Genomic DNA, 112,504 nt, shown 5'->3' with positions numbered 1-112,504 from the left:
CCACCTCCACCTCCCCCTTGAGCCGCGGCCTGATCCTGCTGATGGCGACTGCCACCGGCCTCGCCGTAGCCAGCAACTACTACGCCCAGCCGCTATTGCACAGCATTGCCGAGCATTTCGGCCTGACCACTGCCAGTGCCGGGGCCATCGTCATTGCCGCCCAGTTGAGTTATGGCGCCGGCTTGTTGCTGCTGGCGCCTTTGGGCGACCTGTTCGAGCAACGCCGACTGATTGTCAGCATGATTGGCATCAGCACGCTGGGGCTGTTGATAAGTGCCTTCTCGCCAAGCCTTTTCTGGCTGTTGCTGGGCACGACGCTGACCGGTCTGTTCTCGGTGGTGGCCCAGGTGCTGGTGCCCATGGCTGCCGGCCTGAGTGACCCGAGCCAACGGGGCCGAGTGGTTGGAACCTTGATGAGCGGGCTGTTGCTGGGCATTCTCCTGGCGCGCACCGCCGCCGGCTTCATGGCCGAGCTCGGCGGCTGGCGCAGCATTTACCTGCTCGCCGCCGCATTGATGGCAGTGTGTGCCATTGCGTTGTATCGCGCGCTGCCTGAGCGGCACCAGCATGCCGGGCTCAACTACCCGGCACTGATCGGTTCTGTGTTTCGCCTGTTCGTCGATGAGCCAGTGCTACGCCTGCGCTCGCTGCTCGGCTTGCTGGCCTTCAGCCTGTTCGCCCTGTTCTGGACTCCCCTGGCCTTTCTCCTGGCGGCCGAGCCCTATCACTATTCCGACGCGGTCATCGGCCTGTTCGGCCTGGCGGGTGCTGCCGGTGCGCTCTCGGCCAACTGGGCCGGCCGGCTGGCCGACCGCGGCAAGGGGCCGTTGGGGACGACGGTCGGGCTGCTGGCGTTGCTGCTGTCCTGGATCCCCCTGGGTTTTGCCCAGACATCACTGGTGGCCCTGTTGATCGGCGTGCTGTTGCTGGACCTGGCCGTGCAACTGGTGCATGTGAGCAACCAGAATGCGGTGATCGCCCTGCGTCCGGAAGCGCGCAACCGCCTCAACGCCGGCGACATCACCTGCTACTTCATAGGCGGAGCGCTGGGGTCGTTGCTCGGCACCCAACTGTTCCAGGCCCATGGCTGGAATGCCATTGTGATTGCCGGCCTTGTCATCGGCAGCTTGGCCTTGCTGGTCTGGAGCCTGGCCGAACGCCAGCGCAATCTGGGCGCGCGCACGGCGTGAGCGGCACCGCTCAGGCGACCCTCCGTCGCCTGAGCATTGACTTGTAGCCGCCCCGAGCGCTGAGTAGGGATTGGTCAACAGCCCCTTCAAATCGGATGACACAATGACAAGACTCACGGTCCAGTCCGGCGATTTCTTGCAAGGTGAGGGCGAATTTCGCAATGGATCGCTCACACTCAAGACCTGCCGCAGCCCCAACCCCGGGGAAAAAATCGCCCTTACCCGTATCCGCGACCTTATCGTTGCCAATCAGGAGTCCAGTCGCCGCCTGGGCAGCGCCTTGGGTTGGGGCGTGGCGGGGGCGCTGGTGGCAGGCCCCGTCGGCCTGATTGCCGGCCTCTGGCTGGGCGGCAAGGAAGAGGAGGTGACCTTCCTCGCTACCTTCAAGGATGGTCGCAAGCTGATGGCCATCACCGACGGCAAGACCTGGTCGAAAATCAACGGCCAGTGGCGCCGGCAAGTGTTGCCCGCCACCAACCGCTGAATCGCCCTGCGCCTGGTTCGTCATTGATACCAAGCACTGCGCAAACAGGGGCACCGCGACCCGGTCACCCCTGCTAAGATGCCCGCCCGCCTGCCTGGCGCAATGCCGGCAAGCCTGACTCCCCATCCGTTCTTCGAATTCACCCCGGACCGCATCGAGGCATAACGGTGCGCCTGCTGCATGCCATCAAGGAGCCTTCTGCATGTCCCTGCCCCGCCCTCACCTGTCCTTGAGCCTGCTCGGTTTGAGCCTGGCCCTGCCCGCCTCGCACAGTTTGGCGCAGGACAGCATCACACTGGCCCCCGTGAAGGTGTCCGAGGTGTACAGCGACGGCTATCAGGTTGATGACGCGTCGGTGGCAGGTTTTGCGCCAGCCCCCTTGCTGGAGACGCCCGCGTCGGTTGCCGTGTTCAGCCAACAGTTGATCGTCGATCGCCAGGTGCGAACACTCAGCGAACTCCTGCAAAGCGACGCCTCGGTGGGCGAAAGCTACGCGCCGATCGGCTACTACGAGAACTTCAACGTGCGCGGCTTCGAGCTCAATGCCGCCATCAGCTACAAGATCAACGGGCAGACCATCGCGGGCGAGCAGAGCGTTGCGCTGGAAAACAAGCAGCAGGTGGAATTGCTCAAGGGCTTGTCCGGCTTGCAAAGTGGCGTCGCCGAACCAGGCGGCCTGATCAACTACGTCACCAAGCGCCCTGAAGACGTACGCTCGGTGACGGTGTCGAGCAACGAGCAAGGTGAGCGCTACATCGCCACCGACCTGGGTGGCTGGTTCGGCAGCGAGCGTCAGTTCGGCCTGCGCGCCAACCTTGCCCATGAAGACATTCGCTCCTATGTCGATCATGCCGACGGCAAGCGCGACTTTGCTGCCCTGGCCTTCGACTGGCAGATCAACCCCGACGCGCTGCTGCAACTGGATGCCGAGTACCAGCACCGTGAGCAGCGGTCGGTGCCGGGTTATCAATTACTCGGCGGCAACAGCCTGCCCCATGACATCGATCCTCACGACCGTCTGGCCTACCAGCAATGGGCCAACCCTGTGAGCATCGACTCGCGGAACCTGGGCGGGCGCTTCGAGTACCGCTTCAACGACAGCTGGACCGGCACCCTGAGTGCCTCGCACAGCAAGGTGGTGATCGACGACTACAGCGCTTTTGCCTGGGGTTCCAGCGAAGGTGCGTACTTCAGCAGCGCGGGTGACTATGACATCTACGACTACCGCAGCCCCGACGATACCCGCCGCACCGATGAAGCACAGGCAGCACTCAATGGCCGATTTGACGCACTGGGCCTGGGCCACGAACTGACCGTAGGGGCCAGCGCCCAGCGTCGTACCCTGGATCAGCGCCCGTATTTCAACGAATGGATCGGCAGCGGCAATATCTACCAGCAGACACCGATACTCGAACCGTCCGACAAAACAGTGGGCCATAGCACCCGCCGCCTGGACAGCCGCCAGTACGGGGGGTTTGCCAGCGACCGGATCAGTTTCAACGAACAGTGGCAAACAGTCCTGGGCGCACGCCTGGTGCGACTGGATGAAAAGACCTTTGCTGAAGACGGCACCCCCGGCCGGCACACCCGCGACTATCAACTACTGCCCAACGCCGCATTGATCTACAAGCCGCGTGCGGATATCTCCCTGTACACCAGCTACAGCAAGGGGATCTCCACGGGCGGTACCGCACCGTGGTTTTCCACCAACGCTGCCGAGATACTCGCCCCGACCCTGTCCCACCAACTGGAGGTCGGCATCAAGCGCGACTGGCAGCGCATGAGCCTGAGTGCGGCACTGTTCCAGCTGCGCCAGGCTTATCAATATTCACAGCCGGACGGCGCAGGCAACTTCACCTACGTGCAACAGGGGCAACAGAAAAACATCGGCCTGGAGCTGGGCGCCAGCGGCTGGTTGACCGAGCGCCTGCAGATCAACGCCAGCGCTGCGGCCATCCGCGCGCGGGTGAAAAACACTGGCACCGCCGACTTCGAAGATCACCAGGCGATCAACGTGCCCAACTTCCGCGCCACCTTGCAGGCCGACTACAACCTGCCGATCCCGGGCCTGGCTGTGCTGGGCGGGGCCCGCTACAGCGCCAGCAAATACGCCAATCAGGCCGGAACGGTAGAAGTGGGCAGCTATGCGGTATTTGATTTGGGCAGTCGCTACAGCACGCGGATCGGTGGCTACGACACCGTGGTACGCCTGATGGTGGATAACCTGTTCGACAAGCGCTACTGGCGGGACGCCGGGGAATACCTGGGCGATGGCTACCTGTTCCAGGGCGCGCCGAGGACGGCACGGCTGTCGGCGTCCGTAAACTTCTAACAACGCCGAGACAACGGCTACCGGTTGCAATCCAGCGCCTGTAGCCGCTGGCGCTAGCCTGCGATCGGCCGTGATTCCGTGCAAGACACAAGACAATGGCTTCTAGATGGAGCCTGAATGCAAAAAGCCCCTGGTCTTTTCAGACCAGGGGCTTTTCTAAAAGTGGCGGTGAAGAAGGGATTCGAACCCTTGATACAGTTTCCTGTATACACACTTTCCAGGCGTGCTCCTTCAACCGCTCGGACACTTCACCGGGTATCGTCAGGCCGTTCAGCCCGTCGAGGTGCGCTAATGTAGTCGAAAGCGATCCGCTTGGCAAAGGTTTTTTTCAGAATATTCATGCGCTTAAGCCAGATAACGAAAACAACCGAGGCAGATGGCATAGCTGCCAATCTCTGGCGTGCTTCGGCAGGCCCCACCTTGACCCTCCCGCTGGCCAAGGCAAAGTGGCAGCAACGCTGACCGGCCAGTCAGTCACAGCGCTTTACCTCGCTGCCCGGCCTGAGTAACGTCTGCTCCACTCCCCTTTTAGGAACCCTGTCATGAGTGAGCTGATTTCCTACCACCTCGAAGACGGCATTGCGACCCTGACCCTCAGCAACGGCAAGGTCAACGCCATCTCGCCTGACGTCATTGCCGCCTTCAACGGCGCCCTGGACCAGGCTGTGCAAGATCGCGCGGTGGTGATTATCACCGGTCAGCCCGGAATTCTCTCCGGCGGCTATGACCTCAAGGTAATGACCGCCGGCCCCAAGGAAGCCGTCAGCCTGGTGACTGCAGGCTCGACCCTGGCCCGGCGCATGCTCTCGCACCCCTTCCCGATCATCGTCGCCTGCCCAGGCCATGCCGTGGCCAAAGGGGCGTTCCTGCTGCTGTCGGCCGACTATCGCATCGGCGTCGAAGGCCCGTTCAGCATCGGCTTGAACGAAGTGCAGATCGGCATGACCATGCACCATGCCGGTATCGAGCTTGCCCGTGACCGCCTGCGTCGCTCCGCGTTCCACCGCTCGGTCATCAACGCCGAAATGTTCGACCCGAACAGCGCCGTGGATGCCGGCTTCCTCGACAAGGTGGTGCCTGCCGAGCAACTGCAGGAAGCAGCCCTGAGCGCTGCGCGCCAGTTGAAGAAGATCAACATGAACGCGCACAAGCACACCAAACTCAAGGTGCGCAAAGCCCTGCTCGACAGTCTCGACGACGCGATCATCCGTGACCAGGAACACATGGGGTAATCCCCCCTACCAAGGCCTGATTGCATAAAGTTACGTAATCAGGCCGTTACGACCTCATTGAGCGTTTGCCCGCGCAAGTGCACACCCGTACACTGCGCCGCGTTTGCCTGGTGTGAGTCGTAAAATGCTTTTTCTTGTACGCATGCTCCTGTTGGGGCTGCACTTTGTTGTCATCGGAATTGTCGGTGTGCTGATCGGCCTGTGCCGGCCATTCAACCCGGACAACAGCCGTATCTATGCGCGCCTGTACGGGCTGCCCGCCACCTGGCTGATGCACCTCGATGTCAAGGCCGAGGTCGGCCCGCTGTTCGACCAACCGCCTGGCTGTGTGATCGTTGCCAACCACCAATCCAACCATGACCTGTTCGTGCTCGGCCACGTGGTGCCGCCGCGCACCGTGTGCATCGGGAAGAAAAGCCTGAAATGGATTCCACTGTTCGGCCAGTTGTTCTGGCTGGGCGGCAACGTGCTGATTGACCGCGGCAACGCCTACCAGGCTCGCCGCGCCATGCAGACCACCACGCGCACCTTGTGTGATAAACACACCTCTATCTGGGTATTCCCCGAAGGCACCCGCAACGCCGGCGATCAGTTGATCCCGTTCAAGAAGGGCGCCTTCCACATGGCCGTTGAGGCCGGTGTACCAATCGTGCCTGTATGCGTCAGCCGCTACGCCCGGCGCCTGAGCCTCAACAGCTGGCGCCGCAGCAAAGTCATTATCCGCTCCCTGCCCCCCATTGCCACCAGCGGCCTGACCCAAGAGGACGTGCCTGCCCTGGCCGAGCAATGCCGGATTCAGATGCAGCGCTGCATCGACCTGATGGAGACTGAATTGCAACAAGCCTGAGTGGTTGCTCAATCCTGTGTGTCAGACCAAGCTACTGGCACGAAAATCAGAAGAAGCGAACCACCATGGGACGAGTCGTTGCGGCGGCGGTGTACAGCGCCGGCAGAAAGGTCACCAACATCAGCCTTGATGAAGGCAGCCAGTGGGCCAGTAAACCTGGGCACTTCGTCTGGATCGGGCTGGAAGAGCCCGATGCCCAGGAACTGGCAAACCTGCAATGCCAGTTCAACCTGCATGAACTGGCAATCGAGGACGCGCTGGAGAAACACAGCCGGCCCAAGCTCGAGACCTTCGGCGACGCGCTGTTCATTGTCACCTACTCGCCCGTGCGCCACGAAGGCAAGCTGGAGTTCATCGAAACCCACATCTTCGCTGGCAACGGCTACATCATCACCTGCCGCAATGGCCACTCCAAGTCCTACGCCCTGGTGCGCCAACGCTGCGAAGCGCGTCCGCTGCTGCTCGAACATGGCGAGGATTTCGTGCTCTACGCCCTGCTCGACTTCGTCACCGAGAACTATCAACCGATCGGCGAAGCCATCCACGGCGAAATCGAAGAGCTGGAACAAAGCGTACTGAGCAACTCGCTCCAGGAAGAAGACATCCGCCGCCTGCACAGCCTGCGCCGCGACATCCTGCGCCTGCGCCGGTATGTAGCGCCTATGGTAGAGGTCAGCGAAGAACTGCAGCGCCTGACCTTCCCCTTCATCGACAAGAACATGCGCCCGTACTTTCGAGATGTGCAGATTCACGTCACCCGGCAGATGGAAGACCTGGCCGGGATCCGTGATATCGCCAGCCAGACCATCGAGATCGGCATGCTGCTGGAATCGTCACGCCAGAGTATCGTGCAACGCAAGTTCGCCGCCTGGGCGGCGATCCTGGCATTTCCCACCGCAGTGGCGGGCATCTACGGGATGAACTTTCAGAACATGCCGGAACTGAGCTGGCACTACGGCTATTTCGCCGTGCTGGGCGGGATCGCCGTGGGCTGCACGGCGTTGTTCGCAAGCTTCAAACGGTCCGGCTGGTTGTAGCGAACAGCCTCAGGCCGAAGTGCCGTGGGGCTTGTGGGCAACGAATCGCATCATCCATTCGGCGACCGTGCTGCCCTGGTGCTCGTGCGCCAGGCTGTCGATACCTTTGCGATAAATCTCCTGGCCGAGGTTGTCCTGACGCAGCTCAAGCAAAGCACGCGAATAGTCGTGGATAAACTCCGGGTGGCCCTGGAAGCACAGCACTTGATCGCCGATGTGATAAGCAGCATTCGGGCAGAAATCGCTGGATGCAATCACCGTGGCGTTTTCCGGCAGGCGGGTCACTTGGTCCTGGTGGCTGATCAACAGGGTCAATTCTTCGACTTGCGGGCTCATCCAGGGTGCCTTGGCGTTCATCACATAGCGATGGGTACCCACCCCCCAGCCCTGGGTGGCACGTTCGCTCTTGCCGCCCAGCAGCAGCGCCAGCAACTGATGACCGAAACAAACGCCCAGCAACTTGTCGCCGTGCTGGTAGCGAGCGAGCAGGAACGTTTTGAGCTTTTCGATCCAGGGATCATCACCGAACGAGTCGGCCTTGCTGCCCGTCACCAGGTAGGCATCAAATACCTGGTCGTCTTCCGGGTATTCGCCGTTCAACACGTTATAGACGCGAAACTCTGCGGCGATCGGCTGGCGGGTGAACAGTTGCTCGAACATCCGTCCGTAGCCCTGATACTGATCGACCAGCTCGGGTCGCAGGACGTCGGTTTCCAGGATGCAGATGCGTAACGACATAGATTTAGTCCTGAACGACAAAAGGCGGGATTGCCCCCTAGAGCCTGCCCCGAATAAGGCCTGCAAGCAAGTAGGATGCACTGACGAACGGTCACCTGTAGTGGGTCCAGGCGCTGAATGCTCGCAAGCGTCTAGCAAGGGGAAATGTTGCTGGATGGCACTTGGCCTCATAGCCAAAAAACACTGTAATGAATAGAAACATACGAAAGCGTTCTAAAACATAACTGACGTTGACCCTAAGGTTAGTTGTATACCCATTAGCAAAGGTTCGCGTCTGGACGTCAAACCGCGTTACCCGTTTGCCGGATCGACGACAAGGAAGCCACTGGGCACTCAGGAATAACAACAAGAAGGCGGTCAGCCATGTTCAAACAACCCAAAGTACGTCAAGCCGGGCTCATTCTCTTCGCCACGACATTGCTGTTGATTGTGCCGAACCTGTCACGCCTGTTCGGCTGACCTCTCTATGGCCATATGCGATGGCGCGCAGGTACTCTGCCAGCCCTGATGGTTGGAGTCTGCCCATGCGCCGCTGCCTCACCCTGCTGCTGACCCTGCTCTGCCTGCCGCTACAGGCGGCGCAGTTGACCTTGGACCTGGGCACTGCCAGCCGTCAGTGGCAAAGTGCCGAGCTGCTCGCGCACCCCCAGGCGCGGGATATCGAGATTCCCGACGATGTGTCCTACAAGAAAACCATGCGCTACCGCGCCATACCCCTTGCGGTACTGCTTGAAGGCATAGCTCCCGACGATCACCTGCAAGCGGTGGCCGAGGACGGCTTTGCCGCCGAGATGCCCGCCGCACCTTTGCTCGAAAAAGGGCCCGCACGCGCCTGGCTGGCCATTGAGGACCCAGCACACCCTTGGCCCCCATTGGGTCGGAACAAACCCAGTGCCGGCCCGTTCTACCTGGTCTGGACTCAACCACAGGCTGGGCGTATCAGTCCGGAACAGTGGCCCTTCCAGGTTGCCAGCATTCGCCGCCTGGCAGCGGCGGCCGAACGCTTCCCCGCATTGCGGCCCGCTGCGGATCTGGCCAGCGGCGATCCAATCATTCTGGGGTTCGCCCTGTTCCAGAAGAACTGCCTGGCCTGCCATCGCCTCAATGGCGCCGGCGATGCGCAGTTCGGTCCCGACCTCAACGTGCCGCACAACCCTACCGAGTACTTCCAACCGACCTTCCTTCGCCGCTACATCCGCGACCCGCAGAGCCTGCGCCAGTGGCCGCAAGCCAGAATGCCCGGCTTCAGCAATGCGGTGCTCAGCGACCAGGAACTGGATGCACTGCTGGTCTATCTTGCACACATGGCCACCCGCAAGACCCCCTGACGCCTATTGCTGCTGAGCGGTAAAGGCAGGGGTTACCAACACCTTGGCATGCATCTGCTCGAAGCCTCCGCCGCGCCGCATGCCGCGCACCGGGCAGGCATCCAGATAATCCAGGCCCACCGCAAGTTTCAGGTGACGCTCGGGGCGGTCCAGCTGGTTCGTCACATCGAAGCTGTACCAGGCGTCGTCGAGCCAGGCCTCGGCCCAGGCATGACTGGCCATCTGCTGGCTGTCACTGTCGAACAGGTAGCCCGAAACGTAGCGCGCCGGTACACCCAGGCTGCGCACGCAGGCGAGGAAAGCATGAGTATGGTCCTGGCACACACCGGAACCGGCGGCGAACGCCTGGGCTGCACTGGTATCTACCGCCGTGCTGCCTGGGCGATACGCCATGCGCTGGTTCAACGCATTCATCAATTCGATCAGCGCCGAGCGGTCCCTGCGCTTGCGGCATTGCTGGCTGGCAAAGGCGCGCAAGGCTTCATCTGCTTCGGTCAAACGGGTAAAGCGCAGGAACGGCAACGGTGATTGTGCTTCATGCTCGGCTTCGCGGCTCTGGTCGATTTCCACCAGGCCGCGGGCACCGATGATCAGGTCCGAGTGCGGTTCGTCCAGGCTCAAGACGTGGAGGATATTGCCGAACGGGTCCAGCTGTGCCCGCACCGGGCGCGGCAGGTCCAACTGCCAGACGAGTACCTGCTGGCGCTCGCTGTCGTGGGGCGTCAGGCGCAGGTACTGGATACTGGCCCGAACCTGGTCCTCGTAGTGATAGGCAGTTTCATGGCTAATGGTCAGTCTCATACGGCCTCCAGGTACGCGCTGTGAATGGCATTGCCCAACTGGCGCACCAGCGGGATGTAATGGGTCAGCCAGGGGTGCAGGCCTTCGGCAAGGATCTCGTCGATGCCGGTGTAGCGCAGCCGCGCATCGACTTCGGCTGCCAGGCGCTGCGCCGCACGACCATTGCTGCCCGGCAGGCTGGCCAGGATCAGGTCGATCTCTTCAGTGCAGGCACGCAGCGAGCGCGGTACGTCGGCGCGCAGCAACAACAGTTCGGCCACATGCCGTGCCGCGGGGGCGTCGCGATAGATCTCGGTGTAAGCCTCGAATGAGGACAGCGCTCGCAACAAGGCACTCCACTGGTAATAACCCCGGGCGGAGCTGTCGCTGACCGCCTCGGCCTCCTCGCCAAGCATCTCGTAGCGGGCGTCCAGCAGGCGCAGGGTGTTGTCGGCACGCTCGATAAACGTGCCCAGGCGGATGAAACGGAATGCATCATTGCGCATGATCGTGCCGTAGGTGGCACCGCGAAACAGGTGGGAACGCTCCTTGATCCATTCGCAGAAGCGGCTCATGCCATAACGACCCAGGCCTTGCTCGGCAATGCCGCGAATCTCGAGCCAGGTGGCGTTTATGTTTTCCCACATGTCGGCGGTGATTCGCCCACGCACCGCATGGGCACAGGCGCGGGCCGCCCCCAGGCAGCTGTAGATGCTGGCCGGGTTGTCCGGGTCCAGGGCGAAGAAATCCAGCAGGCGTTCGGCGTGCAGCTGGCCATGGCGCTCCAGGTAGTCGTCCAGGGTACCGGTGATCAACAGCGGCATGGCCACTTCGTCCAGCCCATCGCCCCGGCCGTCCTGGGGCATCAGCGACAGCGAATAACTGACATCGAGCATCCGCGCGAGGTTTTCCGCCCGCTCCAGGTAACGCGACATCCAGTACAAATCAGAGGCAGTTCTACTCAACATGACTTAATCCTCGACCACCCAGGTGTCCTTGGTTCCGCCGCCCTGGGAGGAGTTGACCACCAGCGAACCTTCACGCAACGCCACCCGGGTCAGGCCGCCGGGCACCACACGGGTTTCCCGCCCACTGAGCACGAAGGGACGCAGGTCGATGTGACGCGGCGCAATACCGTTTTCCACGAAGGTCGGGCAGGTCGACAACGACAGCGTCGGCTGGGCGATATAGGCCGCGGGCCGGGCCTTGATTCGTGCGGCAAAGGCTTCAATTTCAGCACGGGTCGATGCAGGCCCCACCAGCATGCCGTAGCCGCCCGAGCCCTGGGTTTCCTTGACCACCAGCTCCGGCAGGTGCGCCAGCACGTGCGACAGTTCTTCGGGCTTGCGACACTGCCAGGTCGGCACGTTCTTGAGAATGGGCTCTTCGTCCAGATAGAAGCGGATCATGTCGGTGACGTAGGGGTAGATCGACTTGTCGTCGGCTACCCCGGTACCGATGGCATTGGCCAGCACCACATTGCCGCAACGATAGGCCGAGAGCAGCCCTGGCACCCCAAGCATCGACTCGGGATTGAAGGCCAGCGGATCAAGGAAGGCATCGTCCAGGCGCCGGTAGATCACATCCACCGCCTTGGGACCGTCGGTGGTGCGCATGAATACCCGCTCGTCACGCACGAACAGATCCGCCCCCTCGACCAGTTCGACGCCCATCTCCCGGGCCAGGAAGGCATGTTCAAAAAATGCACTGTTGAAACGCCCGGGGGTGAGTACCACCACGCTTGGGTTATCCAGAGGGCTGGCGCTTTTGAGGGTGTCGAGCAGCAGGTTGGGATAGTGGTCGATCGGCGCAATGCGCTGGGCCGCGAACAATTCGGGGAACAGCCGCATCATCATCTTGCGGTCTTCCAGCATGTAGCTCACGCCACTGGGAGTACGCAGGTTGTCTTCGAGCACGTAGTAGCTGCCGTCGCCATCGCGCACCAGGTCGACCCCGGAGATATGCGCATAGATATCGCGGTGCAGGTCCAGCCCCTGCATTGCCAACTGGTATTGCTCGTTGGCCAGCACTTGTTCGGCGGGAATGATTCCGGCGCGGATGATCCGCTGGCCGTGGTAGAGGTCGGCCAGGAACAGGTTGAGCGCCTTGACCCGCTGTATACAGCCACGCTCCACCACCCGCCACTCACTGGCCGGGATGCTACGGGGAATAGTGTCGAAGGGGATCAGGCGCTCGGTGCCCTGCTCGTCGCCGTAGAGGGTGAACGTGATGCCGGCGCGGTGAAACAGCAGGTCGGCTTCGCGCCGACGTTGCGCCAGCAGTTCAGGCGGGGTATCGGCCAACCAGCGGGCGAATTCCCGGTAGTGCGGACGGACGTGGCCGTCTGCGCTGTACATCTCGTCATAAAAGGTGCGGATCATGCCGAACTCCTTGTCACCCGTGCACCTGAGCTATCGCAAGCCCCGTGCCAGCGGCATAATTCCTTGGATTTCAATAGGTTGTATTTGAAACGCAAAGCGGTTGCACCAAGTCTGTGCAACCGCTTCGCTTTCGTTGCATCCAACGCTTCATTGCGAAGCGTTGTTCAGGCCAGCGGGCGTTCCTGTTTCACGCCCCAGCCTTCGATCTCCCCACCCAACGGCGCAATCACCGCTTCGAAGTCCTGCTCGAATTCGTCAATACCGCCATAGGTGGCATACATCACTTTGCTCAACTCCAGGTGCCAGGCACCGTCATCGCGTTCGCGCACCTGTGCGCTGAGCGACTCCCCGCGAAACTGTCCTGCTGCCCGTCGTGCCCGTGCCTCATCGGGAAATACCGCATAAAACTCGATGGGATGAATCTGGGCGAAGTTGAAGCCGCCCTCTTTCATCTGTCGCAATACGGTGCTGCTGATGTCCTCGTATTGGCTGCTCATGAATCGTCCTCCTCACTACCGATGGATAGACTTTCAGTGCAAAACGCACCTGCCCGCCACACAAGCCGTGCGGGGGCAATTCGAGCTGATGCATGACGTGGATCGGCAAGCCCAGGCTGTTGCAAATAACGGCCCGACCTTGATTGCAGCGTAGCGTCAAGTTGACATATGTGCCAGAAAACAGCCGGTTCAGGGCTTTTCCGTGATCGCGGTGATCTCCACACCGCTCTGCTCTTTGAGCCATTTGGCGGTGGGTGCAGTAGCACGGTCCTGGAAATCATTGAGATCCAGTTCGTCCATGACTGGAAAGAGGTGGGAACGAATCAGCCGCGCGGCCTCTTCGACACTGGGCTGTTGCTCACAGGTGACGGGCAGCGAGGTACGCTCGCCTTTTTGATCAACAAACGTAATTTCCCACGCTTTCATTGGATTCTCCTCAGTACGGACACTCAGGGTGAATCGGCTTACCTTCCGTTGACCCGCAGCACGGGTGAATGTTCAGCCGCTGCGCGTCATCGGCAAAAAAAAGAGGCCCGGGGGCCTCTTTTTTCAGTACAGCACTCGCACTTACTCAGGCGTGCCGTGAACGACACCTGCGGTGTTGTCCAGCAGGCTCTTGGTGGCGGTCTGGATGAACGACTCAAGCTTGTGGGTCAGGTCCTTCTGGTCCGGGCTTTCGATCAGCTCGGCCTTGAAGTTGGCGCCCAGCTCGTAGCGGTACATGCGCGGCGACATGTCCTTGGACTCGATCAGAATACGATCGCCCTTGACCAGGCCGACAACCTGCTCGCTGCCCGAAGGCTTGATCATGCCGAAGCCCTCATCGCCAGCCGGCAGGTTGAGCAGGTCACGGCCCCAGCACTGGTGACGGGTTTCGCCGCCCAGGCGGCCCATGATGGTCGGCACGATGTCGATCTGGGTGCCCACGGCGTGGTTCACCGCACCGAACTTCTCCTGAATGCCGGGGGCAATCAGCAGCAGCGGTACGTTGAAACGCCCCAGGTCCAGCTCGGTCACTTGCTGGTGGTTGCCAAAGCCATGGTCACCAACGATAACGAACAGGGTTTCGTTGAAGTACGGCTCTTTGCGCGCCTTCTCGAAGAACTGGCCCAGGGCCCAGTCGGAGTAGCGCATGGCGGTCAGGTGCTGATCAAGGCGGCCCTGGCCGGTCACAGGTTCTACCGGCAGATCCTTGGGCAGCGCGTATGGCGTGTGGTTGGACAGGGTTTGCAACAGCGCATAGAACGGCTTCTTGCCATAGTTCTTGGCCAGCTCTTCGGCGCCTCGGTCAAACATGTCCTGGTCGGACACACCCCAGGTCGGGTCGGAGAACACCGGGTTGACGAAGTCATTGCGGCCGATGAAGGTGGTCATGCCCTGGTTGCCGAAGAAGCCCGACTGGTTATCCCAGGCAAAGTCGCCGTTGTAGACATAGACATCGTCGTAATCACGGGCGCTGAGCAAGGCCGGCAGGCCGGACAACTTGTGGCCGCCTTCGGGGGTCTGCATCAGGTACTCGAAACCTGGCAGGTTCGGGTAGCAGGCCATGGTGGCGAACATGCCCTGGTGGGTATGGGTACCGTTGGAGAAGAAGCGGTCGAAAAGCAGGCCTTCCTTCGCCAGTTTGTCAAAGTACGGGGTGATGTTGTTCGGGCTGCCCAATGCGCCCACCGAGTGGCCGGCGAAGCTCTCCATCAGGATCACCACGACGTTCTTGATCGGCAGGGTATTGTTGGCCGGCGGAGTGAAGTCACGGCGCACGGCGGCGCTGTCGGCATCGACCAGCTTGTCGTTGTCGGTCAGCAGCATGTCGCGCACGGTCTGGGTGGCCAGGCCTTGCTCGATGGTCGACTTCCAGATGTTGGCACGGTCTTCACCGAACCGGCTCTTGGCCGCATCGATCAAGGTCAAAGTGCCGTTGAGACCCAGCTGGTTGACGAAGTTCGAATCGGTGGTGAAGGCATCGCCCCAACGCATGGGCGGGCCTTGGCGCAGGGTGCCGCGGGCAGCGATGACCGCGACCAGCAGGATCATGAAGAACACCACGCCGCGCACATACCAGGGCGCCACGCTGCGGCTACCGGCCACTTTGCTTTCATAGGCGCCGTGCGGACGGGTCAGGCGGTCGATGCCCTTGAACACAAGGCTCAGCAGCCAGGTACCGATAATCCATGCCAACAGGTAGCGCACCACCGGGAAGCCGTACCAGAGCATGCTCAGGACGGTCTTGGGATCTTCCTTCACGTACTGGAATACCAGGCCGTTGAGACGCTGGTGAAACTCGCGGTAGAAGTCCAGCTCCATCAGGCCCAGGAACATCACGATGCTCGAGGCGATGGTCAACCATGCGCGGAACAGGCCACGGGCGGCCATGGCGCGGGCACTGAGGATGGCCAGCAGCAGCGGGATGCTCAGGTACACCACGACCCGCAGGTCGAAACGCAAACCATTGAGGAAGCCCTCGGCGACGGTGGACATCGGCGTGTCGCCAATCATGTCGCTGTTGTAGATCAGCAGTGCCAGGCGTACCAGGCTGAGCATCAGCATGATCGCCAGGCCGCACAGCAGCGTGTAGGCCAGGTGCGATTTTAGCGTTGGTTGCAGCGGGCGCGACGCAGCCCGCTGGTCACTCAAGGCGTCCGTGTTAGCCATCGATTGGAAGATCCCTAGGATTGATTCAAGAAGGCGAAAAAACGAATCGGCAAATGTGCACTAAACCCGAGGGCAATGCACGGCCATTCGGCGAATGGATAATTGCGCGCGCGGATTTTCCATAATCGAATGTGAAAATTTCGTTGTCCTGCCTGCCGCTGGCGTTACCGATGATGACAAGTCCGCGGTGTGCGGTATCTTTACCTATTACTCCGGCAACCGGCTTCCTGTCATGTATTACCGCTACCTGCCCAGCCCGCTCGGCCCGCTGTTACTGGCGGCAGATGAACATGGACTGCACCTGGTCCACATGGACGCCGCGCAGCCTTGGGAACTGCCAACCCAATGGCAGCTTGCGGGCAATCAACTGGATGAGGTGGCGCGTCAGCTGGATGAATACTTTGCCGGCACACGGGAGCAGTTCCAGGTCGATCTGGCACCCCAGGGCACAGCGTTTCAGCGCGAGGTCTGGGCTGCCCTGCAACGCATTCCCTACGGTACGACCTGCAGCTACGGCGACCTGGCGCAGCAGATCAAGCGCCCGCGGGCCGTTCGTGCAGTCGGTACCGCCAACGGTGCCAACCCGATCTCGATCATCGTGCCGTGTCACCGGGTGATCGGCAGCAACGGGACGTTGACGGGGTATGCCGGGGGTGTCGAGCGCAAGCAACTATTGCTGGAGCTCGAAGGGGCATGGTTGATTTGAAGAACAGGAGTCGCGAGACAAGCCCGCTCGTACACGCGCGGGCTTGCCTCGCGATACGATTACAACCGCACATTCCCTCGCGGTCCGGCAATTGCCCAGATAATCAGGCCGAGCACCGGCAGCAGCAGGATCAACAGAATCCAGAGGATCTTGGCCCCCGTGCCGGCACCGCTTTTGACCACATTGATGATCGCCCAGATATCCAGCGCGAGGATAATCAGGCCTACCAGGCCATTGAAGGTGGAACCCATGGTCTCGCTCCCTTGATCGCGTCTGCCCAGAAGAATAGCTGGCTATAAGCCTCATAGAGGCGTTTCGTTGGCTGCGCCGTGACAACGCTGGTTACACTCGATCCATCGAACTGTTTCAGTGAGGTCTTTATGCCCCCCGTCCAAAGCTCCAGCGGCCCAGCTCCGATTTCCCTCTGGAGCGCATGGTTGCAACAGGCGCAAACCACACCCTGGCTGAGCGCCGGATTGGGCCTGAGCCTGGTGGTGGTACTCGGCCTGTTGCTGGCCAGCGCCTGGAACGCCGTACACGGCGACCACCAGGAAAACCTGCATATGGCCATGCTCGGCGGCCTTGCGGGGTTTGCCGCTACGGCACTGGGCGCGATCATGGCTGTGGTACTGCGTGAAGTCAGCGCTCGTAGCCAGGACGTGATGCTTGGCTTTGCCGCCGGCATGATGCTCGCCGCCAGTTCTTTCTCGCTGATACTGCCGGGCCTGGACGCCGCCCGCGAGATCACCGGCAACGGTCCCTACGCAGCGCTGACGGTGGTGGTCGGCATGGGCCTTGGGGTCTTGTTGATGCTGGGCCTTGACCGCTTCACCCCGCACGAACACGAAAGCACCGGCCCTTGCGGGCCGCAAGCCGAACGGATCAATCGGGTGTGGCTGTTCGTGCTGGCGATCACCTTGCATAACCTGCCCGAAGGCATGGCTATCGGTGTGAGCTTTGCCAATGGGGATCTTAATGTCGGACTGCCGCTGACCAGCGCCATCGCCATCCAGGACATTCCCGAAGGCCTGGCGGTAGCCCTGGCCCTGCGCGCCACCGGGCTTTCAACCCTGAAAGCGGCGCTGGTGGCCATTGGTTCCGGGCTGATGGAACCCATTGGCGCGGTCATCGGTCTGGGCATTTCCACCGGTTTTGCCATTGCCTACCCCGTGAGCATGGGCCTGGCGGCCGGCGCGATGATCTTCGTGGTGTCCCACGAGGTGATCCCGGAAACACACCGCAACGGCCACCAGACCTCAGCCACCCTCGGCTTGATGGGCGGCTTTGCCGTAATGATGTTCCTCGATACCGCGTTGGGTTAAACGTGTACCGCCACCCGCAGCGCCTCCAATGCAGGCGCTGCGGCAATTCCCGCTTCGGCGCACAGCTCCAGCACCCGCGACAGGTCATCGTTGCCGACCAGCACCATCTGTAGCTCATCATCAAGCAACTGGCTGAAGTTCATTAGCACATAGCCCCCCGCCTCCTTGTTCATCGCCCCCATCTGCACCTGAATGCGATTGAGTGCAGTCAACGGCTCGACCTTGGCCAATTGCTTGGGCTTGAGATTGAACGGGACGCTCTTGTCGAAAGAGTCGACGATCTGGGCGAACAGGTCCTGGTAGGTATCGGCCTGGAACAGCACAGTGTCCGGCAAGCTGCCGACGATGATCCATTCACCCAGGGGGAATGGAAAACTGTCGTCGTAGTTGATGTCCGGGTTGGCGGCGAGGAAGGCTTGGGGGTCGGCGTAGGCCTGGGCGGCTTCGTCGGCGATACGCTCGATATCGTCTTCGCGCATGCAGCCAGCGCTGATTTTGCCGATGAGTTCGACCAGTTGGGATTTCATGAAGGGGCCCTGCGACGATAAAAAAAGTCGCCAAGGATAGCCGCAAAAGGCCCCTGGGGGTTAACCGAGCAGCGCCTGCAGCTGCGCAGCAGTGTCAGTGGCACCCATGGTCTGGGCCGCTGCGAGTGCCGTGGTGCCCTGGGCATCCCGGTGCGCAGGATCGGCACCTTTGCCCAGCAGGTACTCGACGATGCTCGTGCGGTTGAACATGGCGGCCAGCATCAGTGCGGTGCGTCCATCAGCCGAGGTAGCGTCGACTTGCGCGCCCTGCTCCAGCAACAACTGAATCATCTCCAGGTTGCCCTTGAATGCCGCGCCGGCGATCGGCAACTGGCCCTTATCGTTGGCGATCTGCGGGTCGGCGCCATGGTTCAGCAGCACCCGCACTGCTTCCTGGTGGCCGTGATAGCTGGCGAGCATCAACAAGGTATCGCCATTGCCATTGCGCAGGTCAACCGGCAGGCCTTTTTCCAGCAGGCGGTCGAGCATGCTGGCATCGCCCTGTCGGGCACGATCGAATACCTGTTCGGCAAACTCCGCCGCTTCGTCATCATTCATCTGCACGGGCGTATGTGGATCAGACATGGGGAACCTCCTGGTGGCCGGTAAAGCCCAAGTCTTTGTCACCCACAGCTCCAGGTCAATGTCAGATAAGTCATTGCCACGACAGCGTAAATCTATTGGCCAAGTCATCATGCAAAATGCACTGTGCAAACTGCACGACCCTGCAGAATGCACGGCAAAAATTTTGAATAGTTATTTCAAGTCACTGTTTTTAATGGATTTTTTACAAAACACAGAACTGGCACGGTCACTGCACTCATCCCTCCATGTCTGCCATCTACAGTCAGGAGCTGATATGGACCTCATCCAGGAAAAATTCGCCTCGGTATTCTCCGCCTATGACGTGACCACCCAGCCGCGCCCCGACGGCGGCATTCTGCTGACGTTGCGTGCGGCCGATGGCAAACAGATCAAGCGCTCGCTGTCGTACGGCCAGTTGCACTGTGCCGAACAGCTGTCCTGGGCCATCAGTGCCATTCGCCGCGACTTGGCCGAACAGGCCAGTGAGTTGCCAGTGATTTCGATGCTGCAGAGCCAGCAGCGGTTTGCGTTGCCGACGTATCGGTGAGTGAATGCAGCGCGGGGCAATGTCTCGACTTGCCCCGCTATTTTCAATCGTCTAGCCGGGGAAACCGTTCAGCGAACTTCTCGCCGGTAAACGTCACCCCCCCGCCCTCTTGGCTGCTGCCCAGGGCGATCGCCACAAATCGTGGCTCCTCGCCCATATCGACCCAATGGCGAGTGCCTGCCGGCACACAAATCAGGTCATTCTTCTCGCACAGCACCGCATAGATGTAGTCGTCGATATGCAGGGTGAACAAGCCACGGCCGGCAGCGAAAAAGCGCACCAGGTCCTCGTCCCGGGTGTGCTCGTCGAGCAAGCTGGCCTCTACTTCGCGGACAACATCGACGCCAGCGTAGCCGCGCTCGGTCATCAAGGCATCGATATCTTGCCGATAGGCAGCAATCACCTCTTCATGGCTGGCACCCGACTGTAGCGGTGCCTGCGCCTGCCAACGCTCGAAGCGCACGCCCCGCTCAGCCAGGGTGGCAGCGATATCTTCAAGATGGGTCAGGACTTTGTTCGGGATATCCGGGGTGGACTGGTGATACACGGTCAGGCTGCTCATCGGGGCAACTCCTTATTCCGGCCAATGGTCACGGCCAAGGCTCAAGCCCTGTCCTCTTTCATTCGAGTTGCAATGATAACGGCTGCCGCCAGGGCGGCGACGCTGGCAATACTAAAGGTGGTAGCCGCACCCAGCAGGTTCCAGCTGTAGCCCGAATACAACGCACCCAGCGCACCACCAGTCCCGGCCAGGGCAGCGTACAAGGCCTGTCCTTGCCCCTGCTGGCGCGCACCAAAACTGCGCTGCACAAAGGCGATAGCGGCGGCATGGAAACTGCCGAACGTGGCCGCGTGAAGCAGTTGGGCAAACAGCAGCACGCCCAAATGCTCGGCAAAATTGCCCAGCAGCAGCCAGCGCAGGGCAGCCAGGGCAAAACTGGCCATCAGCACCCGGCGCAACGACACGCGGGCCAGGATCCAGCTCATGGCCAGGAACATCAGCACCTCGGCAACAACCCCCAGGGCCCAGAGCATGCCGATGATGCCGCGGCTGTAGCCCAGGTGCTCCAGGTGCAATGTCAGGAAGGTGTAGTACGGGCCGTGACTGAGTTGCATCAGCGCCACACAAGTGTAAAACGCCGCTACACCCGGACGGGTCAGTTGCTTGAGGAAGCCTCCCCCGCTGCTGCGTTCGTTCTGCCCAGGCGGCTGGGCGTTCGGCACCCACAGGCTCGCCAGCACAATGCCGGCCATGATGATCACCAGCGCCAGCGGATAGACATCCAGGCTCAGGCCATCGAACAAACGCCCCAGGCCAACCACAGTCAGAATGAAACCGATCGATCCCCATAACCGAATCTGGCTGTAGCGAGAGGTCTGGCCCTGTAGATGGGCCAGAGTAATGACTTCGAACTGCGGCAACACTGCATGCCAGAAGAAGGCATGCAGCGCCATCACCAGCGCCAGCCAGGCATAGCTCTTGCCGAAGAAGATCAAGGAAAAGGTCGCCAGCGTGGCCAGCGCCCCCAGGCGCACGATCAGCAGGCGCTGACCGCTGCGATCACCCAGCCAGCCCCAGAGGTTGGGGGCAATACAACGCATGAGCATGGGGATGGCGACCAACTCGCCGATACGCGCACTGGAAAAGCCCAGGTGATCGAAATACAGCGCCAGAAAAGGCGCTGTGGAACCGAGCAAGGCAAAGTAGAACAGGTAGAAACTGGACAACCGCCAGTAGGGAATCGGCGCCACGACTCAGCAAGCCGCGGCGCGATTGGCAAGTGCCGGCATTACAGTTGGCCCAGCACCGGCGTGGCGACTTTCACATCGGCATTCTGCCCGCGATGACGCAGCAGGTGATCCATCAACACGATGGCCATCATTGCTTCGGCGATAGGTGTTGCACGGATGCCGACGCACGGGTCGTGACGGCCCTTGGTGATCACTTCCACCGGATTGCCGTGGATGTCGATGGAGCGACCCGGCGTAGTGATGCTCGACGTCGGCTTCAAGGCCAGGTGGGCAACGATTGGCTGGCCGGAGGAAATCCCGCCGAGAATACCGCCGGCGTTATTGCTGAGAAAACCTTCGGGGGTCATCTCGTCGCGATGCTCGGTACCGCGCTGGGCGACGCTGGCGAAACCGGCGCCGATCTCGACGCCCTTGACCGCATTGATGCTCATGAGGGCATGGGCGAGCTCTGCGTCCAGGCGGTCGAAGATCGGCTCGCCCAGGCCTGGCATGACGCCTTCGGCGACCACGGTGATCTTGGCACCTACCGAGTCCTGGTCCCGGCGAAGCTGGTCCATATAGGCCTCCAGCTCCGGGACCTTGTCGGGATCAGGACTGAAGAAGGCATTCTGCTCGACCGAATCCCAGGTCTTGAACGGGATTTCGATCGGGCCGAGCTGGCTCATGTAGCCGCGGATCTGGATGCCCTGGGTCGCCAGGTACTTCTTGGCAATGGCACCGGCCGCCACGCGCATGGCGGTTTCGCGTGCCGAGCTGCGGCCGCCGCCACGGTAGTCGCGCTCACCGTACTTGTGGTGGTAGGTGTAGTCGGCGTGGGCCGGGCGGAACAGGTCCTTGATCGCCGAGTAGTCCTTGGACTTCTGGTCGGTGTTGCGGATCAGCAGGCCAATCGAGCAGCCCGTGGTACGCCCCTCGAACACGCCCGACAGAATTTCGACTTCATCGGCTTCCTGGCGTTGGGTGGTGTGCCGGCTGGTGCCGGGCTTGCGCCGGTCAAGGTCGTGCTGCAGGTCGGCCAGCGAGATCTCCAGGCCCGGCGGACAGCCGTCGACAATGGCGACCAACGCCGGACCATGGCTCTCGCCAGCGGTGGTGACAGTGAACAGCTTGCCGTAGGTATTGCCGGACATGCAGGACGCTCCGCGAATCAGCCTGATTTGAACAAGGCCGCCAGTATACGCAGGCTAACCATTCAGTTCATCCCTGACGGCGAACCTTCTGCCACACCCCCGGTCCAAACTCCACCTTCCCGATAGTGGCCTCATGATGTTGCGCGTACTTGCGATAGTCGCCCTGCTGTTCAGCGGCCTGGCCCAGGCCTCCGCCCCCACGGTGCTGCAGCGCCCGATCAGCCTCGATACGGGTAGCGGCACGCTGTACGGCAGCTTGCTGTTGCCGCGTACCGAGGAGCCGCCGCCGGTGGTGCTGATCATTCCAGGCTCCGGGCCGACCGATCGCAATGGCAACAATCCCGACGGCGCCAACACCGACAACCTCAGGCAACTGGCCCTGGTGCTGGCGAAAAATCGCATCGCCAGCGTGCGCTATGACAAACGCGGTGTGGCCGCGAGCCAGGCGGCCACGCCAGATGAACGCGACCTGAGCGTTGAAGGCTATGTCGCCGATGCGGTGGCCTGGAGTCGCAAGCTCAAGGCCGACCCTCGCTTCGGCTCCTTGATCCTGCTCGGTCACAGTGAAGGCGCGCTGATCGCCAGCCTTGCCGCAGGCCCCGGCGGTGCCAGCGCGCTGATCAGCGTGGCGGGCAGCGGCCGGCCGGTCGACGAGGTCATGCGGGCGCAACTGGTCGACCGCCTGGCGCCACGCTACAAGCCGGCTGCTGCCAAGGCCCTCGATGCGCTCAAGGCTGGTCACACGACGCTCGATGTCCCACCACCCCTGCGGGACCTATTGCGTGCCTCGGTGCAGCCTTACCTGATCTCGCTGTTTCGCCAGCATCCGGCCATAGCGTTTGGCAAGGTGAAGGTGCCGGCGTTGATTGTCCAGGGCACCCATGATGTCCAGGTCGATGTCAGCAATGCCGAACGCCTCAAGGCCGCCAAGCCGGACGCCGAGCTGGCACTGATCCAGGGTATGAACCACATGCTGCGCATTGCCCCTGCCGATGCCAGCCAGCAACGTGACAGTTACCTGAATCCGAAATTGCCACAAGCCAGCGAACTCGGAGAGCGGATCGTCGACTTTATCCACAGGCTGCCTGAACGGCATTCACCGAAATTGTGTCTCCAGTCCCGGGCGATCCTGCCGATAAAGCCGGTGCTGGCATCGTGATTGTGTCCAGCCTGCTGCGCACAAGAGGATCGCCATGATGACTGAAGCCGCCCCCCAGGACGCCCCCGACACCCAAGAGGAAGCGCCGGAACCCGCCCCACTGCCTTGGGCAGATGTGACCCCGGAGCATTTCCAGATGCTGCGCCTGGCGCCGCTACCGACCGACCGCAACTGCGGCGCACGGCCCCTGCGCTTTGTACAGTACGGGTATGCCGAGCGGCACAACAAGGACACCAGCTTGTTGCGCATGGCGATCCAGTTGCCCGGACAAAAAGTGCGCAAGGAACAGAACCATCTGGACATCTGGGTCGACCACCTGGAAAAGCGCGTACACATCGGCCCCGACAGTGGCCTGCAGATCGAGCCGCTCAACCGTGGCCTTGGGCGCTTCATGCTCGCCCACGCGGTGAGCTGGGCGCAGCGCAAATGGTCGCACTACCGCGTTGAAGGCGGCGCGCTGGCGAACAAGGATGCGTTGAACGATGACACCCGCCTGCGCCGCGATCATGTTTTGAACAGTCACGGCCTGGCAGTGGAGTACGCGGACGCCCAGCACCTGAAGGGGCGCTACGTCGAGCTGCAGGTCGGTGAGCTCAAGGGCGGCTGGAGCACCGAGAAAGTTCAGCGCGTGGAGATACTTGAGGCTGCGCAAATGCTTCAGCAGGCTGAACAGACCCTGCAGGAAAAAGAAGCACAACTGCGCGAACGCGATGAGCGGGTAAGCAAGTACCGTCGTGAAGACAGCGGCCTGCGATTCACCATCACCTGCCTGGTGGCGTTCGCTGTGTTCCAGGCCGGACTGTTGATCTGGATCGCCACCCACCGCTGAACGCAGCGCGGGGCAAACCCGCTCCTGCAGGAGCGGGCTTGCCCCGCGATCAAACCTTACACTTTCGAAGCAAACAATCCCTGATGCTTCCGGCACTGATCCGCCGTGAGCATGAACACCCCGTGTCCACCGCGTTCGAACTCCAGCCAGGCAAAATCCACTTCTGGATAAAGTGCCTGGACGTGAACCTGGCTGTTGCCCACTTCAACGATCAGCAAGCCTTTTTCAGTCAGGTGGTCGGCGGCCTCGGCCAGCATGCGCCGTACCAGGTCCAGGCCATCGTTGCCACAGGCCAGGCCCAACTCGGGCTCGTGGTGATACTCCTCAGGCATGTCGGCGAAATCCTCGGCATCGACATACGGCGGATTGGACAGGATCAGGTCGAAACGCTGCCCCGGCAATCCTTCGAAGCCGTCGCCCTGAACGGTGTAGACACGTTCCTCCAGACCATGGCGTTCGATGTTCTGATTGGCCACCTCCAGCGCTTCGAACGACAAGTCGGCCAGTACCACTTCGGCGTCCGGGAACACCTCGGCACTGACGATGCCGATGCAGCCGGAACCAGTGCACAAGTCAAGAATGCGCGCAGGCTCGCTGGCCAGCCACGGCTCGAAGCGCTTTTCGATCAGTTCGCCAATGGGCGAGCGCGGAATCAGCACGCGCTCGTCGACGATGAAGGACATGCCACAGAACCACGCCTCCCCCAACAGGTAGGCGGTGGGCACACGGTCTTCGATGCGTCGCTTGAGCAAGCGCTGCAGGTGCACCAACTCGTCATCCTCCAGTTGGCAGTCCAGGTAGCTGTCGGCAACTTCCCAAGGCAGATGGACCGAACCCAGCACCAGCAGACGCGCCTCGTCCCAGGCGTTGTCGGCGCCATGCCCGAAAAACAGGCCACGCTCATGGAAGCGGCTGACAGCCCAACGGATATGATCGCGCAGGGTGCGCAGGCGAGAAGTGATCACGACAGACTCCTTGAAAGACGACCTGCAATTCTAACAGCCCGGTCACAGAAAAGGTCGCCGAAAACGACACGTAGGAGAATTGCCGGGGTGGCTGCAGGCCACTAACCACGCCGCTTGTACGCGAAGCGATTCACATAAGTGCTCAGGCAGGGGACAATAGGTGAAAAGCCCTATCCAAAGGAGCCCTTGATGTCTGTTCCAACGACGATGTTCCACCTCAGCGGCCGCGGCTATCCGCCGGCCAAACTGAGCAATGCCAGCCTGGTCATTATCGACGCGCAAAAAGAGTACCTCAGCGGTCCACTGGCGCTGTCTGGCATGGACGAGGCTGTGAAGAACATCGCTAAAATGCTCGAGGCTGCCCGCAAGGCCGGTCGGCCGATCATTCACGTGCGCCACCTGGGCACAGTCGGCGGCCTGTTCGACCCCCAAGGTTCGCGCGGCGAGTTCATCCCGGGCCTCGAGCCCCAGGGTGACGAAGTGATCATCGAGAAGCGCATGCCCAACGCCTTCAAGAACACCAAGCTGCATGAAACCCTGCAGAGCTACGGTCACCTGGACCTGATCGTCTGTGGATTCATGAGCCACTCCAGCGTCAGCACCACCGTGCGCCGGGCGAAGGACTATGGTTACCGTTGCACCCTGATCGAGGATGCGTGCGCCACCCGCGATCTGCCGTTCAAGGATGGCGTCATTGCCGCTGCGCAGATCCAGCAGAGCGAGATGGCGATCATGGCTGACAACTTCGCCTGCGTGGCGCCGACCAGCAGCCTGATTTGACAGGTCGTCCGACGGGCTGGCGGAACCAGCTGGCGGCGTTTGAGTCCAACTGCGGATATCCATAGAGGAATCGGCATGAAGTTGAACGACGGTTTCGATGCCAAGCGCTTGCGCCAGCGTCAACCACGCAATTGGGGCGCTCGCCTGGCGGCGGCTTTTTCGGCGTTGCTGGCCACTGCGGGCGTGTTGCTGGCCATGGCTGGCGCCGCCAGCCTGCTGGGCAATCCGGAAGCGCTGGCCGAGCTCAATGCCAATCGGGCCGGTGCCGCGGTAATTCTCGCGGCTGGCCTGGTGCTGCTTTACCTGGGTATCTGGTTCTGGCGTCGCAGCCGTCTTCGCCTGCGGCGCAGCCGCGAACTGAACCTGTCGCCCCACCTGATGAAGAAACACGATTGACTGCAACCTGCGGGGGAGTCGCGTAAACTACGCCGCCCAGGCGGAGGCTTACATGCAAGACGACGATTTTTCTCTGTTCAAAAGCGAGATGCGCGGCGTCAAGCCGATCAAGCATGATCGCGCCGAGGTCGGCAAACCCAAGGCCGACCGCAAGCAATTAGCTGGCCTGCGCCAAGCCGCCACGGTACGCAGCGACCAGACGGTGATCGACGGCCTCTCGGACCAGTTTGTCATTGATGTCGGCCCCGAAGATGACCTGCATTGGAGCCGTGACGGCGTCCAGGAAAGCCAGATGCGCAAGCTCAAAGCCGGCCAGATCGGTTTTGAAGGCAGCCTTGACCTGCATGGCATGAATGTGGAAAAAGCCCGCGAAACACTGTGGGCGTTCCTCGCCGAGGCGACCCGCTTTGAAGTGCGCTGCGTACGCGTCACCCACGGCAAGGCAGTACGCCTGGATGGCAAGAAGCCGATGATCAAAAGCCACGTCAACACCTGGCTGCGTCAGCACCCTCAGGTTCTGGGTTTTACCTCGTGCCAAGCCCGCCACGGCGGCACCGGCGCGGTGTATGTGATGCTCAAACGAACCATGCTCGAAGGCCGTGACGAGTAACGCCGTACTTGCAGCGCCGCCACAGCCGCCGTACCCTTCGCGTTTGCGATAATTCCCACAGGTAGATCCATGTCCCTGGAACAGAACTACACCGCTATCCTCGGCCAGCTCGGCGAGGACGTCTCCCGCGAGGGCCTGCTCGACACGCCCAAGCGGGCTGCGAAGGCCATGCAGTACCTTTGCCGCGGTTATGAACAAACGCTCGAAGAAGTGACCAACGGCGCCCTGTTCAGCTCCGACAACAGCGAAATGGTCCTGGTCAAGGACATCGAGCTGTATTCGCTGTGCGAGCACCATATGCTGCCGTTCATCGGCAAGGCCCATGTGGCCTATATTCCCGATGGCAAGGTCCTGGGCCTCTCCAAGGTAGCCCGTATCGTCGACATGTACGCACGTCGCCTGCAGATCCAGGAAAACCTCAGCCGCCAGGTGGCCGAGGCGATCCAGAAGGTCACCGGCGCCCTGGGCGTGGCAGTAGTCATCGAAGCCAAGCACATGTGCATGATGATGCGCGGTGTGGAAAAGCAGAACTCGACCATGATCACTTCGGTGATGCTCGGCGAATTCCGCGAAAACGCCGCGACCCGCAGCGAGTTTCTCAGCCTGATCAAGTAATCGGGCACGCTTGCAAGCCGACCCTCGAAGGTCGGCTTTTTTCATTCCGAGGAGTTGCCATGATCGTCAAAGCACTGCGTGTGGGCCTTGGCCAGTTGATCGTTTTCGCCGACTGGGCAAGCCGCCCGGCCAAACTCAAGCGCGACCCGGCCGCCCAGGCCCTGGTCGAGCAACAGGCCAAGAGCCTGAGCCTGTATCAGTTCCACGCCTGCCCGTTCTGCGTGAAAACCCGCCGCACCCTGCACCGCCTGAACGTGCCGGTAACCCTGCGAGACGCCAAGAACAATGAGCAGGACCGCCAGACCCTGCTCACCGAAGGCGGCAAGGTCAAAGTGCCGTGCCTGCGTATCGAAGAAGACGGCAAGACCACCTGGATGTACGAGTCCAAGGTGATCATCGACTACCTCAACAAACGTTTCGCCGCCTGACAGGCAACCCGCGCCGGCTAGCCGATCATGCTCACATGACGGGGATGGCTGGCCACTCGATCCAGCCATGCCTGGATGCCCGGATACGCATCCAGGTCGAAACCGCCCTGCTGGGCGACATGGGTGTAGGCATAGAGCGCAACGTCGGCGATCGAGTAGCGATCCCCGACCAGATACGGCGTTAACTGCAGCTGTTTCTCCATGACCCGCAGTGCCTTGTAGCCGCCCTTGTGCAAGGTCTTGTATTCCTCCAGGCGCTCTTGTGGCAGCCCCAGGTAAAACTGGATGAAGCGCGCCACGGCAATGTACGGCTCATGGCTGTACTGCTCGAAGAACTGCCACTGCAACACCTGGGTACGCAAACGCGGTTCGGTAGGCAGGTACTCGCTGCCATCGGCGAGGAAGTTGAGAATCGCGTTGGACTCCCACAGGTAAGTACCGTCCTCGAGCTCGAGCACCGGTACCTTGCCATTGGGGTTCATGGCCAGGAACGCCGGGGTTTCCGTCTCGCCCTTGAGAATATCCACCGAGTGCCACTCATAGGGCAGGTCGAGCAAATGCAACATCAGCTTGACCTTGTAGCAGTTGCCCGACTGGTAATCACCGTAAACCTTGTACATCACTTCCCCCATTCAATGGCTGAAACGTGCCCGCCCACATAGTTGGCGACTGTACGGCTAATTGCAATGGTTGCTGTATGGCAAAGATCAAGGACCTGCACGGTAGTCTGAAAAATCTGCTTACACCCAGAACAAGGATTGCCCCATGCCCGACGCCAGTTCTGCGCAATTGCGCCCGTTGGCCGACTCCTCCCCTTCGGCCGTAGTCGCCGGTTTTATCGCCATGATGACCGGCTACACCAGTTCCCTGGTGCTGATGTTCCAGGCCGGACAAGCCGCCGGCCTGACCAGCGCGCAGATTTCCTCGTGGATCTGGGCCCTGTCGATCGGCATGGCCGTCTGCAGCATTGGCCTGTCGTTGCGATACCGCACGCCCATTACCGTCGCCTGGTCGACACCGGGTGCCGCCCTGCTGATCACCAGCCTGGGTGGGGTGAGCTACGGCGAAGCCATCGGTGCCTACATCACCTGCGCCGTGCTGGTGGTAATCTGCGGCCTGACCGGTAGCTTTGAACGCCTGGTCAAGCGCATCCCCGCCTCGCTGGCGGCGGCCTTGCTGGCGGGCATCCTGTTCAAGATCGGCAGCGAAATTTTCATTGCCGCGCAGCATCGGACCACACTGGTGCTGGGAATGTTCTTCAGCTACCTGATTATCAAGCGCCTGTCGCCACGCTATGCGGTGCTCGCCGCGCTGGTGGTCGGTACCGCGCTGTCGGGGACAATGGGCCTGCTGGACTTCAATGGCTTCAGCCTGGAGGTGGCCACGCCGGTATGGACCACTCCAAGCTTTTCCCTGGCGGCTACCATCAGCATCGGTATCCCCTTGTTCGTGGTGGCCATGACCTCGCAGAACATGCCCGGCGTTGCCGTGCTGCGCGCCGACGGTTACTCGGTACCCGCCTCACCGCTGATCTCGGTGACAGGCCTTGCCTCGTTGGTGCTGGCGCCCTTCGGCTCCCACGGGATCAACCTGGCCGCCATCAGCGCGGCCATCTGCACCGGGCCCCACGCCCATGAAGACCCGAACAAGCGCTACACCGCCGCCGTGTGGTGCGGGATTTTCTACGGCATTGCCGGCGTCTTCGGCGCCACCCTCGCCGCCCTGTTCGCCGCGCTGCCCAAGGAATTGGTGCTCTCGATTGCCGCCCTGGCCCTGTTCGGCTCGATCATGAACGGCCTGACCGTGGCCATGAACGAGGCCAAGGAACGGGAAGCTGCACTGATCACCTTCATGGTGACCGCGTCGGGCTTCACCTTGTTCTCGATTGGCTCGGCGTTCTGGGGGATCGTCGCGGGCGTGCTGACGCTACTGATTCTCAACTGGCGCAAAACTGTGTAGGAGCGGGCTTGCCCGCGATGCGATGCGACGGTTGGATCGCGATCGCGCAGGGTGCCCTACATGGAGCACCCTGCGCGCTGCATGAACGCTTGCGCCCGCTCATCCTGGGCGTAGGCGACGTTTATCCGCAACCAGTCACTGGCAGCCCCCAGTGGATCGAAAGCACTGCCCGACGCCAGCAATACCGAACAGGCCTGCGCTTCACGCGTGAGCGAGGCAAAGTCACGGCCTGGACTGCGTGCCCAGACAAACATGCCGCCATAAGGTTCGGTGAACACCTCCCAACCAGAAGCCTCCAACTGCACCAACGCCTTGGCCATGTGCTGGGCCAGACGCACGCGCAGGCGCGCCACGCTTTTGCGGTACGTCCCGGTGGCCAGCATCTGCGCCACCACCTGCTCGGCAAAGCGTGAGGTCCCCAAGCCCGTGACCATCTTCAATTCGGCCAGGCGCGCGATCAGCGCAGGGGGTGCCACCAGGTAACCCACCCGCAGCGAACTGCTCAAAGTCTTGGAGAAACTGGCCAGGTAGATTACCCGTTGTTCGGCGTCCAACGTGGCCAGGCGTGTCACCGCGCCGTCCTGGAAGTCGGCATAGATATCGTCTTCGATGATCTGTACATCGTATTCACGGGCCAGTTCCAGCAGGCGATAGGCAACCTTGGGTGCCAGGCTGCTGCCGGTGGGGTTGTGATACAAGCTGTTGATGTACAAGCAGCGTGGGCGATGGCGCTCGAGCATGGCTTCCAGCACCTGAAGGTCCGGACCACTGGCGGTTCGCGGCACTTCCAGCATTTCGATCTGGTGCTGGCGTAGCAAGCGGTACAGATTGTAGTAGCCCGGGCGCTCCACCAGCACTTTGTCTCCCGGCTTGAGCAGCGCCCGCACGAGCAGATCGAGCGCATGGCTGGCACCTTGGGTGGTGAGGATCTGTTCCGGGCCAACCTGGATACCTATCTGCCCCAACCCTTTGTGCAACTGTGCACGCAGGCTGGCCAATCCCAGCGGCGGGCAATAGTCGATCAGGTCCTCCACCGCGCCACGGCTGACCTGGCGCACCGCCAGGGCAATGGCGTCGGTGGCGCGCCAGCTGGAAGGCACCCAGCCGCAGCAGAGGTTGAGCAACTCGGCATGGCCGTCACTGAATTGCTGCCATCGCCCCTCAACCGCCTCATCGCGTAATGGCTGGTCGAACAACGGCTCGATCAGCCTGTGTTCAGCGACAAAAAAACCGGCGCCATGGCGTGCCTCCAGGCAACCTGCCGCCACCAGCCGGTCATAGGCCTCGATCACGCACGACTGGCTGAGCCCCTGCTCCCGTGCCAACTGACGGATCGAAGGCAAGCGACTCCCAGGACGCAAGCGCTTTTGCGCTATCCAGGCCTGCAATTGGGTCGCCAGCTGTTGCACCAGTGGCGTCGTTGATTGGCGGTCGATCATCAAGTTCATGGCGAAGTGTTCGTCTTTTTTGTCCGAACAGTTAATCACAAATCCTGAAAGGGTGTGCCTTGTGCGGCCCGGATGAACGCCGGATAGTCGAGCCATCATCAAGGAGCCCCTCATGCCCACCCAGCGTAACCCTGCCCTGCTGGCTTTTGCCCTGTGCCTGATCACCTTCGCGGTCAACCTGCAGGCACCGTTGTATACGGCATACGCCGAACTGTCCGGATACGGTGCCGGCGCCACTGCGATTGCCTTCTCGGGTTATGTGCTGGGTGTGTTGCCGGTACTGCTGTTGCTCGGTGGACTCGCCGATCGGATCGGCCGTCGAGCGTTGATCCTCGTCGCCCTGAGTCTTTCCATCCTCGCCACGCTGACGATGCTGCTCGCTCCCGGCCTGAAAACCCTGGGGCTGGCGAGATTGTTACTCGGCATCGGTACCGCGCTGGCGTCCGCCACAGGCACCGCATACATGAGTGAGCTGATGCATCGCGGCGATAATCATCGCGCCGCGTCCTGGGTCACAGCCAGTACCTCGCTGGGCTTTGGCCTGGGTGCTGCGCTGACCAGCGTATTTCTGCTCAACGGAGCGAGCCTCAGACCCGGCAGCTTCTATCTGCACCTGCTGCTTGCTTGCCTGGCCATGCTGGCTGTCTGGCGATTACCCGACCAGCCCCCAGCAGCGCGAGCGCCACTCCTGCGCTTGCCCTACTACCCTGCTGGCAGCCTGGCCTACGGCCTGGCAATCCTGCTGGCATGGGCCTGCGTAGGTCTGGTCATTGCCTTGTTGCCATCAATCCTCAAGCAACACGGACTGGCCAACTGGGCCGGGTTTTCGACATTCTGCGTAATCAGCTGCGGCTTGCTGTTCCAACCCTGGGCACGTCGATTGTCACCGCTGCGCGCCACGGCGATCGGGCTGATGGTGCTGCCCTGCAGCTATGCGCTGCTGGCCTGGGGCGCGGATCGCGGTGAACTGATCGCCGTACTGCTTGGCACCGTTGCCGCCAGCAGCGCCTGCTATGGCTTTATCTATCTGGGCGGCCTGTCGGCAGTGAACCACCTGGCCGGCAAAGAAAAAACCCGCGCGAGCGCAGGCTTTTTCCTGTTGGCTTACTTGGGCTTCAGCCTGCCGGTAATCCTGACCGGCATGCTGGTTGACCGCCTTGGCGCCAGTTTCGCCCTGCTGGTGTTTGGCCTGGCACTGCTGGTCGGTTGCCTGATGGTCGGAATGCTCCTGCTGCGCAGTCAAAAAAGCCTGCCGTCACCCGCTATTGCGCCGGTTAAATAGCGGTGGCGCCCCCATCGACGGCCAGCGCCTGACCTGTGGTGAACGCTGCGCCGTCACTGCACAAGTACAGCACCGCGCTGGCAATCTCCTCGACCTTGCCGATACGCCCCACCGGGTGCATGGCTGCTGCAAACTCGGCCTTGCGCGGATCTGCCTCGTAGGCGCGACGGAACATGTCGGTGTCAATCACCGCCGGGCACACGGCATTGACGCGGATTTTCTTCTTGGCGTACTCGACGGCTGCCGATTTGGTCAGGCCGATCACTGCGTGCTTGGAAGCGCTGTAGATACTCATCTTCGGAGCCGCCCCAAGACCGGCCACCGAAGCGGTGTTGACGATCGCACCGCCGCCTTGAGCCAGCATCAACGGCAGCTGATGTTTCATGCACAGCCAGACACCTTTGACGTTGACGCCCATGATCGCGTCGAACTCGGCTTCGCTCCCCTCTGCCAATCGCCCCTGCTCGATCTCGATACCGGCATTGTTGAAGGCATAGTCCAGCCTCCCGTACACCCCGACCGTACGCGCCAACAACTGCTGGACATCAGCCTCCCGCGTTACATTGCAGGCCACGAATATCCCCTCGCCCCCTGACGCGAGAATCAACTCGACCGTACCCTCGCCACCCGCGCTATCCAGGTCAGCCACCACCACCTTCAAGCCTTCTGCAGCGAACGCCAGAGCAGTCGCCCGGCCGATACCCGCAGCGCCACCGGTAACCAGGGCAACCTGGCCGAAAAAAGTCATGCTCATCGCTAGCTCCTGCAACATCGTGAGGTCTGTGGCCAGGAGTCTAGCCAGCGACGGCCCCTGCTTGGCAGCATCATCAGGGCGCCGGTTGGAGGGTCATCGGCTCGGTTTATTATCGAGCCAGGTTTGAATCACCCCGATGGATCACCCTCCATTCGCCAAGTGGGTATGCCTTGCCGGAATGCCTTTCAAGGTCTATCAACAAGCTTTGCCCTTAACGCGAGAGCCCAGCCATGACCTCCCACACCAATCGCCGTTTCCTCCTCGCCAAGCGCCCTGTCGGAGCGGTCAGCCGTGACGATTTCACTTTCGAGCACGTCCCCGTCGGTGAGCCCGGCGAAGGCCAGGTGCTGGTCAAAAACCTCTACCTGTCCCTGGACCCGGCCATGCGCGGCTGGATGAACGAGGGTAAGTCCTATATTCCACCGGTTGGACTCGGACAGGTCATGCGCGCGCTGGGCGTGGGTGAAGTGATCGCCTCCAAACATCCGGGCTATGCCATTGGCGATCACGTCAATGGCCCGCTGGGTGTGCAGGATTACTTCCTGGGAGAGCCCCAGGGCTTCTACAAGATCGACCCGAAATTGGCGCCACTGCCGCGCTACCTCTCGGCCCTGGGAATGACCGGCATGACCGCGTACTTCGCCCTGCTTGACGTCGGCGCACCGAAATCTGGCGAGACCGTGGTGATCTCCGGGGCCGCGGGTGCCGTAGGGAGCATTGCCGGGCAGATCGCCAAGATCAAAGGCTGTCGCGTGGTCGGCATCGCTGGAGGAGAACAGAAATGCCAGTACCTCAAGGACGAGCTGGGCTTTGACGGTGTAATCGACTACAAGGCCGAGGACGTGCTGGAGGGCCTCAAGCGCGAATGCCCCAAAGGCGTAGACGTTTACTTCGACAACGTGGGCGGCGACATCCTCGATGCCGTACTCAGCCGTCTGAATTTCAAGGCGCGGGTGGTGATCTGCGGCGCGATCAGCCAGTACAACAACAAGCAGGCCGTCAAAGGACCGGCCAACTACCTGTCACTGCTGGTGAACCGTGCGCGAATGGAAGGCTTTGTGGTGATGGACCATGCCGCCAACTACGCCAAGGCGGCACAGGAGATTGCCGGTTGGCTTGCAACCGGCAAACTGAAAAGCAAGGAGGACGTCGTCGAGGGCCTGGAAACCTTCCCCGAAACACTGCTCAAGCTGTTCAGCGGGGAAAACTTCGGCAAGCTGGTACTCAAGCCCTGATCTGGGCAACCACGTCAGCCAGAGCCTGAGCGGGGTTCGCAGCCTGGCTGATCGGGCGACCGATCACCAGGTAGTCGGAGCCGGCATCCAGGGCCTGGCGCGGAGTCAGGATACGGCGCTGGTCATCCTGGGCACTGCCCGCTGGACGGATACCCGGAGTCACCAGTTGCAGGGACGGGTGCGCGGCCTTGAGCGCGGGCGCTTCCAGAGCCGAACACACCAGCCCGTCCATGCCGGCTTTTTCGGCCAGGGCAGCCAAGCGCAATACCTGCTCTTGGGGCTCGATATCCAGACCGATACCGGCCAGGTCCTCACGCTCCATGCTGGTCAGCACGGTCACACCGATCAGCAACGGCTGCGGCCCGCTTCGCTTGGCCAACTCTTCACGGCAAGCGGCCATCATGCGCATGCCACCGGAGCAGTGCACATTGACCATCCATACACCCATTTCCGCTGCCGCTTTAACGGCCATGGCGGTGGTGTTGGGAATGTCATGGAATTTAAGGTCGAGGAACACCTCGAAGCCCTTGCCGACCAGCGCTTCGACAATGCCAGATGCGCTGCTGGTGAACAGCTCCTTGCCGACCTTTACCCGACACAGGGCAGGATCAAGTTGATCGGCCAGCTTCAGGGCGGCTTCACGAGTAGGGAAATCCAGGGCGACAATGATGGGCGTCTGGCAGGCGGACATGGGCTGGTCTCTTGGCAAGTCTTGAACGGCGCGCATTGTAAACGAAGCGGCGCGCCATGGGGGGCCGATGATCGCGAATTGGCCCGGTTCTGGACATCTCCCTATAATTGAACCAATGAATGATGCATTTGCTCATACATGAAGGAGCGGTGTCATTTTCCGCTCAGAGGAGAACTACATGCCCTGGTATGCCTGGTTGATTCTGGTACTGGCAATCGGCTCCATTGTTGGCGGCTTGATGCTGCTGCGCGACACTGCAAAAAAACTGCCCCTGACCGAGGAGCAGCTTAAACGCGTACATGAGCGCAACGCGGAGATGGATGCCAAGGATGCCGAGGATCGCTGAAGTTTATGCACGGCAAGAAGGCCGGCGGGAACCGGCCAAAGGATCAAGCTAGTTGACCGTCAACTTGTCGCGATTGCGATCGAGCAAGACCTTGCCAATGCCTTTGATCTCAAGCAGTTCATCCACGGATTCAAAGGCACCATGTTCGTCTCGATAGGCCACAATGGCTTGAGCCTTGGTTTTTCCAATACCGATCAGCGTGGCTTGCAGGGCATCGGCATCGGCGCTGTTCAGATCGAGTAGCGCGGAACCCTGCTGGGTTGCGACAATGGGAGCCGGCGTGCTCGCTGGAGATGCGCTTGGCGCAGCGCCAGCCGATAAGGAAATGCTCGCGAACAAGGGAAGTAGCAGGTAGGACAGAACGGTATTACGCATACTGTGACACTCCTTGGGGTTTCAGGGGCAGCGTTTCCTTGGCTGCCTCTGAAATCTAGACCCAAGGGCCGAAGAGTCAAACCAGTAGGGACAGAGAGTCGTTTCCAAATCAATCTGATATCAAGACGATCGCGGTCCCTGAGCCCTGACTCACAACAAGCTGGGCAAATCACCGGCCCATGAACAGGCCGGCGATGGCGCCAATCAGTAGACTTTGTCCTGCAACAAACGCTTCAAATATTGTCCGTAGCCATTTTTCGAGAGCGGTGCTGCAAGCCTCTCGAGTTGCTCAGCGCTTATCCAGCCCTGGCGGAACGAAACTTCTTCCGGGCAAGCAACCTTCAAGCCTTGACGGCGCTCGATGGTAGCGATGTATTGGCTCGCTTCCAGCAACGAGTCATGAGTTCCGGTGTCCAGCCATGCGTAACCGCGCCCCATGATTTCAACCGAAAGGCTGTTGTTTTCAAGGTAGGCCCGGTTTACATCGGTGATCTCAAGTTCACCCCGTGCCGATGGCTTGATGCCCTTGGCGATCTCGACCACGTCCTGGTCATAGAAATACAGCCCCGTCACGGCATAGCTGGACTTCGGCTGTTCTGGCTTTTCTTCGAGGCTGATAGCTGTACCCTGCGCGTCGAACTCGACCACGCCATAGCGCTCAGGATCGTGCACATGGTAGGCAAATACGCTTGCGCCCGCGGCCCGACTGTTCGCATTGCTCAGCAACAACTGGAAGTCGTGGCCGTAGTAGATGTTATCGCCCAGCACCAGCGCCGAAGAATCGTTGCCAATGAACTGTTCACCAATGATGAAGGCCTGTGCCAACCCGTCAGGAGACGGCTGGACGGCATAGGAAATGTTCAGACCCCACTGGTGGCCATCGCCCAGCAACTGCTCGAAACGCGGCGTGTCTTGCGGGGTGGAAATGATCAGGATGTCCTGGATGCCCGCCAGCATGAGCGTGGTCAAGGGGTAGTAGATCATCGGCTTGTCGTAAACCGGCAAGAGCTGCTTGGAGATCGCCAACGTTGCAGGGTGCAGCCGGGTACCCGAGCCGCCTGCCAGAATGATGCCTTTACGTTTCATTGCCGTTATTTCCCTTGTATTTCCGTCAGCATCCTTGCGACGCCCAAGCGCCAGTCCGGAAGCTGTAGTCCAAAAACCTGTTCAAGTTTATGGGTATCGAGTCGTGAGTTGGCCGGGCGGTTTGCTGGCGTTGGATAGTCGTCGGTAGTCAATGCCTTGACTGCATCAGCCTTCACCTTCAACGAGACGCCGGCCTTCTCGGCCAGCCCGAGGACGAAACGCGCATATCCACACCAGGTGGTTTCGCCCCCTGCCGCAAGATGGTAAAGCCCGCTCAACGCCGGCTTGGCACGCCATGCAACAATGGCATGGGCGGTGACATCAGCAATCAGCTCTGCGCCTGTCGGAGCACCAAACTGATCATCGATCACCCCGAGCGTGTCACGCTCGGTGGCCAGGCGCAGCATGGTCTTGGCGAAGTTATTGCCTCGCGCCGCAAAGACCCAGGAAGTGCGGAAGATCAGGTGCGGGCATCCGGATGACTGGATGGCACGCTCACCTGCCAGCTTTGTCTGACCGTAGACATTCAACGGTCCAACTGCGTCCCCTTCCCGCCATGGCGTGCAACCATTGCCAGGGAAGACGTAGTCAGTGGAGTAATGAACCAATAGCGCGCCAGAGCGCGCCGCTGCGTGTGCCAGTACGTCAACGGCTTGCGCATTGACTCTGTCGGCATGAGCCTGCTCGGATTCAGCCTTGTCGACAGCGGTATACGCGGCGGCATTGACAATGACATCGGGTGCCCAAGACCGGACCGTCTCTGCCAACCCCTGTAGATCCGCCAGATCACCACAATGGTCTTCACATTTGGAGCTCAGTGCCAAGAGCTCGCCCAGCGGCGCTAGGCTGCGCTGCAGCTCCCAGCCTACCTGGCCATTCTTACCGAGCAGGAGGATCTTCATTCGGCGCGCTCACCGTAGTTTTTCTCGACCCAGTCGCGGTAACTGCCGGATTGGACGTTTTCCACCCACTGCCAGTTACCCAGGTACCACTCGACCGTCTTGCGAATCCCCGTCTCGAAGGTTTCTGCAGGCTTCCAACCCAGCTCCCGTTCCAATTTACGAGCGTCGATGGCGTAGCGTCGGTCATGGCCAGGGCGGTCTGTTACGAACGTGATCTGTTCGCTGTAGGATTTCCCGTCAGCGCGCGGGCGCAGTTCGTCCAGCAGTGCGCAAATGCGATTGACAATTTCCAGGTTTGGCTTTTCGTTCCAACCGCCAACGTTATAGACTTCGCCGACCCTGCCAGCCTCCAGCACGCGGCGGATAGCGCTGCAGTGGTCCTTGACGTAAAGCCAGTCGCGGATCTGCTGACCATCACCGTAGACCGGTAGCCCTTTATTCCCCAAGGCGTTGACGATCATCAACGGGATGAGTTTTTCCGGGAAGTGATACGGTCCATAGTTGTTCGAGCAATTGGTGGTGAGTACCGGCAAACCGTAGGTGTGGTGGTACGAGCGAACGAGATGGTCGCTTGCCGCCTTGCTTGCCGAGTAGGGGCTGTTGGGCTCGTAACGGTGCGTCTCGGTGAACGCGGGCTCATTGGGAGCGAGGGAGCCGTAGACTTCGTCAGTGGAAACATGCAGGAAGCGAAAAGCCTGCTGTGCCTCATCAGGAAGTGCTTTCCAAAAGCCACGTACCGCTTCCAGCAGACGGAAAGTGCCGACAATGTTGGTCTCGATGAAATCTTCCGGGCCATGGATCGAACGGTCAACATGCGATTCGGCGGCGAAATTGATCACTGCACGAGGTTGATGCTCGGCCAACAACCGCTCCACAAGCATCGTGTCGCCAATATCGCCGTGAACGAAGAGCTGCCTGGGGTTGCCATCGATGGAAGCCAGACTCTGCAGATTGCCCGCATAAGTCAGCTTGTCCAGGTTGATGACGAGCTCATCTGATTGAGCTACCCAGTCCAGAACAAAGTTGGCGCCGATGAAGCCGGTTCCGCCGGTTACTAAGATAGTCATTTTTCTGATCTTTTCAGTAGTTTCGTAAGAGTGATGGCGGAATATCCTGGCCAGGCACGGCCTGCTGCGCTCAACGCCCTTGAAAGGAATAGGAGTAGGCCCACCACACTTCACTTGGAAAACCAGGGGTCCAGCACTTACCAGGCGCTAGGCTTCGCGAGTGGCATTGTACTGCTAAAACGGGTCGTTTGCTGGAGAGGTGATGTCAGGAACATTCAGTCGAAACACTCAGCCTCTGCCAGCAGTTTGCCCAGTTTATCTTTATCAGATAACTGTGGTTGCTCGTTCAATGGCCAATCAATAGCGACCTGCGGGTCGTTCCATGTAAGGCAACGTTCGTGGGCTGGCGCATAAAAATCCGTCGTTTTGTAGAGAAACTCAGCCCGCTCACTGAGCACCACGAAACCATGGGCAAATCCGTCTGGAACCCAGAGCTGATGCATATTTTGCGCCGAAAGACGGGCGCCCACCCACTTGCCGAAGGTGGCTGACGAACGCCGTAGATCGACTGCGACGTCGAACACTTCGCCCTCAACCACCCGCACCAGTTTGCCTTGGGGTTGCTGAATCTGGTAGTGCAATCCACGCAGTACTCCTTTGGCAGATGCGGAATGGTTGTCCTGTACAAACTCTACGCGCCGTCCGACAGCGTCCTCGAAAACCCGCTGATTGAAGCTTTCGAAGAAAAACCCCCGCTCATCACCAAACACTCGAGGTTCAAAGAGAATAACGTCAGAAATAGCAAGTGAGGTGGCTTTCACAAAAAATCACCAAATTTTATTGTGCAGTTGATTAAAATAGGCAAACCACAACTGACCAGTTTACACCGCGTACTGCCAGCTCTGTAAAAACCCATAATGCGCGCCTCGTCTTTGTTGTTTCAGAAGGCATTCTTGTTTATAAATCCTTTGAAAATCGTCATCAGGATAATCTTAAAATCCAATCCCAACGACCAGTTATCGATGTACCAAAGATCGTACTCGACACGCTTTTGCATTTTATCTAACGTTTCTGTTTCACCCCGATAACCACTGACTTGAGCCCAGCCAGTAATACCAGGTTTAACCTTGTGCCGTTGCATATAGGACTCTACCAACTCTTTGTAATATTCATTATGCTCCAGTGCATGCGGGCGCGGCCCTACGATCGACATACGTCCTTGCAATACGTTAAAGAACTGGGGCAATTCGTCAAGACTGGTGCGCCGCAAAAAAGCGCCGACCTTCGTCACTCGTGCATCATTACGGGAAGCCTGGGTTACCCTCCCTTCGCAATGAACCACCATCGAGCGGAACTTGTAGACCTTGAAGCGCCTGCCATTAATCCCCGTACGATACTGTTTGAACAGGATCGGCCCCGGCGAGCTGACCCTGACGGCCAGAGCTATAACCAAGCAGACAGGAAGAATTAACAGGCTAATAAGGCCGCCAACTAACAGATCTTCTGCCCGCTTCACAACTCGAATCGGGCCATCAATTGGACTGCAACTCAGGTCAAGTGAGTACAGCCCGGCGATATAACTTACCTTATGGTTGAATAAACGAATATCACCCCAGTCAGGAATGAATCTGACGGCGACAGTATGATGGCGCAAAGCAAAGAGAATAGAACGGATGGCTCCGCCATCGCTTAGCGGTAGGCAAAGCCAGACTTCATGAACACCAGACTTGTCGACTTTTTCAGCCAGTAAATCCAACCAGCCGATGTCTTGGCTAAACGCAAGATTTTCGGCGATATGGAAACCATCTTCTGCGAGCGTTTGCCCGCTGCTCAACTGATTGGCAGACTGCCCAACAACATCAACCAACAGTACATGCTTCAAGTTCCGCCCGGAGCCTCGCACACGCCGCAACAGCAAGAATACTGCGAGGCGCAGCAGCAGGGACAAGGAACCGCCCGTCAACAGCATTACGCTGAACCATATACGTGAGTAGTTACTGGAGACTTTCAGCAAGAATGTCAACGACATCAAAATGCCTGCGGCAGAGAGCCAGCAAACTATCAGGATACTCAACTGACGCCAGATTGGCTGGCCCCGTTGCGAACCGTAGCCCCCCCCCAGAGCCAGACAAACCACAACCACAACAGCCGTAACCGTGACCGCCGTATTGTAGCGGCCAGACATGTCAAACTGGCTAAAGCGGTAATGATAGGCAAACAACCCCGCGACAAAGACAATGATCATGTCCATCAAGGCGATGAAAAAAGGAACCGGATAGCGCTCTGCGAAAGTAGGTTGGTACCTGTGAGTGGTTTGCATGTTATGGAGTATTCCCCGCTGTGTGTGACGCTTAGCCTGCAATACTCTGTCCCCAGCCCCCTGCCTTGGCATACGTTTCATCAGCTGAAATGCCGAAACTGCTGGAGTTGGCGACTCACCCGCGAAGCCGACCGTAGCCACACGGCGTGAAACTTTCCCATAAACCACCCACCCAGCTAGCTCAGGTGTTTTAGGCCTGGGGGAGCATTAGAAATACATCTAAACTAGCTCAACATATCTAACGGGAGCTCGCATGGCGATCGCCCGGCCGTACTGGGCGCGCCAAAAGAACAGCCAGTGGCAGCCAGAACACTGTCCAATAGGTCCCCGGACGGCTATAGATCCGCTCGACATCCGTGAGCATAGCAATGAGCGCGAAAACAAGCACCGGCACCGCCAGGCGCACAAAAGGATCATCGCGCAGCTTCCAGGCCTTCAAGCCTACCACCAGCAACCCTGCGGCCATCAACGCCACCGACACCAGCCCACTGTCGTAGATCTGCTGCAAGTAGAGACTATGAGCATGCGGCGAAACAGCGTCCTGTGTCGGCCATTTGTACTCGAACGGTGTACCCAATCCATAACCGAATAGCCAGTGGCCAGGCATCAGTTGGAAGAAGTACTCCCAGATAGGTCCGCGCCCAGAGAGCTGTCGCACCTGCACTTCTATCAACAAACGATCCCAAAAATGGAAAATCGCCAACGTCAACAGCAATGCTCCGCCCCCCGTCAGCCACCAGCCCCGTTTGGAACGCTGCAACAGGACAACCATCCCTGCTGCGCCTAACAGTGCAAACCAAGCGCCTCGTGTGTAAGTAAGTAGCACATAGATCGTCAGTACCCCGAAAACTGCCAGCCAGAAAAGTGCACGCAGCAAGGAAGTGCGCCGCTCCAAAGCGACGCCCAGCGCCCAGACAGCCACAGACCCATGAAAAATACCTGCAACAACCGGCCAGCCGTAGTCGGCAATGTCCCCAATACCCAAGCGGTAGAGCCTATAAGCTCGATATTCCAAAGGCTGACCCAACCAGAGAAACTGATAAACAATCGTGATCAAGGCACCTGCTGCAACCACAACCACTGCGCATAAAATCGCGTTTCGTAAAAGTTGCGCATCGCGGTCATGCAACATCTTTACTGCCAACAGAAAACACGCCATGTATAGACCACGCTTGGCCAACGATAGTGGGGCTTCGGCGCCAGTCGCCCATTGCGTGCTCAGTGCCATCCAGGCCAACATCAACAGCCAAGGGTAGTACTCGAAGGGAATTCGGATTGAACTGCGCACCAGAGCAACGCACACCCCGTAAACTAGTGCGGGCAAGAGCAGCCAGATATACACCTGAGCGTTACGTGCACTTCCAGATTCAAACCAGACATACCCGCTGACCAAAATGAACACCCCTAGCGCGAGAGCCCAACACAGTGCACGCTCCCACTTCCCCCCACCGATAAGGCAACTCAATCGATCTGACACACAACTCTCCGCCATCGGCTAGGACGCGCTCCTAACCTGTTAATCAATAGGCTGCTTTTCCAGTAAACCCTTTGAACACAGTCCAAAAAATAATCTTGATATCTAAGGCCAAGGTCCAGTTGTCAATGTACCATAGATCGCACTCCACTCGCTTTTGCATCTTGTCCAGCGTATCGGTTTCCCCCCGGTATCCGTTAACCTGCGCCCAACCGGTGATCCCCGGCTTTACCTTATGGCGCTGCATGTACGATTCGACAAGGTCCTTGTAGTAGTCGTTATGCGCCAGGGCATGTGGGCGCGGCCCAACGATCGACATGCGCCCTTGCAATACGTTGAAGAACTGGGGTAGCTCATCGAGGCTTGTACGACGCAAGAATGCACCAATGCGTGTCACCCTCGGATCATTGCGCGTCGCTTGAGTCACATCCCCCCCGCCCTCCTGATGTACGACCATGGAGCGGAATTTGTACACCTTGAATTTTCGCCCATTGATGCCCGTCCGGTATTGCTTGAACACCACTGGCCCTGGGGAGGAGAGTTTGATTGCCAGTGCAATGCACAGGCACACCGGCAAGATCAGCAAGGATATTACACCACCGATGACAATATCTTCGATGCGCTTGAGAATTGCCGCCGGCCCGTCCATCGGGCTGCAACTGAGGTCGAGCGAGTAGACCCCTGCAATATTACTGACCTTGTGGTTCAGTAACGGTAGGTCGCCCAGTTCCGGCATGAAGCGCACTGCTACCGTATGGTGACGTAACGCATACATAACGGAACGCAGGGTTGTATCTGCCGACAGCGGCAAGCACAACCAAACTTCATGCACCGCCTTCTCGTCCACTAGGCTGACCAGAAGATCCAACCAGTCCGGATCGATGGAAAAAGGCAATCTGCACGCAACCCGAAAACCGTCTTCATCCAGCGCCGTACCACTGTGCAATTGCAGGGCGGCGCTGCCACCAGCATCGACCAGCAAAACTGACTTGAGATTTCGCCCCGAAGAACGCAACTGCCGAAGGCCGAGAAACATCATGATGCGAAAGGCAGCAGTGAAGGCACTGCCGGTCGCGACAAAGTACAGGAACCACTGGCGTGAAAACTCTTCCGAAAGTTTCAGAAAGAACGCAACGCTTAGCAGGACTCCAATGGCCACCAGCCAGCCAAGGTACATCCTGCCCAGTTGGCTGCCAATCGACTTACCACGCCAAGACCCGTACAAGCCACTGCCCCACAGGCTGATCATCACCACCAATGCGCTGATCATAACGGCAAATGGGTAACTGCTGGAGAGCTGCCAGACGTCGAATCGCCACCAGTGCGCCAGATGAGCTGCACTGACTACCAGTAGAAAATCCGCAATCGCGGCAACCATTGCCACTGGATAGCGTTCGGCAAAGGTAGGTTGGTAACGCGTTGTGTTAAGCATGACTTAGTCACGGTTCCCTGTAATGTGAAGTCTTATGATGCTGCGGTTCTGCAGACCGCTTTATGCCCCTGGAAGCCAGTGGGTATTTACGATGTTCGTGGCACAAACAGCTATTTGCTTGGATGCCAGTCGATTAACAAGCTCTCATACTCTTGCAGAATACGCCCCCAGGTGAACCGCTCAAGGAAGCGGTTGCGACTTGCGGACTTCATCGCCGCTACGGCCTCTTCATCGACCAGCAATCGATCAAATAGCGCCTCGCAGGCACCTTCATTAGCAAAATATGCGGCTTCAGGTCCTGCCACCCAACGATTGAAATGGTTGTCGTGCGCGATCACTGCGCAACCTGCCCCCAACCCTTCGACCAACGAAGGGTTCGTGCCGCCAACACGGTGACCATGCAAATAAAAACGACTGAAATAACGCAACGCCTGGACGACCGGCGCTTCGTAGATCGCGCCTGGAAATAACACCTCGCTACTGGCTGCGTCCATCACCTGGCGGTGGTAGGCATTTGCCTGTGGGTTGAAGTTGCCCAACACCACCAGACGGTGATTACGGGTCTTGGCACTGAACGCTCGAACCATTTCCAAGAAAGAGTTCTCGGGCTCTGGCCGTGCAATGATGACGGAGAACTGACCGGGTTGTAGAACAAAACGATCCAGCAGACCGGCATCTGCTGCCAGCACTTCATCACCACCATAGGGAATCATGGTGATTTTCTCGGCCGATACACGCGTAGCAAGGTGATCCTTGATCTTGGGATGATCGGCGACCAGATGGTTACCAATCCAGCACCCTGCTCGCTCGTTCAGCCAAAACCAGGTTTTGGCGACTTTTCCCCACTTCTCTCGGCGCCACTCAATGCCATCCATGTTGATAACATTGACTTGACCTTTGAGCCGTTGTAGGAAGTTAAAAATTGCGGTATTGTAACCCAATGTCAAAAATAGTCCACGCTGGGAAAGTGCATGATATGTAGCCTTCCAGTCAAATACGATAGTGCCTGTGGCACCCGCTTGACGAACAGGAATGTGAATGCGCCGCACCCCCTTCCAGTAACTTTCCCTAATGGCGCCCTCGCCATCTTCCTGGCAATAAACAGTAACTTGCCACCCCTGAGTGACAAGGTAGGGTGCTAGTTTTTCAGCAAAAGTTTCAAAACCGCCATGCTGGGCGGGCACACCCCTGATCCCCAGGACAGTGAGGCTACGAGTACTCATCAATTCGATCCGTTCAAAACTGAATGGTAGGCATGAAATGTCTGCTTTGCCGCATATTCCCAACTATATTCCGAGCTTATAAGCTCACGAATTTGCGGATTATAGTCATTGCTCAGCGCCAGGTTAACAGCCGAACGCATTGATGCTTCATCAGCAGGGTCGCAATAGTATGCATAACCCCTGAAATAATCTTTAACCGAACCCTTGGCCGAGACGACAATATTACAACCGGCGTAGGCCGCTTCCAAGCTGACCAAGCCAGGGGTCTCAATCCAGCTGGTCAACACATTTGCCTTGGCTTCGAGCATATGCCGGAAGACTTCTTCCTGTGACAGGTGAGAGAAAAACTCGACATTGCCTCGACGTTTAGCCAAGGCCTTGAGTTTCTCGAAATACCCTTCGCTATTCGGCCCAGGATTACCAATAAAGCGAATGGTAAACGTTTCGTTCATCACCGAACGCAGGAATCCCAACTGGTTCTTTCGAGCGTCAATGCGCGCAACGAACGTGACTAGGTCGTTGCGTCGGTTAATTTTTGCAGCAGCAACTGCGTCGAAAACATTTGTGTCTACTGCGTTATTGATAACCCTGTAACTCGGCTTCTTGACGTTCAACCTCGATGCAAGCGCCTCGAACTCTAACTCGGAGTTAGGCAACAACATGTCCATCGACTGAACAATCTTGCGCTGTGTATCAATGTAGTTATTAAAAACACCCTTCAGGTAAATTTTTTCCCGCCGCAGCAGAAATTTTGCAACTGCCTTGGCACGTTCAAAACCACCAACACCGAAGAGGCGATAGACCAATGATTGAAGGGGGGGGGCGCCGTTGGCCGCATAGTCGTCAAAAGGCCAATAGATGGTAGATAGCACCCTTTTGGTTGAGCACCCGCTCCGCTGAATCTCTTGAAGGTATTCGAGGATATCGTAGATCCAAGTCAAATCAGTCAAGTGCAGAATGTCATAGGCTGCATAGTCAACACCATAGGGTGTTGTAGTCAAATCGCAGTGAACACCAAGCTTCTCCAAGCCCGCTTTGGTTTTCAATATCTGTATCTGTGCCCCGCCTGGCGAACTGTGAAAATTATGACGAACACAAAAAAGCACTTTCATCCCTACACCCCTAATTAGCCATGTCCGTCTTAGCCCGCCGACTCCGCAGATGCCGAACAATCAATATCGATACAATCCAATACAACCAGAACGAAATAGACAAAAACTCGTGCGTCGCCACCTGAACAAAAATAAGGTAATAAGCCGAGTAAAAGAATAATAATTTCGAATGCGGTAGCAGATAAAACAGCCACGCAACGAAAAAGCCATAGACAACCAGCAACCCGACCAAACCAAAATTTAGCGCAACAAAGAAAGGTCCGGACTCTACATAATAAAAATCAGCCCCATGAAGTTGAAAGTAAACCCCCTCATAAAACGGGTCTCCGAACAGCATAGCGATTGTATTCTGTCGAACGAAAAAATCTACTAACAGCTCCATCATTTCAAATCGTGAAGAAATGGTTCCTGAAAATACCAGCACATTAGAAAACGCAATGAAAAACAGGGCTACTGCAACCACAGCCAGAGAAAAAGTTACCACACTCCTTATAACTCGCCCCCCTACCAGCAAGGTCAAGAACAACATCCAGACCCTGTTGAGCGACGTAAAGATCGCCAGAGTATTAGCCAGTCCAATCAGTAGCTTCACCCCTCCACGAATTGTCGAGCCGAAGTACAGCAGCATGATAAGTGCAAGGGACGACAGGGTCGAGTAGGTTTGAGGAGTCGTCGCAAAACCTTTAGCGGCGTATACATCCGGCATCCCCTTACCCCACAGCGGCTCCACCCATTCATTTAATCCCAGAGTATAGGAAGCACCCAGTAAGGCCACACCAACGAGCGCGTGAATCGTCAGCGGATAGATAAAACACACCGACAAGTCTGAACGCTGATTGGGGATAAACAAAACCACCATCGAGGTAACTGCGAAGAAAAATAGAACAAGGTAAAAATCAGATTTCGTCGACAACTTTCCGGCAGACATCAAAAACACCAGAAACCAAAGCGCAGAAAAAAGCGTGATTACTAGAAACCGTCTGCTGTAGAAACTGGCAGTGCGGAATCCTCCCAGCGCAACGACCAGGCCGAACAGCAGAAAACACAGCTTGTCCCCACCAAACGGAACAAAGGTGTTTCCCAATGAGAAAAAAACCAAAAGAGACAGTAGAAAAACTTCTGCACTTCGCCGCTTCATCTAAAGCCTTCTCGCCTGAAAACCATGACACTCGATAGCAGCAAGAGCATCGACAATACGGCTTCTGCGACCAGAAGCGAATAGACCGCACCCAACCCGGCATAGGCACCAATCATCACGTAGGCCGCTGCGACAAAAACCAGCGCCGTTACATAAAAGCATTTTGCGTAGACACGAGGATGACCACCCGCAGTCAACAACTGAGTGCCCAGTACGTTGTTGATAACCCCCATCACAATCCAAGCTGAAAACAGCTTGAAATATGTAAAGCTTTGCTCAGGGTAATTAAAAAAATCCAAGAAGAACGAGTATGACAACAGAAAAGCGAGCGCAACAAAAACGCCCACTGTCATAAAGGCACCCCCCGTGAGCAGCACCGAGCGAAGCCCGACCTTGACCCCCGCTCCGAACGCACGGCTATTGATTGGATAAATTGCCTGACTCAATGGAACAAACAGACTGCTGACTGCCTTGACGATACGCTCAACGCTGGCGTACACCCCAACTACCGAGCTGGGATAGTTTGCCCCCAACCACAACGTACCCCCATTGGTAATCACCATCGATGACAGTGTTGCCGAGAAAATATGCCAGCCCTCTCGCAACTGCCGCCCGACATTCAAGTCCGCCACCGGCACCTTGAGCACAAGCCCAGCCTGAAAAATATGAAAGTACACTACCAGCATCACAAGAAACGCAAAAAACGCTTGCGAATAAAATACAACATACAAATCTCCCGGCCCCTTCACCAACAGCACAACCGGAATACAGGAAAGCACTTTACCCGTCACATTGAAAAAAGTGACTCCACGAAACGACTCAAGTCCCTGAAAGAACCAAACTGGAGTTAACGACACAAAAACGGCGGATAAAACTGCTGGCAGGAAGATATTCTGATCCAATCCAATCAACCAGAAACATAACACGCAGACTAATAAAACCAGACTGGCAACTAGGAGTTTGGAAAGCAAAACCTCCCAAAATACGCCCGAGACAAAGCGCAGGTCTCCTTTATTCTGCGCCACCGCCCGGCATCCGGTTAGAGAAAAACCATAATCAATAATCACTTGAACATAGGCGGCAACAGCAGCACAAATTGCGTAGACACCAAAAGACTCGACCCCCAGAATCTTTACGAGATAAAAGAGAACTACCAAGGGAACAACGTAATTACCACCATGCACGCATAGCAAATAGGAAGAGTTACGCACAACCCTTCCCAAATCACTTTCCAGCCAGCGGCTAGCGAGCGGCATTTTTAAAACCGTATAGTGCCTCGGCGATACGTGCACATGCCTTGCCGTCACCGTAGGGATTATGCGCATAACTCATTTCGTTGTAGGACGCTGAATCAGTCAGTAGATGATCAAGCTCGCGAACGATATTTTCCGCATCCGTGCCTACTAGCTTCACCGTACCCGCAGCAACCGCCTCAGGACGTTCAGTGGTGTCGCGCATAACCAACACCGGTTTCCCGAGAGACGGCGCCTCCTCCTGAATACCACCGGAGTCAGTCAAAATAATGTGGGAACGACTCATCAAATAAACAAAAGGTAAGTAATCCAACGGTGCTATCAAGTGGATATTGTCGATACCGGAAAGCAGGCGATTGACCGGCTCTCGTACATTCGGGTTCAGGTGTACTGGATAAACAATATCAACATCCGGGTGTTGACACGCCACCGCCCTAAGAGCCTCGCAAATTCTTTCAAAACCACCACCAAAACTCTCACGACGGTGCCCAGTGACCAAAATCACCTTTCGCTCAGCATCAACGAACGCAGAAGGTGCAGCCGCCTCGACCCGCAGCTCTACATCCTCTTCCAAACGTTCGACCACATCCAGCAGTGCATCGATGACTGTATTACCGGTAACCAAAATACTTTGCGGATCAATGCCTTCACGCAACAGATTAGCCCGAGAGGTCTCGGTAGGCGCGAAATGCAAGTTGGCCAAGGCACCGGTCAGTTTGCGATTTGCTTCTTCTGGCCATGGGGAATAAATATTTCCTGTACGTAGACCTGCTTCCACATGAGCGACAGGGATCTGCTCGTAGTAAGCCGCTAAACTTGCTGCAAACGTAGTGGCCGTATCACCATGTACCAGCACCACATCAGGTTTGAACTGACTAAATACCGTCTTCATACCCTGCAAAATTGCCGTGGTCACGTCGGTGAGATCTTGACCTGGCTTCATGATGCTCAAGTCGAAATCTGGCTCGATGGAAAATAAGTCCAGAACCTGATCGAGCATTTCCCTGTGCTGCCCTGTGACACAAACCTTTGCCTCGAAACGCTTATCGCTCGCGAGCGCAAGAACCAAAGGCGCCATCTTTATTGCTTCAGGTCGAGTGCCAAATACACACAGGGTCTTCACGTAAAATGCTCCTTGAGTCGGCTTCTGACTCAACAATAAATTCTATTTTACTATCGTAATTCGGTGATCATGCTCGATAACTGTAAGCGTTGCTCGCATATGATCTGCTTGAGCAGAACGCAGTAGACGAGACTGTTAGGGCTGCTGACGCAGTCAAGGCCAAATTTTCAGGTAGCTCAACGGCGGATTCGACACAGGAATAGGGTTCCGGCTGCCCTCCCAGGATCGCGAAGCGGCCAGCCGCCAAGGCGCAGCGGAGCACATCAACTGAAGAAGGCACATACCCAAAACAAGCATCGGCTTGATCTTGATTTGCACATTTTTCGTCGAGGCATGCACGCGCCATCGCGGGCCATCGCTGCCCCCACAAATTCGCCACCTCTGAGAAAAAGCCGACTTTAGAGAGATCAAAACCGAAATACTTATTGCTCGCCACACCGAAGCCCGATCGTATGAGTTTGAGCGGATCAATTAGCAGCAATGATGATGCACTGACTCATCGCCACCGACTAGCGCCCACCATTCCGGGCAGATGCTGAGGAAAGGATTGTGACATTTTCAGCACCACGAAGCCACCCTGAAGGTGAAGCCGCATTCTTTCAACCTGCCACGAAATCGTTACGACGAACGCAAAGAAACAGGCGTCTTGAGCAACAAGTTGCGACCAAAACCCAGCACCAACCCCAGCATGCTCCCTATCACCAGCGCCAACACCACTACCAACAACTTCTTAGGCTTAACAGGCTGATCCGACAGCTCCACGACACCATCCTGCCGGTAAACTTCAATCACTTTCGGATCAACACTCAAGCCACGGTAGAAGGCCAAGGCAGCCTCTTTTGGTCTGATTTTTTCGATGAAAGGGTCATCAGACTTACGGCTTTTCAGGTTATTGATTTCCGCTTCCAACGCCTTGCTGCCCCGCATATAAGCCATCGAGCCCTCGGTCATAGCAGGTGAGCTCGTGGAAAAGCTACTGGAAATAATCAACGGCCTTTCTAAACCAATCGACTTGGCCACGACCAGCGCTTCCTGCAACTGCACAACCTCATCCTCACGCTGTTTACGCATACTTTCCTGGGCGATCGTGACTTGCTGTTGCAGGTTATTAGCCTTGACCGTCGCGTCACTCTTGACATTGGTAAGCACTTCTTTTTTAGCCAAGTCTCCGGCTTTTCTAGCGTAATCCACGACCCACTCAGCTGCACGCTGCGGAAGTTCAGCATTAGCGCTCACAACGAAGCGGTCAGGAGTGTCCTTGGCCGCAACAGCCACAGTCAGCACCTTGTTGAAATCATTATACAACTTATCCTGCGACCCCTTACGTTTCTCTTCAGGCAGCGAAGGCAAGTAGACTTTCTGAAAAAAAACACGACGCAAAGACTCAGACTGCAGGCGCCTCAGATAAACGTCGTAGACATTCTTGATCGTAATAACCTCAAGCCCAGTATCCGCGCCGCGCCCACTATTCAAGTGCGCGATATCGTTTTGCGTGGGCGGCTCGATAAACACCTTTGACTCGTAAACAGGTGTAGCCAACAACACATAGATAAGTGCAGAGAGCGTAACAACAGCAGCCACAGTAAAAATAACAATCCTTTGCTGCCACAAACCTTTGAGCAACTCGACCAAGTCATTTTCGTCTTCAATCAAACGTTCTTTAGCGTTTGTCATTTATTTAACTTTCCTTTCCGTCTCATCGACTATTCACGACCTCTACAGCAAGGCGCCCAACAAAAACCAATCTTACAAATAGAGAAACAAAAATCAGCTATACCGACAGATATTACCTTGCTTACTTTTTCACCCTGAAAAGTAATCATTATAAATGATCGTCGCCAGCCTAACTAACTCGGCCAACCAAAGATGCAGGTGATTTTGACTTTCCTTCGACCTTCAAGGTTCCCTCTTCCCGCCGCCAACCATCGGAAAACTGCAGTAGAAATTGAATGATTGACCAATGGTGGACACCAGCAATTCAGCTTGTGTAGCTGAGGCTCACGCGCCGACGCGACGCCTTTTTCGCAAAGCGAGAAACGCACCAATCAGCGGACCTATCAGCAAACCAACCAACAACACCAGCACAACGAGCACCGCCACTGGCATTTCGGGTGCAGTCCAACCGAACAGCGTCAAAGCAGCAGTTTGCTGATTTTCAAGCACAAACAACAAAATGACGGTGGCCACTACCACCACGAACAAAACCGACAGCAAACGCTTAAGGTTGTGCATAATAATTCCTATTTCAGACAGCCTTAAACCTGCGACCCTTCATCTTCATTCACCCGATCCCGCAACTCTTTCCCCGGCTTGAAGTGCGGTACAAATTTACCGTCTAGGCTCACCGATTGACCAGTCTTCGGGTTACGCCCCACTCGCGGTGCGCGGTAATGCAGGGAAAAGCTACCGAAGCCCCGGATCTCGATCCGATCACCAGTAGCCAAGCACTGCGACATTTGCTCAAGCATAGTCTTGATGGCCAGCTCGACATCCTTGGATGAGAGCAGCCCTTGATGGGTGACAATACGTTCGATCAGCTCCGACTTCGTCATATTTTTCCCTTCTTTATCAAGCAGCTAGATCATTGCTTCATAGTTTTTAGCATGACCTGAGAGATTTGAACAGGGCGCTTATTGACTTAATCGAAGAATCTTGCGTAGCCCCCGTCAAGGATAAACACCCCTCTGCGCGCGACATCATCACAAACCCAGCCAGCACAAGGGTTACAGCGAGCCACCCTCTAGCAGAACAAGGCCAAACGCCAGGCACAAAAAAGGGCGACCGAAGTCGCCCTTTTTCTATCCAAGCAGAACTTAGTTCTGTTTGGCCATTGCCTGACGCAGCAGCGCAGCCATGGTGGTGTCAGCAGCAGCTTCCGGAGCAGTTTCTTTCAGGCTCTGGATAGCTTCACGCTCTTCAGCATCGTCTTTCGACTTGATGGAGAGGCTGATCACGCGGCTCTTACGATCAACGCTGATGATCTTGGCTTCGATCTCTTCGCCTTCCTTCAGGACGTTACGCGCGTCTTCAACGCGGTCACGGCTGATTTCGGAAGCCTTCAGAGTGGCTTCGATGTCGTCGGCCAGGGTGATGATGGCGCCTTTGGCGTCAACTTCTTTTACAACACCCTTAACGATTGCACCCTTGTCGTTCGCTTGAACGTACTCGGAGAACGGATCGCTTTCCAGCTGCTTGATGCCCAGCGAGATGCGCTCACGCTCTGGATCAACAGACAGGATGACGGTGTCCAGCTCGTCGCCCTTCTTGAAGCGACGCACGGCTTCTTCGCCGACTTCGTTCCAGGAGATGTCCGACAGGTGAACCAGACCGTCGATGCCGCCGTCCAGACCAATGAAGATACCGAAATCGGTGATCGACTTGATGGTGCCGGAGATCTTGTCGCCCTTGTTGAACTGGCCAGAGAAGTCTTCCCATGGGTTCGACTTGCACTGCTTGATGCCCAGGGAGATACGACGACGCTCTTCGTCGATGTCCAGAACCATGACTTCCACTTCGTCGCCGACTTGTACGACTTTCGAAGGGTGGATGTTCTTGTTGGTCCAGTCCATTTCGGAAACGTGCACCAGACCTTCCACGCCTTCTTCCAGCTCTGCGAAGCAGCCGTAGTCGGTCAGGTTGGTTACACGCGCCATTACGCGAGTGCTTTCTGGGTAACGAGCTTTGATAGCAACCCATGGGTCTTCACCCAGTTGCTTCAGACCCAGGGATACACGGTTACGCTCGCGATCGTACTTCAGAACCTTGACATCGATCTCATCGCCAACATTGACGATTTCCGATGGGTGCTTGATACGCTTCCAGGCCATGTCGGTGATGTGCAGCAGGCCATCGACGCCACCCAGGTCCACGAATGCGCCGTAGTCGGTGAGGTTCTTGACGATACCCTTGACCTGTTGGCCTTCCTGCAGCGATTCCAGCAGAGCTTCGCGCTCGGCGCTGTTTTCGGCTTCCAGGACACTGCGACGGGAAACGACAACGTTGTTGCGCTTCTGGTCCAGCTTGATGACCTTGAATTCCAGCTCTTTGCCTTCCAGGTGGGTGGTGTCGCGCACTGGGCGGACATCAACCAGGGAGCCCGGCAGGAACGCACGGATACCGTTAACGTCGACAGTGAAGCCGCCCTTAACCTTACCGTTGATAACGCCCTTGACCACTTCTTCGGCGGCGAAAGCTGCTTCCAGAACAATCCAGCACTCGGCGCGCTTGGCTTTTTCACGGGACAGTTTGGTTTCGCCAAAGCCGTCTTCGACCGCGTCCAGCGCAACGTGAACTTCGTCACCGACCTTGATGGTCAGCTCGCCAGCTTCGTTGTAGAACTGCTCGAGCGGGATGACGCCCTCGGACTTCAGGCCAGCGTGTACGGTAACCCAGTCGCCGTCGATGTCGACAACGATACCGGTGATGATCGCACCCGGCTGAAGATTGAGGGTTTTCAGGCTTTCTTCAAAGAGTTCTGCAAAGCTTTCGCTCATTTTAATTCCTGTAGATTAGGGCGAGACATACGCCCATCAGCCACATTCCAGACAATGTGGGTTTCGTTCATATAAAAGGAAAGCCAGCAGGACGTTGACTGGTGCCCCTGCTTGCCTCCCTGGTTATCAGGCGATATCGCGCAGGGCGATCTCGCTCTTGATACGTTCCAGCACCTGCTCGATGGACAGCTCCGTGGAGTCCAGCTGGATCGCATCGGCCGCCGGCTTGAGCGGGGCCACTGCGCGCTGGGTGTCGCGTTCGTCACGCGCACGAATCTCATCTAGCAGACTCGACAGACTAACATCTTCACCCTTGGACTTCAACTGCAAGTAACGGCGACGAGCACGTTCCTCGGCACTGGCGGTCAGAAAAACCTTCAGCGGAGCGTCAGGGAACACCACAGTGCCCATGTCGCGGCCGTCGGCAATCAGGCCTGGTGCCTCTTGAAATGCGCGCTGACGCTGGAGCAAGGCATCGCGAACCGCTGGCAGCGAAGCTACCATCGAGGCGCCGGCACCAACGGTTTCGGTACGAATGACATTACTGACATCCTCACCCTCTAGAATGATCTGCTGCAACTTGCCAGGTTCTGCAGCGATGAACTGCACATCCAGGTGCGCAGCCAGCGTAACCAGCAGCTCTTCGTTGGTCAGGTCAACGCCATGATTGCTCGCGGCAAAGGCCAGCAAGCGATACAGAGCCCCCGAATCAAGCAAACGCCAGTCCAGCTCACGCGCCAAAAGGCCAGCGACGGTACCTTTACCCGAACCACTTGGACCGTCGATGGTAATGACTGGCGCTTTCAGGCTCACGACTTGCCCTCTTCTGCAACACGGATCCCGACTTCGGCACACAAGGCCAGGAAGTTCGGGAAGGAAGTAGCGACGTTGGCGCAATCATGGATGCGGATCGGCGCAGTAGCGCGCAGCGAGGCCACGCTGAAAGCCATAGCGATACGATGGTCGCCATGCCCGTGCACTTCGCCGCCACCGATTGGGCCGCCGTCAATGATGATGCCGTCCGGAGTCGGCTCGCATTTTACACCCAGGGCCAGCAGACCATCAGCCATGACCTGGATCCGATCGGACTCCTTGACCCGCAACTCTTCCGCGCCACGCAGTACAGTACGGCCTTCTGCGCAAGCTGCAGCCACGAACAACACCGGGAACTCGTCGATGGCCAGCGGCACCAGATGCTCAGGAATCTCGATCCCCTTGAGCTGGGCACCGCGCACATGCAGGTCGGCAACCGGCTCACCACCAACTTCGCGCTGGTTCTCCAGGGTGATATCGCCACCCATCAGGCGCAGGATATCAATCACTCCAGTACGTGTCGGGTTGATACCTACATGCTCGAGCACCAGCTCCGAACCCTGGGCAATCGACGCCGCAACAAGGAAGAACGCCGCAGAGGAGATATCTGCCGGTACTTCAATATGGGTTGCAGTCAGCTTGCCGCCCGACTCGAGAGAGGCGGTAGGACCGTCAACATTCACGCTGTAACCGAAGCCACGCAGCATACGCTCGGTATGATCGCGGGTCGGGGCCGGCTCGGTGACGGTGGTCTTGCCTTCAGCGTACAGGCCTGCCAGCAGCAGGCAGGATTTCACCTGGGCACTGGCCATTGGCAGCGTATAAGTCAGCGCCTTGAGCGTGTGACCGCCACGAATGGTCATCGGCGGACGCCCTTCCGCTGCAGTCTCGATCACCGCACCCATTTCCCTCAGCGGGTTGGCGACACGGTTCATCGGCCGCTTGGAGAGCGAGGCATCGCCAGTCAGCACGGTATCGAACGGCTGAGCGGCCAGCAGACCGGCCAGCAGGCGCATCGAAGTACCGGAATTACCCAGGTAAATCGGGCCGGGCGGCGGCTTGAGGCCATTGAGGCCAACACCATGGATCGTCACACGACCATGGTGCGGACCTTCGATGACCACACCCATGTCACGGAACGCTTGCAGGGTCGCCAGGGCGTCTTCACCTTCAAGGAAACCTTCGACTTCGGTAGTGCCTTCAGCCAGAGAGCCAAGCATGATCGAGCGATGGGAAATCGATTTGTCGCCTGGTACGCGAATACGGCCAGACAATTGGCCACCAGGATTTGCCAGGAAAATCAGGTCATTGGAGTTCATAGCGTCCACATAGGCCCGACGGGCCAGGATTTTGCTGAAATGCTCGCGGGCAACCCTGGCGCGCGTGAAAACGCCCAGCAATTGGTGCCCATCCCCTGCATCGACCGCGTCGCGCAAGGCGTCGAGGTCGCTGCGAAATGTATCCAGTGTGCGCAGGACAGCTTCGCGGTTAGCGAGAAAGATGTCGTGCCACATGACCGGGTCGCTACCCGCGATTCTTGTAAAATCGCGGAACCCCCCGGCAGCGTAACGAAAGATATCCAGGTTTTCATTGCGCTTGGCCAGGGAGTCAACCAGGCCAAAAGCCAACAAATGCGGCAGGTGACTGGTCGCCGCCAGCACTTCGTCGTGGCGCTCGACCTGCATGTGCTCGACGTCCGCATCCAGAGTGCGCCACAGACGATCGACCAGGGCCAGTGCAGCCGGATCGGTTTCTGCCAATGGGGTAAGAATGACTTTATGGCGACGGAACAGTGCGGCATTGGAGGCCTCCACTCCGCTCTGTTCGGAGCCGGCAATCGGATGGCCGGGCACGAAGCATGCCAGCCGCTCGGCAAACGCCTCGCGAGCGGCACGCACTACATTGCCCTTGGCGCTTCCGACATCGGTCAGCACTGCACGCCCGAGATCAAGCTGGGCCAGGCGAGCCAGGAGCTTTTCCATAGCCAGGATCGGTACCGCCAACTGGATGACATCGGCTCCGATACAGGCAGCGGCAAGGTCTTCTTCGCAGCGATCGACCACCCCCAGCTCCACCGCCACCTTGCGCGACTGCGGATCCAGGTCGACACCGACCACCTCGCGACACAAGCCGCTTTCTCGCAGCCCCTTGGCAAAGGAGCCACCGATGAGCCCCAGACCGACCACAACCAGCCTGCCAATGATCGGCTCGACCTTGCTTACCACATGTTCAACCACGGAGCTGGACCCTGTTCAATACTGCTTGTTCGCCATTCATTACCTCAAAGTACCGCTTTGGGATACGAACCCAGCACCTTGAGGGCCACGGCTTCCTGGCTGATTTGCTCCAGCACGGCCTTGATCAGCGGATCACGGTGATGTCCCATGAAGTCGATGAAGAATACATAGGTCCATTTTCCGCTGCGCGAAGGGCGGGTTTCGATACGCGTGAGGTCGATACCGTTCTGGTGAAACGGCACCAGCAGCTCGTGCAGAGCGCCCGGCTTGTTGCTCATCGACACAATGATCGAGGTCTTGTCGTCGCCGGTCGGCGGCACTTCCTGACTACCAATCATCAGGAAGCGCGTGGAGTTATCCGGACGGTCTTCAATCTTCTCGGCCAGACGAGTCAAGCCGTACAGGCCTGCGGCCATATCGCCCGCGATCGCTGCCGAGTTCCACTCACCCTTGACGCGCTTGGCTGCCTCGGCATTGCTTGAAACAGCAACTCGCTCAACGTTGGGGTAATGCGCATCCAGCCACTTGCGGCACTGGGCCAGCGATTGGGCGTGAGAGTAGATGCGACTGATGCTGTCGGTCTTGGTGTTCTCGCCCACCAACAGGTGGTGGTGAATACGCAGCTCGACTTCGCCACAGATGACCATGTCGTGTTCGAGGAAGCTGTCCAGGGTGTGGTTGACCGCACCCTCGGTGGAGTTCTCGACCGGAACCACGCCGAAGTTGACAGCGCCGGCCGCCACCTCACGGAACACTTCGTCGATCGCGGCCATCGGCTTGCTGATCACTGCGTGACCGAAGTGCTTCATGGCCGCGGCCTGGGTGAAGGTACCCTCAGGCCCGAGGTAAGCGACCTTGAGCGGCTGCTCAAGCGCCAGGCACGAGGACATGATTTCACGGAACAACCGCGCCATCTCTTCGTTGCCCAGCGGCCCCTGATTACGCTGCATGACGCGCTTGAGCACTTGCGCTTCACGCTCGGGACGATAGAAGATCGGCTCTTCGCCGGCCGGCAATTCAGCCATCTTCACCCGCGCAACTTCCTGGGCGCAGCGGGCACGGTCACTGATCAGCTCGAGAATTTTCTCGTCGAGGCTGTCAATGCGCACCCGCAGCGCCTTGAGTTCCTGCTCCGACATCAGCCGTGCTCCTTCTCGAATTCGGCCATGTAGGCGACCAGCACCTCTACAGCATCCAGCCCCAGGGCGTTGTAGATCGAGGCACGCATGCCGCCAACTGAACGATGCCCCTTGAGGTTGAGCAGGCCACGCGCGTCAGCACCAGCCAGGAAGGCCTTGTCCAGACGTTCGTCAGCCAGGCGGAACGGCACGTTCATCCATGAACGGGCATTGAGGCTGATCGGGTTGGTATAGAAGTCGCTGCTGTCGATGAAACCGTACAGGCGGTTTTTCTTGGCGCGGTTGCGCTGCTCCATCGCCTCGACGCCGCCCTGCTCCTTCAGCCACTCGAACACGAGGCCCGAGAGGTACCAGGAATAGGTGGCAGGGGTGTTGTACATCGAACCGTTGTCGGCAGCGACCTTGTAGTCGAGCATGGTCGGGCAGCTGCTGCGGGCGTGACCCAGCAAGTCTTCGCGAACGATGACCACCACCAGGCCGCTTGGGCCGATATTCTTCTGCGCGCCGGCATAGATCAGACCGAAATCGGAGACATCGATCGGACGCGAGAGGATGTCCGACGACATGTCGACCACCAGCGGCACATCACCGGTCTGCGGCACCCAGTCGAACTCCAGGCCGCCGATAGTTTCATTCGAGGCATAGTGAACGTAGGCGGCGTTGGGGGTGAGGTTCCACTCGTTCTGGCCTGGAATGGCCAGGTAGTCATAAGGCTTGGCGCTGGCAGCAACGTTGATGTTGCCGAAACGACGGGCTTCCTCGATGGCTTTTTTCGACCAGATACCGGTTTCGATATAGTCGGCAGTGCCATTCTCGGGCAGCAGGTTCAGCGGGATTTCAGCGAACTGCTGGCTCGCACCACCCTGCAGGAACAGTACTTTGTAGTTGGCGGGAACGGACAGCAGGTCACGCAGGTCTTGCTCGGCCTTTTCGGCGATCGCCACGTAGTCGTCGCTACGGTGGCTCATCTCCATCACGGACAAGCCCTTGCCATGCCAGTCCAGCATTTCGGCCTGGGCGCGCTGCAGTACAGCGTCAGGAAGCGCAGCAGGGCCTGCGCAGAAGTTAAAGGCTCGTTTGCTCACATCCACTCTCGCTCTGCTCTTGATGTCCGTGGAGCGGGCCGGACGGCGCAAGCACTGCGCCGTCACGACCACCCCACCAGGGTTGCGCTACTGCGTTGTTTATTCCTGCGGCGCCTCTTCGTCACCAGCGGCCCGGGCCTCTGGTGTCTCGACGGCGTCAGCATCGCCCTCGTAATCCTCGTCGCCTTCCTCTTCGGACGGCTCCTGGACACGCTCCAGGCCTACCAGGGTCTCGTCGCTTGCCAGCTTGATCAGGGTTACACCCTGGGTGTTGCGACCCAGGCTGGAGACCTCGCCGACGCGAGTACGGACCAAGGTGCCCTGGTCGGAGATCAGCATGATCTCTTCACCATCCTGCACCTGTACCGCACCGACCAGGCGGCCGTTGCGCTCATTGCTGACCATGGCGATGACACCCTGGCCGCCACGCTTGTACTCGGGGAACTCGCCGATTTCAGTACGTTTGCCGTAACCACGCTCGGAGGCGGTGAGGATCTGGCTCCCCTCCTCCGGAATGATCATGGAGATCAGTTTCTGACCTTCGGCCAGGCGCATGCCGCGCACACCGCGGGCGGTACGGCCCATGGCGCGAACGTCGGACTCCTTGAAGCGAGTGACCTTGCCGGCGTCGGAGAACAGCATGACCTCACGCTCGCCATCGGTGATGGCAGCGGAAATCAACACGTCGCCTTCGTCCAGTTCCAGCGCGATCAGACCAACACTACGCTGGCGGCTGAAGGACTCCAGCGGGGTCTTCTTGACGGTACCGTTGGCAGTCGCCATGAAGATGAAGTGACCTTCGGTGTACTCCTCGACCGGCAGCATGGTCGAGATGTACTCGCCCTCGTCCAGCGGCAACAGGTTGACCAGCGGTCGACCGCGCGCGGCACGGGAGGCTTCGGGAATTTCGTAGGTCTTGAGCCAGTACACCTTGCCCTTGCTGGAGAACAGCAGCAGCGTGGTGTGGCTGTTGGCGACCAGCAGGTGCGAGATGTAGTCCTCGTCCTTGACGCCAGTGGCCGACTTGCCTTTGCCACCGCGACGCTGGGCCTGGTAGGCGGCCAGCGGCTGGGTCTTGGCGTAGCCGCCATGGGAAATGGTCACGACCCGGTCTTCTTCCGGAATCATGTCACCCAGGGTCAGGTCCAGGCGGGCATCGAGAATTTCGGTGCGACGCACATCGCCGTACTCGGCGCGGATCAGCTCCAGTTCTTCGCGGATCACTTCCATCAGGCGCTCGGCGCTGCTCAGGATGCGGATCAGCTCGCCGATCTGGTTGAGGATCTCCTGGTACTCGGCCAGCAGCTTCTCGTGCTCAAGGCCGGTCAGGCGGTGCAGACGCAGGTCAAGAATGGCCTGGGCCTGCTCTGGGGAGAGGAAGTACTTGCCGTCGCGCAGGCCGAATTGCTCGTCGAGGTTCTCCGGACGGCAGGAGTCGGCACCGGCGCGCTCGACCATCACCTGCACGGCGCTGGATTCCCAAGGCGTGCTGATCAGCGCTTCCTTGGCCTCGGACGGGGTTGGCGAAGCCTTGATCAGGGCGATGACCGGGTCGATGTTGGACAGGGCAACGGCCTGGCCTTCAAGGATATGGCCGCGCTCGCGGGCCTTGCGCAGTTCGAATACGGTACGGCGGGTCACCACTTCGCGGCGGTGACGGACGAAGGCCTCGAGCAGGTCCTTGAGGTTCAGCACCCGTGGACGACCATCGATCAGCGCAACGATGTTGATGCCGAAGACGCTCTGCAGCTGGGTCTGGGCATAGAGGTTGTTGAGGATGACCTCTGGAACCTCGCCGCGACGCAGCTCGATGACGATACGCATGCCGTCCTTGTCGGACTCATCGCGCAGCTCGGTGATACCTTCGAGTTTCTTTTCCTTGACCAGCTCGGCGATCTTCTCGATCAGGCGCGCCTTGTTCAGCTGGTAAGGCAGCTCGGTAACGACGATCTGCTGGCGACCACCGACCTTGTCGATGTCTTCGACAGTGGAGCGTGCGCGCATGTAGATGCGGCCACGACCGGTGCGATAGGCCTCGATAATGCCCTGGCGACCGTTGATGATGGCGGCCGTCGGGAAGTCTGGCCCCGGGATGAACTGCATCAGCTCATCGACCGTGATGTCGGCGTTGTCGATCAGTGCCAGGCAGCCGTCGATGACTTCACCGAGGTTGTGCGGCGGAATGTTGGTCGCCATGCCCACGGCGATACCGCTGGAACCGTTGACCAGCAGATTGGGGATCTTGGTCGGCATGACCGCCGGAATCTGCTCGGTGCCGTCGTAGTTGGGCACCCAGTCGACGGTTTCTTTGTGCAGGTCGGCCAGCAGTTCATGGGCCAGCTTGGTCATACGTACTTCGGTGTATCGCATGGCCGCGGCGTTATCGCCGTCCACCGAACCGAAGTTGCCCTGGCCGTCGACCAGCAGATAGCGCAGCGAGAACGGCTGCGCCATACGGACGATAGTGTCGTAGACCGCGGTATCACCGTGCGGGTGGTACTTACCGATCACGTCACCGACCACACGGGCGGATTTCTTGTACGGTTTGTTCCAGTCGTTACCCAGTTCACTCATCGCATACAGAACGCGGCGATGCACGGGCTTCAAGCCATCACGCGCATCGGGCAGTGCACGCCCGACAATGACGCTCATCGCGTAGTCGAGGTAGGACTGTCTCAGTTCGTCTTCGATATTGACCGGGAGGATTTCTTTGGCCAGTTCGCCCATGAGAAGCCTGATTCCTTTTTCTGGTGAAACCTCGTCACATCCATATGGGACGAACGAAGCTCGCCGCTGCAAAGTGTCTCCTTGCAACGACTTACGACAAATCAACGAGTTAAGCCATGGATCTGCGCAGTAAAGACGGCCCCGCGGGGCCACCTTGGAAACCGTCGGATGTTACCACAATCGCCCAGGCGGTGGGAGTGCGGTGTGGCACTACTACCCTACTGCTCGTCAGTAACGCCCGTTAGCCGCCGCAGGAGGCCGCAAGCGAGGAAAAAGACTCAATGCAAGCGCTTGCGGCACATCAGTTGCGCCATTTTTACCGTGTCTGGCCGTTCAACAACGCCCTTCTCGGTCACGATCACATCAATAAGGTCTGCCGGCGTCACATCAAATACAGGATTGAACGCCTCTACATCGGCACCTACCCGCTTGCCAGCGACCTCCAGCAGTTCACTGCCACTGCGTTCTTCGAGCAAGATGTCTTCGCCACTTTCCAGGTTCATGTCGATACTTGAACTCGACGCCACGACCATGAAGCGCACCCCGTGGTGCATCGCGTTGACCGCCAGCTGGTAAGTTCCGATCTTGTTGGCCACGTCGCCGTTGGCGGCGATGCGATCGGCACCGACTATGACCCAGGTAATGCCCTTGGTCTTCATCAGATGAGCAGCAGCAGAGTCGGCATTGACCGTCAGCGCAATGCCCTCCTCGGCCAGCTCCCAGGCGGTCAGGCGCGAGCCTTGCAACCAGGGCCGGGTTTCGTTGACGTAGACCCGCTCGACCATACCCTCCATAAAGGCTGCTCGAATCACCCCCAGGGCGGTGCCGAAACCGCCAGTGGCCAGCGCACCGTTGTTGCAGTGGGTCAACAGGGCTTGCTCATTGCCCTGGTGCTTGCGAATCAGGTCGACCCCCATCTGCGCCATGGTCAGGTTGGCTTCGCGGTCACTGTCATGGATAGCGATGGCTTCGGCCTCCATGATCGCGGCCACATCCTCACCCTCCTTGATCCGCATCAGGCGCTCGCGCATGCGATTGAGTGCCCAGAACAAATTGGCACCGGTGGGGCGAGCGTGGACGAGCAGCTCGAAATCTTCTTCCAGGGCCATTTCCCAATCATCGCCTTCAGCCAGGCGCTGGCGAACGGCCATGGCAAGCCCATAGGCAGCGCTGATACCAATGGCAGGGGCGCCGCGCACCGTCATCGAGCGGATGGCCTGGGCCACCTCGGCAGCACTCGAACAGGCCCGCCAGGTCTGCTCGAAAGGTAAAACGCGCTGATCGAGCAGGTACAGGACGCCATCACGCCAATCGATGGCGTTCACCTTCTCTGCTGCCAGTAGTCGATCGCGCATGCCTCACCCCGTCATTCGGACATCAAAAGCGGGCGATTATAGCGAGCCCCAGGCGCGGACGCTCGGGTATACTTCGCCTCCAGCCCAAGTACCCCAGGGAAATCCTGCCATGCCCAAACCCGCTACGCCGCTCGACCTGCTGCTCCTGCCGACCTGGCTGGTGCCTGTCGAACCTGCCGGGGTGGTATTGAAGGATCATGGCCTGGGGATTCGCGAGGGGAAGATCGTGTTCATCGGCCCCAGGGCCGAGGCTGAACGCTTCGATGCCAGCGAAACGCGCGAGCTGCCCGGCTGCCTGCTAAGCCCCGGCTTGGTCAATGCCCACGGCCACGCGGCCATGACCCTGTTCCGCGGCTTGGCCGATGACCTGCCACTGATGACCTGGCTCGAAGAACACATCTGGCCGGCTGAAGGTCGCTGGGTCGACGAGGCGTTCGTTCGTGATGGCACCGACCTGGCCATCGCCGAACAGATCAAAGGCGGCATTACCTGTTTCTCCGACATGTATTTCTTCCCCAAGATCGCCAGCGAATGCGTACACAATAGTGGCATTCGCGCACAGGTTGCCGTGCCATTGCTGGATTTTCCGATTCCTGGCGCGCGCAGCACCGAAGAGGCTCTGCAGCTGGGTGTCGAACTGTTCGGCGACCTGCGCCACCACCCACGCATCACCGTCGCCCTGGGCCCGCACGCACCCTATACGGTGAGCGATGAGAACCTGGAGAAAATCCGGGTAATCGCCGAGGAACTGGACGCGCCGATCCACATGCATATTCATGAAACCGCCTTTGAAGTGGAGCAATCCCTGGCCACCCGCGGCGAGCGCCCGCTGGCACGTCTCGCCCGCCTGGGCTTGCTGGGCCCGCGCCTGCAGGCAGTACACATGACCCAGGTCAGCGACGAAGACCTGGCCCTGCTGGTAGAAAGCAACACCAGCGTGGTGCATTGCCCGGAATCCAACCTCAAGCTGGCCAGCGGTTTTTGCCCGGTCGAGCGCCTGTGGCAAGCCGGGGTGAATGTCGCGGTGGGCACCGATGGTGCCGCCAGCAACAATGACCTCGACCTGCTCGGCGAAACGCGGACCGCGGCCCTGCTGGCCAAGGCCGTAGCCGGCTCGGCAAGCGCCCTGGACGCCCACAGAGCGTTGCGCATGGCCACCCTAAACGGTGCCCGCGCGCTGGGCCTGGAAGCAGTGATCGGGTCACTGGAAATCGGCAAGGCCGCCGACCTGGTCGCCTTCGACCTGTCGGGCCTGGCCCAACAACCCATCTATGAACCTGTTTCACAACTGATTTATGCCAGTGGCCGCGACTGCGTAAAGCATGTGTGGGTCGCTGGCAAGCAATTGCTTGACGAACGCCGCCTGACCCGCCTGGACGAACAGGCCCTGCATGCCAAAGCGTGCGCCTGGGGCCAGCGGATCGGCGAACGTACCGAATGACCGGCCGGCAGCGAAGTCTGCCGGCCCGTAGCACCTTTATCAAAGTTTCAGAGGACTGTTCCATGAGCAACGTCGACCACGCCGAAATCGCCAAGTTCGAAGCCCTGGCCCACCGCTGGTGGGACCGTGAGAGCGAGTTCAAGCCACTGCACGACATCAACCCGCTGCGGGTCAACTGGATCGACGAGCGGGTCAAGCTGGCCGGCAAGAAGGTTCTCGATGTCGGCTGCGGCGGCGGCATCCTCAGCGAGGCCATGGCCTTGCGCGGCGCCACCGTGACCGGTATCGACATGGGTGAAGCGCCCTTGGCCGTGGCCCAACTGCACCAGCTCGAATCCGGGGTACAGGTCGAGTACCGCCAGACCACAGCCGAAGCCCTGGCCGAAGAAATGCCCGAGCAGTTCGATGTGGTCACTTGCCTCGAGATGCTCGAGCACGTGCCAGACCCGTCCTCGGTCATCCGCGCCTGCTATCGCATGGTCAAACCGGGCGGCCAGGTGTTCTTCTCGACCATCAACCGCAACCCCAAGGCCTACCTGTTCGCGATCATTGGCGCCGAATACATCATGAAGCTGCTGCCGCGCGGCACCCACGATTTCAAGAAGTTCATCCGCCCCTCGGAGCTGGGTGCCTGGAGCCGCGAGGCCGGCCTGAATGTCAAAGACATCATCGGCCTGACCTACAACCCGTTGACCAAGCACTACAAGCTGGCCAGCGATGTCGACGTCAATTACATGATCCAGACCCTTCGCGAGGAATGAACATGCGTTTGCGAGCAGTACTTTTCGACATGGACGGCACCCTGCTCGACACGGCGCCGGACTTCATCGCTATTTGCCAGGCCATGCTTGCCTATCGCGGCCTGCCTGCCATTGACGACCAGCGGATCCGTGACGTGATCTCCGGCGGCGCCCGGGCAATGGTCGAAGTCACCTTCGGCATCACGCCTGAAGTGGCAGAATTCGAGGCCTTGCGCCTTGAGTTCCTCGAGCGTTACCAGCGCGACTGCGCAGTCCACAGCAAACTGTTCGACGGCATGGCCGAGCTGCTGGCCGACATCGAGAAAGGCAACCTGCTGTGGGGCGTGGTGACCAACAAGCCGGTGCGCTTCGCCGAACCCATCATGCAGCGCCTGGGCCTGGCCGAGCGCTCTGCCCTGCTGATCTGCCCTGATCACGTGAAGAACAGCAAGCCCGATCCCGAGCCGCTGATCCTCGCCTGCAAGACCCTGAACCTGGACCCGGCCAGTGTCCTGTTCGTCGGCGACGATCTGCGCGACATCGAGTCGGGCCGCGATGCCGGCACCCGCACGGCAGCGGTACGCTATGGCTATATCCATCCAGAAGACAATCCCAACAACTGGGGTGCGGATGTGGTGGTCGATCATCCGCTGGAGCTGCGCAAGGTGCTTGATAGCGCGCTTTGCGGTTGCTGACCCATAAAAGCATCGCGGGGCAAGCCCGCTCCCAGCGCTCCGTGATGCCGCACCACAATTGAAGAGGTAACCCCATGTTCGATTACTCCGCCCGCCCCGACCTGCTCAAGGGCCGGACCATCCTGGTCACCGGCGCAGGTCGCGGAATCGGCGCAGCTGCCGCCAAGGCCTATGCCGCGCACGGCGCCACCGTCTTGCTGCTGGGCAAGACCGAAGGCAACTTGACCGAGGTCTACGATCAGATCGAAGCCGCCGGCCACCCGAAGCCTGCCGTCATTCCCTTCAACCTGGAAACGGCCCTGCCACACCAGTACGACGAACTGGCGGCCATGATCGAAAACGAGTTCGGCCATATTGACGGCCTGCTCCACAACGCCTCGATCATTGGTCCGCGCACACCGCTGGAGCAGCTTTCGGGCGACAACTTCATGCGCGTCATGCAGATCAACGTCAACGCCATGTTCATGCTGACCAGCACCCTCCTGCCGCTGCTGAAGCTGTCCCAGGATGCGTCGGTGATCTTCACCTCCAGCAGCGTCGGGCGCAAAGGCCGAGCCTACTGGGGTGCTTATGGGGTGTCGAAGTTCGCCACCGAGGGCCTGATGCAGACCCTCGCCGACGAACTTGAAGGCGTGGCGCCCGTACGGGCCAACAGCGTCAACCCAGGCGCCACCCGCACCAGCATGCGCGCCCAGGCCTATCCGGGCGAGAACCCGGAGAACAATCCGCTGCCAGAGCAGATCATGCCGGTCTACCTGTACCTGATGGGCCCAGATAGCACCGGTATCAATGGTCAGGCGTTCAACGCCCAGTAAGCTCAGCCCTCTGCCAGTTCCGCCTGATGCCGGGCGGGCTGGCGCTGCTCCTGCTGCATGCAGCGCTCAAGGAACAGGAACATGCAGTCGTAACTCTTGCAGATTGCCCGGCGCAGCTCGGTCTGCAATGCCCGGGACGGGTTGTTGCCCGCCAGGGTACAGACGATTTCCAGCGCTTCCCACGGGTGCGAGTCATCGTACTGGGCATGCATCTTCAACCACTTCATCGCCCGCTTGCGCCCCTCCTCCGGGAAACCCTGGGCATAAGTGCCGGTCGAGCAGACCAGGGCCGACCATTCTCCCGTGGCCCCTTCGATCGCATAGTTGGTTGCCGCGATGGCAATCACCAATGCGTCGGCGGTGCAGGTATGCCAACACCAATCGCTCAAGGCGTTGAGTTCGGTCGGCACCTCCTGGGCCTGCAGGTCCTGCAGACTGACCCCATGGGCCTGGCTCCAGTAAACCCAGTAATCGGCATGATTGAGCTCGACTCGAATGTTGCGCATCAGCCAACGCCGCGCCATGTCCTCCCCAGGATGGCGGGCGTAGCGGGTCTTGGTCAGGTTCTTGGCCATGTAGAGGGAAAACTGCTCAACCACGGGCCAACCACCGATCAGGTATTGGCGCAGGGTACGGGCGCTCAGCCGGCCGTCCCGCATGCGATGGTAAAGCTCGTGCTCCACCACCCGAGACTTGCTCGGTTGACAGTCCTTGATCATCTGCTGAGCCCAGAGCGGGTAACTGCTGGGGTCCATCAACGGACCAGTTCGAATAAACGCGTCAATCACTCTCAACTCCTTGTTCCTTGTGATTATTGGCAGATGCTCAGCGAAAGGCTCCTGGCGCCCTGGATAACAGGGGCCTTGCAGCAATCCGCTGGCGCCGAAGGCTATCGCAGGTAAATACCTGCGGTCGCTCGATCAGGTAACCCTGGGCGTAATCGACGCCTATTTCCTGCAGGGCCTGTTCAATCAGCGGGGTTTCGACGAACTCGGCGATGGTGCGCTTGCCCATGACATGGCCGATATGATTGATCACCTCCACCATGGCCCGGTTGACCGGATCATCGAGCATGTCCTTGACGAAGCTGCCGTCGATCTTGAGGAAGTCGACAGGCAAGTGCTTCAGGTAAGCGAACGAAGACATCCCGGCGCAAAAGTCATCCAGCGAGAAACGACAGCCCAATCCCTTGAGCTCGTTGATAAAGCGAATGGCGCTGCCGAGGTTGGCTATTGCGCTGGTTTCAGTGATCTCGAAACAGATCAGGTGAGGCGGAATGGCAAACTCGCCAAACAGACGCTGCAGGTACTCAAGGAATTTGTCGTCGCCGATACTGCTGCCCGACAGATTGATTGCGCACATGGCCAACGGGCCTTCCCGACGCTCATCGAGGCATTGGCGGATGACCGTGAACACACTGCGCACCACCCAACGATCCAGCGCGGTCATTAGCCCGTAACGCTCGGCGGCGGGAATGAAGCTGTCGGGCAGAATGATCCGCCCACCCTCATCGTGCAGGCGCAACAGGATTTCCAGGTGGCCGGCGCCCCCATGGCAGCCGAGCGCGGCGATTTCCTGGGCATACAGGCAAAAGCGATTCTCTTCCAATGCCACATGAAGTCGCTGGATCCAGGCCATTTCACCGAAGCGCATGGACAGCTCGCTGTCGTCGGCATGATAGACCTGCACGCGGTTGCGGCCTTTCTCCTTGGCCATGTAGCACGCCATGTCGGCTGCACGCAGGGAAGCTTCCAGCGTTGCCGGCGCCTGAGTGATGTGTACCAGCCCAACGCTCACAGTGGTCATGAACGGGCGCCCCTTCCAGACAAAATGCAAGCTCTGGACCGCCAGGCGCAAGCTTTCGGCGATACGTTCGGCCTGCTCCTGCGGGCAGTTCTCAAGCAGAATGCCAAACTCGTCGCCCCCGAGCCTGGCCAGGGTATCGCCCTCTCGCAGCCCAGCTTGCAGCACGGCGCAGATGTGCCGCAGCAACTCGTCCCCTGCGGCATGGCCACAGGTGTCGTTCACCAGCTTGAACTGATCCAGGTCCAGGAACATCAGGGCATGGCGAGCCGGCTTGCGCGCCAGGGCATTGAGCGCCAGTTCAAGGCGGTACTCGAACTCCCGGCGGTTGGCCAGCCCAGTCAAGGCATCATGGGTAGCCTGCCAGGACAGGTTGGCGATGTACTGGCGCTCCTGAGTCATGTCATGCAGCACCAGTACGATGCCACTGACCCTGCCTTCGGCCATGATCGGTGCGCCCACCAGCGCCACCGACACAGTGCTGCCATCAAGCCGTTGAATCAGCTTGATGTGCTCGCTTCCACCCTTGAGACCACCGCTGAGGATGTGATCGAGCAGCGTCCGGCCATCTTTCTCGGCATTCTCGTCCAGCAAACTGAACAAGGCGGCCAACGGCAACCCCTGGGCCTGGGCGGCGTGCCAGTGCGTCAACTGCTCGGCCGCCGGATTCATATAGGCGATGCACCCATCGACATCAGTGGTGATCACACCGTCGCCGATCGACTCCAAGGTGACCTGCGCCCGCTCCTTCTCCACTTCCAGGGCAGTGGCAAATGCCTGACGCTGGGCCAGCAGCTTGCTTGAACGCATCCAGGCCAGGGCAATCAGGAACAGTGCAGTCGCCAGGTTGGTCAGCAACAGCACTCGCAACAGCATGCGCGAACCTTCACCCAAGGCATCGCTGAAGGCCCGCGCGGCGGGAGTGACATCCTCATTGATTTCGGCGATGCGCGCCTTCCATTGGGTCACCGCGTAAGCATCGGCCCGGCCCGAACGGAAACCCTCATGCATTTGTACAGCTACTTCATCCAGTTGACTAAGGTAGCCATCGCCCACTGCCCAGAGCGCGATGGCCTTCTTCAGGTAACTCACCTGGCCAAAGTTCAAATACAACCAGATCAGGCCCGGGACATCGTCGGGGTGGTTTCCGCCCTGCAAAATGCCACGGCGCGCCGCGTCCAGGTCCGGGGTGGGCAAATCCAGGGCGACCCGCAGTTCATGCCCGCCTTGCGGCACGGCAATGGCTTTGCGGTACTTGCGAAAATCAGCCAGGTCACGACTGTCGGCATACAGTGTGAGGTAATAGATGGCGTCCTTCTGCCCCTTGGACCAGAGGCTCTCCCCCGCCACATAGCCGCGCACCGCCGACAACGCGTAAAGACTGATGCTTCCCAGCAACGCCTGAAACAGCACCACGGCAACAAATGGCCAGATAATGCCCAACAACCGCGGCGCTTCGAGAGTCCGTTTTCGCTTCATGAGGTCCCTTGCACATAGAGCTGAATGAATCTCTACCTACAACCCCACAGCCTAGGCTATTTGCCATTGAATCTGGAGAGCTTTTCTCATTTACATGACGGGCACGCTCAACTCTGTTGCAAATGCCCATACAGCTTGGCGTATAAGCCGCCACCGGCGATCAGTTGCTGGTGATCGCCATCCTCGGCCACGTGCCCACCGTCGAACACCAGCACACGATCAGCCTGCTTCACCGCCGACAATCGGTGGGCAATGATCAGCGTGGTGCGCGCACTGAGAAAACGCGTCAATGCCAGGTGCAGGTTGTACTCAGTGGCGGCATCCAGGGCCGACGTGGCCTCGTCGAGAATCACCACCTTGGGCTCGGCCAGCACCATCCGCGCAATTGCCAGGCGCTGGCGCTGGCCCCCCGAAAGGCGCACGCCCGAACGCCCGACCACGGTATCCAGGCCGTGGGGCAAGGCGGCAATGGTGGTGTCGAGCTGGGCGATATTGAGTGCCTGCCAGCAGGCTTCGTCGCTGCTGTCGCGCCCCATGGTGAGGTTGGCACGAACGGTGTCATTGAACAGCGACGGATGCTGCAGCACCACTGCCACATGCTCACGCAGGGTTTCCAGGCCAATGTCCTGCAAGGTCGAGCCACCAAAGCGAATGGTCCCTGCCTGGGCGCTGTAGAGCCCGAGCAACAATTGCACCAGGGTACTCTTGCCGCCACCACTGGCACCGACAATGGCCACCTTCTCCCCAGGCGCGATCGACAGGTTCAACTGGTCGAGCACCGGTTCATCGGCGTAGGCAAAGCGCAGGCCTTGAACCTCGATACCCACCGTGTCGCGCCCCTTGAACGGATCGACACCCCCGGGATACTGCGGCTCGTCGGCACGTGCCAGCAGCTCGTTGAGCCGGCTCAAGGCACCGCCGGCGGCGTAGTAGGCGTACTGCAGATTGAGGAGTTGCTCGACCGGGCCAATCATGAACCACAGGTAGCTGAACACCGCCAGCATCTGGCCAATGGACAGGTCGGAAAACAACACGGTAAGCATCGCCGCCGCGCGGAAGATATCGATGCCGAACTGGAAGAGCAATCCACTGGCCCGGCTACTGGCATCGCTTTTCCACTGCGAGGCAACCGCATAATTGCGTACCTCCTGGGCACGCATGCCCAAGCGCCCGAGGAAATAGCCCTGGCGATTGCTGGCGCGGATCTCCTGGATGGCGTCCAGGGTTTCCGTCAGGGCCTGTGTGAAGCGCGAGGTACTGTCGTTTTCCAGTTTCTTCAGGTGCTTGACCCGTTTGCCCAACTGCACCGTGGCGAAGATCACCAGGGGGTTGAACAGCAGGATCAGCATCGCCAGCTGCCAGTGCATCCAGATCAGGATGGCGGCGGTGCCGGTCAGGGTCAGCATGGCCACCAGGAAGCGGCTCAAGGTCTCGCCGACAAACTTGTCGAGGGTGTCCAGGTCGGTGACCAGGTGGGTCGTTACCGTGCCACTGCCCAGGCTTTCATACTCTTTGAGCGAAATTCGCTTGAGCCGCTCGATCAGGCGGATACGCAGGCGATAGACAATGTCCTTGGCCAGGCCCGCAAACAACTTGGCCTGTACAACGTTGAAGGCCAGTGCGGCACAACGCAGCCCCAGGGTTACCACCAACATCAGACCGATGTAGCCAGCGGCGACCTGCCAATTGGCGGGAAGGAACTGGTTCATCCACTTGAGCGCGGCATCACCATGGCCCAGCAGGACTTCATCCACCAACAGGGGCAACAGCAAGGGAATGGGCACACTGCACAGCGCCGCCAATACAGCGACACCATTGGCAACCCACAAGGCTTTTTTATGGTGCAGGGCCAGGCGGCGGATTTCCGCCCAGCTCAGACGATCGGCAACGGTGGGGGCAGGCCCCGGCACAGGGTCGGGCGACCCTGGCAGGTCAAGCACAGGCGGCCTGCTGTAGCCAGCGCCCGAGCAGCGGGCTCAGGGACTCCACTGGCTGGTAGCCATTGGTGAGCAGCGCCAGTTGCCCGTTGCGCTCGGCAAGCAAGGTGGGAAAGCCCGCGATCCCCAGGTCCTGCACCCAGGTGAAGTCAGCCGCAGTGGCTGCGCGCACCTCGGTACTGGCAAAGCGCTCGGCAAACACCGAGCGCTCAAAACCGGCCTGCTCGGCCAGTTCAACCAGCTTGGGGGCCAGGGTGACGTCTTCGCCACCTTGGTAGAACGCCTGCTGGATCGCGCCGAGCAATGCCCAGGTGCGCTGCGGGTCAAGGCCACGGGCGGCCACCAGGGCACGGCAGGCAGGCTCGGTGTCGTAGACAAAACCGTCCGGCATCGCGCCTTCAAGGGTGAAGGGTTGGCCCGTTGCCTCGTTGACCGCCTGCCAATGCTCCAGGATATAGCCCCGGGTCGATGCATCCAGTGCGCTGCTGCCTGTACGCAACCCACCTGGCACCAGGTGAGTTTCGACCCCGGCGTCCAGCGCCTGGGCAATCAGGGCCTGGGCCACGGGTGCGAACCCCCAGCACCAGGAGCACATCGGGTCCATCACATAAAGCAGGCGTGCAGACATCAATCAGGCCTCGGCAGCTTTGCGGTAATTGTGGCCGATCGGGTGCGGCATGTTGCGGGCCTTGGCCAACTCGATCTGCTTCTGCCGGTCAATGGCGCTGCGTCGGGTCTTTTCGCTCAGGCTGTCCCAGCAATGCGGGCAACTGATACCTGGCGAGTAGTGTTCGGACGCTCGGTCTTCCACGCTGATCGGGGTGCGGCAGGCATGGCACTGGTCATAATCGCCTTCGGTCAGGTCATGACGCACAGTGACCCGGTTGTCGAAGACGAAACAGTCGCCCTGCCAGCGGCTTTCATCCTGTGGCACCTCTTCAAGGTATTTCAGGATCCCGCCCTTAAGATGATAGACCTCTTCAAAACCTTCACCGAGCATGTAGCTGGAGGCTTTTTCGCAACGGATGCCACCCGTGCAGAACATCGCAACCTTCTTGTGGCGCGACGGGTCGAAGTTGGCCTTGATGTACTCGGGGAACTCGCGGAAGGTGGTGGTCTTGGGGTCGATCGCGCCGTCGAAGGTGCCAATGGCCACTTCGTAGTCGTTGCGGGTATCGATCAGCAACACTTCCGGATCGCTGATCAGCGCGTTCCAGTCCTTGGGCTCGACGTAGGTGCCGACCTTGTGGTTCGGGTCTACCCCCTCCACGCCCAGGGTGACGATTTCTTTCTTGAGCTTGACCTTGGTGCGATAGAACGGCTGTTCGTCGCAGTAGGATTCCTTGTGGTCGATACCTACCAGGCGGGCATCGCTGCGCAGCCAGGCCAGCAGGCCGTCGATACCTTCACGGGTACCGGACACCGTGCCATTGATACCTTCCTCGGCCAGCAACAAAGTGCCCTTGATGCCATTGGCGGTCATGCTTTCGAGCAGCGGTTCACGCAGCTCGACGTAATCTTTCAGGGTTACGAATTTATACAGCGCCGCCACGACGATAGCTTGGGTCATGCAAGAACTCTCCAGGTGGTTGCCCTCGCAAAGGGCGGACCGGATGACAAAAAAAACGCGCCGACGAGCGGCGCGTTGCACATTCTAGCAAAAAACTGACGAGGAAATCAGTGTTTGCTGCCACCTGCACAGGTGGGTGAAGCAGGCGCTGCGCCCACCTTCTGCCACTCCCCGGGGGTATAGGTGTGCAGGGCCAGGGCATGAAATTGCCCCATCAGCTCACCCAGCGTGGCGTAGACCTTCTGGTGGCGCTTGACGCTGTTCAGACCCTCGAACTGCTCGCTGACCAGCACGGCCTTGTAGTGGGTTTCTTGCCCACGGCTGTGCATATGGCTTTCGTCGAGCACCGAAAGGTGCTGGGGCGCAAGCGCGGCCAGGCTTTGTTCAATCTTCTGCTGCATGGACATGGACGGCTCCGCGATTTACTTCTTCGCCGGAGCGGCGGCCTTGCCGGCGTTCGGGTCGAGTTCTTTGGTCATGTCAGCCAACAGTTTGTTGACTACCGGCACGGCGCTTTCCAGCTTCTGTTGGGTCAGCTGAGCCGACTGCTGGGTAACTTGAGGCATTTTTTCCAGCACTTTCTTGCCCAGTGGCGACTGGTAGAAGGCAACCAGGTCCTTGAGCTCGCTTTCGGTGAAGGTGCGGGTGTACAGCTTGACCATGTCCGGCTTCAGCTTGTTCCAGCCGATAGCCTGGTCCAGGGCGGCGTTGGCCTTGGCCTGGTAGCTGTCGAGCACGGCTTTTTTCGAGGCTGGGGCCTTGGTCTGTTCAAAACGCTGGGCAAACATCTGTTGCACCTGCATGTAAACCGGGGTGCCGAGCTTGTCAGCGTGCGCCATCATGAGGAATTTTTCGGCACTGGCGTTGTGGCTGGCGGTATCGGCAAGCACCTGGCCGCTGGCGCAGACCAGCGCAACAGCGGTGCAAAGGGCGCGAAGACGGGTCATCGGAATTCCTTCATTAGACAGAGGAGGTAGTACCCCGGAGTAGAGCATTCTGCGCCGACTCGGGCACGTCGCTCAAGTGGGTCGACGAGCAATGGAACCGCTGCGACGAAAAGGGACCTAAACTGCGAATTCAGACCACAAGGGAGTGAGCGCAGCATGAGCCGTATCGAAACTGACAGCCTGGGTCAGGTCGAAGTTCCTGACCAGGCCTATTGGGGTGCCCAGACGCAACGCTCGCTGATCAACTTCGCCATCGGCAAGGAACGCATGCCGCTGGCGGTCCTGCATGCCCTGGCGTTGATCAAGAAAGCCGCCGCACGGGTCAACGACCGCAATGGAGACCTGCCGGCCGACATTGCCCGGCTGATCGAACAGGCCGCCGACGAAGTGCTCGACGGCCAGCTCGACGACCAGTTCCCGCTCGTCGTCTGGCAGACCGGTAGCGGCACCCAGAGCAATATGAACGTCAACGAAGTGATCGCCGGGCGCGCCAACGAACTGGCCGGCAAGGGACGCGGCGGCAAGATTCCGGTCCATCCCAACGATCATGTCAATCGCTCCCAGAGCTCCAACGACTGTTTCCCCACCGCCATGCACATAGCCGCCGCCCAGGCGGTCCAGCACAAGTTGCTGCCGGCAATCACTGAGCTGTCTTCGGGGTTGGCGGAGCTGTCGGCACGCCACCAGCACCTGGTGAAGACCGGCCGCACCCACATGATGGATGCGACGCCGATCACCTTCGGCCAGGAAGTCTCTGCTTATGTAGCCCAGCTCGATTATGCCCAGCGGGCGATCCGCTCGGCCCTGCCGGCCGTGTGCGAACTGGCCCAGGGCGGAACCGCGGTAGGCACCGGGCTCAATGCCCCGCACGGCTTTGCCGAAGCCATTGCCGCAGAACTAGCTGCGCTCTCCGGCCTGCCCTTCGTCACCGCACCGAACAAGTTTGCGGCACTGTCTGGCCACGAGCCGTTGACCACCCTGGCCGGTGGCCTGAAAACCCTGGCGGTGGCACTGATGAAGCTGGCCAACGATTTGCGCCTACTCGGCTCCGGCCCCCGCGCCGGTATCGCCGAAGTGCGCTTGCCTGCCAACGAACCAGGCAGCTCGATCATGCCGGGCAAGGTCAACCCGACGCAATGCGAGGCCCTGTCGATGCTGGCCTGCCAAGTGCTGGGCAACGACACCGCCATCGGCTTTGCCGCGAGCCAGGGCCACCTGCAATTGAACGTGTTCAAGCCGGTGATCATCCACAACCTGCTGCAATCCATCGAGTTGCTGGCCGATGGCTGCAGCAACTTCCAGCAGCACTGTGTGGCCGGCATCGAGCCGGATGCCGAGCAGATGGCTGCGCACCTGGAGCGCGGGTTGATGCTGGTGACTGCCCTGAACCCGCATATCGGCTACGACAAGGCCGCAGAAATTGCCAAGAAAGCCTACAGCGAAGGCACTACCCTGCGTGAGGCAGCCCTGACCCTGGGCTACCTGAACAACCAGCAGTTCGACCAGTGGGTCCGCCCGCAAGACATGCTCGAACCTGGCAAGAAAGGCTGAATCAACGCGCCAGGCGCAAGCGCCTGGCGCGCCAGCCGGCCATCAGCGATGGGCCCAGCGCCGTCAGCGCCGAGCCCAGCACCACCACCAGTGCGCCGATATAGCCCAACGTATTGATCTGCTCGGCCTGCACATAGTCAGGCCAGAACCAGGCCGCCAGCGCCACGGCGACAAAGGTCACCAGCGGTGTGAGCGCCAGGGTTGCACTGACCTTCGAGGCCTCCCAGTGGGCCAGCGCTTCGGCAAAGGCACCGTAGGCCACCAGGGTGTTGAGGCAGCAGGCAAGCAACAGCCAGCCTTGCAGCGGGCTCAACTGAAGCGCTTCTAGGGGATGTACCCACGGCGTCAGCAACGCGGCGCAGCACAGGTAGATCACCATCATGACCTGCAGCGAATTCCACACGGTCAGCAACTGCTTCTGGCTCAAGGCGTAGAACACCCAGATCGTGGTTGCCAGCACAATGGTCAGTACACCCGTGGTATAGACACTCAAGGAGCTCAGCAACTCTTCCAGGCGCTGATTGAAAAACAAGCCAAAACCCGTGAGCAGGATGACAAGGCCCATGCCTTGACCGAAGGTGAAGCGCTCCTTGAACAGGAACACACTGGCCACCAGCAGCATCACCGGCCCCAACTGAACCACCAGTTGCGCGGTACCGGGGCTGAGCAGGTTGAGCCCCATCAGGTACAGCACGTAGTTACCCACCAGGCCACACGTGGCCAGCACCACCAGCCCCCAGCCCTTGCGCCCGAGTCGGTTGAACGAGGGCAGCCTCCTGCTTGCCGCCAGCCAGGCGAACAACAGCCCCCCGGATACCAGCAAGCGGAACCAGGTCACGGTGATCGGGTCCATCACCTGCAGTACCTGTTTGAGCTTGATGGGCAGGATGCCCCAGAGCAAGGCCGTCAATAGCGATAACGACAGGCCATAGACCCAGCGTCCGGAAGAAATGTGCATACCAGCCTCAATTGCCCTGTGGTAGGGGGAGACTGAATTCTACGGGGTGGGTGTGGAGGGCCGACAGGTACAATTGCGGAAAAGATTTCAGTACTTCATTCCTTGAGCTCATCCTGGCTGGCGACTGCGGTGCAGTCGGTCACAGCCTCGTTCCTCGCCAGCGGCTACAGGCCTGGTCCTTGTAGCCGCTGGCGTAAGCAGCGCTCGTGTTGCTGTGGAAGACAGCAGCGCCTATTTCTTGTCTCTCTTGAATGCGGCTTCGAGTGCATCGTTGATAGTGCGCAGCACCTTTACCCGCGCCCAGCGCTTGTCATTGGCTTCGACCAGGGTCCAGGGCGCGATCTCGGTACTGGTGCGATCGACCATGTCACCCACCGCCTCGGCGTACTGATCCCACTTGTCGCGGTTACGCCAGTCTTCCTCGGTGATCTTGAAACGCTTGAAGGGAATCTGCTCGCGTTCCTGGAAGCGTTCCAACTGGGTCTGTTCATCGATCGACAGCCAGAACTTGACCACCACAACACCGGCGCTGACCATCTGCTCTTCAAAGTCGTTGATCTCGCCGTAGGCACGCATCCAGTCTGCCTGGCTGCAAAAACCCTCGACCCGCTCCACCAGCACCCGGCCGTACCAGGAGCGGTCGAACACGGTGAACTTGCCACGGGCCGGAAGGTGTCGCCAGAAGCGCCACAAATAAGGTTGCGCCCGCTCCTCTTCGGTCGGTGCAGCGATGGGCACGATGCGGTACTGGCGCGGGTCCAGCGCGGCGGCCACACGGCGAATGGCGCCGCCCTTGCCCGCCGCGTCATTACCCTCGAATACCGCGATCAATGCGTGACGGCGCATGCGTTTGTCACGCAGCAGCCCCGCCAGGCGAGCCTGCTCGATAATGAGTTGTTCCTGGTAGTCGTCCTTGCTCAGGCGCAGGGTCAGGTCCAGGCTGCCGAGCAGGCTGCGCTGGTCGATGGCGTGGCCCAAAGGGGCAATGTTGGCCAGGTGGACCGGCGCATGCTGGGCCTTGAGTGCCGCCTGGAGCCCTTCAAGCAGGATGCGGCCGACCGCCAGGCTGCGGTAGTGAGGGTCGACCCCCTCGATCACGTGCCAGGGGGCGTAGTCGCGGCTGGTCTGGCGCAGCACCCGTTCACCGAAGCGTACGAAGCGGTCATAGGTTTCCGATTGCTGCCAATCCAGCGGGCTGATGCGCCAACTGTGCAGCGGATCGTCCCGTAGTGCCTTGAGCCGGGCCTTCATCTGTTTCTTGGACAGGTGGAACCAGAACTTGAAGATCAGCGCGCCTTCATCGCAGAGCATTTCTTCCAGGCGCTCGGCGCCGCGAATGGCCTGGTCGAGTACGGCATCCTTGAAATGGCCATGCACACGCCCCTGGAGCATCTGGCTGTACCAGTTGCCGAAGAAAATCCCCATGCGCCCCTTTGCCGGCAGGGCTCGCCAGTAGCGCCAGGCGGGTGGTCGGGCCAGTTCTTCATCGGTCTGCTGGTCAAAGGTGCGCACTTCGATCAGGCGCGGGTCCATCCACTCGTTGAGCAGTTTTACGGTTTCACCCTTGCCGGCACCTTCGATGCCATTGATCAGAATGATCACCGGAAAACGCGCCTGCTGCTTGAGCTCGAACTGTGCTTCGAGCAAGGCTTCGCGCAGCGCCGGCACCTCGGCCTCGTAGGTTTCTTTGTCGATGGAGTGACCAATTTCAGCGGATTCGAACATACCAGGCTCCCTACTTGGATATGCAAGGTTAGCGGATCCGCGCCGGCTTTGTCGGTGGACGCAAAGATTGCGCCGGGTCAAATCTACAGGGGGCTGTCGATCAGCTAAAATGCCGCTCTAGCCTGACCCGAGCCGACCATGACCGATGTAATCCACTATGCCCAGATCGACTGGGACGACCAGGGCCGCCCCCATTCGCGCCAGTTCGATGACATCTACTTTTCCAAGGACCAGAGCCTGGAAGAGACCCGCCATGTGTTCATCGACCAGAACGACCTGCGCCAGCGCTTCAGTACGCTGGCGCCGGGCCAGTGCCTGGTGATCGGTGAAACCGGGTTCGGCACCGGGCTCAATTTCTTCTGCGCCTGGCAGTTGTTTGTCGACTGTGCAGCCCCCGACGCCCGCCTGCACTTCATCAGTGTGGAAAAGTACCCGCTGAGCCGCACCGACCTGACCCGCGCCCTGGCCCTGTGGCCAGAACTGGCGCCCTTCAGCGCACCGCTGCTGGCCCAGTACGTAGCGGTACACGAGGGTTTCCAGACCTTCAGCTTCGATCAAGGCCGGGTACAGCTGACCTTGATGATCGGCGACGCCCTGGAGCAACTGCCGCAACTCGACGCCCAGGTCGATGCCTGGTTCCTCGACGGTTTCGCCCCGGCGAAAAACCCGCAGATGTGGACGCCGGAACTGTTCACTCACGTCGGACGCCTGTCGGCTGCCAATGCCACCCTGGGCACCTTCACCAGCACCGGCTGGGTACGGCGCGGCCTGATCGCGGTGGGCTTCGAGATGAAGCGCATTCCCGGCATCGGCAAAAAGTGGGAGATCCTGCGCGGCGCCTTTCGTGGGCAGCCAGCAGGCCTTGAAGTACCCACACCAGCTCCCTGGTTCAGTCGCCCAGCGCCCCTGCCCGGCCCACGCCATGCCTTGGTCGTCGGGGCCGGCCTTGCCGGATGCGCAACCGCGGCGAGCCTGGCGCGGCGAGGCTGGAAAGTGACGGTACTGGAGCGACATGCAACGCCTGCGGCCGAAGCCTCCGGCAACCCACAAGGGGTGCTTTACCTCAAGCTCTCGGCGCACGGCACCGCATTGTCGCGCCTCATCCTCAGCGGTTTCGGCTATACCCGGCGCCTGCTTGAATGCCTGCAACGCGGCCGCGACTGGGACGGATGCGGGGTCTTGCAACTGGCTTTCGACGCCAAGGAAGACCAGCGCCAGGCCCTGCTGGCCGAAGCCTTCGACCCGCAATTGCTGCAGCGCCTGGAGCGTGAACACGCCGAAGCAGTGGCGGGCGTAACCCTGGCCAGCGGTGGTCTGTTCTACCCCGATGGTGGCTGGGTCCACCCGCCCGCCTTGTGCCAGGCACAACTGCAGCACCCGAACATCACCTTGCTGACCCACCACCAGGTGCTGCAGCTACGCAAGGTCGACGGTCTCTGGCAAGCCTGGGATAGCGAGAAACTGCTGGCCAGCGCACCGCTGGCGGTACTGGCCACTGCCGCCGATATCCACCGGTTCGAACCTTGCGCCACGCTGCCGCTCAAGCGAATCCGTGGCCAGATCACCCGCCTGCCTGCCACCGCGCAAAGTCAGGTGCTCGCGACGGTAGTGTGCGCCGAAGGCTATGTGGCGCCACCGCGTGAAGGCGAGCACACCCTGGGTGCCAGCTTCGACTTCCACAACACCGACCTGACCCCTACCGCAAGCGAGCACATCGGCAACCTGGCCTTGCTGGAACAAATCTCCAGCGACCTGGCCGAGCGCCTGGGCGCCCATCACCTGGACCCGCACACCCTGCAGGGCCGTGCCGCGTTCCGCTGCACCAGCCCCGACTACCTGCCCATCGTCGGCCCGCTGGCCGATCGCCAACCGTTCGACCAGCATTACGCGGTGCTGGCCAAGGACGCCCGCCAGATACCCGACACACCCTGCCCCTGGCTCGAAGGCCTGTACGTCAATAGCGGCCATGGTTCACGCGGCCTGATCACAGCGCCCCTGTCGGGCGAACTGATCGCCGCCTGGGTCGACAACGCCCCGCTGCCGGTGCCACGCAGCGTCGCCGAAGCCTGCCACCCCAACCGCTTCATGCTCCGCGAGCTGATCAGGGGGAAAAAAGCAGCGGCAAGCGGCAAGCCCTGAGCTGCAAGTGAAGATAAAAGCGGCTGGCTTGCAGCTTGCCGCTTGAAGCTTATTACTGCGGCTTATAACGCATTGATATAAAACTCTCGCTATCCGCATCGGTCAGTTTCCATGTGCCTGGGTTCAGGCACCTTCCCCAACGGCAAAACCGGTAAGGACTTATGTGCGGATTAGCTGGAGAGTTTCGTTTCACCCCTGTTGCCCACCCACCACGCCCGGCGGACCTCGCCGCGGTCGAGCGGATCACCCATCACCTGGCTCCTCGCGGCCCCGACGCCTGGGGCTTTCATAGCCAAGGCCCGATCGCCCTGGGCCATCGCCGCCTGAAGATCATGGATCTGTCCGACGGCTCGGCCCAACCCATGGTCGATAACCAGTTGGGCCTGTCGCTGGCCTTCAACGGTGCCATCTACAACTTCCCGGAACTGCGCAGCGAGCTGGAAAGCCTCGGCTATGCCTTCTACTCCGATGGCGACACCGAGGTGCTGCTCAAGGGCTATCACGCCTGGGGCACCGAGCTGCTGCCGCGCCTCAACGGCATGTTCGCCCTGGCGATCTGGGAGCGCGACACCCAGCAGCTGTTACTGGCCCGTGACCGGCTGGGTGTCAAGCCGCTGTACCTGTCGCGCAATGGCGAACGACTGCGCTTCGCCTCAAGCCTGCCAGCCCTGCTCAAAGGCGGCGACATCGATCCGATGCTCGACCCCGTGGCACTGAACCACTACCTCAACTTCCACGCGGTGGTGCCAGCACCGCGCACGCTGCTGGCCAATGTCGAGAAACTGCCGCCGGCCACCTGGATGCGTATCGACGCCCAGGGCCGGGTTGAGCAACAGGTGTGGTGGCAACTGCACTACGGCCCGCGCACCGATGAGCAGCACTTCACCCTGGAAGACTGGCGCGACCGAGTGCTGGACAGCACCCGTGAAGCGGTGGCGATTCGTCAGCGGGCGGCGGTGGAAGTTGGCGTACTGCTCTCTGGCGGTGTCGATTCAAGCCTGTTGGTTGGCTTGCTGCGCGAGGTGGGCGTGGAGGATCTATCGACCTTCTCCATCGGCTTTGAAGATGCCGGCGGCGAGCGTGGCGATGAGTTCCAGTATTCCGACTTGATCGCTCGTCACTACAGCACCCGCCATCACCAATTGCGCATCGACGAGCGGGAAATCATCGAGCAATTGCCGGCAGCCTTTCGTGCCATGAGCGAGCCAATGGTCAGCCATGATTGCATTGCCTTCTACCTGCTCTCGCGGGAAGTGGCCAAGCACTGCAAGGTGGTGCAAAGCGGCCAGGGTGCCGATGAACTGTTCGCGGGTTATCACTGGTACCCGCAGGTGGATGGCGCCCCGGATGCTCATGCTGCCTACCGCCATGCGTTTTTCGACCGCAGCTACGACGACTACGCCGCCACCGTGCAGCAACCCTGGCTGCTCGATTATGACGCCGCCGGCGACTTCGTCCGTCAGCACTTCGCCCAGCCGGGGGCGAGTGACGCAGTAGACAAGGCACTTCGCCTGGACAGCACCGTGATGCTGGTCGATGACCCGGTAAAGCGGGTCGACAACATGACCATGGCCTGGGGCCTGGAGGCCCGCACACCGTTCCTCGACTACCGCCTGGTTGAGTTGTCGGCGCGCATTCCGGCGCGCTTCAAACTGCCCGACGGTGGCAAGCAGGTGCTCAAGGAGGCGGCACGCCTGGTCATTCCCGGCGAAGTCATCGACCGCAAGAAGGGGTACTTCCCGGTGCCCGGGCTCAAGCACCTGCAGGGGGCGACCCTGGACTGGGTACGCGAGCTGCTGCTGGACCCAAGCCAGGACCGCGGCGTGTTCGAACCCGCCGCTCTGGACCGCCTGCTCAGCGACCCGCATGGCCAGCTGACGCCGCTGCGGGGGTCGAAACTCTGGCAACTGGCAGCCTTGAACCTGTGGCTCAGCGAACAAGGAATCTGACCGATGAAAGCCCATGCCTCACCCTATGGCCAGCGCCTGGTGCGCGGCCAGGTGCCGACCTATGAGCGTTTGCAGGCACAGTTGGCCGGCGATGGCAGTGATCCCCACGAGCAACCGCGCTCGTTGCATTGCGGCTGGGGTCGCCTACTGATCGGCCACACCTACCCGGACCCGGCCAGCCTTGCCACTGCGCTGCAGGACGAGCGCCCCGGCGAACGCGATATCGCCCTGTACGTGGCAGCGCCGCAACAAGTGCTGGCCCAGGCGCCTCATCAACTGTTCCTCGATCCCTCCGACACCCTGCGCCTGTGGTTCAGCGACTACCGTCAGGCCCAGCGCGTGTTTCGCGGCTTCCGTATCCGTCGCGCGCAGAGCGACAGTGACTGGCAGGCGATCAACGCGTTGTACCTGGCCCGCGGCATGCTGCCCATTGATCCTGCGCTGCTCACCCCGCGCCACCTGGGCGGGCCGGTGTACTGGCTGGCCGAAGATGAAGACAGCGGCGCGGTAATCGGCAGCGTCATGGGCTTGAACCATGAAAAAGCCTTTGCCGACCCCGAGCACGGCAGCAGCTTGTGGTGCCTGGCAGTCGACCCGCAGTGCACCCGCCCCGGGGTCGGCGAAGTGCTGGTGCGCCATTTGATCGAGCACTTCATGAGCCGTGGCCTGAGCTGCCTGGACCTCTCGGTGTTGCACGACAACCGCCAGGCCAAGCGCCTGTACGCCAAACTGGGGTTTCGCACCCTGCCCACCTTCGCCGTCAAGCGCAAGAACGGCATCAACCAGCCGCTGTTCCTGGGACCCGGCCCGGAAGTAGGCCTCAATCCGTATGCCCGGATCATTGTCGAGGAGGCGTATCGACGTGGTATCGATGTGCAGGTCGATGATGCCGATGCCGGGCTGTTTACCCTCAGCCTGGGGGGGCGGCGGATACGCTGCCGCGAATCGTTGAGTGACCTGACCAGCGCCGTGAGCATGACCCTGTGCCAGGACAAGAGCCTGACCCACAAGGCACTCGGCAATGCCGGCCTGCAACTGCCCGCCCAGCAACTGGCGGGCAATGCCGACGACAACCTGGCCTTTCTGGAAGACCACGGCGCAGTAGTGGTCAAGCCACTGGATGGCGAACAGGGTCAGGGGGTCGCGGTCAACCTGACCACGCTTGAGGAAATCAATCAGGCAATCGAAAACGCCCGCCGCTTCGACAGCCGCGTACTGCTCGAAAGCTTTCACCAGGGCCTGGATTTACGCATCGTGGTTATCGGCTTCGACGTGGTGGCTGCCGCCATTCGCCACCCGGCCCAGATCGTCGGTGACGGCCAATTGGCGGTAGGGGCGTTGATCGAAGCGCAAAGCCGCCGGCGCCAGGCGGCCACCGGCGGTGAGAGCCGCATCCCGCTGGACGACGAGACCCTGCGTACCTTGCATGCCGCCGGCGTCGATTACGAGACGGTACTGCCCGCCGGCCAGCGCCTGGCCGTGCGTCGCACCGCCAACTTGCACACCGGCGGTTGCCTGGAAGACGTCACCGAACGCCTGCACCCGGTCCTGGCCGACGCCGCTGTAAGGGCGGCCCGCGCCCTAGATATCCCGGTGGTCGGCCTGGACCTGATGGTCGAGGCGGCCGACCAGCCCGAACACGTCTTCATCGAAGCCAACGAACGCGTCGGCCTGGCCAACCACGAACCGCAACCTACCGCCGAACGCTTCGTCGACCTGCTGTTTCCACACAGCCGGCCGGCCCCATGATCACAGGAGGCCGCATGACCGAAAAACTCCCGGAGCCAGACCTCACCTACCTGCAAAAAGTGCTGTTGGAGATGCTCGCCATTCCCAGCCCCACCGGTTTTACCGACACCATCGTGCGCTACGTCGCCGAGCGCCTGGAGGAGCTCGGCATTCCCTTTGAGCTCACCCGGCGAGGTACCATTCGCGCCACCCTCAAGGGTCGTAAAAGTTCACCGGACAGGGCCGTATCCGCCCACCTGGACACCATTGGCGCCAGTGTGCGCGCCATCCAGGACAACGGTCGCCTGTCGCTGGCGCCGGTGGGCTGCTGGTCCAGCCGGTTTGCCGAAGGCAGCCGGGTCAGCGTGTTTACCGACAACGGCGTATTGCGGGGCAGCGTCCTGCCCTTGATGGCCAGCGGGCATGCCTACAACACCGCCATCGACCAGATGCCGGTGAGCTGGGAGCATATTGAATTGCGCCTGGACGCCTACTGCACCACCCGGGCCGACTGCCAGTCGCTGGGAATCGATATCGGTGACTTCGTGGCGTTCGACCCGCTGCCGGAGTTCACCGAAAGTGGCCATATCAGTGCCCGTCACCTGGACGACAAGGCTGGCGTGGCCGCGTTGCTGGCCTCACTCAAGGCGGTGGTCGACAGCGGTGCACAACCCCTGATCGACTGCCATCCGCTGTTCACCATCACCGAGGAAACCGGCTCCGGTGCCGCAGCCGCCCTGCCCTGGGATGTCAGTGAGTTCGTCGGTATCGACATCGCCCCGGTCGCTCCGGGCCAGCACTCCAGCGAACATGCGGTGAGCGTGGCGATGCAGGATTCGGCCGGCCCCTATGACTATCACCTGTCACGCCACTTGCTGAAGCTCGCTCGCGAAAATGAGCTGCCGGCTCGCCGTGACCTGTTTCGCTATTACTTCAGCGACGCTCATTCGGCGATCACTGCCGGCCACGACATTCGCACCGCATTGCTGGCCTTCGGCTGCGATGCTACCCATGGCTACGAGCGCACCCACATCGACAGCCTGGCCGCCTTGAGTCGATTGTTGACCGCCTACCTGCTGAGCCCACCGGTATTTGCCAGCGACTCGCACGCCACCGGCAGTTCGTTGGAAAGCTTCAGCCATCAGTTGGAACATGACGCGCAGATGGAAACCGAAACCCGGGTGCCTGCGGTCGACAGCCTGATCGGCAACAAGCACTAGCGCCTACACAGTCAGGGCAGCTTTGGCGTAGCATACCGTCACATTTCGCCAAACCTGCCCTGTGCCCATGCTGATTCCCTACGAACAACTGGAAGCCGAAACCCTCACCCGCCTGATCGAGGATTTCGTCACCCGCGACGGCACCGACAACGGTGACGACACCCCACTGGAAACCCGCGTGCTGCGGGTGCGTCAGGCGCTGGCGAAAAAGCAGGCGTTCATCCTGTTCGATCTCGAAAGCCAGCAATGCCAACTGTTGGCCAAGCACGATGTGCCCAAGGAACTGTTCGACTGACTACTGCTCGGTCTTGGCCTTCTGCGCGGCGATCTGTTGGTGGATTTCCGCCCGGTGTACGTCGACATGACGGGGTGCGCTGATACCAAATCGCACCACATTCCCGTCGACCGACAACACCTTGACCTTTATGTGATCGTCTATAGCGATGATTTCGCCTATTTCGCGGCCTATTACCAACATGCTCCGATCCTCCACTGTGCTGAGAGCTCGGAGACTGCACCGGGTACCTGCGCCCTTCAATACTCTGATGAATAATTAGCCTATTCCCACCAGAATCAGCGATTTTACCTACAAATGCCCCGTTTCTTTACACAATCAGGCGCTCTGCAAGCGTGGCCCAAACACAATGATGCTGGCACCCAGCACACAAAGCAGCGCACCGATCCAGTCGCTGCCCAGTGGACGCACACGCTCGACAAATGCCAGCCAAAGCAATGAGCTGACGATGTAGATGCCGCCATAGGCGGCATAGGCGCGCCCGGCATAGGCGGCCTCGACACGCGTGAGGATCAGCGCGAACAGGGTCAGGCTGAGCAATGAGGGGGCTATCCACCAGGCACTCTTGCCCAACCGCAGCCACAAGTAGAAGCCGTAGCAACCGGCGATCTCGAAGATCGCCGCGAGGAAAAACCACAAGTAGTTGATCACTTCAGTAATCCTGGCCCAATTGAAAAACGGCCTAGGGTAACTGATTCTGCCGCTGCCGCAGGCGCGATCCACCGCAAGGCGACCGTGAACACCGCAGGGCGACTGCTGCGCAGCCGACCGCAGCCTGGCGCCAGCGGCTACAGGGCTTCAGCCTTGGCTGGGCTTTGCCTTGGCGCGCATCTTCTCGGCCATGACAGCCATCTCGTCATACAGCCGTTGCGGGGCACGCTGCTTGAGCGTCCAGGCTTCGCGCCCCAGCTCGTGAGGCAGGATCATGAACGCGCCAGCGGCAACCTGTTGATAGATGTAATCGGCGATATCGGCAGCCGTAATCGGCGAGCTTTCCAGCAACTTGCCCACCTGGGCCTTCATCGCCGGGGTCGGTCCACGGAACGAATCGAGCAGGTTGGTCTGGAAGAACGACGGGCACACTACATGCACCGCAACTTCCTGCTGGCGCAATTCGACCAGAAGGCTTTCAGAGAGGGCCAATACCCCCGCCTTGGCCACGTTGTAGTTGCTCATGGCCGGCCCCTGCATCAATGCCGCCATCGAGGCGATGTTGATGATCCGCCCCTTGCTGCGCTCCAGCAGCGGCAGGAAGGCCTTGCAGCCCTTGACCACGCCCATCAGGTTGATCGCGATCTGCCAGTCCCAGTCTTCCAGTGACAACTCCGAGAAGAACCCGCCTGCAGCAACACCGGCGTTGTTGACGATCACGTCGATGCCGCCGAACTTCTCTTCACAGGCCTGGGCCAACGCAGTGAGCTGGCTGTAGTCACGTACATCGCAGCGCTGCACGAAGCCCTGGCCGCCTGCTTCCCTGACCAGCGCCAGGGTTTCTTTGAGGCCGGCCTCATTGACATCGGCCAATGCCAACTGCCATCCCTCGCGTGCCCAGCGCAATGCGATCTCACGACCGAGCCCGGAACCTGCACCAGTAATCATCATGCGGTTTTGCATAGCGGGACGCCTTGTACTGTTCTGGAAAGTTAGCGCCAGTGTAGCGAAGGCAATGGCCGCACCCACGCTGTATCAGGATGCTGAATAGCGGGGGCAAACAGCGGTGATAGCGGTTTATTAAACTTTTCTTTGTTGGCAGGAGTCGGAATTTACAGGCGGGCATGAAACGCATGACCGAACACAAGGATTTGATCCCAGACGCCTACCCTCTCAGCCAAACAAGGACACTGCCATGGGCACCATACTCATCATCATTCTGATACTGCTGTTGATCGGTGGTTTACCTGTCTTCCCGCACTCCAGAAGTTGGGGTTATGGCCCCTCAGGCATCATTGGTACGGTATTGATCATCCTCTTGATTCTGCTATTGCTCGGCAAAATCTAGGCATTAAAAAGGCAGCCTCACGGCTGCCTTTTTCATTGTGCCCCGCTAGATCAATGCGAGACCGCACCGCTGGCACCCAGGCCAGTCTGCGAGCGAACGAACTGCGGGAAAAACAGCGCACGCTCTTCATCAGCCGCCTTGGACTTGTCAGTGACCGAGAAGAACCAGATCCCTGCAAAGGCAATGATCATCGAGAACAGTGCCGGGTACTCGTACGGGTAGATGGCTTTCTCGTGACCGAGGATCTGCACCCAGATGGTCGGGCCAAGAATCATCAGCGCCACGGCACTCACCAGGCCCATCCAGCCGCCAATCATGGCGCCACGGGTGGTCAGCTTCTTCCAGTACATCGAGAGCAGCAGTACCGGGAAGTTGCAGCTGGCAGCGATCGAGAACGCCAGGCCTACCATGAAGGCGATGTTCTGGCTTTCGAACAGAATGCCCAGCCCGATTGCCAGCACCGCCAGAGCGATGGTGGTGATCTTCGAGACGCGGATTTCATCCTTCTCGTTGGCCTTGCCTTTCTTGATCACACTGGCGTACAGGTCGTGGGATACCGCCGAGGCACCGGCCAGGGTCAGGCCTGCCACTACTGCCAGGATGGTCGCGAACGCCACCGCCGAGATGAAGCCCAGGAACACACTGCCACCCACGGCATCAGCCAGGTGTACCGCCGCCATGTTGTTGCCGCCGATCAGGGCGCCAGCAGCGTCCTTGAAGTCCGGGTTGGTGCTGACCAGCAGGATTGCGCCAAAGCCGATGATGAAGGTCAGGATGTAGAAGTAGCCGATGAAACCGGTGGCATACAGGACGCTCTTGCGGGCTTCCTTGGCGTCGCTGACGGTGAAGAAGCGCATCAGGATATGCGGCAGGCCGGCGGTACCGAACATCAGGGCCAGGCCGAGGGAGAATGCCGAGATCGGATCTTTGACCAGGCCGCCCGGGCTCATGATCGCTTCACCTTTGGGGTGAACCTTGATGGCTTCGGAGAACAGGGCATTGAAGTCGAAGTTGACGTGTTTCATCACCATCAGCGCCATGAAGCTGGCACCGGAGAGCAGCAGAACGGCCTTGATGATCTGTACCCAGGTGGTTGCGAGCATGCCGCCGAACAGCACGTACATGCACATAAGGATACCCACCAGGATCACCGCAACGTGGTAGTCCAGGCCGAACAGCAGCTGGATCAACTTGCCGGCACCGACCATCTGCGCGATCAGGTAGAACGCCACCACCACCAGCGAGCCCGAGGCCGACAGGGTGCGGATTTCTTTTTGCCCGAGGCGGTAAGAGGCCACGTCGGCAAAGGTGTATTTACCCAGGTTACGCAGGCGTTCGGCGATCAGGAACAAGATGATCGGCCAGCCAACCAGAAAGCCGATCGAGTAGATCAGTCCGTCGTAGCCGGAGGTGAACACCAGGGCGGAAATACCCAGGAAGGACGCTGCCGACATGTAGTCGCCGGCAATCGCCAGACCGTTCTGGAAACCAGTGATTCGGCCACCGGCGGCGTAGTAGTCAGAAGCCGATTTGTTACGCTTGGAAGCCCAGTAGGTGATGCACAGGGTGGCACCGACGAAGGCGACGAACATCAGGATCGCCGCAACGTTCAAAGGCTGCTTGTGCACCTCGCCGGTCAGGGCGTCGGCGGCCCAGACGGCAGGTGCAAAAATGCCGAAGGCCAGAGTTGCCAGAAGACGCCGGATCATTGCTGAGCCTCCTTGAGGATCGCTTTGTTCATCTCGTCGAACTCACCGTTGGCGCGACGTACATAGATCGCTGTGAGCACGAAGGCAGAGAGAATCAAGCCGACACCCAGGGGAATTCCCCAGGTCACGGAAGACTCGGGACTGAGCTTGGCACCCAGAATTTGCGGGCCATAGGCGATCAACAGGATGAAAGCAGAGTAGAGGCCGAGCATGATCGCCGAGAGAATCCAGGCGAAACGTTCGCGTTTTGAAACCAGCTCCTTGAACCGCGGGCTGTTTTGTATCGAGAGGTAAATGCTGTCGTTCATTGTTTTTGTCCTCGCAGCACAGATTAGGTAGAACCCACTCCACTTTATGCTGCCTTTGGACGCGCTCCAGACGACCTTAGTCTTAGATGCAACAGAGTTTTACCGAATCGGTAACAACCTTGAACGACAAGGCCGCAGCGCCATTTCGGCAGCTGCGGCCCTGGAAGGTGCCAGACAGAGGCTTTAAGCCATTATTTGGTGATCCACTCGGCGACGCGTTCCGGGTGCTTGGCTACCCAGTCCTTGGCGGCGGCTTCGGGTTTTGCGCCCTCTTGAATGGCCAACATGACCTCTCCGATTTCATCCTTGGACTGCCACTGGAACTTCTTGAGGAACTCGGCGACTTCCGGTGCCTTGGTTGCCAGCTCCTTGCTGCCGATACTGTTGACGGTTTCGGCGGCGCCATAAACGCCTTTCGGGTCTTCGAGGAAACGCAACTTCCATTTGGCGAACATCCAGTGCGGCACCCAGCCGGTGACGGCAATGGGCTGCTGTTTGGCATAGGCGCGGCCCAGTTCCGAGGTCATGGCGGCGCCTGAGCTGGCCTGGAGTTTGTAGCCACTCAGGTCGTAGTCCTTGATGGCCTGGTCGGTCTTGAGCATGACGCCGGAGCCGGCATCGATACCGACGATCTTTTTCTTGAAGCTGTCGTCGCTCTTGAGGTCGGCCAGCGATTGCGCCTTGACGTATTCGGGGACGATCAAGCCGATCTTGGCGTCCTTGAAGTTGGGGCCATAGTCGACCACGTTGCTTTTGTTCTTGGCCCAGTACTCGCCGTGCGTCACTGGCAGCCAGGCCGAAAGCATGGCATCGAGCTTGCCGGTGGCGACTCCCTGCCACATGATTCCGGTGGCCACAGCCTGCAGTTTGACGTCGTAACCTAGCTTCTGTCTGATCACTTCGGCGGCTACGTTGGTGGTTGCCACACTGTCGGACCAGCCATCGACGTAGCCGATGCTTACTTCCTTGGCCATCGCCTGCCCCACACCGATCGCCATTGCCAGGGCGGTACCCACCCCCAGGAGTCGTCGCATTTTCATCAAAGCTTCCCCTCGTCACGTCACGGAAGCTTCATCATCAACCTCGGGTGCCTGTAGTCCTTCTCTGACAACGACGTCGAAACAGCGAGAAACGACATCACATGGCCAGCAACCCCTATCGTTACATCAAGCAACATCCGCTCGTGCGAACTTTGCATGCAGGGCTTTAGCCTGTGCCATTTGCGGGTAGTATTGCCGGCTTTGCTCCCTGACGGCCCGATCCATGTCCCCGACTGCCCGCTTCCCGTTGCTGCCCTACCTGTTTGCCTGCCTGCTCGGCCTTTTCGCGCTGGGAGGACTCTGGTACGGCCTGGGCAAGCCGGTGGTACTGCCGGATGCGGCCAGCGCCACGCACAAGCTGCAGTGTGCGTCATACACCCCGTTCGACAAGGACCAGTCACCGTTCGACCAGCCGTTCCAGTTGCGGCCGGCACGCATGGATGCCGACCTCGCCTTGCTCTCCCAGCGCTTTGAGTGCATCCGCACCTACTCGGTGACAGGTCTTGAAGCCATACCCGACCTTGCCCGCAAGCATGGCCTCAAGGTCATGCTCGGCGCCTGGGTCAATGCCAATCCGGTAGACACGCAAAAAGAGATCAAAGGCCTGATCGCCGCTGCCAATGCCAATCCCGATGTGGTCAAAGCCGTGATCGTCGGCAACGAAGTCCTGCTGCGCAAGGAAGTCACCGGCGCGCAACTGGCCAACCTGATCACCCAGGTCAAGCGCCAGGTCAGCGTGCCGGTAACCTATGCCGATGTCTGGGAGTTCTGGCTGCAGTACCCCGAAATCGCTCCGGCCGTGGACTTCCTGACCATTCACTTGTTGCCCTACTGGGAAGATGATCCGCGCGGCATTGAAGATGCCCTGCACCATGTCGGCGAGATCCGCCAGGTGTTCGGCAACCGCTTTGCTCCCAAGGACATCGTCATTGGCGAAACCGGCTGGCCGAGCGAAGGCCGCCAGCGCGAAACCGCCCTGCCCAGCCCGGTCAACGAAGCGCGCTTTATCCGTGGTTTTGTCGCCATGGCCGAACAGCACGGCTGGCACTACAACCTGATCGAAGCCTTCGACCAACCCTGGAAGCGCGCCAGCGAAGGCGCCGTGGGCGGCTACTGGGGACTGTACGATGCCGACCGCCAGGACAAAGGCATTCTTGAAGGCCCGGTGAGCAACCTATCGCTGTGGCCGCAATGGCTGGCCGCCTGCAGCCTGCTGTTTGTCGCCACACTCTTGCTGGCAGGCCGCGTGCGCAGCACCCGAGCCGCCCTGCTCCTGCCACTGCTGGCAGCCCTGGGCGCAGCAAGCCTGGGATTGTGGGGCGAGCTGGTACGCATCAACAGCCGATTCGCCGGCGAGTGGGTGTGGGCAATGCTGCTGGCTGGCCTGAACCTGATCGTACTGGCCCATGGTGCCCTGGCGCTGGCCGCCCGGGATGGCTGGCGTGAACGGGCTTTCTCCTGGCTCGAGGCGCATGCTGGCTGGTGGCTGGCTGGCGCAGGCTTTGCCGCTGCGGTGAGCATGCTGGCGCTGGTGTTCGACCCGCGTTACCGCAGCTTCCCGAGTGCGGCACTGGTGCTGCCGGCGGTTGTCTACCTGCTGCGTCCGGTGAAGGGACCTCGGGCTGAAATCGGCCTGCTGGCATTCATCGTCGGTGCAGGGATTGCGCCGCAATTGTTCCAGGAAGGGTTGAGCAACCAGCAGGCGCTGGTGTGGGCAGGCGTGAGTGTATTGATGGTCGCAGCGTTGTGGCGCAGCTTGCGGGTTCGCACACCGGCGTGAACATCGGTCCTGCGCCGGGGTTTCAGCTTGAACGCCGTACCAACCGCAGCGCCGCCAGCACCACGGCAAATACCGCGAGGCTGGCGCTGTACAACACCAACGCGGGAATCCCGACCACCAGTGCCACTACCGCCACCCGCCACCCCGTCCGGGCAGGTATCACCTGCGCCAGCAACGCCAGCCCCAGCGCGATCCAGGCAATCACCCTGAAATGAATCAACAAACCCAGCGTCGAGCGGGCCTGGCATTGCCACAGCTGCGCCTGCTCGACACAGGTGCCGACCCATTGGGCATCTTCCATCAACCCATAGCGTACCCCATAGCTTGCCGCCAGCCACATCGGCAGGCACAGCAACAACAGGATCAGCGGCAAGCGGTGAGACATGAGACACTCCGGAGTCGTCGAAATCGGCGCCCAGCATAATGGCCCGGGTCGTCTATGCAAGGCAAAAGCGCGAACCTCAGCTACTTTGAACTGAAGATAAATGGAACCAATTGTTGCCGTACCACGGCTGCAAACGGCACCATCTGGGACGATAAATGCCGGAGCGCCAGGCAACTTTGCAAGGGACACGACGGTCCTAGCCTGCGTAACGCACTTTGCTGCTGCTTTTTTGGGGATTCGTGATGCTTCGATTACTGCGCCTTGCTGCCCTTTCGGGCGGCCTTTTCTTGAGTGCGTCCGCTTCGGCGCTGGATATCGACGCTGCCAGCTACGGCTACCCGCTGACCAACCCGTTCGAGGCCACCATCGCCACCACACCGCCGGAGTTGCGCCCGGAGCTGCCCAGCGACGATGACATCGATCAGGCCGACTACAGCCTGAACATGCGCCCGGAGCGCGGCTTCAAGCTTCCGGACAATTTCTGGGCGGTGAAGCAGCTCAAGTACCGCCTGGCCGAACAGGACCACCCGGCACCGCTGATCTTCCTTATCGCCGGTACCGGCGCGCCCTACTCCAGCAGCATCAACGAATACCTCAAAAAGCTGTACTACAAGGCTGGCTATCACGTGGTGCAGTTGTCATCGCCCACCAGCTTCGACTTCATCATCTCGGCGTCGCGCTATGCCACGCCCGGCATCAGTGGTGAAGATGCCGAGGACCTGTACCGCGTCATGCAAGGCGTACGCGCGCAGCACCCACGCCTGCCGGTGACCGAGTACTACCTCACCGGCTACAGCCTGGGCGCCCTCGATGCAGCGTTCGTCAGTCACCTGGACGAAACCCGGCGCAGCTTCAACTTCAAGCGGGTGCTGCTGCTCAATCCGCCGGTGAACCTCTACACCTCGGTCAGCAACCTCGACAAGCTGGTGCAAACCGAGGTCAAGGGCGTCAACAACAGCACCACCTTCTACGAACTGGTGCTCAGCAAGCTGACGCGCTACTTCCAGCAGAAGGGCTACATCGATCTCAATGACGCCCTGCTCTACGACTTCCAGCAGTCACGCCAGCACCTGACCAACGAGCAGATGGCCATGGTCATCGGCACCTCGTTCCGTTTCTCGTCGGCCGACATCGCGTTCACCTCGGACCTGGTCAACCGCCGCGGGCTGATCACCCCGCCCAAATACCCGATAACCGAAAGCAGCAGCCTGACGCCGTTCTTCAAGCGTGCCTTGCAATGCGACTTCGACTGCTACCTGACCGAACAGGTCATCCCCATGTGGCGTGCCCGCACCGATGGCGGCAGCTTGTTGCAACTGGTCGATCAGGTCAGCCTGTACGCGCTCAAGGACTACCTGCAGACCAGCTCGAAGATTGCCGTCATGCACAATGCCGACGACGTCATTCTGGGCCCGGGTGACCTTGGCTTCCTTCGTAGCACCTTTGGCGATCGCTTGACCGTTTACCCTCACGGCGGCCATTGCGGCAACCTCAACTACCGCGTCAACAGCGACGCCATGCTGGAGTTCTTCCGTGGTTAAACGTCTTCTGCTTGTTTCTGCATTTCTGGCCAGCGGACTGGCCCAGGCGGACGAAACCGCACCGCGTGCCAGTGTGGTCGAGGCCGATGGCTTCACCGAGCCACTCAAGGAACTGAAGTTCAACCCCGGCCTCGACCAGCGCGAGTTCGAACGCTCGACCCTGGCAGCGCTCAACGTCTATGACCCGTTCGAGCCGATGAACCGCCGGCTGTACCACTTCAACTACCGCTTCGACCAATGGGTATTCCTGCCCGTGGTCAACGGTTACCGCTACATCACCCCGTCCTTTGTGCGCACAGGTGTCAGTAACTTCTTCAGCAACCTCGCCGATGTACCCAACCTGCTCAACAGCCTGTTGCAGCTCAAGGGCCAGCGGTCGATGGAGATCACCGCGCGCCTGTTGCTCAACACCACGATCGGTGTCGGGGGCCTGTGGGATCCGGCGACCAAGATGGGGATACCGTATCAGGGCGAAGACTTCGGCCAGACCCTGGGCTACTACGGCGTGCCTGAAGGGCCTTACCTGATGCTGCCGATCCTGGGACCGTCGAACCTGCGCGATACCGGGGGGCTGGCGGTGGACTTCGTCGCCGAGGACCAGATCAACTTCCTCAATGTGGCCGAGGTCAGCCGCGACCATCCGGAAATCGTTGTCCTGCGTGCCGTCGACAAGCGCTACACCACCCGTTTCCGCTACGGCCAGCTGAACTCGCCGTTCGAGTACGAAAAGGTGCGCTACGTCTATACCGAGGCGCGCAAGCTGCAGATCGCTGAGTAACGGCTGCCGCGAAGCATCACACCTGTTGGAGCCGGCATTGTCGGCGATGGGGGCAGTACGGCTTGCGCAGCTTCCGGTGTCTGGATTACGACCGCTTTGCGGTCGATCGCAGCCTGTCGGCAGCGGCTACAGCCCCAGGAAGCTGCACAACTCCCGTCGCTTGGCCAGCGCATCGCGACGCCCCAACTCGATCAGCTCGCTGCAATAACCGGCCTCGAACAACAGATAGCTGAGCACCCCGGCACCGCTGGTCTTGGTCGCTCCCGGCCCGCGCAAGAACAGGCGCAAGGCGGCTGGCAGGTCGCGTCGATGGCGGGCGGCAATCTCGTCCAGCGGCTGGCTTGGCGCAACCACCAGCACGTCCACCGGCGCCAGGCCCAGGCGTCGACGCTCCAGGTGTTCCGGCATCAGGTGGCTCAGGTGATTGAGGCGCTGCAGCAACTCGATGTCGTCTTCCAGGCTGTCGATGAAGGTACTGTTGAGCATGTGCCCGCCGATCTGCGCCAGGCTCGGTTGCTGGCCGCTGTAGATACGTGGCCGAGGCCCGCCATCGGTGGGCCGCTGCGGGTTGCCGCTGACACCGACTACCAGCACCCGGCTGGCCCCCAGGTGCAGCGCCGGGCTGATTGGCGCCGATTGGCGCACGGCACCATCACCGAAGTATTCCTCGCCCAGCTTGACCGGTGCGAACAGCAACGGAATCGCCGAACTGGCCAGCAGGTGCTCGACGCTCAAGCGAGTCGGCAGGCCGATGCGCCGGTGACGTAGCCAGGGGTCGATGGCGCCCTTGCCCTGAAAGAACGTCACCGCCTGGCCAGACTCATAGCCGAAGGCGGTCACTGCTACGGCGTGCAAGTGCTGCTGCTCGATGGCGTGGGCAATGCCGCTCAAATCCAGGTGCTCATTGAGCAGGCGACGCAGGGGGGAGCTGTCAAGCAGCGCCACCGGCACTGGCGCGCCCAACCCCAGCAGACTGTGGCCAACGAAGCGGCTGGCCTGGCGAATCACCCCGGGCCAGTCGCTGCGCAGCACCTGGTGGCTGCGAAAGCCCTGCCAGAAGCCGGTCAGGCGGCGGATCGCGTCGCCAAAGTGCATCGCACCGCTGGCGAGGGTCACCGCGTTGATGGCGCCGGCGGAGGTGCCAACGATCACCGGAAAGGGATTGGCCGCACCCGCTGGCAGCAAGTCGGCAATGCCGGCCAGCACGCCAACCTGGTAGGCGGCACGGGCGCCACCGCCAGAGAGGATCAATCCGGTGATCGGTGCTGGCATGAGACCTTCCTGGTAGTGGTAGTGATTTCAATCGCGGGGCAAGCCCACTCCCGCAGCCCCCGCGATCACTTCAACGTCGTTTTTCGTATAGCTTCGGCGCCCCCGGCGGCCTCGACTTGAAGCGCCGATGGGCCCACAGGTACTGCTCCGGGCACTCGCTCAAGGCCACTTCGATCCACTGGTTGATCCGCAGGCAATCGACTTCTTCGGTCTCGCCGGGGAAATCCTGCAGCGGTGGATGAATCACCAACCGATAGCCGCTGCCGTCCGCCAGGCGCTGCTGGGTGAACGGAATCACCCGGGCCTTGCCCAAGCGCGCGAATTTGGTGGTGGCGGTCACCGTCGCAGCCTGGATGCCGAACAGCGGCACGAACAGGCTCTGCTTGGCGCCATAGTCCTGGTCGGGTGCGTACCAGATGGCGCGTCCGCTGCGCAGCAGCTTGAGCATGCCGCGCACGTCTTCACGTTCCACCGCCAGCGAATCGAGGTTGTGGCGCTCGCGACCGCGGCGCTGGATGAAGTCGAACACCGGGTTGCCGTGCTCGCGATACATGCCGTCGATGGTGTGCTCCTGCCCGAGCAAGGCAGCGCCGATTTCCAGGGTGGTAAAGTGCAGCGCCATGAGTATGGCCCCCTGGCCATCACGCTGGGCAGCCTGCAGATGCTCCAACCCTTCGATGTGCGCCAGGCGCGCCAGGCGGGCCTTTGGCCACCACCAACTCATGGCCATTTCAAAGAAGGCGATGCCGGTGGAAGCGAAATTTTCCTTGAGCAAACGCTTTCGCTCGACGGACGGTAGTTCAGGGAAGCACAACTCCAGGTTGCGCGCGGCAATGTACCGGCGCTCACCAGCGACGCGGTACATCAGGGCACCCAGGGCACGGCCGATCACCAGCAATACCCGGTACGGCAGCTGCACGATCAGCCACAGCAGCCCAAGGCCCAGCCACAACGGCCAAAAGCGTGGGTGCAGAAAATAAGGTCGAAATTGCGGGCGATCCATTAAAGATTCCGGAAAGACAAGGGCCGGGCATTCTACAACGGTTCGGCACGGGTTGCGGCTAACCGGCGTTCTCGTTATAAGTCTGGGCACTTTTTCGTTACAAGTCGCCCAATGCAGACCATGAGCCCAACTCAATCGCCAGACTCCGCCCCCGTGTTCCAGCTCAAGGGCAGTATGCTTGCCATTACCGTGCTCGAGCTGGCGCAGAACAACCTTGAAGGCCTCGACCGACAGTTGGCGGCCAAGGTCGCCCAGGCGCCCAACTTCTTCAGCAATACCCCGCTGGTACTGGCCCTGGACAAGCTCCCGGTCAGCGAAGGGGCGGTCGACCTGCCCGGGCTGATGCGCATCTGTCGCCATCACGGCCTGCGCACCCTGGCCATTCGCGCCAACCGCATCGAAGACATTGCCGCAGCCATCGCCATCGACCTGCCCGTGCTACCGCCTTCCGGCGCCCGCGAGCGCCCCGTGGAGCCGGAACCCGAGGTGAGAAAGCCCGAGCCTGCGCCTGCCCCGCCGCCACCGCCTGAACCTGCAATCAAGCCGACCAGAATCATCACCACCCCCGTGCGCGGCGGCCAGCAGATCTACGCCCAGGGCGGCGACCTGGTAGTGGTGTCATCGGTCAGCCCCGGCGCGGAACTTCTCGCCGATGGCAACATCCATGTGTACGGTGCAATGCGTGGACGGGCGCTGGCCGGGATCAAGGGCAATACCCGGGCGCGGATCTTCTGCCAGCAGCTCACCGCCGAAATGGTCTCGATCGCCGGGCAATACAAGGTCTCCGAAGACCTGCGCCGCGATCCGCTGTGGGGGACCGGCGTGCAGATCAGCCTGTCCGGTGACGTGTTGAACATCACCCGTCTTTAACGGATACTGCCGCCATTTTCCGCGCAATTTTTTCACGATTGCCGATTTTTGTATTTTTGGGACTCGACGTCCTTTTTCATTAGGGGTGAAACACCTTGGCCAAGATTCTCGTGGTTACATCCGGCAAGGGTGGTGTGGGTAAGACCACCACCAGCGCCGCTATTGGTACCGGCCTCGCACTGCGTGGCCACAAGACTGTCATCGTCGACTTCGACGTCGGCCTGCGTAACCTCGATCTGATCATGGGCTGCGAACGCCGCGTGGTGTACGACTTCGTCAACGTCGTCAATGGCGAAGCCAACCTGCAGCAGGCCCTGATCAAGGACAAGCGCCTTGAGAACCTGTACGTCCTGGCCGCCAGCCAGACCCGCGACAAAGACGCGCTGACCCAGGAAGGCGTGGAAAAAGTCCTCATGCAGCTCAAGGAAGACTTCGAATTCGTGGTCTGCGATTCCCCGGCCGGCATCGAGAAAGGTGCTCACCTGGCGATGTACTTCGCCGACGAAGCCATCGTCGTGACCAACCCGGAAGTCTCCTCGGTACGTGACTCGGACCGCATGCTGGGCCTGCTGGCGAGCAAGTCGCGCCGCGCCGAGCGCAACGAAGACCCGATCAAGGAACACCTGCTGATCACCCGCTATCATCCAGAGCGCGTGAGCCAGGGCGAAATGCTTGGCGTCGAAGACGTCAAGGAAATCCTCTCGGTCGCTCTGCTGGGCGTGATTCCTGAATCCCAGGCGGTGCTCAAGGCATCCAACCAGGGCGTTCCGGTGATCCTCGACGACCAGAGTGACGCGGGCCAGGCCTATAGCGACACCGTTGACCGCCTTCTGGGCAAAAATGTGGAACATCGGTTCCTTGATGTGAAGAAGAAGGGATTCTTCGAGCGCCTGTTTGGAGGCAACTGACCAATGAACCTTTTTGACTTCTTTCGTGCCAGCAAAAAAGTAAGCACCGCGTCGGTCGCGAAAGAGCGTCTACAGATCATCGTGGCGCACGAACGCGGCCAACGTAGTACACCGGACTACCTGCCAGCCTTGCAGAAGGAACTGGTGGAGGTGATCCGCAAGTACGTCAACATCGGCTCCGATGATGTGCAGGTCGCTCTGGAAAACCAGGGCAGCTGCTCGATCCTGGAACTCAACATCACCCTGCCCGATCGTTGATCGGCGCCTACGGGTAACCTGCCACGGCGTGTGGGAGCGCGCTGGCCTCGCGATGCGATGTGACTGACATATCGCTATCGCGGGGCCAGCCGCCCCCACACGCCGTTGGCGTTTACAGAGAACACGCAATGCCGCTGTCCAAAGTTCATATCCTCTTCGAGGATGATGCCATCCTCGTGGTCAACAAGCCGACCCTGCTGCTCTCGGTACCCGGGCGTGCCGACGACAACAAGGACTGCCTGATCACCCGCCTTCAGGAAAACGGTTACCCCGATGCCCTGATCGTCCATCGGCTGGATTGGGAAACCTCGGGGATCATCCTCCTGGCCCGCGATGCCGACAGTCACCGCGAATTGTCTCGCCAGTTCCACGACCGTGAAACCGAAAAGGCCTACACCGCCTTGTGCTGGGGCCAGCCGGAACTGGACAGCGGCAGCATCGACCTGCCCCTGCGCTACGATCCGCCCACCAAGCCACGCCATGTGGTCGACCACGAGCAGGGCAAGCACGCCCTGACGTTCTGGCGCATCCTGGAGCGTTGTGGCGACCATTGCCGGGTAGAACTGACGCCAATCACAGGCCGCTCGCACCAGTTGCGTGTACACATGCTGTCGATCGGTCATCCGCTGCTGGGTGACCGCTTGTATGCCTACCCTGAAGCACTGGCCGCCCACGAGCGCCTGTGCCTGCATGCGAGCATGCTCAGCTTTACCCACCCGGTTTCCGCTGAGCGTTTGCGCTTTGAGTGTCCGGCGCCGTTCTGAGTGATCGCATCGTGGGGCAAGCCCGCTCCCACTGTGGCTTGTGGGAGCGGGCTTGCCCCACGATGCTGACACCACAAAACCCCCACCAAGTACGTTAAACTCGCGCCACTGCTGTCTGGAGTGACCTATGCGCGATGCACTGAATCAAGGCCTGATCGATTTCCTCAAGGCTTCCCCCACGCCCTTCCATGCCACCGCCGCCCTGGCCCAGCGCCTGGAAGCTGCCGGTTACCAGCGCCTGGACGAGCGCGACAGCTGGGCCACCGTGTCCGGCGGTCGCTACTACCTGACTCGCAACGACTCCTCGATCATCGCTTTCAAACTCGGCCGTCATTCGCCGCTGCTCGATGGCATCCGACTGGTCGGCGCCCACACCGACAGCCCGTGCCTGCGGGTCAAGCCGCAGCCCGAGCTGCAGCGCCACGGCTTCTGGCAACTGGGCGTCGAAGTCTACGGCGGCGCCCTGCTGGCCCCGTGGTTCGACCGCGACCTGTCCCTGGCCGGGCGTGTGACCTTCCGCCGCGACGGCAAGGTTGAGAGCCAACTGGTCGATTTCCAGCTGCCGATTGCGGTGATCCCGAACCTTGCGATCCATCTCAACCGTACCGCCAACGAAGGCTGGGCGATCAACCCGCAGACCGAACTGCCGCCGATCCTGGCCCAGGTGGCCGGTGACGAACGTGTCGACTTCCGCGCCCTGCTGACCGAGCAACTGGCCCGCGAGCACGGCCTGAACGCCGATGTGGTACTCGATTACGAGCTGAGCTTCTACGACACCCAGAGCGCTGCCATGATTGGCTTGCACGGCGAATTCATCGCCGGGGCGCGCCTCGACAACCTGCTGTCCTGCTATGCCGGCCTGCAGGCCCTGCTCAATGCCGACAGCGACGAAACCTGCGTGCTGGTGTGCAACGACCACGAAGAAGTCGGCTCCTGCTCGGCCTGCGGTGCCGATGGCCCGATGCTCGAGCAGACCCTGCGCCGCCTGCTGCCCGACGGTGACGACTTCGTCCGCGCCATCCAGCGCTCGCTGCTGGTGTCGGCCGACAACGCCCATGGCGTTCACCCCAACTATGCCGACAAGCATGACGGCAACCACGGCCCCAAGCTCAATGCCGGCCCGGTGATCAAGGTCAACAACAACCAGCGTTACGCCACCAACAGCGAAACCGCCGGTTTCTTCCGCCACCTGTGCATGGCCGAAGAAGTGCCGGTGCAGAGCTTCGTGGTCCGCAGCGACATGGGCTGCGGCTCGACCATCGGCCCGATCACTGCCAGCCACCTGGGTGTGCGCACGGTGGACATCGGCCTGCCGACCTTCGCCATGCACTCGATCCGCGAACTGTGCGGTAGCCATGACCTGGCGCACCTGGTGAAGGTGCTGACGGCGTTCTATCGCAGTCGCGACTTGCCTTGATTGCGTAGCGCCTGCCTCGCCGGCACGCCAGCTCCCACAGGTACTGCATACACCAGACCTGATGGGAGCTGGCTTGCCAGCAATGAGGCCGGCCCAGGCAAACTGCCTGATCCCGGTCAAGCCCCCTCCCGCTGTTTCCCGCTATGCTTGCCTCATAACCGTCAGATCCAAGGACCTTGCCGCATGTCAGCTTTCCAATCCCTGTTCCTTCCAGTCATCGCCGGCCTGATCCTGCTGACCGTGGGTTTCAACATGCGCGACCGCAACATCGGTGTGTTCATGATGTGGATCGGTACCCTCGGGATGATCGGGATCATGTGCTGGAAGATCCTCGAGAAACTCAACTGACAAATACACTACACTCGGGCGATTGATCGTTTTGAGGTTGATTGTCCGGTGCCTGTCTTCTTCCGCGTTTTAACCCTGTTCCTGGCGTTTTTCATCGTGGCGCCCTCGCACGCCGCCGGCCTGCCGAGCCTGCTCGGTGGCAGCAAGGCGCAGCCCGAGGCCACCGAGCCGCTGGCGCAGTCACTGGATGAAGTGATCAAGTCGCTGGAAAACGACCAGCAGCGGGCCAAGCTGCTGGCCGACCTGAAAAAGCTGCGCGACAGCACCAAGCAGGCCCAACCCAGCGCCGAACAAGGCGTACTCGGCCTGATCGGCTCGACCTTCGGCGAACTCGAAAAACAGTTCAGTGGCGAGGCAAGCCCCTTCAACCGCTGGACCCGCGAACTGGAACTGGCCAAGATCGAACTCGATGCGCGCATGGTTCCCCTGCACGAATGGCCACCCATTCTGTTCGGCTTCGCCGCCATCATCGCCATCTGGAGCCTGGTGGCCTACGCCCTGAACTGGGCCAGCCATCAAGTACGGCTGCGCTTTGGCCTCACTGAAGAGCTGCCACAACACCCGCGCACCTGGGACCTGGTGCGTTTCGCCTTGCGCAAACTCGGGCCGTGGCTGGTGGCACTGGTGATCACCGTGTACCTGAGCTTCGCCCTGCCCTCGTCACTGGGCAAGTCGATGGCCATGGTGCTGGCCTATGCCCTGGTGGTAGGCACGTGTTTCTCGGCCATCTGCGTCATCGCCTTCTCGCTGCTCGACGGCCCTCACCGCCATCGCGCCTTGCACATCCTTCGTCACCAGGCTTTTCGGCCACTGTGGTTGATCGGCAGCTTCGCCGCTTTTGGCGAGGCGATGAACGACCCGCGCATGGCCAGTGCCCTGGGCGATCACCTGGCCCACACCCTGGCAACCCTGGCCAATATCCTTGCCGGGCTGTCTTCCGGCCTGTTCATCCTGCGTTTCCGGCGCCCGATCGCCCACCTGATCCGCAACCAGCCGCTGTCCCGGCGCCTGACGCGCCGGGCCTTGAGTGACACCATCGAAATCCTCGGCACCTTCTGGTACTTGCCTGCCCTGGTACTGGTAGGGATCTCGCTGATTGCCACCTTTGTCTCCGCCGGCGATACCAGCACCGCCTTGCGCCAGTCATTGATGTGTACGGTGTTGCTGATCCTGTGCATGGTCATCAACGGCCTGGTACGCCGCCACGGGCTCAAGCCCCTGCGCGCCCATCGCCGTCATGCCGTGTATGGCGAGCGCCTGCGCAACTTCGGCTACACCCTGGTACACATGACCATCTGGCTGGTGTTCATCGAATTGGGGCTGCGGGTCTGGGGCCTGTCGCTGATCACCTTTGCAGAGGGCGAAGGTCATGAAGTGGCGGTGCGCCTGTTCGGCCTGGCCGGTACCCTGATCGCCGCGTGGCTGGTGTGGATCCTCGCCGACACGGCGGTGCACCATGCCCTGACTCGCTCACGCAAAGGCCTGGCCAACACCCGCGCGCAGACCATGATGCCGCTGATCCGCAACGTGCTGTTCGTGACTATTTTCATCATTGCGGTGATTGTCGCCCTGGCCAACATGGGCATGAACGTCACCCCGTTGCTGGCCGGTGCCGGTGTGATTGGCCTGGCGATCGGCTTCGGTGCCCAGTCACTGGTGGCCGACCTGATCACCGGACTGTTCATCATCATCGAAGACTCCCTGGCCATCGACGACTATGTCGATGTCGGCGGCCACCTGGGTACGGTCGAAGGCCTGACCATCCGCACGGTGCGCCTGCGCGATATCGACGGTATCGTCCACACCATCCCGTTCAGTGAAATCAAGAGCATCAAGAACTACTCCCGCGAGTTCGGCTACGCAATCTTCCGCGTGGCCATCCCCCACAGCATGAACATCGACCAGGCCATCACCTTGATCCGCGATGTCGCCCAGAAGCTGCGCAACGATCCGTTGATGCGCCGCATCATCTGGTCGCCGCTGGAGCTGCAAGGGGTGGAGAGCTTCGAGTCAGGCTCGGCCGTCCTGCGCGCTCGCTTCAAGACCGCACCGATCAGGCAATGGGAAGTGTCGCGGGCGTTCAACCTGGCGCTCAAGCGTCAACTCGATGAAGCCGGGCTGGACCTGGCCACCCCACGCCTGAGCGTGCAAGTGATCACCGCCGGCGCCGGTACTCCGTTCAGCGAAGCCGAGGCAAAGGCCTAGCCCGCCTGGGCCTTGATCCGGATCGCGTCGTGGCGCCAGTACTCCAGGTCGCAGTCGATCAAGCGCCCCTGCTGGTCACTGTTGACCCGGGAGATGTGCAACCCCGGGCTTCCCGTGGAAACCTTGAGCACCGTCGCTGCCGCCAGCGGCAACGCCGTGGGCAGAATCTCGAAGCGTACCCGGCCGTAGTGGATTGCGTAGTGCCGCGCATACAGTTCGGTCAACGACTGGCTCAAATCATGTTCAAGAATGCCGGGGAAGTACTCAGGGTTGAGGTAATGCTCGGCATACAGCACCGCACGCCCGTCGATACGCCGCAGGCGGCAGATCTGGATCACGCTCGACAACGGCGATAGCTGCAAGCGCGCACACACCGAAGCCGCCGCCGGTTGCAGGCGCGCCGATACTAGCTCGGTACTGGCCTCCCGCCCCTGGGCACGCACCATCGCATGGAAATGACTGCGCTCGTTCAGGTCGTATGTGAGGCGCTCCGGCGCCACGAACCAGCCGCGCCGATCCTCCCGATAGATCAGCCCGCGTGCCTCCAGTTGCACCAGCGCCTCACGCAAGGTGATGCGCGTGGTATCGAACACCTCACTGAGTTTGCGCTCGGCGGGCAGCTTGCAACCGGGCGGCAGAAGGCCATGCTCGATCTGCTCCTGCAGGGCATGGCAGATAGCTGTTACTGCTCGGGGTGGCAGTGGCGGCATCAAAGGTTACCTATCTGGACTAGTCCAGCACCGGCAGCGCACACAAATGGCGCCTACAGGGCTATGAGAATAGAGCAAGCCTAGGCACTACAGATGAATGCCAGATGACAGCCAGGGTGGTCTACGCTTGATTTTCAGGGGCGCAGACCCTGGCCGGGCGGTCGGTATGGACATCAAATTGTCATGCACCATGCCTACCTTGGCTCAGGTATTGCTGACCTAGACCAACCGAATCGCAATTACGTCCAACACCACCATTCGCGTTTTGCAAGGCACCCACCAAGGAGCTTCGGATGAAACAGCTTTTTCTGGCGTCACTGCTAGGCTCGACCATCGCCCTGTGTACTTCGGCAATGGCTGCCGACACCGACCTCAAGGCCCTGGAGGACGCCGCCCGCAAGGAGGGTGCCGTCAACAGCGTGGGCATGCCCGATGCCTGGGCCAACTGGAAAGGTACCTGGGAAGACCTGGCGAAAAAATACAGCCTCAAGCACATGGACACCGACATGAGTTCGGCCCAGGAAGTGGCCAAGTTCGACGCCGAAAAAGACAACGCCAGTGCCGACATCGGTGACGTGGGCGCCGCCTTCGGCCCGATTGCCGTGGCCAAGGGCGTGACCCAGCCGTACAAGCCCAGCACCTGGGAGCAGGTGCCGGACTGGGCCAAGGACAAGGACGGCCACTGGGCCCTGGCCTATACCGGCACCATCGCCTTCATCATCAACAAGCAGTTGGTAAAAGAAGCCGACATGCCCAAGACCTGGCATGACCTGGAAAAAGGCAAGTACAAGGTCGCCATCGGTGACGTCGGCACTGCCGCCCAGGCCGCCAATGGGGTACTGGCTGCCGCCATCGCCTACAAGGGCGACGAGAAGAACATCGAGCCGGGCCTTCAGCTGTTCACCAAACTGGCCCAGCAAAAACGCTTGTCGCTGGCCAACCCGACCATCCAGACCCTGGAAAAGGGTGAGATCGAGGTGGGCGTGGTCTGGGACTTCAACGGCCTGAGCTACCGCCAGCAGATCGACCCTGACCGCTTTGAAGTGCTGATTCCTTCCGATGGCTCGGTGATCTCCGGCTACACCACCATCATCAACAAATACGCCAAGCACCCTAACGCCGCCAAACTGACCCGCGAGTACATCTTCAGCGATGCCGGGCAGACCAACCTCGCCATCGGCCACGCCCGGCCGATCCGCGCCGAGCACCTTAAACTGCCGGCCGATGTACAGGCCAAGCTGCTGCCCAACGAGCAGTACAAAGCCGTGCAGCCGATCAAGGATTCCGCGGCATGGGAAGCGACCTCCAAGAAACTGCCGCAGATGTGGCAGGAGCAAGTGATCATCGAGATGGAGTAAGCCTTTGTCGCGGGGCAAGCCCGCTCCCACCACAGGAGCCGGCTTGCCCCGCGACAGCTTCCCGCCAACCCCCGGAGCTACCATGAAGCACAACGTCATCCTGGTCCTGCTCGATGGCCTCAACCATCAGGTCGCCCACCACGCCATGGGCCACCTGCATGCCTATGTCGAAGCCGACCGCGCAGCCCTGTACCGCCTGGAATGCGAGCTGCCAGCGCTGTCGCGTCCGCTCTACGAATGCATTCTCACCGGTGTAGCGCCCATCGACAGCGGCATCGTGCATAACAACGTGACCCGCCTGTCCACCCAGCGCAGCATCTTCCACTATGCCCGCGAAGCCGGCCTGGGCACGGCGGCAGCGGCCTATCACTGGGTCAGCGAGCTGTACAACCGCTCGCCCTTCGTTCCGCTGCGCGACCGCCACACCCATGCCCCCAAGCTACCGATCCAGCACGGCCTGTTCTACTACGCCGATCACTACCCCGACTCGCACCTGTTCGCCGATGCCGAGTACCTGCGTCGTCGTCATGCACCGAACTTTCTGCTGGTACACCCGATGAACATCGACGACGCCGGCCACCGCCACGGCCTCGACAGCAGCCAGTACCGCAACAGCGCCCGCAGCGCCGACATCCTGCTGGCCGACTACCTGCACAGCTGGCTGCAGGAGGGCTACCAGGTGATCGTCACGGCCGATCACGGCATGAACAACGACCGCTCGCACAATGGCCTGCTGGCCGAGGAACGCGAAGTCCCCTTGTTCGTTTTCGGCGAGGCCTTCAGCCTCGATCCGGCCGCCAAGCCCTTGCAGACAGAACTGTGCGGGACGATCTGCGAATTGCTCGGCGTGCCCCACGACAAGCCCGTGTGCAGGGAGCTGCTCAAGTGAACTCGATCAAGCGCACACGGTGGCTGGCGTCGCTGTTCCTGCTGCCATTTGCGTTGTTCTTCATCATTTTCCAGATTGCCCCGCTGGCCTGGGTGGCGATTCACAGCCTGCAGGCCGAAAGCGGCTGGGGCCTGGAAAACTTCAGCAAGGTGTTCAGCTCCAGGTTCTACCGCCAGGCCATCCAGCACAGCCTTGAAATCAGTTTCTGGTCGAGTGTGTTCGGCATCCTGATCGCTATTCTCGGCAGCTACTCGCTGCGCAAGGTCGACTCGCGCCTGCGCGACTTCGTCAACGCCTTCGCCAACATGACCAGCAACTTCGCCGGTGTACCGCTGGCCTTCGCCTTCATCATCCTGCTCGGCTTCAACGGTGCATTGACCTTGCTGCTGAAACAGGCCGGGATCATCGAAGACTTCAACCTCTATTCAAAAACCGGCCTGATCATTCTCTACACCTACTTCCAGATTCCCCTCGGGGTGCTGCTGCTCTACCCCGCCTTCGACGCCCTGCGCGAAGACTGGCGCGAGTCGGCTGAACTGCTCGGTGCCAATGCCTGGCAATACTGGCGGCATATCGGCCTACCGGTGATGGCCCCGGCCTTGCTGGGCACCTTCGTGATCCTCCTGGCCAATGCACTGGGTGCCTACGCGACGGTCTATGCGCTGACCACGGGCAATTTCAACGTGCTGCCCATCCGTATTGCCGCATTGGTAGCAGGGGACATCTCCCTGGACCCGAACCTGGCCAGCGCCCTGGCAATTATCCTGGTGGGGCTAATGACCCTGGTGACCATCGTTCACCAATGGCTGTTGAAGAGGAGCTACCATGTCACGCGTTGAACCGGGCACGGCCCGCCTCTACCACCGCCTGATGGTCTACCTGCTGTTCCTGATCCTGTTGTTGCCCCTGGCTGGCACCCTGCTCTACTCCCTGGCCACCAGTTGGTCGGCGAGCCTGCTGCCCAGTGGACTGACCTTCAAGTGGTACCTGGCGCTGTGGAGCGACCCCCGTTTCCTGGCGGCCTTCGGCCAGTCGCTGCTGGTGTGCGTCGGCGCACTGCTGCTATCGGTGCTGCTGATCCTGCCGCTGTTGTTCGTGGTCCATTACCACTTTCCACGGCTCGATGCGCTGATGAACATCCTCATCCTGCTGCCCTTTGCGGTGCCGCCGGTGGTGTCGTCGGTGGGCTTGCTGCAGTTATATGGTTCTGGCCCCATGGCCATGGTCGGTACCCCGTGGATCCTGATCGGCTGCTACTTCACTGTGGCACTGCCGTTCATGTACCGGGCCATTACCAACAACCTGCAGGCGATCAACCTGCGCGACCTGATGGACGCGGCCCAGTTGCTGGGTGCCAGCACCTTCCAGGCGGCGTTCCTGGTGGTGCTGCCCAACCTGCGCAAGGGCTTACTGGTGGCCTTGCTGCTGTCGTTCTCGTTCCTGTTCGGCGAATTCGTGTTCGCCAACCTGCTGGTGGGTACCCGCTACGAGACCCTGCAGGTGTACCTGAACAACATGCGCAACAGCAGCGGCCACTTCAACAGCGCCCTGGTGATTTCCTATTTCTTCTTCGTGCTGGTGCTGACCTGGGCAGCCAACCGCCTGAACAAGGACAAATCCTGATATGAGTTTTGTCAGCGTACAGAATCTGCAAAAAAGCTACGGCGCCAGCCCGGTGTTCACCGACATCAATTGCCACATCGAGCGCGGTGAGTTCGTCACCCTGCTGGGCCCATCGGGCTGCGGCAAATCCACCCTGCTGCGCTGTATTGCCGGCCTGACGGCCGTCGACAGCGGCAAGATCCTCCTCGACGGCAGCGACCTCGTCCCCCTGAGCCCGCAAAAGCGTGGCATCGGCATGGTATTCCAGAGCTATGCACTGTTCCCCAACATGACCGTGGAACAGAACGTAGCCTTTGGCCTGCGCATGCAGAAGGTCAATGCCGACGACAGTCGCAGCCGGGTCCGCGAGGTATTGCAACTGGTCGAACTGCAGGACTTCGCCAGCCGCTACCCGCACCAGCTGTCTGGCGGCCAGTGCCAGCGCGTGGCCCTGGCGCGCTCGCTGGTCACCCGCCCGCGCCTGCTGCTGCTGGACGAGCCGCTCTCGGCACTGGATGCGCGGATCCGCAAACACCTGCGCGAACAGATCCGTCAGATCCAGCGCGAACTGGGCCTGACCACCATTTTCGTCACCCATGACCAGGAAGAAGCGCTGACCATGTCTGATCGCATCTTCCTGATGAACCAGGGTCGCATCGTCCAGAGCGGCGATGCCGAAACCCTTTACACCGCCCCGGTTGACGTCTTTGCCGCGGGTTTTATCGGCAACTACAACCTGCTCGATGCCGACAGCGCCAGCCGCCTGCTGCAGCGCCCGGTCAGCAGCCGCCTGGCGATTCGACCGGAAGCCATCGCCCTGAGCCTGAGCGGCGAACTCGAAGGCCAGGTGCTGAGTCACAGCCTGTTGGGCAACGTGATCCGTTACCGGATCCAGGCTCGCGGGGTAGAGTTGCTGGTCGATGTCCTCAACCGCTCGTCTGCCGATCTGCACGCAGACGGCCAGCGGGTATCCTTGTCGATCGATCCCACCGCCCTCTGCGAAGTCGCCTGAGGGTTGCACAGGAGTTTTTCTGAACATGGCACTAGCGATTTTCGATCTGGACGAAACCCTGATCCACGGTGATTGCGCCTCCTTGTGGAGCGAACAGATGGCCCGCCTCGAGTGGGTCGATGGTGAATCCTTCCTGCGCCGCGACCGGGAACTGATGGATGCCTACGGCAAGGGCCACCTGGCCATGGAAGACTACATGGCCTTCAGCCTGGAGCCGGTGGCCGGACGCAGCCTGGAAGAGGTCGAGCATCTGGTCGAACCCTGGGTCGAGGACTTTATCGAGCCGATCATCTTCAGTGATGCGTGCAAGTGCATTGCCCAGCATCGTAAGCAAGGCGACCGTATCCTGGTGATTTCTGCCTCCGGCACCCACCTGGTGGGGCCGATCGCAGCGCGCCTGGGCATCGACGAATACCTGGGGATCAACCTTGAGGTCGAAAATGGCGTGTACACCGGCAAGACCACCGGTGTGCTGACCTACCGCGAAGGCAAGATCACCCGGTTGCTGGAGTGGCTCGATCAGGAAGAGGAAAACCTCGAGGGGGCGAGCTTCTATTCAGACTCGCGCAATGACCTGCCGCTGCTGCTGAAGGTGGACTACCCCCATGTGGTCAATCCCGACCCGGTGTTGCGCGAACATGCAGAGAAGAACGGCTGGCCGATTCATGCCTGGACGTGATTGAAACAAGCATCCGAGGCAAGCCCGCTCCCACCGCAGGAGCGGGCTTGCCTCGCGATCTACGGCCTATACCAGGCTTTCGTCGATCACCAGCACCAACTTGCCCGACACCTGGTTGCTCGCCAGTTCGGCAAACGCTGCCTCGGCATCCTTGACCGGGTACGCCTTGGCCAATTGCGGCTTGAGCCGACCTTCGGTGAACAACGGCCACACCTGCTGCCCCAGGTCACTGAGCAGATCCGCCTTGAACTGATCGTCGCGGGTGCGCAGGGTCGAGCCCAGCACCTGCACGCGCTTGACCAGCAATTGCGCCAGGTCCAGCTCTGCTTTGCGCCCGCCCATCAAGCCAATGATTACCCAGCGCCCGTCACGGGCCAGCAACTTGAGGTTGAGCTCGGCATAGTTCGCCCCGACCGGGTCGAGGATCACATCGAACGGGCCGAAGTCGTTGAGGCTGTTCAGGTCATCACCGCGCACCACACCGGCGCTGGCGCCCAGCGACTCGCAGTAAGCCAGGCGCTCGGCCGAACCGACACTCACCCAGCAGGGGCTGCCGAACGCCTTGCACAGCTGGATCGCCGCCGACCCCACGCCACTGGCCCCTGCATGCAACAGCACCTTCTCGCCCGGCTTGAGCCCGGCCAGTTGGAACACATTGAGCCAGGCCGTTGCATACACCTCCGGGATCGCGGCAGCCTCTGCCAGGCTCAGACCTTCGGGCACCGGCAGCACATGACGGGCATCGACCACCACCTCCTCGGCCATGCCGCCACCGGCCAGCAGCGCGCACACCCGATCCCCCACCTGCCAGGACGACCC

108 protein-coding genes, 1 tRNA gene and 1 pseudogene (2 of these 110 only partly in view) are annotated in these 112,504 nt (G+C 60.1%); 48 read left to right on the top strand and 62 right to left on the bottom strand.

Translation table 11 applies throughout. From position 1 onward, the window contains the following. The 3 genes from ABVN19_RS03505 to ABVN19_RS03495 form a co-directional block, all read left to right on the top strand. Nucleotides 1–1,190: the 3' portion of an MFS transporter gene (locus ABVN19_RS03505; RefSeq protein ID WP_353632788.1), read on the top strand. It extends 4 nt beyond the left edge of the window; the window shows 1,190 of its 1,194 coding nt (coding positions 5–1,194); its start codon lies off the left edge, out of view; it ends in the stop codon at nucleotides 1,188–1,190. 103 nt (nucleotides 1,191–1,293) lie between these two features. Next, nucleotides 1,294–1,674 (top strand): hypothetical protein, encoded by a 381-nt coding sequence (locus ABVN19_RS03500; protein ID WP_028943729.1) that lies wholly within the window; start codon nucleotides 1,294–1,296, stop codon nucleotides 1,672–1,674. Nucleotides 1,675–1,876: 202 nt separating this feature from the next. After that, nucleotides 1,877–4,006, top strand: coding sequence for a TonB-dependent siderophore receptor (locus tag ABVN19_RS03495; protein ID WP_105641748.1), 2,130 nt, complete (start codon nucleotides 1,877–1,879; stop codon nucleotides 4,004–4,006). A 163-nt stretch (nucleotides 4,007–4,169) separates the two neighbouring features. Here the strand turns inward: ABVN19_RS03495 and ABVN19_RS03490 are convergent. Beyond that, nucleotides 4,170–4,259 (bottom strand) — tRNA-Ser (locus tag ABVN19_RS03490). A gap of 289 nt (nucleotides 4,260–4,548) precedes the next feature. On the opposite strand from ABVN19_RS03490, the gene ABVN19_RS03485 reads away from it, so the two are divergent. The 3 genes from ABVN19_RS03485 (at nucleotide 4,549) to ABVN19_RS03475 (ending at nucleotide 7,122) form a co-directional block, all read left to right on the top strand. Further along, nucleotides 4,549–5,238: a crotonase/enoyl-CoA hydratase family protein gene (locus tag ABVN19_RS03485; protein WP_028943727.1), complete on the top strand. Its 690-nt coding sequence runs from the start codon at nucleotides 4,549–4,551 to the stop codon at nucleotides 5,236–5,238. 124 nt (nucleotides 5,239–5,362) lie between these two features. Next, nucleotides 5,363–6,085 (top strand): 1-acylglycerol-3-phosphate O-acyltransferase, encoded by a 723-nt coding sequence (locus ABVN19_RS03480; protein WP_028943726.1) that lies wholly within the window; start codon nucleotides 5,363–5,365, stop codon nucleotides 6,083–6,085. Between the two features lie 65 nt (nucleotides 6,086–6,150). After that, complete coding sequence (locus ABVN19_RS03475; RefSeq protein ID WP_028943725.1) at nucleotides 6,151–7,122, top strand: magnesium and cobalt transport protein CorA; 972 nt, start codon at nucleotides 6,151–6,153, stop codon at nucleotides 7,120–7,122. Nucleotides 7,123–7,131: 9 nt separating this feature from the next. On the opposite strand, the gene ABVN19_RS03470 is transcribed toward ABVN19_RS03475, so the two are convergent. Further along, nucleotides 7,132–7,860, bottom strand: coding sequence for an amidotransferase (locus tag ABVN19_RS03470; RefSeq protein WP_028943724.1), 729 nt, complete (start codon nucleotides 7,858–7,860; stop codon nucleotides 7,132–7,134). A 524-nt stretch (nucleotides 7,861–8,384) separates the two neighbouring features. Here ABVN19_RS03470 and ABVN19_RS03465 point away from each other — a divergent pair. Further along, nucleotides 8,385–9,188, top strand: a complete 804-nt coding sequence (locus ABVN19_RS03465; RefSeq protein ID WP_105641747.1) for a cytochrome c — start codon at nucleotides 8,385–8,387, stop codon at nucleotides 9,186–9,188. A gap of 3 nt (nucleotides 9,189–9,191) precedes the next feature. Here ABVN19_RS03465 and ABVN19_RS03460 read toward each other — a convergent pair whose 3' ends face one another. The 6 genes from ABVN19_RS03460 to ABVN19_RS03435 form a co-directional block, all read right to left on the bottom strand. Next, on the bottom strand, nucleotides 9,192–9,989 hold the full coding sequence (locus ABVN19_RS03460) for a transglutaminase family protein (protein ID WP_028943722.1): 798 nt from the start codon (nucleotides 9,987–9,989) through the stop codon (nucleotides 9,192–9,194). After that, nucleotides 9,986–10,936 carry an alpha-E domain-containing protein gene (locus ABVN19_RS03455; RefSeq protein ID WP_028943721.1) on the bottom strand — a complete coding sequence of 317 codons (951 nt, stop codon included), beginning with the start codon at nucleotides 10,934–10,936 and terminating at the stop codon, nucleotides 9,986–9,988. Before ABVN19_RS03455 ends, ABVN19_RS03460 begins: the two co-directional genes overlap by 4 nt. A 3-nt stretch (nucleotides 10,937–10,939) precedes the next feature. Continuing rightward, nucleotides 10,940–12,349, bottom strand: a complete 1,410-nt coding sequence (locus ABVN19_RS03450) for a circularly permuted type 2 ATP-grasp protein (protein ID WP_028943720.1) — start codon at nucleotides 12,347–12,349, stop codon at nucleotides 10,940–10,942. A 164-nt stretch (nucleotides 12,350–12,513) separates the two neighbouring features. Then, nucleotides 12,514–12,846: a ribonuclease E inhibitor RraB gene (locus tag ABVN19_RS03445; RefSeq protein WP_028943719.1), complete on the bottom strand. Its 333-nt coding sequence runs from the start codon at nucleotides 12,844–12,846 to the stop codon at nucleotides 12,514–12,516. 189 nt (nucleotides 12,847–13,035) lie between these two features. Further along, nucleotides 13,036–13,272, bottom strand: a complete 237-nt coding sequence (locus tag ABVN19_RS03440; protein WP_028943718.1) for a hypothetical protein — start codon at nucleotides 13,270–13,272, stop codon at nucleotides 13,036–13,038. Nucleotides 13,273–13,413: 141 nt separating this feature from the next. Beyond that, nucleotides 13,414–15,498, bottom strand: coding sequence for an LTA synthase family protein (locus tag ABVN19_RS03435; RefSeq protein WP_028943717.1), 2,085 nt, complete (start codon nucleotides 15,496–15,498; stop codon nucleotides 13,414–13,416). A gap of 232 nt (nucleotides 15,499–15,730) precedes the next feature. Here ABVN19_RS03435 and ABVN19_RS03430 point away from each other — a divergent pair, with 232 nt between their 5' ends. Beyond that, nucleotides 15,731–16,204 carry a methylated-DNA--[protein]-cysteine S-methyltransferase gene (locus tag ABVN19_RS03430; protein WP_028943716.1) on the top strand — a complete coding sequence of 158 codons (474 nt, stop codon included), beginning with the start codon at nucleotides 15,731–15,733 and terminating at the stop codon, nucleotides 16,202–16,204. A gap of 59 nt (nucleotides 16,205–16,263) precedes the next feature. On the opposite strand, the gene ABVN19_RS03425 is transcribed toward ABVN19_RS03430, so the two are convergent. Further along, nucleotides 16,264–16,455 (bottom strand): PLDc N-terminal domain-containing protein, encoded by a 192-nt coding sequence (locus tag ABVN19_RS03425; RefSeq protein ID WP_028943715.1) that lies wholly within the window; start codon nucleotides 16,453–16,455, stop codon nucleotides 16,264–16,266. Between the two features lie 129 nt (nucleotides 16,456–16,584). Between ABVN19_RS03425 and ABVN19_RS03420 the strand changes: the two genes are divergently transcribed. Next, a complete protein-coding gene (locus ABVN19_RS03420; RefSeq protein WP_028943714.1) occupies nucleotides 16,585–17,526 on the top strand; it encodes a ZIP family metal transporter in 942 nt (313 codons plus the stop codon). On the opposite strand, the gene ABVN19_RS03415 is transcribed toward ABVN19_RS03420, so the two are convergent. Together ABVN19_RS03415 and ABVN19_RS03410 are read right to left on the bottom strand one after the other, a co-directional pair. Continuing rightward, nucleotides 17,523–18,053, bottom strand: a complete 531-nt coding sequence (locus ABVN19_RS03415; protein ID WP_105641746.1) for a hypothetical protein — start codon at nucleotides 18,051–18,053, stop codon at nucleotides 17,523–17,525. The two genes, ABVN19_RS03420 and ABVN19_RS03415, sit on opposite strands and share 4 nt — an antisense overlap. Nucleotides 18,054–18,113: 60 nt before the next feature. After that, on the bottom strand, nucleotides 18,114–18,638 hold the full coding sequence (locus tag ABVN19_RS03410) for an ankyrin repeat domain-containing protein (RefSeq protein ID WP_028943712.1): 525 nt from the start codon (nucleotides 18,636–18,638) through the stop codon (nucleotides 18,114–18,116). Between the two features lie 274 nt (nucleotides 18,639–18,912). Here ABVN19_RS03410 and ABVN19_RS03405 point away from each other — a divergent pair, with 274 nt between their 5' ends. Next, nucleotides 18,913–19,185 carry a DUF3509 domain-containing protein gene (locus tag ABVN19_RS03405; RefSeq protein ID WP_028943711.1) on the top strand — a complete coding sequence of 91 codons (273 nt, stop codon included), beginning with the start codon at nucleotides 18,913–18,915 and terminating at the stop codon, nucleotides 19,183–19,185. A gap of 43 nt (nucleotides 19,186–19,228) precedes the next feature. On the opposite strand, the gene ABVN19_RS03400 is transcribed toward ABVN19_RS03405, so the two are convergent. Genes ABVN19_RS03400 through aroC form a run of 3 tightly spaced genes read right to left on the bottom strand, consistent with a single transcriptional unit; the run spans nucleotide 19,229 to nucleotide 22,067 of the window. Further along, entirely contained in the window at nucleotides 19,229–19,747 is a 519-nt protein-coding gene (locus ABVN19_RS03400) for an acireductone dioxygenase (RefSeq protein ID WP_105641745.1), read from the bottom strand. Nucleotides 19,748–19,788: 41 nt separating this feature from the next. Next, entirely contained in the window at nucleotides 19,789–20,937 is a 1,149-nt protein-coding gene (locus ABVN19_RS03395; RefSeq protein WP_105641744.1) for an MFS transporter, read from the bottom strand. Nucleotides 20,938–20,975: 38 nt separating this feature from the next. Beyond that, complete coding sequence (gene aroC / locus ABVN19_RS03390; RefSeq protein ID WP_028943708.1) at nucleotides 20,976–22,067, bottom strand: chorismate synthase; 1,092 nt, start codon at nucleotides 22,065–22,067, stop codon at nucleotides 20,976–20,978. 133 nt (nucleotides 22,068–22,200) lie between these two features. Here aroC and ABVN19_RS03385 point away from each other — a divergent pair. Together ABVN19_RS03385 and ABVN19_RS03380 are read left to right on the top strand one after the other, a co-directional pair. Continuing rightward, nucleotides 22,201–23,154, top strand: a pseudogene (locus ABVN19_RS03385) (alpha/beta fold hydrolase); the annotation flags it as partial. Nucleotides 23,155–23,263: 109 nt separating this feature from the next. Further along, the gene (locus ABVN19_RS03380; RefSeq protein WP_028943706.1) at nucleotides 23,264–24,055 is read left to right on the top strand and encodes a hypothetical protein; all 792 of its coding nucleotides are present in this window, start codon (nucleotides 23,264–23,266) and stop codon (nucleotides 24,053–24,055) included. 56 nt (nucleotides 24,056–24,111) lie between these two features. Here the strand turns inward: ABVN19_RS03380 and prmB are convergent, their stop codons facing one another. Further along, nucleotides 24,112–25,020, bottom strand: coding sequence for a 50S ribosomal protein L3 N(5)-glutamine methyltransferase (gene prmB / locus ABVN19_RS03375; protein ID WP_105641742.1), 909 nt, complete (start codon nucleotides 25,018–25,020; stop codon nucleotides 24,112–24,114). 189 nt (nucleotides 25,021–25,209) lie between these two features. On the opposite strand from prmB, the gene ABVN19_RS03370 reads away from it, so the two are divergent. The 5 genes from ABVN19_RS03370 (at nucleotide 25,210) to ABVN19_RS03350 (ending at nucleotide 27,849) form a co-directional block, all read left to right on the top strand. Beyond that, on the top strand, nucleotides 25,210–25,800 hold the full coding sequence (locus tag ABVN19_RS03370) for a cysteine hydrolase family protein (protein WP_028943704.1): 591 nt from the start codon (nucleotides 25,210–25,212) through the stop codon (nucleotides 25,798–25,800). Between the two features lie 75 nt (nucleotides 25,801–25,875). After that, nucleotides 25,876–26,196: a hypothetical protein gene (locus tag ABVN19_RS03365; protein ID WP_105641741.1), complete on the top strand. Its 321-nt coding sequence runs from the start codon at nucleotides 25,876–25,878 to the stop codon at nucleotides 26,194–26,196. 52 nt (nucleotides 26,197–26,248) lie between these two features. Further along, nucleotides 26,249–26,806, top strand: a complete 558-nt coding sequence (locus tag ABVN19_RS03360) for a Smr/MutS family protein (protein WP_028943702.1) — start codon at nucleotides 26,249–26,251, stop codon at nucleotides 26,804–26,806. Between the two features lie 69 nt (nucleotides 26,807–26,875). After that, nucleotides 26,876–27,421: a GTP cyclohydrolase I FolE gene (gene folE, locus ABVN19_RS03355; RefSeq protein ID WP_028943701.1), complete on the top strand. Its 546-nt coding sequence runs from the start codon at nucleotides 26,876–26,878 to the stop codon at nucleotides 27,419–27,421. A 59-nt stretch (nucleotides 27,422–27,480) separates the two neighbouring features. Beyond that, nucleotides 27,481–27,849, top strand: a complete 369-nt coding sequence (locus ABVN19_RS03350) for a glutathione S-transferase N-terminal domain-containing protein (protein ID WP_028943700.1) — start codon at nucleotides 27,481–27,483, stop codon at nucleotides 27,847–27,849. Nucleotides 27,850–27,866: 17 nt separating this feature from the next. Here the strand turns inward: ABVN19_RS03350 and ABVN19_RS03345 are convergent, their stop codons facing one another. Further along, nucleotides 27,867–28,469: a glutathione S-transferase family protein gene (locus ABVN19_RS03345; RefSeq protein WP_105641740.1), complete on the bottom strand. Its 603-nt coding sequence runs from the start codon at nucleotides 28,467–28,469 to the stop codon at nucleotides 27,867–27,869. Between the two features lie 145 nt (nucleotides 28,470–28,614). Between ABVN19_RS03345 and ABVN19_RS03340 the strand changes: the two genes are divergently transcribed. Continuing rightward, entirely contained in the window at nucleotides 28,615–29,808 is a 1,194-nt protein-coding gene (locus ABVN19_RS03340) for a benzoate/H(+) symporter BenE family transporter (protein ID WP_028943698.1), read from the top strand. Between the two features lie 56 nt (nucleotides 29,809–29,864). Here ABVN19_RS03340 and ABVN19_RS03335 read toward each other — a convergent pair whose 3' ends face one another. Next, on the bottom strand, nucleotides 29,865–31,256 hold the full coding sequence (locus ABVN19_RS03335; protein WP_028943697.1) for a PLP-dependent aminotransferase family protein: 1,392 nt from the start codon (nucleotides 31,254–31,256) through the stop codon (nucleotides 29,865–29,867). Nucleotides 31,257–31,368: 112 nt separating this feature from the next. Between ABVN19_RS03335 and ABVN19_RS03330 the strand changes: the two genes are divergently transcribed. Further along, nucleotides 31,369–32,538 (top strand): MFS transporter, encoded by a 1,170-nt coding sequence (locus tag ABVN19_RS03330; RefSeq protein WP_028943696.1) that lies wholly within the window; start codon nucleotides 31,369–31,371, stop codon nucleotides 32,536–32,538. On the opposite strand, the gene ABVN19_RS03325 is transcribed toward ABVN19_RS03330, so the two are convergent. Beyond that, complete coding sequence (locus tag ABVN19_RS03325) at nucleotides 32,531–33,292, bottom strand: SDR family oxidoreductase (RefSeq protein WP_028943695.1); 762 nt, start codon at nucleotides 33,290–33,292, stop codon at nucleotides 32,531–32,533. The two genes, ABVN19_RS03330 and ABVN19_RS03325, sit on opposite strands and share 8 nt — an antisense overlap. Before the next feature lie 230 nt (nucleotides 33,293–33,522). Between ABVN19_RS03325 and ABVN19_RS03320 the strand changes: the two genes are divergently transcribed. Then, a complete protein-coding gene (locus tag ABVN19_RS03320) occupies nucleotides 33,523–34,527 on the top strand; it encodes an NADP-dependent oxidoreductase (RefSeq protein WP_028943694.1) in 1,005 nt (334 codons plus the stop codon). On the opposite strand, the gene pyrF is transcribed toward ABVN19_RS03320, so the two are convergent. Next, nucleotides 34,517–35,218: an orotidine-5'-phosphate decarboxylase gene (gene pyrF / locus ABVN19_RS03315; RefSeq protein ID WP_028943693.1), complete on the bottom strand. Its 702-nt coding sequence runs from the start codon at nucleotides 35,216–35,218 to the stop codon at nucleotides 34,517–34,519. The two genes, ABVN19_RS03320 and pyrF, sit on opposite strands and share 11 nt — an antisense overlap. A gap of 178 nt (nucleotides 35,219–35,396) precedes the next feature. Here pyrF and ABVN19_RS03310 point away from each other — a divergent pair, with 178 nt between their 5' ends. After that, complete coding sequence (locus tag ABVN19_RS03310; RefSeq protein WP_105641739.1) at nucleotides 35,397–35,564, top strand: DUF2897 family protein; 168 nt, start codon at nucleotides 35,397–35,399, stop codon at nucleotides 35,562–35,564. 48 nt (nucleotides 35,565–35,612) lie between these two features. On the opposite strand, the gene ABVN19_RS03305 is transcribed toward ABVN19_RS03310, so the two are convergent. The 23 genes from ABVN19_RS03305 to mtnA all read right to left on the bottom strand — a co-directional run bounded on the left by ABVN19_RS03305 (nucleotide 35,613) and on the right by mtnA (nucleotide 63,858). Then, the gene (locus ABVN19_RS03305) at nucleotides 35,613–35,939 is read right to left on the bottom strand and encodes a helix-hairpin-helix domain-containing protein (protein ID WP_105641738.1); all 327 of its coding nucleotides are present in this window, start codon (nucleotides 35,937–35,939) and stop codon (nucleotides 35,613–35,615) included. Nucleotides 35,940–36,143: 204 nt separating this feature from the next. Continuing rightward, entirely contained in the window at nucleotides 36,144–37,025 is an 882-nt protein-coding gene (rfbA, locus tag ABVN19_RS03300) for a glucose-1-phosphate thymidylyltransferase RfbA (RefSeq protein ID WP_105641737.1), read from the bottom strand. Nucleotides 37,026–37,030: 5 nt separating this feature from the next. Beyond that, on the bottom strand, nucleotides 37,031–37,927 hold the full coding sequence (gene rfbD, locus ABVN19_RS03295; protein ID WP_105641736.1) for a dTDP-4-dehydrorhamnose reductase: 897 nt from the start codon (nucleotides 37,925–37,927) through the stop codon (nucleotides 37,031–37,033). Continuing rightward, nucleotides 37,924–38,994 (bottom strand): dTDP-glucose 4,6-dehydratase, encoded by a 1,071-nt coding sequence (gene rfbB, locus ABVN19_RS03290; protein WP_105641735.1) that lies wholly within the window; start codon nucleotides 38,992–38,994, stop codon nucleotides 37,924–37,926. Before rfbB ends, rfbD begins: the two co-directional genes overlap by 4 nt. 215 nt (nucleotides 38,995–39,209) lie before the next feature. Next, nucleotides 39,210–39,755 (bottom strand): dTDP-4-dehydrorhamnose 3,5-epimerase, encoded by a 546-nt coding sequence (gene rfbC / locus ABVN19_RS03285; RefSeq protein WP_105641734.1) that lies wholly within the window; start codon nucleotides 39,753–39,755, stop codon nucleotides 39,210–39,212. 119 nt (nucleotides 39,756–39,874) lie between these two features. Then, nucleotides 39,875–41,254, bottom strand: coding sequence for an undecaprenyl-phosphate glucose phosphotransferase (locus tag ABVN19_RS03280; protein WP_105641757.1), 1,380 nt, complete (start codon nucleotides 41,252–41,254; stop codon nucleotides 39,875–39,877). A gap of 238 nt (nucleotides 41,255–41,492) precedes the next feature. After that, nucleotides 41,493–42,656 carry an O-antigen ligase family protein gene (locus ABVN19_RS03275; RefSeq protein WP_158259227.1) on the bottom strand — a complete coding sequence of 388 codons (1,164 nt, stop codon included), beginning with the start codon at nucleotides 42,654–42,656 and terminating at the stop codon, nucleotides 41,493–41,495. A gap of 118 nt (nucleotides 42,657–42,774) precedes the next feature. Further along, nucleotides 42,775–44,160 (bottom strand): undecaprenyl-phosphate glucose phosphotransferase, encoded by a 1,386-nt coding sequence (locus ABVN19_RS03270; protein WP_105641732.1) that lies wholly within the window; start codon nucleotides 44,158–44,160, stop codon nucleotides 42,775–42,777. Nucleotides 44,161–44,270: 110 nt separating this feature from the next. After that, on the bottom strand, nucleotides 44,271–45,383 hold the full coding sequence (locus ABVN19_RS03265) for a DUF1972 domain-containing protein (RefSeq protein ID WP_105641731.1): 1,113 nt from the start codon (nucleotides 45,381–45,383) through the stop codon (nucleotides 44,271–44,273). Then, nucleotides 45,383–46,495: a glycosyltransferase family 4 protein gene (locus tag ABVN19_RS03260; protein ID WP_105641730.1), complete on the bottom strand. Its 1,113-nt coding sequence runs from the start codon at nucleotides 46,493–46,495 to the stop codon at nucleotides 45,383–45,385. The genes ABVN19_RS03265 and ABVN19_RS03260 overlap by 1 nt, the downstream gene beginning before the upstream one ends. 10 nt (nucleotides 46,496–46,505) lie before the next feature. Next, nucleotides 46,506–47,633 (bottom strand): hypothetical protein, encoded by a 1,128-nt coding sequence (locus ABVN19_RS03255; RefSeq protein WP_105641729.1) that lies wholly within the window; start codon nucleotides 47,631–47,633, stop codon nucleotides 46,506–46,508. After that, nucleotides 47,630–48,889 (bottom strand): oligosaccharide flippase family protein, encoded by a 1,260-nt coding sequence (locus ABVN19_RS03250; RefSeq protein WP_158259226.1) that lies wholly within the window; start codon nucleotides 48,887–48,889, stop codon nucleotides 47,630–47,632. The genes ABVN19_RS03255 and ABVN19_RS03250 overlap by 4 nt, the downstream gene beginning before the upstream one ends. After that, a complete protein-coding gene (gene wecB / locus ABVN19_RS03245) occupies nucleotides 48,876–50,009 on the bottom strand; it encodes a UDP-N-acetylglucosamine 2-epimerase (non-hydrolyzing) (protein ID WP_105641727.1) in 1,134 nt (377 codons plus the stop codon). The genes ABVN19_RS03250 and wecB overlap by 14 nt, the downstream gene beginning before the upstream one ends. Before the next feature lie 618 nt (nucleotides 50,010–50,627). Then, entirely contained in the window at nucleotides 50,628–51,683 is a 1,056-nt protein-coding gene (locus ABVN19_RS03240) for a Wzz/FepE/Etk N-terminal domain-containing protein (protein ID WP_105641726.1), read from the bottom strand. A gap of 324 nt (nucleotides 51,684–52,007) precedes the next feature. Continuing rightward, complete coding sequence (locus ABVN19_RS03235) at nucleotides 52,008–52,241, bottom strand: lipopolysaccharide assembly protein LapA domain-containing protein (protein WP_105641725.1); 234 nt, start codon at nucleotides 52,239–52,241, stop codon at nucleotides 52,008–52,010. A 23-nt stretch (nucleotides 52,242–52,264) separates the two neighbouring features. After that, nucleotides 52,265–52,561 (bottom strand): integration host factor subunit beta, encoded by a 297-nt coding sequence (ihfB, locus tag ABVN19_RS03230; protein WP_105641724.1) that lies wholly within the window; start codon nucleotides 52,559–52,561, stop codon nucleotides 52,265–52,267. A gap of 261 nt (nucleotides 52,562–52,822) precedes the next feature. Beyond that, nucleotides 52,823–54,502 carry a 30S ribosomal protein S1 gene (gene rpsA / locus ABVN19_RS03225; RefSeq protein ID WP_028943677.1) on the bottom strand — a complete coding sequence of 560 codons (1,680 nt, stop codon included), beginning with the start codon at nucleotides 54,500–54,502 and terminating at the stop codon, nucleotides 52,823–52,825. 126 nt (nucleotides 54,503–54,628) lie between these two features. Further along, nucleotides 54,629–55,315: a (d)CMP kinase gene (gene cmk, locus ABVN19_RS03220; RefSeq protein WP_105641723.1), complete on the bottom strand. Its 687-nt coding sequence runs from the start codon at nucleotides 55,313–55,315 to the stop codon at nucleotides 54,629–54,631. Continuing rightward, nucleotides 55,312–57,519 carry a bifunctional prephenate dehydrogenase/3-phosphoshikimate 1-carboxyvinyltransferase gene (locus ABVN19_RS03215; RefSeq protein ID WP_256585827.1) on the bottom strand — a complete coding sequence of 736 codons (2,208 nt, stop codon included), beginning with the start codon at nucleotides 57,517–57,519 and terminating at the stop codon, nucleotides 55,312–55,314. The genes cmk and ABVN19_RS03215 overlap by 4 nt, the downstream gene beginning before the upstream one ends. 77 nt (nucleotides 57,520–57,596) lie before the next feature. Then, nucleotides 57,597–58,691, bottom strand: coding sequence for a prephenate dehydratase (gene pheA, locus ABVN19_RS03210; RefSeq protein ID WP_028943674.1), 1,095 nt, complete (start codon nucleotides 58,689–58,691; stop codon nucleotides 57,597–57,599). Next, a complete protein-coding gene (gene serC / locus ABVN19_RS03205; protein WP_028943673.1) occupies nucleotides 58,691–59,776 on the bottom strand; it encodes a 3-phosphoserine/phosphohydroxythreonine transaminase in 1,086 nt (361 codons plus the stop codon). Before serC ends, pheA begins: the two co-directional genes overlap by 1 nt. 99 nt (nucleotides 59,777–59,875) lie before the next feature. Beyond that, the gene (gene gyrA / locus ABVN19_RS03200) at nucleotides 59,876–62,503 is read right to left on the bottom strand and encodes a DNA gyrase subunit A (protein ID WP_028943672.1); all 2,628 of its coding nucleotides are present in this window, start codon (nucleotides 62,501–62,503) and stop codon (nucleotides 59,876–59,878) included. 278 nt (nucleotides 62,504–62,781) lie between these two features. Beyond that, nucleotides 62,782–63,858: an S-methyl-5-thioribose-1-phosphate isomerase gene (mtnA, locus tag ABVN19_RS03195; protein ID WP_105641721.1), complete on the bottom strand. Its 1,077-nt coding sequence runs from the start codon at nucleotides 63,856–63,858 to the stop codon at nucleotides 62,782–62,784. A gap of 109 nt (nucleotides 63,859–63,967) precedes the next feature. On the opposite strand from mtnA, the gene ABVN19_RS03190 reads away from it, so the two are divergent. The 4 genes from ABVN19_RS03190 to ABVN19_RS03175 all read left to right on the top strand — a co-directional run bounded on the left by ABVN19_RS03190 (nucleotide 63,968) and on the right by ABVN19_RS03175 (nucleotide 67,549). After that, the gene (locus ABVN19_RS03190) at nucleotides 63,968–65,299 is read left to right on the top strand and encodes a TRZ/ATZ family hydrolase (RefSeq protein WP_028943670.1); all 1,332 of its coding nucleotides are present in this window, start codon (nucleotides 63,968–63,970) and stop codon (nucleotides 65,297–65,299) included. A 62-nt stretch (nucleotides 65,300–65,361) separates the two neighbouring features. Then, complete coding sequence (ubiG, locus tag ABVN19_RS03185) at nucleotides 65,362–66,060, top strand: bifunctional 2-polyprenyl-6-hydroxyphenol methylase/3-demethylubiquinol 3-O-methyltransferase UbiG (protein WP_028943669.1); 699 nt, start codon at nucleotides 65,362–65,364, stop codon at nucleotides 66,058–66,060. 2 nt (nucleotides 66,061–66,062) lie between these two features. Next, a complete protein-coding gene (gene mupP / locus ABVN19_RS03180; protein WP_105641720.1) occupies nucleotides 66,063–66,734 on the top strand; it encodes an N-acetylmuramic acid 6-phosphate phosphatase MupP in 672 nt (223 codons plus the stop codon). Between the two features lie 74 nt (nucleotides 66,735–66,808). Next, nucleotides 66,809–67,549: a YciK family oxidoreductase gene (locus ABVN19_RS03175; protein ID WP_028943667.1), complete on the top strand. Its 741-nt coding sequence runs from the start codon at nucleotides 66,809–66,811 to the stop codon at nucleotides 67,547–67,549. A 2-nt stretch (nucleotides 67,550–67,551) separates the two neighbouring features. Here ABVN19_RS03175 and ABVN19_RS03170 read toward each other — a convergent pair whose 3' ends face one another. The 7 genes from ABVN19_RS03170 to ABVN19_RS03140 form a co-directional block, all read right to left on the bottom strand. Beyond that, nucleotides 67,552–68,337 (bottom strand): iron-containing redox enzyme family protein, encoded by a 786-nt coding sequence (locus ABVN19_RS03170; RefSeq protein WP_028943666.1) that lies wholly within the window; start codon nucleotides 68,335–68,337, stop codon nucleotides 67,552–67,554. A 37-nt stretch (nucleotides 68,338–68,374) separates the two neighbouring features. Further along, nucleotides 68,375–70,831 (bottom strand): EAL domain-containing protein, encoded by a 2,457-nt coding sequence (locus ABVN19_RS03165; protein ID WP_028943665.1) that lies wholly within the window; start codon nucleotides 70,829–70,831, stop codon nucleotides 68,375–68,377. Nucleotides 70,832–70,938: 107 nt separating this feature from the next. Next, the gene (locus ABVN19_RS03160; RefSeq protein WP_028943664.1) at nucleotides 70,939–72,771 is read right to left on the bottom strand and encodes an ABC transporter ATP-binding protein; all 1,833 of its coding nucleotides are present in this window, start codon (nucleotides 72,769–72,771) and stop codon (nucleotides 70,939–70,941) included. After that, nucleotides 72,764–73,396 (bottom strand): DsbA family protein, encoded by a 633-nt coding sequence (locus ABVN19_RS03155; protein WP_028943663.1) that lies wholly within the window; start codon nucleotides 73,394–73,396, stop codon nucleotides 72,764–72,766. Before ABVN19_RS03155 ends, ABVN19_RS03160 begins: the two co-directional genes overlap by 8 nt. A gap of 3 nt (nucleotides 73,397–73,399) precedes the next feature. Continuing rightward, nucleotides 73,400–74,338, bottom strand: coding sequence for a rhodanese-related sulfurtransferase (locus ABVN19_RS03150; protein WP_028943662.1), 939 nt, complete (start codon nucleotides 74,336–74,338; stop codon nucleotides 73,400–73,402). Between the two features lie 107 nt (nucleotides 74,339–74,445). Then, a complete protein-coding gene (locus tag ABVN19_RS03145; protein WP_028943661.1) occupies nucleotides 74,446–74,745 on the bottom strand; it encodes a BolA family protein in 300 nt (99 codons plus the stop codon). A gap of 15 nt (nucleotides 74,746–74,760) precedes the next feature. Next, complete coding sequence (locus ABVN19_RS03140; RefSeq protein ID WP_028943660.1) at nucleotides 74,761–75,285, bottom strand: DUF2059 domain-containing protein; 525 nt, start codon at nucleotides 75,283–75,285, stop codon at nucleotides 74,761–74,763. A 156-nt stretch (nucleotides 75,286–75,441) separates the two neighbouring features. Between ABVN19_RS03140 and ABVN19_RS03135 the strand changes: the two genes are divergently transcribed. Further along, the gene (locus ABVN19_RS03135) at nucleotides 75,442–76,836 is read left to right on the top strand and encodes a class II fumarate hydratase (protein WP_105641719.1); all 1,395 of its coding nucleotides are present in this window, start codon (nucleotides 75,442–75,444) and stop codon (nucleotides 76,834–76,836) included. A 1-nt stretch (nucleotide 76,837) separates the two neighbouring features. On the opposite strand, the gene ABVN19_RS03130 is transcribed toward ABVN19_RS03135, so the two are convergent. Both ABVN19_RS03130 and pap read right to left on the bottom strand, forming a co-directional pair. Beyond that, nucleotides 76,838–77,794, bottom strand: a complete 957-nt coding sequence (locus ABVN19_RS03130; protein ID WP_105641718.1) for a DMT family transporter — start codon at nucleotides 77,792–77,794, stop codon at nucleotides 76,838–76,840. A gap of 231 nt (nucleotides 77,795–78,025) precedes the next feature. After that, nucleotides 78,026–79,519, bottom strand: a complete 1,494-nt coding sequence (gene pap, locus ABVN19_RS03125; protein WP_105641717.1) for a polyphosphate:AMP phosphotransferase — start codon at nucleotides 79,517–79,519, stop codon at nucleotides 78,026–78,028. 138 nt (nucleotides 79,520–79,657) lie between these two features. Between pap and mnmC the strand changes: the two genes are divergently transcribed. From mnmC to ABVN19_RS03100, 5 genes are all read left to right on the top strand, one after another. Further along, nucleotides 79,658–81,658 carry a bifunctional tRNA (5-methylaminomethyl-2-thiouridine)(34)-methyltransferase MnmD/FAD-dependent 5-carboxymethylaminomethyl-2-thiouridine(34) oxidoreductase MnmC gene (gene mnmC, locus ABVN19_RS03120; protein ID WP_105641716.1) on the top strand — a complete coding sequence of 667 codons (2,001 nt, stop codon included), beginning with the start codon at nucleotides 79,658–79,660 and terminating at the stop codon, nucleotides 81,656–81,658. A gap of 161 nt (nucleotides 81,659–81,819) precedes the next feature. Further along, nucleotides 81,820–83,607 carry an N-acetylglutaminylglutamine amidotransferase gene (locus ABVN19_RS03115; protein ID WP_105641715.1) on the top strand — a complete coding sequence of 596 codons (1,788 nt, stop codon included), beginning with the start codon at nucleotides 81,820–81,822 and terminating at the stop codon, nucleotides 83,605–83,607. 3 nt (nucleotides 83,608–83,610) lie between these two features. Further along, nucleotides 83,611–85,356 carry an N-acetylglutaminylglutamine synthetase gene (gene ngg / locus ABVN19_RS03110; protein ID WP_028943654.1) on the top strand — a complete coding sequence of 582 codons (1,746 nt, stop codon included), beginning with the start codon at nucleotides 83,611–83,613 and terminating at the stop codon, nucleotides 85,354–85,356. A gap of 14 nt (nucleotides 85,357–85,370) precedes the next feature. Further along, a complete protein-coding gene (locus tag ABVN19_RS03105; RefSeq protein ID WP_028943653.1) occupies nucleotides 85,371–86,555 on the top strand; it encodes an osmoprotectant NAGGN system M42 family peptidase in 1,185 nt (394 codons plus the stop codon). A 67-nt stretch (nucleotides 86,556–86,622) separates the two neighbouring features. Beyond that, nucleotides 86,623–86,850: a YheU family protein gene (locus tag ABVN19_RS03100; RefSeq protein ID WP_028943652.1), complete on the top strand. Its 228-nt coding sequence runs from the start codon at nucleotides 86,623–86,625 to the stop codon at nucleotides 86,848–86,850. On the opposite strand, the gene csrA is transcribed toward ABVN19_RS03100, so the two are convergent. The 3 genes from csrA to ABVN19_RS03085 form a co-directional block, all read right to left on the bottom strand. Beyond that, nucleotides 86,851–87,033, bottom strand: a complete 183-nt coding sequence (gene csrA, locus ABVN19_RS03095) for a carbon storage regulator CsrA (RefSeq protein ID WP_028943651.1) — start codon at nucleotides 87,031–87,033, stop codon at nucleotides 86,851–86,853. 135 nt (nucleotides 87,034–87,168) lie between these two features. Then, entirely contained in the window at nucleotides 87,169–87,501 is a 333-nt protein-coding gene (locus tag ABVN19_RS03090; RefSeq protein WP_028943650.1) for a YnfA family protein, read from the bottom strand. Nucleotides 87,502–87,648: 147 nt separating this feature from the next. Next, nucleotides 87,649–88,464, bottom strand: coding sequence for an SDR family oxidoreductase (locus ABVN19_RS03085; protein WP_028943649.1), 816 nt, complete (start codon nucleotides 88,462–88,464; stop codon nucleotides 87,649–87,651). Between the two features lie 232 nt (nucleotides 88,465–88,696). On the opposite strand from ABVN19_RS03085, the gene ABVN19_RS03080 reads away from it, so the two are divergent. Continuing rightward, nucleotides 88,697–88,849, top strand: a complete 153-nt coding sequence (locus ABVN19_RS03080; RefSeq protein WP_010224169.1) for a DUF3309 family protein — start codon at nucleotides 88,697–88,699, stop codon at nucleotides 88,847–88,849. A gap of 50 nt (nucleotides 88,850–88,899) precedes the next feature. On the opposite strand, the gene ABVN19_RS03075 is transcribed toward ABVN19_RS03080, so the two are convergent. From ABVN19_RS03075 to ABVN19_RS03065, 3 genes are all read right to left on the bottom strand, one after another. Beyond that, entirely contained in the window at nucleotides 88,900–90,558 is a 1,659-nt protein-coding gene (locus tag ABVN19_RS03075) for a cation acetate symporter (protein ID WP_028943648.1), read from the bottom strand. Then, nucleotides 90,555–90,866, bottom strand: a complete 312-nt coding sequence (locus tag ABVN19_RS03070) for a DUF485 domain-containing protein (RefSeq protein WP_028943647.1) — start codon at nucleotides 90,864–90,866, stop codon at nucleotides 90,555–90,557. The genes ABVN19_RS03075 and ABVN19_RS03070 overlap by 4 nt, the downstream gene beginning before the upstream one ends. Before the next feature lie 191 nt (nucleotides 90,867–91,057). Further along, entirely contained in the window at nucleotides 91,058–91,906 is an 849-nt protein-coding gene (locus tag ABVN19_RS03065) for a glycine betaine ABC transporter substrate-binding protein (RefSeq protein ID WP_028943646.1), read from the bottom strand. A gap of 223 nt (nucleotides 91,907–92,129) precedes the next feature. Here ABVN19_RS03065 and ABVN19_RS03060 point away from each other — a divergent pair, with 223 nt between their 5' ends. Further along, the gene (locus ABVN19_RS03060; protein ID WP_105641714.1) at nucleotides 92,130–93,686 is read left to right on the top strand and encodes a beta (1-6) glucans synthase; all 1,557 of its coding nucleotides are present in this window, start codon (nucleotides 92,130–92,132) and stop codon (nucleotides 93,684–93,686) included. A 22-nt stretch (nucleotides 93,687–93,708) separates the two neighbouring features. Here ABVN19_RS03060 and ABVN19_RS03055 read toward each other — a convergent pair whose 3' ends face one another. Then, complete coding sequence (locus ABVN19_RS03055) at nucleotides 93,709–94,071, bottom strand: hypothetical protein (RefSeq protein WP_105641713.1); 363 nt, start codon at nucleotides 94,069–94,071, stop codon at nucleotides 93,709–93,711. Between the two features lie 242 nt (nucleotides 94,072–94,313). Between ABVN19_RS03055 and ABVN19_RS03050 the strand changes: the two genes are divergently transcribed. Together ABVN19_RS03050 and ABVN19_RS03045 are read left to right on the top strand one after the other, a co-directional pair. After that, on the top strand, nucleotides 94,314–95,612 hold the full coding sequence (locus ABVN19_RS03050) for a serine/threonine protein kinase (RefSeq protein ID WP_105641712.1): 1,299 nt from the start codon (nucleotides 94,314–94,316) through the stop codon (nucleotides 95,610–95,612). Continuing rightward, nucleotides 95,605–96,390, top strand: coding sequence for a VacJ family lipoprotein (locus tag ABVN19_RS03045; RefSeq protein ID WP_028943642.1), 786 nt, complete (start codon nucleotides 95,605–95,607; stop codon nucleotides 96,388–96,390). Before ABVN19_RS03050 ends, ABVN19_RS03045 begins: the two co-directional genes overlap by 8 nt. Nucleotides 96,391–96,516: 126 nt before the next feature. Here the strand turns inward: ABVN19_RS03045 and ABVN19_RS03040 are convergent, their stop codons facing one another. After that, nucleotides 96,517–97,662 (bottom strand): patatin-like phospholipase family protein, encoded by a 1,146-nt coding sequence (locus ABVN19_RS03040; protein ID WP_028943641.1) that lies wholly within the window; start codon nucleotides 97,660–97,662, stop codon nucleotides 96,517–96,519. 70 nt (nucleotides 97,663–97,732) lie between these two features. Then, nucleotides 97,733–98,665, bottom strand: coding sequence for a lipid A biosynthesis lauroyl acyltransferase (locus tag ABVN19_RS03035; protein WP_105641711.1), 933 nt, complete (start codon nucleotides 98,663–98,665; stop codon nucleotides 97,733–97,735). Between the two features lie 111 nt (nucleotides 98,666–98,776). Between ABVN19_RS03035 and minC the strand changes: the two genes are divergently transcribed. The 7 genes from minC to ABVN19_RS03000 all read left to right on the top strand — a co-directional run bounded on the left by minC (nucleotide 98,777) and on the right by ABVN19_RS03000 (nucleotide 105,435). Next, nucleotides 98,777–99,535, top strand: a complete 759-nt coding sequence (minC, locus tag ABVN19_RS03030) for a septum site-determining protein MinC (RefSeq protein WP_028943639.1) — start codon at nucleotides 98,777–98,779, stop codon at nucleotides 99,533–99,535. 95 nt (nucleotides 99,536–99,630) lie between these two features. Then, nucleotides 99,631–100,443, top strand: a complete 813-nt coding sequence (gene minD, locus ABVN19_RS03025) for a septum site-determining protein MinD (RefSeq protein WP_028943638.1) — start codon at nucleotides 99,631–99,633, stop codon at nucleotides 100,441–100,443. A gap of 3 nt (nucleotides 100,444–100,446) precedes the next feature. After that, entirely contained in the window at nucleotides 100,447–100,701 is a 255-nt protein-coding gene (gene minE, locus ABVN19_RS03020; RefSeq protein WP_010224188.1) for a cell division topological specificity factor MinE, read from the top strand. Between the two features lie 128 nt (nucleotides 100,702–100,829). Continuing rightward, entirely contained in the window at nucleotides 100,830–101,465 is a 636-nt protein-coding gene (locus ABVN19_RS03015; protein ID WP_105641710.1) for an RluA family pseudouridine synthase, read from the top strand. A 127-nt stretch (nucleotides 101,466–101,592) separates the two neighbouring features. After that, the gene (locus ABVN19_RS03010; protein WP_028943636.1) at nucleotides 101,593–102,882 is read left to right on the top strand and encodes a M18 family aminopeptidase; all 1,290 of its coding nucleotides are present in this window, start codon (nucleotides 101,593–101,595) and stop codon (nucleotides 102,880–102,882) included. A gap of 183 nt (nucleotides 102,883–103,065) precedes the next feature. After that, a complete protein-coding gene (locus ABVN19_RS03005) occupies nucleotides 103,066–103,230 on the top strand; it encodes a hypothetical protein (protein WP_167332108.1) in 165 nt (54 codons plus the stop codon). A gap of 75 nt (nucleotides 103,231–103,305) precedes the next feature. Next, nucleotides 103,306–105,435, top strand: a complete 2,130-nt coding sequence (locus tag ABVN19_RS03000) for a mechanosensitive ion channel domain-containing protein (protein WP_105641756.1) — start codon at nucleotides 103,306–103,308, stop codon at nucleotides 105,433–105,435. Here the strand turns inward: ABVN19_RS03000 and phnR are convergent. Then, nucleotides 105,432–106,145, bottom strand: coding sequence for a phosphonate utilization transcriptional regulator PhnR (gene phnR, locus ABVN19_RS02995; RefSeq protein ID WP_028943634.1), 714 nt, complete (start codon nucleotides 106,143–106,145; stop codon nucleotides 105,432–105,434). The two genes, ABVN19_RS03000 and phnR, sit on opposite strands and share 4 nt — an antisense overlap. A 293-nt stretch (nucleotides 106,146–106,438) precedes the next feature. Between phnR and ABVN19_RS02990 the strand changes: the two genes are divergently transcribed. The 6 genes from ABVN19_RS02990 to ABVN19_RS02965 all read left to right on the top strand — a co-directional run bounded on the left by ABVN19_RS02990 (nucleotide 106,439) and on the right by ABVN19_RS02965 (nucleotide 111,685). Next, nucleotides 106,439–107,503, top strand: coding sequence for an ABC transporter substrate-binding protein (locus ABVN19_RS02990; RefSeq protein ID WP_105641709.1), 1,065 nt, complete (start codon nucleotides 106,439–106,441; stop codon nucleotides 107,501–107,503). A gap of 82 nt (nucleotides 107,504–107,585) precedes the next feature. Beyond that, a complete protein-coding gene (locus tag ABVN19_RS02985; RefSeq protein WP_028943632.1) occupies nucleotides 107,586–108,392 on the top strand; it encodes an alkaline phosphatase family protein in 807 nt (268 codons plus the stop codon). 5 nt (nucleotides 108,393–108,397) lie between these two features. After that, nucleotides 108,398–109,231: an ABC transporter permease subunit gene (locus ABVN19_RS02980; protein ID WP_167332112.1), complete on the top strand. Its 834-nt coding sequence runs from the start codon at nucleotides 108,398–108,400 to the stop codon at nucleotides 109,229–109,231. Further along, nucleotides 109,218–110,015, top strand: coding sequence for an ABC transporter permease (locus ABVN19_RS02975; protein ID WP_028943630.1), 798 nt, complete (start codon nucleotides 109,218–109,220; stop codon nucleotides 110,013–110,015). Before ABVN19_RS02980 ends, ABVN19_RS02975 begins: the two co-directional genes overlap by 14 nt. Nucleotide 110,016: 1 nt before the next feature. Then, the gene (locus ABVN19_RS02970) at nucleotides 110,017–111,006 is read left to right on the top strand and encodes an ABC transporter ATP-binding protein (protein ID WP_028943629.1); all 990 of its coding nucleotides are present in this window, start codon (nucleotides 110,017–110,019) and stop codon (nucleotides 111,004–111,006) included. Between the two features lie 25 nt (nucleotides 111,007–111,031). After that, nucleotides 111,032–111,685 (top strand): HAD family hydrolase, encoded by a 654-nt coding sequence (locus ABVN19_RS02965; protein ID WP_028943628.1) that lies wholly within the window; start codon nucleotides 111,032–111,034, stop codon nucleotides 111,683–111,685. Between the two features lie 66 nt (nucleotides 111,686–111,751). On the opposite strand, the gene ABVN19_RS02960 is transcribed toward ABVN19_RS02965, so the two are convergent. Continuing rightward, nucleotides 111,752–112,504, bottom strand: the 3' portion of a protein-coding gene (locus tag ABVN19_RS02960) for an NAD(P)H-quinone oxidoreductase (RefSeq protein WP_028943627.1). The gene runs 210 nt beyond the window's last position; only the last 753 of its 963 coding nucleotides appear in the window; its start codon lies beyond the right edge, outside the window; the stop codon is at nucleotides 111,752–111,754.

Origin of the sequence: Pseudomonas vranovensis, from assembly GCF_040438935.1 — a bacterium.
In the GTDB taxonomy this organism is placed as follows: domain Bacteria; phylum Pseudomonadota; class Gammaproteobacteria; order Pseudomonadales; family Pseudomonadaceae; genus Aquipseudomonas; species Aquipseudomonas vranovensis.
Note: the sequence above shows the minus strand (reverse complement) of the source record. Positions and strands in the feature narration are given on the sequence as shown.

Excerpts from the sequence above, each read along its gene's own strand:
- ABVN19_RS03350 (WP_028943700.1), top strand. The coding sequence starts at position 27,481 with ATGATCGTCAAAGCACTGCGTGTGGGCCTTGGCCAGTTGATCGTTTTC.
- ABVN19_RS03150 (WP_028943662.1), bottom strand. The coding sequence starts at position 74,338 with ATGACCCAAGCTATCGTCGTGGCGGCGCTGTATAAATTCGTAACCCTG.
- ABVN19_RS03415 (WP_105641746.1), bottom strand. The coding sequence starts at position 18,053 with ATGAAATCCCAACTGGTCGAACTCATCGGCAAAATCAGCGCTGGCTGC.
- ABVN19_RS03410 (WP_028943712.1), bottom strand. The coding sequence starts at position 18,638 with ATGTCTGATCCACATACGCCCGTGCAGATGAATGATGACGAAGCGGCG.
- folE (WP_028943701.1), top strand. The coding sequence starts at position 26,876 with ATGTCCCTGGAACAGAACTACACCGCTATCCTCGGCCAGCTCGGCGAG.
- pyrF (WP_028943693.1), bottom strand. The coding sequence starts at position 35,218 with ATGTCCGCCTGCCAGACGCCCATCATTGTCGCCCTGGATTTCCCTACT.
- rfbA (WP_105641737.1), bottom strand. The coding sequence starts at position 37,025 with ATGAAACGTAAAGGCATCATTCTGGCAGGCGGCTCGGGTACCCGGCTG.
- ABVN19_RS03450 (WP_028943720.1), bottom strand. The coding sequence starts at position 12,349 with ATGATCCGCACCTTTTATGACGAGATGTACAGCGCAGACGGCCACGTC.
- ABVN19_RS03140 (WP_028943660.1), bottom strand. The coding sequence starts at position 75,285 with ATGACCCGTCTTCGCGCCCTTTGCACCGCTGTTGCGCTGGTCTGCGCC.
- ABVN19_RS03455 (WP_028943721.1), bottom strand. The coding sequence starts at position 10,936 with ATGTTGAGTAGAACTGCCTCTGATTTGTACTGGATGTCGCGTTACCTG.
- ABVN19_RS03135 (WP_105641719.1), top strand. The coding sequence starts at position 75,442 with ATGAGCCGTATCGAAACTGACAGCCTGGGTCAGGTCGAAGTTCCTGAC.
- ABVN19_RS03190 (WP_028943670.1), top strand. The coding sequence starts at position 63,968 with ATGCCCAAACCCGCTACGCCGCTCGACCTGCTGCTCCTGCCGACCTGG.
- ABVN19_RS03485 (WP_028943727.1), top strand. The coding sequence starts at position 4,549 with ATGAGTGAGCTGATTTCCTACCACCTCGAAGACGGCATTGCGACCCTG.
- mtnA (WP_105641721.1), bottom strand. The coding sequence starts at position 63,858 with ATGCGCGATCGACTACTGGCAGCAGAGAAGGTGAACGCCATCGATTGG.
- ABVN19_RS03325 (WP_028943695.1), bottom strand. The coding sequence starts at position 33,292 with ATGAGCATGACTTTTTTCGGCCAGGTTGCCCTGGTTACCGGTGGCGCT.
- ABVN19_RS03055 (WP_105641713.1), bottom strand. The coding sequence starts at position 94,071 with ATGTCTCACCGCTTGCCGCTGATCCTGTTGTTGCTGTGCCTGCCGATG.
- ABVN19_RS03235 (WP_105641725.1), bottom strand. The coding sequence starts at position 52,241 with ATGCACAACCTTAAGCGTTTGCTGTCGGTTTTGTTCGTGGTGGTAGTG.
- ABVN19_RS03475 (WP_028943725.1), top strand. The coding sequence starts at position 6,151 with ATGGGACGAGTCGTTGCGGCGGCGGTGTACAGCGCCGGCAGAAAGGTC.
- ABVN19_RS03430 (WP_028943716.1), top strand. The coding sequence starts at position 15,731 with ATGTATTACCGCTACCTGCCCAGCCCGCTCGGCCCGCTGTTACTGGCG.
- ABVN19_RS03255 (WP_105641729.1), bottom strand. The coding sequence starts at position 47,633 with ATGAAGCGGCGAAGTGCAGAAGTTTTTCTACTGTCTCTTTTGGTTTTT.
- ABVN19_RS03335 (WP_028943697.1), bottom strand. The coding sequence starts at position 31,256 with ATGAACTTGATGATCGACCGCCAATCAACGACGCCACTGGTGCAACAG.
- mnmC (WP_105641716.1), top strand. The coding sequence starts at position 79,658 with ATGACCGATGTAATCCACTATGCCCAGATCGACTGGGACGACCAGGGC.
- ABVN19_RS03040 (WP_028943641.1), bottom strand. The coding sequence starts at position 97,662 with ATGCCAGCACCGATCACCGGATTGATCCTCTCTGGCGGTGGCGCCCGT.
- rfbD (WP_105641736.1), bottom strand. The coding sequence starts at position 37,927 with ATGAAGATCCTCCTGCTCGGTAAGAATGGCCAGGTAGGCTGGGAGCTG.
- ABVN19_RS03345 (WP_105641740.1), bottom strand. The coding sequence starts at position 28,469 with ATGTACAAGGTTTACGGTGATTACCAGTCGGGCAACTGCTACAAGGTC.
- ABVN19_RS03470 (WP_028943724.1), bottom strand. The coding sequence starts at position 7,860 with ATGTCGTTACGCATCTGCATCCTGGAAACCGACGTCCTGCGACCCGAG.
- mupP (WP_105641720.1), top strand. The coding sequence starts at position 66,063 with ATGCGTTTGCGAGCAGTACTTTTCGACATGGACGGCACCCTGCTCGAC.
- csrA (WP_028943651.1), bottom strand. The coding sequence starts at position 87,033 with ATGTTGGTAATAGGCCGCGAAATAGGCGAAATCATCGCTATAGACGAT.
- ABVN19_RS03445 (WP_028943719.1), bottom strand. The coding sequence starts at position 12,846 with ATGAGCAGCCAATACGAGGACATCAGCAGCACCGTATTGCGACAGATG.
- minE (WP_010224188.1), top strand. The coding sequence starts at position 100,447 with ATGAACCTTTTTGACTTCTTTCGTGCCAGCAAAAAAGTAAGCACCGCG.
- ABVN19_RS03145 (WP_028943661.1), bottom strand. The coding sequence starts at position 74,745 with ATGTCCATGCAGCAGAAGATTGAACAAAGCCTGGCCGCGCTTGCGCCC.
- ABVN19_RS03420 (WP_028943714.1), top strand. The coding sequence starts at position 16,585 with ATGCCCCCCGTCCAAAGCTCCAGCGGCCCAGCTCCGATTTCCCTCTGG.
- ABVN19_RS02970 (WP_028943629.1), top strand. The coding sequence starts at position 110,017 with ATGAGTTTTGTCAGCGTACAGAATCTGCAAAAAAGCTACGGCGCCAGC.
- ABVN19_RS03465 (WP_105641747.1), top strand. The coding sequence starts at position 8,385 with ATGCGCCGCTGCCTCACCCTGCTGCTGACCCTGCTCTGCCTGCCGCTA.
- ABVN19_RS03460 (WP_028943722.1), bottom strand. The coding sequence starts at position 9,989 with ATGAGACTGACCATTAGCCATGAAACTGCCTATCACTACGAGGACCAG.
- phnR (WP_028943634.1), bottom strand. The coding sequence starts at position 106,145 with ATGCCGCCACTGCCACCCCGAGCAGTAACAGCTATCTGCCATGCCCTG.
- pheA (WP_028943674.1), bottom strand. The coding sequence starts at position 58,691 with ATGTCGGAGCAGGAACTCAAGGCGCTGCGGGTGCGCATTGACAGCCTC.
- ABVN19_RS02985 (WP_028943632.1), top strand. The coding sequence starts at position 107,586 with ATGAAGCACAACGTCATCCTGGTCCTGCTCGATGGCCTCAACCATCAG.
- ABVN19_RS03085 (WP_028943649.1), bottom strand. The coding sequence starts at position 88,464 with ATGCAAAACCGCATGATGATTACTGGTGCAGGTTCCGGGCTCGGTCGT.
- ABVN19_RS03175 (WP_028943667.1), top strand. The coding sequence starts at position 66,809 with ATGTTCGATTACTCCGCCCGCCCCGACCTGCTCAAGGGCCGGACCATC.
- ABVN19_RS03365 (WP_105641741.1), top strand. The coding sequence starts at position 25,876 with ATGAAGTTGAACGACGGTTTCGATGCCAAGCGCTTGCGCCAGCGTCAA.
- ABVN19_RS02965 (WP_028943628.1), top strand. The coding sequence starts at position 111,032 with ATGGCACTAGCGATTTTCGATCTGGACGAAACCCTGATCCACGGTGAT.
- ABVN19_RS03305 (WP_105641738.1), bottom strand. The coding sequence starts at position 35,939 with ATGCGTAATACCGTTCTGTCCTACCTGCTACTTCCCTTGTTCGCGAGC.
- ABVN19_RS03250 (WP_158259226.1), bottom strand. The coding sequence starts at position 48,889 with ATGCCGCTCGCTAGCCGCTGGCTGGAAAGTGATTTGGGAAGGGTTGTG.
- ubiG (WP_028943669.1), top strand. The coding sequence starts at position 65,362 with ATGAGCAACGTCGACCACGCCGAAATCGCCAAGTTCGAAGCCCTGGCC.
- ABVN19_RS03240 (WP_105641726.1), bottom strand. The coding sequence starts at position 51,683 with ATGACAAACGCTAAAGAACGTTTGATTGAAGACGAAAATGACTTGGTC.
- aroC (WP_028943708.1), bottom strand. The coding sequence starts at position 22,067 with ATGTCCGGCAATACCTACGGCAAGCTGTTCACTGTCACCACCGCTGGC.
- ABVN19_RS03015 (WP_105641710.1), top strand. The coding sequence starts at position 100,830 with ATGCCGCTGTCCAAAGTTCATATCCTCTTCGAGGATGATGCCATCCTC.
- ABVN19_RS02975 (WP_028943630.1), top strand. The coding sequence starts at position 109,218 with ATGTCACGCGTTGAACCGGGCACGGCCCGCCTCTACCACCGCCTGATG.
- ABVN19_RS03155 (WP_028943663.1), bottom strand. The coding sequence starts at position 73,396 with ATGTCTGCACGCCTGCTTTATGTGATGGACCCGATGTGCTCCTGGTGC.
- ABVN19_RS03060 (WP_105641714.1), top strand. The coding sequence starts at position 92,130 with ATGTCCCCGACTGCCCGCTTCCCGTTGCTGCCCTACCTGTTTGCCTGC.
- ABVN19_RS03100 (WP_028943652.1), top strand. The coding sequence starts at position 86,623 with ATGCTGATTCCCTACGAACAACTGGAAGCCGAAACCCTCACCCGCCTG.
- ABVN19_RS03320 (WP_028943694.1), top strand. The coding sequence starts at position 33,523 with ATGACCTCCCACACCAATCGCCGTTTCCTCCTCGCCAAGCGCCCTGTC.
- ABVN19_RS03435 (WP_028943717.1), bottom strand. The coding sequence starts at position 15,498 with ATGGCTAACACGGACGCCTTGAGTGACCAGCGGGCTGCGTCGCGCCCG.
- ABVN19_RS03270 (WP_105641732.1), bottom strand. The coding sequence starts at position 44,160 with ATGCTTAACACAACGCGTTACCAACCTACCTTTGCCGAACGCTATCCA.
- ABVN19_RS03330 (WP_028943696.1), top strand. The coding sequence starts at position 31,369 with ATGCCCACCCAGCGTAACCCTGCCCTGCTGGCTTTTGCCCTGTGCCTG.
- ABVN19_RS03050 (WP_105641712.1), top strand. The coding sequence starts at position 94,314 with ATGCTTCGATTACTGCGCCTTGCTGCCCTTTCGGGCGGCCTTTTCTTG.
- ABVN19_RS03310 (WP_105641739.1), top strand. The coding sequence starts at position 35,397 with ATGCCCTGGTATGCCTGGTTGATTCTGGTACTGGCAATCGGCTCCATT.
- rpsA (WP_028943677.1), bottom strand. The coding sequence starts at position 54,502 with ATGAGCGAAAGCTTTGCAGAACTCTTTGAAGAAAGCCTGAAAACCCTC.
- ABVN19_RS03280 (WP_105641757.1), bottom strand. The coding sequence starts at position 41,254 with ATGCAAACCACTCACAGGTACCAACCTACTTTCGCAGAGCGCTATCCG.
- ABVN19_RS03065 (WP_028943646.1), bottom strand. The coding sequence starts at position 91,906 with ATGAAAATGCGACGACTCCTGGGGGTGGGTACCGCCCTGGCAATGGCG.
- ABVN19_RS03105 (WP_028943653.1), top strand. The coding sequence starts at position 85,371 with ATGACCGAAAAACTCCCGGAGCCAGACCTCACCTACCTGCAAAAAGTG.
- ngg (WP_028943654.1), top strand. The coding sequence starts at position 83,611 with ATGAAAGCCCATGCCTCACCCTATGGCCAGCGCCTGGTGCGCGGCCAG.
- ABVN19_RS03380 (WP_028943706.1), top strand. The coding sequence starts at position 23,264 with ATGACTGAAGCCGCCCCCCAGGACGCCCCCGACACCCAAGAGGAAGCG.
- ABVN19_RS03400 (WP_105641745.1), bottom strand. The coding sequence starts at position 19,747 with ATGAGCAGCCTGACCGTGTATCACCAGTCCACCCCGGATATCCCGAAC.
- minC (WP_028943639.1), top strand. The coding sequence starts at position 98,777 with ATGCAGACCATGAGCCCAACTCAATCGCCAGACTCCGCCCCCGTGTTC.
- rfbB (WP_105641735.1), bottom strand. The coding sequence starts at position 38,994 with ATGACTATCTTAGTAACCGGCGGAACCGGCTTCATCGGCGCCAACTTT.
- ABVN19_RS03005 (WP_167332108.1), top strand. The coding sequence starts at position 103,066 with ATGTCAGCTTTCCAATCCCTGTTCCTTCCAGTCATCGCCGGCCTGATC.
- ABVN19_RS03495 (WP_105641748.1), top strand. The coding sequence starts at position 1,877 with ATGTCCCTGCCCCGCCCTCACCTGTCCTTGAGCCTGCTCGGTTTGAGC.
- ABVN19_RS03075 (WP_028943648.1), bottom strand. The coding sequence starts at position 90,558 with ATGATCCGGCGTCTTCTGGCAACTCTGGCCTTCGGCATTTTTGCACCT.
- ABVN19_RS03340 (WP_028943698.1), top strand. The coding sequence starts at position 28,615 with ATGCCCGACGCCAGTTCTGCGCAATTGCGCCCGTTGGCCGACTCCTCC.
- ABVN19_RS03010 (WP_028943636.1), top strand. The coding sequence starts at position 101,593 with ATGCGCGATGCACTGAATCAAGGCCTGATCGATTTCCTCAAGGCTTCC.
- ABVN19_RS03130 (WP_105641718.1), bottom strand. The coding sequence starts at position 77,794 with ATGCACATTTCTTCCGGACGCTGGGTCTATGGCCTGTCGTTATCGCTA.
- gyrA (WP_028943672.1), bottom strand. The coding sequence starts at position 62,503 with ATGGGCGAACTGGCCAAAGAAATCCTCCCGGTCAATATCGAAGACGAA.
- ABVN19_RS03260 (WP_105641730.1), bottom strand. The coding sequence starts at position 46,495 with ATGAAAGTGCTTTTTTGTGTTCGTCATAATTTTCACAGTTCGCCAGGC.
- ABVN19_RS03425 (WP_028943715.1), bottom strand. The coding sequence starts at position 16,455 with ATGGGTTCCACCTTCAATGGCCTGGTAGGCCTGATTATCCTCGCGCTG.
- ABVN19_RS03360 (WP_028943702.1), top strand. The coding sequence starts at position 26,249 with ATGCAAGACGACGATTTTTCTCTGTTCAAAAGCGAGATGCGCGGCGTC.
- ABVN19_RS03115 (WP_105641715.1), top strand. The coding sequence starts at position 81,820 with ATGTGCGGATTAGCTGGAGAGTTTCGTTTCACCCCTGTTGCCCACCCA.
- ABVN19_RS03500 (WP_028943729.1), top strand. The coding sequence starts at position 1,294 with ATGACAAGACTCACGGTCCAGTCCGGCGATTTCTTGCAAGGTGAGGGC.
- ABVN19_RS03370 (WP_028943704.1), top strand. The coding sequence starts at position 25,210 with ATGTCTGTTCCAACGACGATGTTCCACCTCAGCGGCCGCGGCTATCCG.
- ABVN19_RS03405 (WP_028943711.1), top strand. The coding sequence starts at position 18,913 with ATGGACCTCATCCAGGAAAAATTCGCCTCGGTATTCTCCGCCTATGAC.
- ABVN19_RS03080 (WP_010224169.1), top strand. The coding sequence starts at position 88,697 with ATGGGCACCATACTCATCATCATTCTGATACTGCTGTTGATCGGTGGT.
- ABVN19_RS03035 (WP_105641711.1), bottom strand. The coding sequence starts at position 98,665 with ATGGATCGCCCGCAATTTCGACCTTATTTTCTGCACCCACGCTTTTGG.
- ABVN19_RS03480 (WP_028943726.1), top strand. The coding sequence starts at position 5,363 with ATGCTTTTTCTTGTACGCATGCTCCTGTTGGGGCTGCACTTTGTTGTC.
- ABVN19_RS02990 (WP_105641709.1), top strand. The coding sequence starts at position 106,439 with ATGAAACAGCTTTTTCTGGCGTCACTGCTAGGCTCGACCATCGCCCTG.
- ABVN19_RS03440 (WP_028943718.1), bottom strand. The coding sequence starts at position 13,272 with ATGAAAGCGTGGGAAATTACGTTTGTTGATCAAAAAGGCGAGCGTACC.
- ABVN19_RS03265 (WP_105641731.1), bottom strand. The coding sequence starts at position 45,383 with ATGAGTACTCGTAGCCTCACTGTCCTGGGGATCAGGGGTGTGCCCGCC.
- ABVN19_RS03070 (WP_028943647.1), bottom strand. The coding sequence starts at position 90,866 with ATGAACGACAGCATTTACCTCTCGATACAAAACAGCCCGCGGTTCAAG.
- pap (WP_105641717.1), bottom strand. The coding sequence starts at position 79,519 with ATGTTCGAATCCGCTGAAATTGGTCACTCCATCGACAAAGAAACCTAC.
- ihfB (WP_105641724.1), bottom strand. The coding sequence starts at position 52,561 with ATGACGAAGTCGGAGCTGATCGAACGTATTGTCACCCATCAAGGGCTG.
- ABVN19_RS03165 (WP_028943665.1), bottom strand. The coding sequence starts at position 70,831 with ATGAAGCGAAAACGGACTCTCGAAGCGCCGCGGTTGTTGGGCATTATC.